The organism is Corynebacterium sp. KPL2861 (assembly GCF_040225475.1).
Taxonomy (GTDB): domain Bacteria; phylum Actinomycetota; class Actinomycetes; order Mycobacteriales; family Mycobacteriaceae; genus Corynebacterium.
In genome coordinates, this window is record NZ_JBEHFW010000001.1 from 230,685 (window position 1) to 334,688 (window position 104,004).

104 protein-coding genes and 1 pseudogene (1 of these 105 cut by a window edge) are annotated in these 104,004 nt (G+C 60.7%); 29 read left to right on the forward strand and 76 right to left on the reverse strand.

The window, feature by feature from the left end; translation table 11 throughout:
- A protein-coding gene (gene metX / locus ABRP84_RS01065; RefSeq protein ID WP_284631310.1) for a homoserine O-acetyltransferase MetX crosses the window boundary here: on the forward strand, positions 1–944 show its 3' portion. It extends 163 nt beyond the left edge of the window; only the last 944 of its 1,107 coding nucleotides appear in the window; the start codon falls outside the window, past its left edge; its stop codon occupies positions 942–944.
- Between the two features lie 120 nt (positions 945–1,064).
- Here metX and ABRP84_RS01070 read toward each other — a convergent pair whose 3' ends face one another.
- The 3 genes from ABRP84_RS01070 to ABRP84_RS01080 form a co-directional block, all read right to left on the reverse strand.
- Complete coding sequence (locus ABRP84_RS01070) at positions 1,065–2,030, reverse strand: HNH endonuclease signature motif containing protein (protein ID WP_349852195.1); 966 nt, start codon at positions 2,028–2,030, stop codon at positions 1,065–1,067.
- 115 nt (positions 2,031–2,145) lie between these two features.
- Positions 2,146–2,460 carry a DUF3017 domain-containing protein gene (locus ABRP84_RS01075; protein ID WP_349852197.1) on the reverse strand — a complete coding sequence of 105 codons (315 nt, stop codon included), beginning with the start codon at positions 2,458–2,460 and terminating at the stop codon, positions 2,146–2,148.
- On the reverse strand, positions 2,457–3,305 hold the full coding sequence (locus ABRP84_RS01080; RefSeq protein ID WP_023016802.1) for a bifunctional methylenetetrahydrofolate dehydrogenase/methenyltetrahydrofolate cyclohydrolase: 849 nt from the start codon (positions 3,303–3,305) through the stop codon (positions 2,457–2,459). Before ABRP84_RS01080 ends, ABRP84_RS01075 begins: the two co-directional genes overlap by 4 nt.
- Positions 3,306–4,154: 849 nt before the next feature.
- Between ABRP84_RS01080 and ABRP84_RS01085 the strand changes: the two genes are divergently transcribed.
- Positions 4,155–4,625 carry a tRNA (cytidine(34)-2'-O)-methyltransferase gene (locus ABRP84_RS01085; RefSeq protein WP_349852200.1) on the forward strand — a complete coding sequence of 157 codons (471 nt, stop codon included), beginning with the start codon at positions 4,155–4,157 and terminating at the stop codon, positions 4,623–4,625.
- On the opposite strand, the gene ABRP84_RS01090 is transcribed toward ABRP84_RS01085, so the two are convergent.
- Together ABRP84_RS01090 and ABRP84_RS01095 are read right to left on the reverse strand one after the other, a co-directional pair.
- Positions 4,609–5,925, reverse strand: a complete 1,317-nt coding sequence (locus ABRP84_RS01090) for a PH domain-containing protein (RefSeq protein WP_349852202.1) — start codon at positions 5,923–5,925, stop codon at positions 4,609–4,611. The two genes, ABRP84_RS01085 and ABRP84_RS01090, sit on opposite strands and share 17 nt — an antisense overlap.
- Positions 5,922–6,383 carry a PH domain-containing protein gene (locus tag ABRP84_RS01095; RefSeq protein ID WP_349852204.1) on the reverse strand — a complete coding sequence of 154 codons (462 nt, stop codon included), beginning with the start codon at positions 6,381–6,383 and terminating at the stop codon, positions 5,922–5,924. The genes ABRP84_RS01090 and ABRP84_RS01095 overlap by 4 nt, the downstream gene beginning before the upstream one ends.
- A gap of 112 nt (positions 6,384–6,495) precedes the next feature.
- On the opposite strand from ABRP84_RS01095, the gene ABRP84_RS01100 reads away from it, so the two are divergent.
- The 3 genes from ABRP84_RS01100 to ABRP84_RS01110 are packed head-to-tail and all read left to right on the forward strand — an operon-like array spanning position 6,496 to position 7,567.
- Positions 6,496–7,044, forward strand: a complete 549-nt coding sequence (locus ABRP84_RS01100; protein WP_349852206.1) for a hypothetical protein — start codon at positions 6,496–6,498, stop codon at positions 7,042–7,044.
- Entirely contained in the window at positions 7,028–7,255 is a 228-nt protein-coding gene (locus tag ABRP84_RS01105; protein ID WP_349852208.1) for a helix-turn-helix domain-containing protein, read from the forward strand. Before ABRP84_RS01100 ends, ABRP84_RS01105 begins: the two co-directional genes overlap by 17 nt.
- A gap of 36 nt (positions 7,256–7,291) precedes the next feature.
- A complete protein-coding gene (locus tag ABRP84_RS01110; protein WP_349852210.1) occupies positions 7,292–7,567 on the forward strand; it encodes a helix-turn-helix transcriptional regulator in 276 nt (91 codons plus the stop codon).
- 93 nt (positions 7,568–7,660) lie between these two features.
- Here ABRP84_RS01110 and ABRP84_RS01115 read toward each other — a convergent pair whose 3' ends face one another.
- The gene (locus tag ABRP84_RS01115; RefSeq protein WP_349852212.1) at positions 7,661–10,780 is read right to left on the reverse strand and encodes an error-prone DNA polymerase; all 3,120 of its coding nucleotides are present in this window, start codon (positions 10,778–10,780) and stop codon (positions 7,661–7,663) included.
- Between the two features lie 136 nt (positions 10,781–10,916).
- Here ABRP84_RS01115 and ABRP84_RS01120 point away from each other — a divergent pair, with 136 nt between their 5' ends.
- From ABRP84_RS01120 to ABRP84_RS01130, 3 genes are all read left to right on the forward strand, one after another.
- On the forward strand, positions 10,917–11,780 hold the full coding sequence (locus ABRP84_RS01120) for a MetQ/NlpA family ABC transporter substrate-binding protein (RefSeq protein WP_023025307.1): 864 nt from the start codon (positions 10,917–10,919) through the stop codon (positions 11,778–11,780).
- A gap of 72 nt (positions 11,781–11,852) precedes the next feature.
- Positions 11,853–12,890 carry a methionine ABC transporter ATP-binding protein gene (locus tag ABRP84_RS01125; RefSeq protein WP_023025305.1) on the forward strand — a complete coding sequence of 346 codons (1,038 nt, stop codon included), beginning with the start codon at positions 11,853–11,855 and terminating at the stop codon, positions 12,888–12,890.
- On the forward strand, positions 12,887–13,567 hold the full coding sequence (locus ABRP84_RS01130; RefSeq protein ID WP_005277229.1) for a methionine ABC transporter permease: 681 nt from the start codon (positions 12,887–12,889) through the stop codon (positions 13,565–13,567). Before ABRP84_RS01125 ends, ABRP84_RS01130 begins: the two co-directional genes overlap by 4 nt.
- Here the strand turns inward: ABRP84_RS01130 and ABRP84_RS01135 are convergent.
- Complete coding sequence (locus ABRP84_RS01135) at positions 13,554–14,426, reverse strand: ferredoxin family protein (RefSeq protein ID WP_023025303.1); 873 nt, start codon at positions 14,424–14,426, stop codon at positions 13,554–13,556. The two genes, ABRP84_RS01130 and ABRP84_RS01135, sit on opposite strands and share 14 nt — an antisense overlap.
- 110 nt (positions 14,427–14,536) lie before the next feature.
- Between ABRP84_RS01135 and ABRP84_RS01140 the strand changes: the two genes are divergently transcribed.
- Positions 14,537–15,094: an AMIN-like domain-containing (lipo)protein gene (locus tag ABRP84_RS01140; protein WP_349852215.1), complete on the forward strand. Its 558-nt coding sequence runs from the start codon at positions 14,537–14,539 to the stop codon at positions 15,092–15,094.
- Here the strand turns inward: ABRP84_RS01140 and ABRP84_RS01145 are convergent.
- Positions 15,091–16,623: a DNA polymerase Y family protein gene (locus ABRP84_RS01145; RefSeq protein ID WP_349852216.1), complete on the reverse strand. Its 1,533-nt coding sequence runs from the start codon at positions 16,621–16,623 to the stop codon at positions 15,091–15,093. The two genes, ABRP84_RS01140 and ABRP84_RS01145, sit on opposite strands and share 4 nt — an antisense overlap.
- Complete coding sequence (gene imuA' / locus ABRP84_RS01150; protein WP_034659640.1) at positions 16,620–17,282, reverse strand: DnaE2-dependent mutagenesis accessory factor ImuA'; 663 nt, start codon at positions 17,280–17,282, stop codon at positions 16,620–16,622. Before imuA' ends, ABRP84_RS01145 begins: the two co-directional genes overlap by 4 nt.
- Before the next feature lie 64 nt (positions 17,283–17,346).
- On the opposite strand from imuA', the gene ABRP84_RS01155 reads away from it, so the two are divergent.
- Both ABRP84_RS01155 and ABRP84_RS01160 read left to right on the forward strand, forming a co-directional pair.
- Positions 17,347–17,766, forward strand: coding sequence for a hypothetical protein (locus ABRP84_RS01155; protein ID WP_023016789.1), 420 nt, complete (start codon positions 17,347–17,349; stop codon positions 17,764–17,766).
- A 137-nt stretch (positions 17,767–17,903) separates the two neighbouring features.
- Positions 17,904–18,968, forward strand: coding sequence for an HNH endonuclease signature motif containing protein (locus tag ABRP84_RS01160; protein WP_349852219.1), 1,065 nt, complete (start codon positions 17,904–17,906; stop codon positions 18,966–18,968).
- A 63-nt stretch (positions 18,969–19,031) separates the two neighbouring features.
- Here ABRP84_RS01160 and guaA read toward each other — a convergent pair whose 3' ends face one another.
- The 3 genes from guaA to guaB all read right to left on the reverse strand — a co-directional run bounded on the left by guaA (position 19,032) and on the right by guaB (position 23,501).
- Positions 19,032–20,606 carry a glutamine-hydrolyzing GMP synthase gene (gene guaA, locus ABRP84_RS01165; RefSeq protein WP_023025292.1) on the reverse strand — a complete coding sequence of 525 codons (1,575 nt, stop codon included), beginning with the start codon at positions 20,604–20,606 and terminating at the stop codon, positions 19,032–19,034.
- A 215-nt stretch (positions 20,607–20,821) separates the two neighbouring features.
- Positions 20,822–21,973, reverse strand: coding sequence for a GuaB3 family IMP dehydrogenase-related protein (locus tag ABRP84_RS01170; protein ID WP_023025290.1), 1,152 nt, complete (start codon positions 21,971–21,973; stop codon positions 20,822–20,824).
- A gap of 7 nt (positions 21,974–21,980) precedes the next feature.
- Entirely contained in the window at positions 21,981–23,501 is a 1,521-nt protein-coding gene (gene guaB / locus ABRP84_RS01175; RefSeq protein ID WP_023025288.1) for an IMP dehydrogenase, read from the reverse strand.
- Positions 23,502–23,621: 120 nt separating this feature from the next.
- Between guaB and ABRP84_RS01180 the strand changes: the two genes are divergently transcribed.
- On the forward strand, positions 23,622–23,993 hold the full coding sequence (locus tag ABRP84_RS01180) for a DUF5319 domain-containing protein (protein WP_349852222.1): 372 nt from the start codon (positions 23,622–23,624) through the stop codon (positions 23,991–23,993).
- A 19-nt stretch (positions 23,994–24,012) separates the two neighbouring features.
- Here the strand turns inward: ABRP84_RS01180 and ABRP84_RS01185 are convergent, their stop codons facing one another.
- Both ABRP84_RS01185 and ABRP84_RS01190 read right to left on the reverse strand, forming a co-directional pair.
- Positions 24,013–24,771 carry a hypothetical protein gene (locus ABRP84_RS01185; RefSeq protein WP_349852224.1) on the reverse strand — a complete coding sequence of 253 codons (759 nt, stop codon included), beginning with the start codon at positions 24,769–24,771 and terminating at the stop codon, positions 24,013–24,015.
- Positions 24,772–24,836: 65 nt separating this feature from the next.
- Entirely contained in the window at positions 24,837–25,409 is a 573-nt protein-coding gene (locus ABRP84_RS01190) for a sigma-70 family RNA polymerase sigma factor (protein WP_239269037.1), read from the reverse strand.
- 433 nt (positions 25,410–25,842) lie between these two features.
- On the opposite strand from ABRP84_RS01190, the gene ABRP84_RS01195 reads away from it, so the two are divergent.
- Entirely contained in the window at positions 25,843–26,139 is a 297-nt protein-coding gene (locus tag ABRP84_RS01195; RefSeq protein WP_349852226.1) for a WhiB family transcriptional regulator, read from the forward strand.
- Between the two features lie 70 nt (positions 26,140–26,209).
- Here ABRP84_RS01195 and ABRP84_RS01200 read toward each other — a convergent pair whose 3' ends face one another.
- From ABRP84_RS01200 to ABRP84_RS01225, 6 genes are all read right to left on the reverse strand, one after another.
- Complete coding sequence (locus ABRP84_RS01200) at positions 26,210–28,540, reverse strand: AAA family ATPase (RefSeq protein WP_349852228.1); 2,331 nt, start codon at positions 28,538–28,540, stop codon at positions 26,210–26,212.
- 89 nt (positions 28,541–28,629) lie between these two features.
- Positions 28,630–30,249 carry a chaperonin GroEL gene (groL, locus tag ABRP84_RS01205; RefSeq protein WP_349852230.1) on the reverse strand — a complete coding sequence of 540 codons (1,620 nt, stop codon included), beginning with the start codon at positions 30,247–30,249 and terminating at the stop codon, positions 28,630–28,632.
- Positions 30,250–30,258: 9 nt separating this feature from the next.
- Positions 30,259–30,552: a co-chaperone GroES gene (groES, locus tag ABRP84_RS01210; protein WP_005277188.1), complete on the reverse strand. Its 294-nt coding sequence runs from the start codon at positions 30,550–30,552 to the stop codon at positions 30,259–30,261.
- Positions 30,553–30,728: 176 nt separating this feature from the next.
- Positions 30,729–31,985 (reverse strand): ATP-binding protein, encoded by a 1,257-nt coding sequence (locus tag ABRP84_RS01215; RefSeq protein ID WP_349852232.1) that lies wholly within the window; start codon positions 31,983–31,985, stop codon positions 30,729–30,731.
- A 91-nt stretch (positions 31,986–32,076) separates the two neighbouring features.
- Positions 32,077–33,339, reverse strand: coding sequence for an FtsX-like permease family protein (locus ABRP84_RS01220; protein WP_349852234.1), 1,263 nt, complete (start codon positions 33,337–33,339; stop codon positions 32,077–32,079).
- Entirely contained in the window at positions 33,323–33,928 is a 606-nt protein-coding gene (locus tag ABRP84_RS01225; RefSeq protein ID WP_349852236.1) for an ABC transporter ATP-binding protein, read from the reverse strand. Before ABRP84_RS01225 ends, ABRP84_RS01220 begins: the two co-directional genes overlap by 17 nt.
- 112 nt (positions 33,929–34,040) lie before the next feature.
- Between ABRP84_RS01225 and ABRP84_RS01230 the strand changes: the two genes are divergently transcribed.
- Positions 34,041–35,237 (forward strand): sensor histidine kinase, encoded by a 1,197-nt coding sequence (locus tag ABRP84_RS01230; protein WP_349852238.1) that lies wholly within the window; start codon positions 34,041–34,043, stop codon positions 35,235–35,237.
- Entirely contained in the window at positions 35,234–35,869 is a 636-nt protein-coding gene (locus ABRP84_RS01235) for a response regulator (protein ID WP_284852068.1), read from the forward strand. The genes ABRP84_RS01230 and ABRP84_RS01235 overlap by 4 nt, the downstream gene beginning before the upstream one ends.
- A 9-nt stretch (positions 35,870–35,878) precedes the next feature.
- Here ABRP84_RS01235 and ABRP84_RS01240 read toward each other — a convergent pair whose 3' ends face one another.
- The 10 genes from ABRP84_RS01240 to ABRP84_RS01285 all read right to left on the reverse strand — a co-directional run bounded on the left by ABRP84_RS01240 (position 35,879) and on the right by ABRP84_RS01285 (position 47,611).
- On the reverse strand, positions 35,879–36,307 hold the full coding sequence (locus ABRP84_RS01240) for a hypothetical protein (RefSeq protein ID WP_349852240.1): 429 nt from the start codon (positions 36,305–36,307) through the stop codon (positions 35,879–35,881).
- 89 nt (positions 36,308–36,396) lie between these two features.
- Positions 36,397–37,440 (reverse strand): tRNA (adenosine(37)-N6)-threonylcarbamoyltransferase complex transferase subunit TsaD, encoded by a 1,044-nt coding sequence (tsaD, locus tag ABRP84_RS01245; protein WP_023025263.1) that lies wholly within the window; start codon positions 37,438–37,440, stop codon positions 36,397–36,399.
- A complete protein-coding gene (rimI, locus tag ABRP84_RS01250) occupies positions 37,440–37,961 on the reverse strand; it encodes a ribosomal protein S18-alanine N-acetyltransferase (protein ID WP_349852243.1) in 522 nt (173 codons plus the stop codon). Before rimI ends, tsaD begins: the two co-directional genes overlap by 1 nt.
- Positions 37,958–38,650, reverse strand: coding sequence for a tRNA (adenosine(37)-N6)-threonylcarbamoyltransferase complex dimerization subunit type 1 TsaB (gene tsaB, locus ABRP84_RS01255; protein WP_349852245.1), 693 nt, complete (start codon positions 38,648–38,650; stop codon positions 37,958–37,960). Before tsaB ends, rimI begins: the two co-directional genes overlap by 4 nt.
- Entirely contained in the window at positions 38,650–39,159 is a 510-nt protein-coding gene (locus ABRP84_RS01260; protein WP_023025258.1) for a hypothetical protein, read from the reverse strand. Before ABRP84_RS01260 ends, tsaB begins: the two co-directional genes overlap by 1 nt.
- A gap of 174 nt (positions 39,160–39,333) precedes the next feature.
- Positions 39,334–40,923 (reverse strand): aspartate:alanine exchanger family transporter, encoded by a 1,590-nt coding sequence (locus tag ABRP84_RS01265; protein WP_284869772.1) that lies wholly within the window; start codon positions 40,921–40,923, stop codon positions 39,334–39,336.
- A gap of 88 nt (positions 40,924–41,011) precedes the next feature.
- Positions 41,012–41,512: a tRNA (adenosine(37)-N6)-threonylcarbamoyltransferase complex ATPase subunit type 1 TsaE gene (gene tsaE / locus ABRP84_RS01270; RefSeq protein ID WP_349852248.1), complete on the reverse strand. Its 501-nt coding sequence runs from the start codon at positions 41,510–41,512 to the stop codon at positions 41,012–41,014.
- A complete protein-coding gene (gene alr, locus ABRP84_RS01275) occupies positions 41,502–42,599 on the reverse strand; it encodes an alanine racemase (protein ID WP_349852250.1) in 1,098 nt (365 codons plus the stop codon). Before alr ends, tsaE begins: the two co-directional genes overlap by 11 nt.
- Before the next feature lie 111 nt (positions 42,600–42,710).
- Positions 42,711–44,582 carry a glutamine--fructose-6-phosphate transaminase (isomerizing) gene (glmS, locus tag ABRP84_RS01280; protein WP_349852252.1) on the reverse strand — a complete coding sequence of 624 codons (1,872 nt, stop codon included), beginning with the start codon at positions 44,580–44,582 and terminating at the stop codon, positions 42,711–42,713.
- A gap of 224 nt (positions 44,583–44,806) precedes the next feature.
- Positions 44,807–47,611, reverse strand: coding sequence for an FAD-binding and (Fe-S)-binding domain-containing protein (locus ABRP84_RS01285; RefSeq protein WP_349852254.1), 2,805 nt, complete (start codon positions 47,609–47,611; stop codon positions 44,807–44,809).
- A gap of 202 nt (positions 47,612–47,813) precedes the next feature.
- On the opposite strand from ABRP84_RS01285, the gene ABRP84_RS01290 reads away from it, so the two are divergent.
- On the forward strand, positions 47,814–48,647 hold the full coding sequence (locus ABRP84_RS01290) for a dienelactone hydrolase family protein (protein ID WP_349852256.1): 834 nt from the start codon (positions 47,814–47,816) through the stop codon (positions 48,645–48,647).
- 22 nt (positions 48,648–48,669) lie between these two features.
- Here ABRP84_RS01290 and ABRP84_RS01295 read toward each other — a convergent pair whose 3' ends face one another.
- The 4 genes from ABRP84_RS01295 to glmM all read right to left on the reverse strand — a co-directional run bounded on the left by ABRP84_RS01295 (position 48,670) and on the right by glmM (position 52,527).
- On the reverse strand, positions 48,670–48,966 hold the full coding sequence (locus ABRP84_RS01295) for a hypothetical protein (protein ID WP_349852258.1): 297 nt from the start codon (positions 48,964–48,966) through the stop codon (positions 48,670–48,672).
- Positions 48,966–50,768 carry a hypothetical protein gene (locus ABRP84_RS01300; protein ID WP_349852260.1) on the reverse strand — a complete coding sequence of 601 codons (1,803 nt, stop codon included), beginning with the start codon at positions 50,766–50,768 and terminating at the stop codon, positions 48,966–48,968. The genes ABRP84_RS01295 and ABRP84_RS01300 overlap by 1 nt, the downstream gene beginning before the upstream one ends.
- A complete protein-coding gene (locus ABRP84_RS01305; RefSeq protein WP_349852262.1) occupies positions 50,768–51,082 on the reverse strand; it encodes a hypothetical protein in 315 nt (104 codons plus the stop codon). Before ABRP84_RS01305 ends, ABRP84_RS01300 begins: the two co-directional genes overlap by 1 nt.
- Before the next feature lie 101 nt (positions 51,083–51,183).
- Positions 51,184–52,527: a phosphoglucosamine mutase gene (gene glmM, locus ABRP84_RS01310; protein ID WP_349852264.1), complete on the reverse strand. Its 1,344-nt coding sequence runs from the start codon at positions 52,525–52,527 to the stop codon at positions 51,184–51,186.
- A gap of 194 nt (positions 52,528–52,721) precedes the next feature.
- Here glmM and ABRP84_RS01315 point away from each other — a divergent pair, with 194 nt between their 5' ends.
- Positions 52,722–54,647, forward strand: coding sequence for a BCCT family transporter (locus ABRP84_RS01315; RefSeq protein ID WP_023025247.1), 1,926 nt, complete (start codon positions 52,722–52,724; stop codon positions 54,645–54,647).
- Between the two features lie 332 nt (positions 54,648–54,979).
- Here the strand turns inward: ABRP84_RS01315 and rpsI are convergent, their stop codons facing one another.
- From rpsI to eccCa, 6 genes are all read right to left on the reverse strand, one after another.
- Complete coding sequence (rpsI, locus tag ABRP84_RS01320) at positions 54,980–55,522, reverse strand: 30S ribosomal protein S9 (protein ID WP_349852266.1); 543 nt, start codon at positions 55,520–55,522, stop codon at positions 54,980–54,982.
- Positions 55,522–55,965, reverse strand: coding sequence for a 50S ribosomal protein L13 (gene rplM / locus ABRP84_RS01325; protein WP_126318309.1), 444 nt, complete (start codon positions 55,963–55,965; stop codon positions 55,522–55,524). Before rplM ends, rpsI begins: the two co-directional genes overlap by 1 nt.
- A 361-nt stretch (positions 55,966–56,326) precedes the next feature.
- Complete coding sequence (locus tag ABRP84_RS01330) at positions 56,327–56,614, reverse strand: WXG100 family type VII secretion target (RefSeq protein ID WP_349852268.1); 288 nt, start codon at positions 56,612–56,614, stop codon at positions 56,327–56,329.
- A gap of 44 nt (positions 56,615–56,658) precedes the next feature.
- A complete protein-coding gene (locus tag ABRP84_RS01335) occupies positions 56,659–56,973 on the reverse strand; it encodes a WXG100 family type VII secretion target (protein WP_005277114.1) in 315 nt (104 codons plus the stop codon).
- A 133-nt stretch (positions 56,974–57,106) separates the two neighbouring features.
- Complete coding sequence (locus tag ABRP84_RS01340; protein WP_349852270.1) at positions 57,107–58,267, reverse strand: type VII secretion-associated protein; 1,161 nt, start codon at positions 58,265–58,267, stop codon at positions 57,107–57,109.
- Complete coding sequence (gene eccCa, locus ABRP84_RS01345; RefSeq protein WP_349852272.1) at positions 58,268–61,957, reverse strand: type VII secretion protein EccCa; 3,690 nt, start codon at positions 61,955–61,957, stop codon at positions 58,268–58,270.
- A 152-nt stretch (positions 61,958–62,109) separates the two neighbouring features.
- Here eccCa and ABRP84_RS01350 point away from each other — a divergent pair, with 152 nt between their 5' ends.
- On the forward strand, positions 62,110–63,561 hold the full coding sequence (locus tag ABRP84_RS01350; protein ID WP_349852274.1) for a ubiquitin family protein: 1,452 nt from the start codon (positions 62,110–62,112) through the stop codon (positions 63,559–63,561).
- Positions 63,561–64,802: a S8 family serine peptidase gene (locus ABRP84_RS01355; RefSeq protein WP_349852276.1), complete on the forward strand. Its 1,242-nt coding sequence runs from the start codon at positions 63,561–63,563 to the stop codon at positions 64,800–64,802. The genes ABRP84_RS01350 and ABRP84_RS01355 overlap by 1 nt, the downstream gene beginning before the upstream one ends.
- Before the next feature lie 67 nt (positions 64,803–64,869).
- Here ABRP84_RS01355 and eccB read toward each other — a convergent pair whose 3' ends face one another.
- The 12 genes from eccB to secY form a co-directional block, all read right to left on the reverse strand.
- Positions 64,870–66,153 carry a type VII secretion protein EccB gene (eccB, locus tag ABRP84_RS01360; RefSeq protein WP_023025216.1) on the reverse strand — a complete coding sequence of 428 codons (1,284 nt, stop codon included), beginning with the start codon at positions 66,151–66,153 and terminating at the stop codon, positions 64,870–64,872.
- A gap of 92 nt (positions 66,154–66,245) precedes the next feature.
- Positions 66,246–67,127: a tRNA pseudouridine(38-40) synthase TruA gene (truA, locus tag ABRP84_RS01365; RefSeq protein WP_349852279.1), complete on the reverse strand. Its 882-nt coding sequence runs from the start codon at positions 67,125–67,127 to the stop codon at positions 66,246–66,248.
- 419 nt (positions 67,128–67,546) lie between these two features.
- Positions 67,547–68,044, reverse strand: a complete 498-nt coding sequence (gene rplQ, locus ABRP84_RS01370) for a 50S ribosomal protein L17 (RefSeq protein WP_023025214.1) — start codon at positions 68,042–68,044, stop codon at positions 67,547–67,549.
- A gap of 67 nt (positions 68,045–68,111) precedes the next feature.
- The gene (locus ABRP84_RS01375) at positions 68,112–69,122 is read right to left on the reverse strand and encodes a DNA-directed RNA polymerase subunit alpha (protein ID WP_005277080.1); all 1,011 of its coding nucleotides are present in this window, start codon (positions 69,120–69,122) and stop codon (positions 68,112–68,114) included.
- Positions 69,123–69,236: 114 nt separating this feature from the next.
- Complete coding sequence (rpsD, locus tag ABRP84_RS01380) at positions 69,237–69,842, reverse strand: 30S ribosomal protein S4 (protein WP_349852281.1); 606 nt, start codon at positions 69,840–69,842, stop codon at positions 69,237–69,239.
- 21 nt (positions 69,843–69,863) lie between these two features.
- The gene (gene rpsK / locus ABRP84_RS01385; protein ID WP_005277076.1) at positions 69,864–70,268 is read right to left on the reverse strand and encodes a 30S ribosomal protein S11; all 405 of its coding nucleotides are present in this window, start codon (positions 70,266–70,268) and stop codon (positions 69,864–69,866) included.
- 3 nt (positions 70,269–70,271) lie between these two features.
- Positions 70,272–70,640: a 30S ribosomal protein S13 gene (gene rpsM / locus ABRP84_RS01390; protein WP_023025213.1), complete on the reverse strand. Its 369-nt coding sequence runs from the start codon at positions 70,638–70,640 to the stop codon at positions 70,272–70,274.
- A gap of 182 nt (positions 70,641–70,822) precedes the next feature.
- A complete protein-coding gene (gene infA / locus ABRP84_RS01395) occupies positions 70,823–71,041 on the reverse strand; it encodes a translation initiation factor IF-1 (protein ID WP_003854422.1) in 219 nt (72 codons plus the stop codon).
- Between the two features lie 257 nt (positions 71,042–71,298).
- Entirely contained in the window at positions 71,299–72,090 is a 792-nt protein-coding gene (locus ABRP84_RS01400) for a L,D-transpeptidase (RefSeq protein WP_349852283.1), read from the reverse strand.
- A gap of 66 nt (positions 72,091–72,156) precedes the next feature.
- Complete coding sequence (map, locus tag ABRP84_RS01405; RefSeq protein ID WP_349852285.1) at positions 72,157–72,951, reverse strand: type I methionyl aminopeptidase; 795 nt, start codon at positions 72,949–72,951, stop codon at positions 72,157–72,159.
- Positions 72,951–73,496: an adenylate kinase gene (locus ABRP84_RS01410; protein WP_349852287.1), complete on the reverse strand. Its 546-nt coding sequence runs from the start codon at positions 73,494–73,496 to the stop codon at positions 72,951–72,953. Before ABRP84_RS01410 ends, map begins: the two co-directional genes overlap by 1 nt.
- A complete protein-coding gene (secY, locus tag ABRP84_RS01415; RefSeq protein ID WP_349852340.1) occupies positions 73,496–74,821 on the reverse strand; it encodes a preprotein translocase subunit SecY in 1,326 nt (441 codons plus the stop codon). Before secY ends, ABRP84_RS01410 begins: the two co-directional genes overlap by 1 nt.
- 384 nt (positions 74,822–75,205) lie before the next feature.
- On the opposite strand from secY, the gene ABRP84_RS01420 reads away from it, so the two are divergent.
- Positions 75,206–76,513 carry a class I SAM-dependent methyltransferase gene (locus ABRP84_RS01420; RefSeq protein ID WP_349852290.1) on the forward strand — a complete coding sequence of 436 codons (1,308 nt, stop codon included), beginning with the start codon at positions 75,206–75,208 and terminating at the stop codon, positions 76,511–76,513.
- An 11-nt stretch (positions 76,514–76,524) separates the two neighbouring features.
- Positions 76,525–78,027, forward strand: coding sequence for an FAD-binding oxidoreductase (locus ABRP84_RS01425; RefSeq protein WP_349852292.1), 1,503 nt, complete (start codon positions 76,525–76,527; stop codon positions 78,025–78,027).
- 105 nt (positions 78,028–78,132) lie between these two features.
- On the opposite strand, the gene ABRP84_RS01430 is transcribed toward ABRP84_RS01425, so the two are convergent.
- From ABRP84_RS01430 to rpsH, 7 genes are all read right to left on the reverse strand, one after another.
- On the reverse strand, positions 78,133–78,273 hold the full coding sequence (locus tag ABRP84_RS01430) for a hypothetical protein (RefSeq protein ID WP_284639917.1): 141 nt from the start codon (positions 78,271–78,273) through the stop codon (positions 78,133–78,135).
- Between the two features lie 144 nt (positions 78,274–78,417).
- Positions 78,418–78,864, reverse strand: coding sequence for a 50S ribosomal protein L15 (gene rplO, locus ABRP84_RS01435; protein WP_349852294.1), 447 nt, complete (start codon positions 78,862–78,864; stop codon positions 78,418–78,420).
- Between the two features lie 3 nt (positions 78,865–78,867).
- Positions 78,868–79,053: a 50S ribosomal protein L30 gene (gene rpmD / locus ABRP84_RS01440; protein WP_005276997.1), complete on the reverse strand. Its 186-nt coding sequence runs from the start codon at positions 79,051–79,053 to the stop codon at positions 78,868–78,870.
- Positions 79,054–79,056: 3 nt separating this feature from the next.
- Positions 79,057–79,680, reverse strand: a complete 624-nt coding sequence (rpsE, locus tag ABRP84_RS01445) for a 30S ribosomal protein S5 (protein ID WP_023025205.1) — start codon at positions 79,678–79,680, stop codon at positions 79,057–79,059.
- 40 nt (positions 79,681–79,720) lie between these two features.
- A complete protein-coding gene (rplR, locus tag ABRP84_RS01450) occupies positions 79,721–80,122 on the reverse strand; it encodes a 50S ribosomal protein L18 (RefSeq protein ID WP_023025204.1) in 402 nt (133 codons plus the stop codon).
- 3 nt (positions 80,123–80,125) lie between these two features.
- Entirely contained in the window at positions 80,126–80,662 is a 537-nt protein-coding gene (gene rplF, locus ABRP84_RS01455) for a 50S ribosomal protein L6 (protein WP_023025203.1), read from the reverse strand.
- A gap of 15 nt (positions 80,663–80,677) precedes the next feature.
- Positions 80,678–81,061, reverse strand: a complete 384-nt coding sequence (gene rpsH, locus ABRP84_RS01460; protein WP_005276990.1) for a 30S ribosomal protein S8 — start codon at positions 81,059–81,061, stop codon at positions 80,678–80,680.
- A gap of 354 nt (positions 81,062–81,415) precedes the next feature.
- On the opposite strand from rpsH, the gene ABRP84_RS01465 reads away from it, so the two are divergent.
- Complete coding sequence (locus tag ABRP84_RS01465; protein WP_349852296.1) at positions 81,416–81,664, forward strand: DUF6457 domain-containing protein; 249 nt, start codon at positions 81,416–81,418, stop codon at positions 81,662–81,664.
- Positions 81,664–82,482, forward strand: coding sequence for a formate dehydrogenase accessory sulfurtransferase FdhD (fdhD, locus tag ABRP84_RS01470; protein ID WP_349852298.1), 819 nt, complete (start codon positions 81,664–81,666; stop codon positions 82,480–82,482). Before ABRP84_RS01465 ends, fdhD begins: the two co-directional genes overlap by 1 nt.
- Here the strand turns inward: fdhD and ABRP84_RS01475 are convergent.
- Positions 82,479–83,264, reverse strand: a complete 786-nt coding sequence (locus ABRP84_RS01475; RefSeq protein WP_349852300.1) for a formate/nitrite transporter family protein — start codon at positions 83,262–83,264, stop codon at positions 82,479–82,481. The genes fdhD and ABRP84_RS01475 overlap by 4 nt on opposite strands.
- A gap of 638 nt (positions 83,265–83,902) precedes the next feature.
- On the opposite strand from ABRP84_RS01475, the gene ABRP84_RS01480 reads away from it, so the two are divergent.
- Positions 83,903–84,400, forward strand: a complete 498-nt coding sequence (locus ABRP84_RS01480; RefSeq protein ID WP_349852302.1) for a sortase — start codon at positions 83,903–83,905, stop codon at positions 84,398–84,400.
- A 233-nt stretch (positions 84,401–84,633) separates the two neighbouring features.
- On the forward strand, positions 84,634–88,050 hold the full coding sequence (locus ABRP84_RS01485; RefSeq protein ID WP_349852304.1) for a choice-of-anchor M domain-containing protein: 3,417 nt from the start codon (positions 84,634–84,636) through the stop codon (positions 88,048–88,050).
- A 1,201-nt stretch (positions 88,051–89,251) separates the two neighbouring features.
- On the opposite strand, the gene rplE is transcribed toward ABRP84_RS01485, so the two are convergent.
- Genes rplE through rplN form a run of 3 tightly spaced genes read right to left on the reverse strand, consistent with a single transcriptional unit; the run spans position 89,252 to position 90,493 of the window.
- Positions 89,252–89,803: a 50S ribosomal protein L5 gene (rplE, locus tag ABRP84_RS01490; protein WP_023025194.1), complete on the reverse strand. Its 552-nt coding sequence runs from the start codon at positions 89,801–89,803 to the stop codon at positions 89,252–89,254.
- 2 nt (positions 89,804–89,805) lie between these two features.
- A complete protein-coding gene (rplX, locus tag ABRP84_RS01495) occupies positions 89,806–90,120 on the reverse strand; it encodes a 50S ribosomal protein L24 (RefSeq protein ID WP_005276967.1) in 315 nt (104 codons plus the stop codon).
- A 4-nt stretch (positions 90,121–90,124) separates the two neighbouring features.
- Entirely contained in the window at positions 90,125–90,493 is a 369-nt protein-coding gene (gene rplN, locus ABRP84_RS01500) for a 50S ribosomal protein L14 (RefSeq protein WP_023025193.1), read from the reverse strand.
- Between the two features lie 542 nt (positions 90,494–91,035).
- Here rplN and ABRP84_RS01505 point away from each other — a divergent pair.
- Complete coding sequence (locus ABRP84_RS01505) at positions 91,036–91,374, forward strand: hypothetical protein (RefSeq protein WP_023025192.1); 339 nt, start codon at positions 91,036–91,038, stop codon at positions 91,372–91,374.
- A gap of 293 nt (positions 91,375–91,667) precedes the next feature.
- On the opposite strand, the gene ABRP84_RS01510 is transcribed toward ABRP84_RS01505, so the two are convergent.
- Together ABRP84_RS01510 and ABRP84_RS01515 are read right to left on the reverse strand one after the other, a co-directional pair.
- Complete coding sequence (locus ABRP84_RS01510) at positions 91,668–93,695, reverse strand: sucrose-specific PTS transporter subunit IIBC (RefSeq protein ID WP_349852307.1); 2,028 nt, start codon at positions 93,693–93,695, stop codon at positions 91,668–91,670.
- Positions 93,696–93,819: 124 nt separating this feature from the next.
- A complete protein-coding gene (locus ABRP84_RS01515) occupies positions 93,820–95,028 on the reverse strand; it encodes a glycoside hydrolase family 32 protein (protein WP_349852309.1) in 1,209 nt (402 codons plus the stop codon).
- Positions 95,029–95,048: 20 nt separating this feature from the next.
- Here ABRP84_RS01515 and ABRP84_RS01520 point away from each other — a divergent pair, with 20 nt between their 5' ends.
- Positions 95,049–95,933 (forward strand): carbohydrate kinase family protein, encoded by an 885-nt coding sequence (locus ABRP84_RS01520; RefSeq protein ID WP_349852311.1) that lies wholly within the window; start codon positions 95,049–95,051, stop codon positions 95,931–95,933.
- Complete coding sequence (locus ABRP84_RS01525; protein ID WP_126318278.1) at positions 95,930–96,325, forward strand: multidrug transporter; 396 nt, start codon at positions 95,930–95,932, stop codon at positions 96,323–96,325. The genes ABRP84_RS01520 and ABRP84_RS01525 overlap by 4 nt, the downstream gene beginning before the upstream one ends.
- Positions 96,326–96,367: 42 nt before the next feature.
- Here the strand turns inward: ABRP84_RS01525 and ABRP84_RS01530 are convergent, their stop codons facing one another.
- The 4 genes from ABRP84_RS01530 to ABRP84_RS01545 form a co-directional block, all read right to left on the reverse strand.
- Positions 96,368–97,195, reverse strand: a complete 828-nt coding sequence (locus ABRP84_RS01530; RefSeq protein WP_349852342.1) for an ABC transporter ATP-binding protein — start codon at positions 97,193–97,195, stop codon at positions 96,368–96,370.
- 84 nt (positions 97,196–97,279) lie between these two features.
- Positions 97,280–98,314 carry a FecCD family ABC transporter permease gene (locus ABRP84_RS01535; protein ID WP_349852313.1) on the reverse strand — a complete coding sequence of 345 codons (1,035 nt, stop codon included), beginning with the start codon at positions 98,312–98,314 and terminating at the stop codon, positions 97,280–97,282.
- The gene (locus ABRP84_RS01540) at positions 98,311–99,390 is read right to left on the reverse strand and encodes a FecCD family ABC transporter permease (RefSeq protein WP_349852315.1); all 1,080 of its coding nucleotides are present in this window, start codon (positions 99,388–99,390) and stop codon (positions 98,311–98,313) included. The genes ABRP84_RS01535 and ABRP84_RS01540 overlap by 4 nt, the downstream gene beginning before the upstream one ends.
- Positions 99,391–100,338, reverse strand: a complete 948-nt coding sequence (locus tag ABRP84_RS01545) for an ABC transporter substrate-binding protein (protein ID WP_349852317.1) — start codon at positions 100,336–100,338, stop codon at positions 99,391–99,393.
- A gap of 101 nt (positions 100,339–100,439) precedes the next feature.
- Between ABRP84_RS01545 and ABRP84_RS01550 the strand changes: the two genes are divergently transcribed.
- A complete protein-coding gene (locus tag ABRP84_RS01550) occupies positions 100,440–101,261 on the forward strand; it encodes a siderophore-interacting protein (protein WP_349852319.1) in 822 nt (273 codons plus the stop codon).
- A gap of 71 nt (positions 101,262–101,332) precedes the next feature.
- Here the strand turns inward: ABRP84_RS01550 and rpsQ are convergent, their stop codons facing one another.
- The 7 genes and pseudogenes from rpsQ to ABRP84_RS01585 form a co-directional block, all read right to left on the reverse strand.
- Positions 101,333–101,641, reverse strand: a complete 309-nt coding sequence (gene rpsQ, locus ABRP84_RS01555) for a 30S ribosomal protein S17 (RefSeq protein ID WP_349852321.1) — start codon at positions 101,639–101,641, stop codon at positions 101,333–101,335.
- A gap of 2 nt (positions 101,642–101,643) precedes the next feature.
- Positions 101,644–101,874, reverse strand: coding sequence for a 50S ribosomal protein L29 (gene rpmC, locus ABRP84_RS01560; protein WP_005276944.1), 231 nt, complete (start codon positions 101,872–101,874; stop codon positions 101,644–101,646).
- Positions 101,874–102,290, reverse strand: a complete 417-nt coding sequence (gene rplP / locus ABRP84_RS01565) for a 50S ribosomal protein L16 (protein ID WP_005276943.1) — start codon at positions 102,288–102,290, stop codon at positions 101,874–101,876. The genes rpmC and rplP overlap by 1 nt, the downstream gene beginning before the upstream one ends.
- Before the next feature lie 3 nt (positions 102,291–102,293).
- A complete protein-coding gene (rpsC, locus tag ABRP84_RS01570; RefSeq protein WP_005276941.1) occupies positions 102,294–103,040 on the reverse strand; it encodes a 30S ribosomal protein S3 in 747 nt (248 codons plus the stop codon).
- The gene (gene rplV / locus ABRP84_RS01575; protein ID WP_005276938.1) at positions 103,040–103,402 is read right to left on the reverse strand and encodes a 50S ribosomal protein L22; all 363 of its coding nucleotides are present in this window, start codon (positions 103,400–103,402) and stop codon (positions 103,040–103,042) included. The genes rpsC and rplV overlap by 1 nt, the downstream gene beginning before the upstream one ends.
- Positions 103,403–103,405: 3 nt before the next feature.
- Complete coding sequence (gene rpsS / locus ABRP84_RS01580; protein ID WP_005276936.1) at positions 103,406–103,684, reverse strand: 30S ribosomal protein S19; 279 nt, start codon at positions 103,682–103,684, stop codon at positions 103,406–103,408.
- 13 nt (positions 103,685–103,697) lie between these two features.
- Positions 103,698–104,004, reverse strand: a pseudogene (locus ABRP84_RS01585) (50S ribosomal protein L2); the annotation flags it as partial.

Here is a 104,004-nt window from a genome sequence, read left to right on the forward strand (position 1 = left end):
AGTGGTGGTGCGATCTCATTGGCCCAGGCAAGGCGCTCGATACGACGAAGTGGTGCGTTATCGCCATGAACGCACTCGGTGGCTGCAATGGCTCCACCGGCCCCTCTTCCCCGCATGCGGATGGCCGCAGTTGGGGATCGCGCTTTCCGGCGCTGTCCATTCGCGATTTGGTGGCCGCAGAGAAAAAGGCGCTGGAAGAGCTCGGAATAACGCGCGTGCATGCGATCATCGGCGGTTCCATGGGCGGCGCGCGCACCTTGGAATGGACGCTGATGTATCCCGAGGCTGTTGATGCCGCGTGCGTTATCGCCGTCTCGGCGCGCGCCTCCGCGTGGCAGATTGGTATCCAGTCGGCGCAGATTTCCGCGATTGAACGCGATCCCTTCTGGCACGGCGGCGACTATTATTCCTCCTCTCAGCGCCCCCGCGAGGGCCTGGCGGCAGCGCGGCGCATCGCGCACTTGACGTATCGCGGCGAGCAGGAAATCGATGAGCGCTTTGGTGTTCAGGCCCAAACCGGCGAAGAGCCGCTGGGGCCTTACCGCCGGCACGACCAGCGCTTCGCCGTGAACTCGTACCTGGATTACCAGGGCTCGAAGCTGGCGGATCACTTCGATGCCGGTTCCTACGTCACGCTTACCGAGGCCCTCAACCGCCACGACATCGGCCGCGGCCGCGGCGGCCTGAACCGCGCGCTCGGTTCTTCACAGGTGCCGACCATGGTCGTGGGCGTCGACACGGACATCCTTTATCCGTATCACCAGCAGGAACACCTCTCGCGCAACCTGGGCAACCTGCTAGCCATGGCGAAGGTAGTCTCACCCGTTGGCCACGATGCATTCCTCACGGAATCGCGCCAGATGGACCGCATCCTGCGCAACTTCCTCACCCTGTCCCAACCACACCCGCTGGACGTGGACAGCACAATCGACTACGCCATCTAGCCGGCCGCGGGCCCGCCTGCACGCGAGCGCGGCGCGCAGGCGGCAGGATTCCTTATAGAAGGATCGCCGAAGCGGCGCAGCGTTTACTGCGCTGGCTTCGGCGATATTCGGCGATATTCACTATCGGGCCCAGGGCGGGCGCCACACGATGCCTTCGTGCGGGCGGCGCTCTAGGCGCCCACGCCGCGGTGGGGCATTCGGATCATCGTCGTTAACGGCATTGTGATACCTGCAGGCGATGGTCAGGTTCTCAGAATTGGTCTCGCCCCCGAGCAGCCATGGTTGCAGGTGGTGAACCTGGCATTCATCGGCAGGAATATGACAATCGGGCCACGGGCACACCGGATTTTCCGCCATCGCCATCTGCCGCTGTTTCCAGGTGGCGAGTCGGCGCGTGTGGTACAGGTTCACGGGGCCGGTAACGGGGTAGATGAGGGTGATGAGGCCGGCATCGGCAAGCGCGCGCTCGGCTAGCTGTGCCCCGGCGATGGTGGCGCCGTTGGTTAGCTGCAGGGTGACGTCCTCGCCGTGGGTAACCTTCACCATGTCATCTAGGGTGAGGACCACGTTGGTGGCGATAGTGGAAGATACCGCACCCTCTGCGAATACCCGGCGCGCATCGTCCACAGTAGAGACGTGGTTATTAATCTCTGCCACCAGCTCAGATTCCGCGGTAATGGTCAGCGTCCACAGGTCGTTGGTGCGGCGGGTAAGCCGCACGCCTTCTGTGCGTTTCTGGGAGCGTTCCTCTTTGATGAGGCGGCGGGCGCGCTTTTCAATCTCACTGGTAGAGACGTTGAGCCGGCACAGCTCCTCGCGCAAGGCCCACGCCGCGCGCTGGGTTTTCAGCTTCTGCGCGTGCACCTCAATGATTTTCAGAGCATCGAGCGGGAGCGCGGTGGTGCGGGCGGCGCGTTGCTTGGCGCTAAACGATGTCGCGCCGAAATACGTATCCGCTAGGCGCGCGAATTCCGCGGCCTCTTTATCGCTAAAGCCGCGCTCTACTAATTCGGCTTCGGATAGCCCAATCAACTCCCCGATGAGCGCCATCGGGGAGTTGATTGCTGCGAGGTAATCCGAAATCATGGCTCCGAGCCTAAACCGCGGGCAGCGAAGGGCGCGAGGCCTAGTGCGCGCCGGCTGTGGATAACCACGCGACACGCCGCAGTTTGGTGATGCTGAAACAATCACCTGTGGATAACTAGCTGCCCAACGCGTCCACGGAGTAGGCAAGAAAGGCCATTAGCGCGCCGATGACACCGGTAAACGTGGCATCGAAGCGGCGCGAGCGCACCGCCAGTACGCCGACGCGGCTCGAATCACACGTCAGGCGCACCACCGTCAGCCACAGCAGCGCAAGCCCAAGCAAGAAAGTAGCCCTGCGCCAATACTCGAAAATGGCATAGCCGCCGGATAAGGCCACCCCGGCGATAAAGAGCCCGATAGCCGCCCACTGCACGGAGGCGGGCAGCGGGGAGGGTGCTAGGTGCACGTCGTGGGGATTATCTAAATTCACGCCAGCTTTTCCGCGCGCTCAACGATGTTGCGTACCAAAAAGGCGCGCGTGAGCGGTCCGACGCCGCCTGGGTTCGGCGAGACATACCCTGCCTTGTCCCAGCAGTCCGGCGCGATATCTCCGGTGAGCTTGCCGTCGACGCGGGAAACGCCGACATCGAGAAGCGCGGCGCCCTCCTTAATCATGTCCGCGGTGAGCATGTGCGGCTGGCCAGCGGCGGCAATGACGATATCGGCATTGCGGGTTTCGGCGGCCAAATCCTTCGTGCCGGTGTGGCACAGAGTCACGGTGGAGTTCTCGCTGCGACGGGTCAGCATCAGGCCAATCGGGCGGCCGACGGTCACGCCGCGGCCGATGACGACGGTTTTCGCGCCGTTGAGCTCCACGCCGAAGCGGCGCAGCAGGTGCAGGCAGCCATTCGGGGTGCACGGCAGCGGCGCGTCCTCATTGAGCACAAGCTTGCCCAAGTTCACCGGGTGGAGGCCATCGGCGTCCTTTTCCGGATCGATGCGCTCAAGGATGGCGTTTTCATCCAGGTGCTTGGGCAGCGGGAGCTGGACGATGTAGCCGGTGCAGGCCTCATCGGCGTTGAGCTCATCGATGACCGCCTCCAAGTCCTCCTGGCTGATATCCGCCGGCAGGTCCTTGCGGATGGAGTTAATCCCCAGCTGCTCGCAGTCGCGGTGCTTCATCTTTACATAGGACTGGGATCCCGGGTCCTCCCCCACCAGCACGGTGGCCAGGCCAGGGGTAATTCCCTTTTCCTTCAGCGCAGCCACACGCTGCTTGAGGTCTTCAAAAATCTCGTCGCGGTACAGTTTGCCATCTAATTTGGTTGCAGCCATGGCTTATATCCTAATGGTAGGCGTAAGCCGAGACCCAGCAGCAACCCCAAAGCAGCTCAAAACCGTCACTATTTCTTGCGTGGGTACCTCATGTCGACTTTCCTCCACTGGAAATTGCTGGATTCTTATGCAGACTATTGGCTGCTCAGACCAATCGAACTCCTAGCAATGCATTGGAGCGCAATTACGACCGGTACGCCTTGCCTCAAAAGGCCAATTGTCGCTTCTGCAATCGCTGCTGCTCAACATCAACCAGTCCAGAAATCACACGCGAACTTTCCCAGAGTTTCGAAACAGTATTTACCGAGGTAGTCTCTGGACAACCCACGGGGCTATGGGAGCCCAGCAGCTGAGAAGATCACTCAGGTTACCGCCTTGAACGGCGCTACTGCAGATCTTGATTACGGCATTTCAGCGATTGGTGGCCCTGCGCTTTGAGTGAACAGATGTAGGTAGAAAGGTTTCTTCGATGGGATTCGGCGGTGCTCTGCAAAGAACGAGCAAAGACGGCGGGCCGTGGGTACCACCGGCATGGTTCTCGTTTATTGTCCTACCGGCCATGGTCGTAGCAAGTTTCTATATCAGCCAAGTAACCGGCTGGCGCGGCGTAGCTTCACCCAACGAAGAAGGAGTCTCGTGGAGCGAGGTGAGCTCGGAAGGATTATTGGGCTATTCAGCGCTATTCCTTGCCTTCTATTACTTTCTGGTCCTGCCGTTTTTCCTTTGGCGTAGGTCCAGGTGGAACAAGCGCAATAATCGCGGGACCAACGAGTAAGAGAAATCGGTTTCTCAGGGCAGCGCGAGAGGTGCGACTCCTACCTCTTCCTTTTCACCGACTACCCTTAAACCATGACCAACCTGCACATCGTCTTCGACAACCCCGTAATCCCCACCAATACCGGCAACGCCATTCGGACTGCGGCGGTAACGGGCGCGTACCTGCACCTCATTGAGCCGCTGGGATTCAACTTCGACGACAAGCACCTCAAGCGGGCGGGGCTGGACTACCACGACCTGGCCGATATGACCATTCATCCCAACTTCCAGGCCTGCATGGATGCGCTGCCGGGCGCGCGGGTCTTCGCGTTTACCACGCATACGGATAAGTGGTTCACGGAAGTGGAATACCAAGACGGCGACGTGCTGCTCTTTGGCACGGAGCCGACCGGCCTGCCGGACGAGCACGTCAATCATCCGCGGATTACTGACCAAGTGCGCATTCCGATGGTCCCGGCTCGGCGCTCGATGAACCTCTCCAACTCCGCGTCCACGGCGGTCTTCGAGGCCTGGCGCCAGCTTGGTTTTAAGGGAGCGGTGTAAGTTCTGGCAGGTCGCGGGAGCGCAGGCGGTTGAGCAGCGCGTGGGCATCGGCAAGCGCGAGGTTGCGCGCCGCCATCTTCACGGGCCCCTGTACGAGGTCGAGCTCCACCGTGGCTAGGCCGAGCAGCTGGGAAATCGGGCCGCGGCGCAGGGTGAGTTCCTGGATATGGCGCAGATCGATGGCTTGGACGCGGCGGTTGAAGCGGCCGGCGCGTACGATGACGTAGTCGCCGGCCAGCGCGACGGTTTGCTGCCGGTAATCGATGGGCGAGACCCATTTGGCGCGCGCGGGCGAGGCGTAGGTCGGGGCGGCATCGGCGGGCAGGAATTGCCGGGCTTGCTCGCGCTTGCCGACGGGCACGATCCGCGTCGACCCCGATCCCTCGCCGCTGGCCGTGCCACCGTAGCCGGCGACCGACACGCGCGTTTCGTACCAGTCAAAGGGCCGCCACAAGAACGGCTGGGTGACCTGGACGGCGTGGATGCGCTCGAGGCGGATGTTTTGGCGGCGGCGATCGGCAAGGCCGTAGGTGATATTGAGTACGCCATCCTCAAGGCTGGCGGTATAGCGCCACGAGGAGTCAATCACGTTCCAGGCACGCGGGACGGTGGCCACAAGGATGGGCAGCGTGATGGTCAGGGACATCGGCGTGACCACGAGGAAGACGAGGGCCGCAAGCAGAACGATCGTGGACGCGTGCAAGGCGGCCGCGGCCAGGGAACGCGCGATGGGGATTTCGGGGATGAGGACGTTGTCCTCTTCTTCGGCCGACTGCTCCTCAGTCGGCCGTTCCTCAGCTGGCCGCTCCCGCGGCTTACCGTGGACGCGGGAGAGGATTTCGGCGCGCAGGGCCTCGGCATCGCGCTTTGTCAGGAAGGCGATTTCGATGGCGGACGACTGCCCTCCGGCCGTTTCCACGCGCACGGCCGCGAGCCGGAAGAGGCGGGCGATGACGGGCTCGACGACGTCTACCGCCTGCGTGCGGTCATAGCGCGCCGTGCGCTGCTGCTTCGAAATAACCCCGCGGCGCAAGGTGAGTTCCTCCTCGCCCAGCTGGTAGCCCATCTGGCGCCACCACACGCCGGAGACGAGCCAGACCACCGCGCACACTGCGATGAACCCGGCCAGCGCGAGGCCAATATCGCGCAGGTCTGACGCGCTGTGTTCGCCGGTAACGAAGGCAAAGATTCCGCGCAGCGCCTCCATATTGACGTTTAAGGCAAATGCTGCGATGACGGCCAGGATGACCGACCACAGCCGCAGCAGCGGGGTCAAGCGGTGGACGCGGTGGTACCTCATAGCCCGCTCATCCGCTCGCGGGCGTGGTGGGTGAGGCGGGTGCGGAGGGCATCGGCAAGCGGGGCGTCCAAACCCTTCACCGTGGCGTCCGTGTTTGCGGAGGCGGTGTGCAGCTGCAGCTCCTTGAGCCCGAAGGCGCGCTCGAGGGGGCCGGCGGTCACGTCCACGAACTGGATGCGGCCGTAGGGCACGACGGTGAAGGAATGCCACAGCTTGCCGCGGGTAATGAGCAGCTCATCGTCGGTTTCGCACCAGCCCATCCGGCGCACCTGGGCCGGGATGAGCCAGATCAGCCAGAAAAAGAGGACGGCGAAGAGGCCCGCTGCCCAGTAGAACCACGGGGTCCACCAGTACCCTGCCGCTGCGGCCGCCGCGGCGAAGATAACCGTCCAGCCCAGGTGGCGGATGTAGCGCACCTTAACCAAACGCGGCGAGACGGGGTTCATTTCTTCGCTCATAACTATTGACAGTAGCAATCGGGCTCGCACCCTTGCGCAACTTATCGTTAATCGATATTATCGAATTACGACAACATCGAAAGTCGATAAGGAATCGACGGAAAGGATTGTCATGACCACCCCACAGCCCACCTCTCAAGCTGAGCGACGCGAAATTAACGCTGCGGCCGCCCTCTGCCTGTTCACCATTGTCATCCTCGGCCCCACCTACCTGCGCGACCTTGTCACCGGGCACTTTTCCACCGCACTGAGTGCGGCCATCCCGGAAGGCCTAAGCAAGCACAACCTCGACGGCGGGCCATTCTGGATGCTCACTGCGGGGCTCGTCGTCAAGATTGCAGGAATCTTGATTATCGCGTTCTTCGCCTACCGTTTGGTCAAACCAATGCTTCGTGGACAGGTTTTCAATGCGAAAAATGTCCGCTTCCTTAATGGAATGACCCTTGGGATTTTCATCTGGTTTATCGGACGCTTCCCACTCGAAGGAATGGGCAATAACTGGGCGTCCTCGCAGCTCGAAATTGACTGGTGGGCCAACCAGAGCGGTTCCTCATTAGGCGAGCTTGCGCTGCCCTACCTTTTTGTCTGCACCCTCCAGCTCTTCTCAGTTGCCATCAAGCGCGGCAGCAAGCTCGAAGAGGAGGTTGAAGGCCTTGTCTGAGGAGCAAGAACCCCAGGTGATCTGCCACCTCGACCGGAAAATGGAGGAGCGCGGTATTACCGGAGCGGCGCTCGCGAAAGAGGTAGGTATCACGCCAGTTAACCTGTCCGTCCTGAAGAATAATCGCGCCAAGGCCGTGCGCTTTAACACCCTTGCGGCACTGTGTGCGGCGTTGGACTGCCAGCCGGGCGATATCTTCGGAGTAGAGTAGGAAAACCTTGTCAGAGTGTTGGGTTTATGCAGCACTTTGACTTATGCCCCAAAGAAAAAGCCCTCCGCACCCATCTATAACCGGGTCCGTGTGTTGCGCGCCGAGCGGGACATGTCGCGCGCGCAGCTGGCTGAGGCCATCGACGTCAACCCGCAGACCGTCGGCGCCCTCGAGCGCGGAGACCACTCCCCCAGCCTGGACCTAGCCTTCCGCATCTGCGAGGTCTTCGACCTCCCCGTGGAGGCTATCTTTTCCGCCAGGAATTTGCCCCCATGTCCGCTGAAATCTATAGGAAGAATTCCTAATGGCTAAAGCGCCTAGTCCTGGCCGGCGATATTTTTCTCGGCCTGGCCACCGCATTTGGGCTGCAATTCTTCGGTGCGGAGCAGGTCGCAGCGAAGGAAACTAGCGGAAATCGCGGGAGCCGCGGGAGAGGAAATCGCCAAAATCCAGCGGCTCAAGCTTGTCCGCGACCACGCTTACCACGCCGGTGGCATTTTGCACGATGCCGCGGATGATAAGCGCGCGGGCGGTGCGGGCGAGCACCTTCTGCCGGGACCACAACCCGGGCGAGACCATGACATTCATCAGGCCGGTTTCATCCTCCACGCCCAAAAAGGTCAGGCCGGAGGCGGTGCGCGGGCGCTGGCGGTGCGTAATGATGCCGGCGATGCGCACGCGGGTGCCATCGGGGACGTGGGGAAGGTGGGAGGAAGGCAGGACATCACCAAGCGCGGCCCTGACTAACTCCATAGGCTGCTTATCGTGGGTGACGCCGGTGGCGGCGACATCGGTAGCCATTAGCTCGAAGGCCGACATGCCGGGCAGGTGCGGCGAAGCGAGCGCGGAGGTGCCAGGCAACATGCCCTCGCGCTCGGTGGCGGCGACGCCAGCCTGCCAAAGCGCTTGGCGACGCTCCAACCCCAAGCACTCCAGCGCCCCCGCCGTGGCCAGCGCCTCCACCTGCTCCACGCTGAGATCCGCCCGGCGCGACAGATCGGAGACGCTGCTAAAGGGCGCGGCGGCCTCCACGCGCTCGGCGGCCTTATCCCCCAGCCCCTTGATGAGGTTGAGGCCCAACCGGATCTCGCCGGTGGGCAGCGCCCTGGCCTGCGCGCCGGAATCGTTGATGCTCACTGGCAGCACGCGCACGCCGTGGCGCCGGGCGTCCTGAATGAGCGACTGCGGCGAATAAAAGCCCATGGGCTGCGCGCGCAGCAAGCCCACGCAGAACTCCGCCGGGTAGTGGTGCTTGAACCACGCGGAAAAATACACCAGCGAGGCGAAGGACTGCGAGTGCGATTCCGGGAAACCGTAGGCGGCAAAGGCGGTGATCTTGGCCCAGAGCTTTTCCGCGACCTCGCCGTCGATGCCGTTGGTGGCGCGCAGGCCCTCGAAAAAGCGGCTGCGCAGCGCGGCCATCTTGGCGGGTGAGCGCTTCGAGCCCATGGCGCGGCGCAGGTCATCGGCTTCGGCGCCGGTAAAACCGGCGGCATCCACCGCAATCTGCATCAGCTGCTCTTGGAAAAGCGGGATGCCCAGGGTCTTGCCCAGCGATTTCTCCAGCACCGGGTGGTCATAGGTCACGGGCTCGAGGCCATCGCGCCGGCGCAGGTAGGGGTGCACGGAACCGCCTTGGATGGGGCCGGGGCGGATGAGCGCGACCTCCACCACGAGGTCGAAGAAGCAGTGCGGTTTGAGCCGCGGCAGCGTGGCCAGCTGCGCGCGGGACTCCACCTGGAAGACGCCGACGGCATCGGCGCGGCAGAGCATGTCATAGACCGCGGGCTCGGCCAGGTCGAGCTCCCACAGGCGCACCTCGCGGCCGGTGGTGGCGCGCACGGCATCGATCATGTGGTGCAGCGCCTCCAGCATGCCGAGGCCCAGCAGGTCGAATTTCACCAGCCCGGCGGCGGCGCAATCGTCCTTATCCCACTGCAGCACGGAGCGGTTGTCCATGCGGGCCCATTCCATCGGCACCACGTCCGCGATTGGCCGGTCGCATAAAACCATGCCGCCGGAGTGGATGCCGAGGTGGCGCGGCTGGTCGAGGAATTGCTCGGCGAGTAAGGTGACATCGGCAGGCGCCTCGGCTATGCCTTTCGACCACGCATCGGCCGAACCCTGCGGGTAACCCAGCGCGCGGGCGGCGTCGCGGGTAGCCCCCTTGCGGCGGTAGGTGATGACGTTGGCCACTTGTGCTGCGCGGTCGCGACCGTGGGTGCGATAGACGTACTGGATGACCTCCTCGCGCCGTCCAGATTCGATGTCGATGTCGATATCGGGCGGGCCATCGCGATCCGGCGACAGGAAGCGCTCGAAGAGCAGCTGCGCGGAAATGGGCTCGGCGTTGGTAATGCCCAGCGCGAAACAGACGGCGGAATTGGCCGCCGAGCCGCGCCCCTGGCACAGGATATTTTCCTGGCGGCAAAAATCCACCAGGTCGCAGACGATGAGGAAGTAGCCTGGAAAGCCCAGCTGCTTGATGATGCCCAGCTCGTGCCGCATCTGCTTTTTCGCCTTAGCCTGTATTTCGGGCGGGCGCGAGGCGTAGCGCTTTTTACCGCGCCGCCACACCTCGTGTTCGAGCCAGCTCATCTCGGTATGCCCCTCCGGGACGACAAAGTCCGGCAGGTTGGGAGCAAGGGCACCCCAGGTGAAGGAGCACTCGCGGGCAAGGCGGACGGTTTCGGCGATAAGCTCGGGCCGGCCGGGAAGCAACTGGGCCATCTGCTCGCCGGAGCGCATCCAGCCTGCGCCCATCGGGTGGGCATCCGGTGCGGCTTCTTCTAAAGATTGGCGGTGCGCCAAGGCGCGTTTAGCGGCGGCGAGCCGTACCTGGTCGCGCGTTGCTGCCGCAGGTCGAGCGGTTGCGATGGCGCGGAGATTATTGTACTTATCCAGGAAACCGTGGTGATCCGCATCTTCGGGAGACATTGTGCACGCATATTCGAGAACTATGCTGTCTATTTTTATTCTTTCGAGAACGTGATCGATTTTTTGTATAGCCTCCCACCCCAGCAGGAAAAAGCACTCTTCTTCCAACTCGCGCGCCACGACATCTAGGGGCGGGTACGCGACACTCCCCTTCTCCCCGGCGTCCATCCGCGCGCGGGCGATAAGGCGCGAGAGGCGGCGATAGCCTTCCGGCGTGCGCGCCAGCACGGTCACTGGGGACTCCGCGAGGGAAAGCTCCGCGCCATACATGGCCGGAAGACCCGCCTTAGCTGCGGCCTCCGCGAATTTCATCAGGCCATAGAAGCCATCCCTATCCACGACGGCTAGCCCCTCGAGGCCAAGCTCTAGGGCGCGGGCGACTAGCTCTTCCGGCTCGGCGGCGCCGTCGAGAAAACTATAAGAACTTACCGCATGTAGCTCCGCAAAGGGCACGGCGGAGCGCCCGCGCTGGACGGGGTCATCGCCGCTGCCAAGGTGATGCACGGCAACGGGCGCGGCAGTGTCCTTGCCGGATAGTATCCTTTCTAAACGCGACCACGGCAGCGCCTTTCCACCATTAATTTTCACCCTTCACAGGGTAGTGTCGAATTAGTGTTCTACACAACCCGGCGTGATGAGACGTGTTCAATAGACAAAGCGGTTCGCTTATTGCTAGATTGCTAAACGGTCAATTTATTTAAACTCCTACATGTAAGGGGACCTCATGCAGATTCGTCGCGCAGCGGCCGCTACCGCCGCCGTTACCGTCGCCGCCACCAGCCTCGTGGCCTGCTCCTCCGACGCAGATGATGACAAGACCATCGCCGTTGGCACCACCGATGATGCAAAGCAGGCCTGGGTTGCCTTTGAGCAAGAAGCCAAGGACGCCGGCTACGACATCGACATCAAGTCCTTCTCGGATTACAACACCCCGAACCAGGCCCTGAACCAGGGCGAGCTGGATACCAATAACTTCCAGCACCTGAAGTTCCTGGCCGAGTACAACCACGGCAACGGCACCAACCTGGTGCCCATCGTCGCCACCGAAATCGTGCCGCTGGCGCTGTTCTGGAAGGGCCACGACTCCCTCGACGGCATCGAGGGCGAAGAAGTTGCCATTCCGAATGACTCCACCAACCAGGGCCGCGCCATCAACGTGCTGGTCCAGGCAGGCCTTATCACCTTGAAGAAGGACGGGCTTATCACCCCGACCCCGCTGGACATCGATGAGAAGAAGTCCAAGGTCAAGGTCGTGCCGGTCGATGCAGCCCAAACCCCATCCGCGCACGGCGAGGGCACCCCGGCGATTATCAATAACTCCTTCCTGGAGCGCGCCGGCATCGACCCGGCCACCGCCGTCTTCCAGGATGACCCGAACTCCGAAGAGGCAGAGCCTTATATCAACGTCTTCGCCGTTCGCGAGGAAGACGCCGATAACGAGGACATCAAGAAGCTCGCCGAGCTCTGGCACTCCGATGCGGTACAAAAGGGCGTCGACGAGGACTCCGCAGGCACCTCCGTCGAGGTCGAGCGCACCCCAGAAGAACTCCAGGAAATCCTGGACAAGCTCGAAGCAGATTTGGACTAATCACCCTTGCCTTCTACCCCGCCGGTTTTCACCCCGGCGGGGTTTGGCACTTCCCCGCTAAGGACGCAACCCGTGGCAGATTCCACCCAGAACGGCACTCGCATCGAGTTCCGCAATATCACCAAGGTCTTCCAGCAGAAAAAGGCCGAGGTCAAAGCTCTTGACGATGTCTCCTTAACCGTCGATTCCGGCGAAATTATCGGCATCATCGGCTACTCCGGCGCCGGCAAATCCACCCTGGTCCGCATGATCAACGGCCTGGACACGCCCACCTCCGGCGAATTGCTGCTCGATGGCCAAAATATCGTCGGCATGTCCGAAAAGAAGCTGCGCGGCATCCGCCGCAATATCGGCATGATCTTCCAGCAGTTTAACCTCATGAACTCCCGCACTGCGGCGGGCAATATTGAATACCCGCTGCAGCTGCAGGGCATCGGCAAGCGCGAGCGCCAACAGCGCGTGCAGGAGCTGCTGGATTTTGTTGGCCTGGGAGATAAGGGAAAAAGCTACCCGGAGCAGCTTTCCGGCGGCCAAAAGCAGCGCGTGGGCATCGCGCGCGCCTTGGCCACGAATCCGTCGCTGCTGCTTGCCGACGAAGCCACGTCCGCCCTCGACCCCACCACCACGCAGGAAGTCCTTGACTTGCTGCGCCGGGTAAATAAGGAGCTCGGCATCACCATCGTGGTCATCACCCACGAAATGGAGGTCGTGCGCTCCATCGCGGATAAGGTTGCGGTGATGGAAAATGGCCACGTTGTGGAACAAGGCAGCGTCTACCAGGTCTTTTCCAATCCCCAGACCGCCGTGGCCGCCAAATTCGTCGCCACCTCGCTGCGCAATGAGCCCGACGTGGTGGAAACCGATGACCTGCTCGCCCACGAAGGCCGCCTGTTTACCATCAACCTGACCGAGGAATCGGGCTTTTTCGGCGCCGCGGCCAAGCTGAAGGATGCGGGCGTATCCATCGCCGTCGTCCACGGCGGCATTACTACCTTGCAGCAGCACTCCTTTGGCAAGCTCACCGTGCGCTTGAGCGGCGACGATGCCGCCATCGAAGAGTTCTACCGCGCCCTATCTGCCACCACTCAAATTGAGGAGATTGAACGATGAACGTCAACTATCTCGCCGCCGCCGACTGGGACCGCTTGGGCGGATCGCTTGTCGATGCCATCGTCGACACCCTCATCATGGTCTCGACCACCCTCGTCGTCGCCGGCATTCTGGGCCTGGGGCTCGGCATCTTGCTCTACACCGCCCGCCCGGGCGGCATCCTGCAGAATAAGGCCGTCTACCTGGTGGTCAACCTGCTGGTGAACTTCGTTCGCCCCATCCCGTTTATTATTTTGCTGGCGTTCGCGCAGCCGCTCACCGTCGCCGTGATGGGCGGGTCCATCGGCCGCGAGCCGGCCACCTTCGTGATGGTCATCGCCGCCACGTTCTCCGTGGCGCGCGTGGTGGAACAAAACCTCGTGGCCATCGATCCAGGCGTTATCGAGGCCGCCCGCGCCATGGGTGCATCGCCGTGGAAGATCATTACCTCCGTGATCATCCCGGAGGCCCTCGGCCCGCTGATTCTGGGCTATACCTTCCTGTTTATCGCCATCGTGGATATGTCCGCCATGGCCGGCTACGTCGGCGGCGGCGGACTGGGTGACTTCGCCATCGTCTACGGCTACCGCGCCTTCGAATGGGAAGTTACCGTCGTGGCCACGCTTATTATCATCGTGCTGGTGCAGGCCGCGCAGTTCTTTGGCAACTGGCTCTCCTCCAAGGTTATGCGCCGCTAATAAGCTCCACACCCGTGGCCACAAGCGCCTTGCCGGTCTTGGGCGCGTCGCCGCAGGAAGAGACCACTCCTTCCACGGCGCGCTGCTCGAGTGCCACGCTCCACCGCCGGCCATCGGCATGCGTGACCACCGTGCCCTGCTTCGCGTCTTCTGCGTGGAGCTGGCCGTAGTAGAGATCCTCGGAGGCATCGATAAGCTCGCGCGCTACTGCCAACTCCGCCACCTGGCCGCGCGGGCCGAAGATGCCGCGCCCGCGATTGACCGGGTAGAAATACTTTCCTTCCGCCGCCGCCGCAATCATCTGCGCGGCGGCTTCCTTATTCATCCGGCCAAAGGAATACCCCCAGGGCATGAGCATGACCGAGGGCGCGAAGCGGTGCCCCTTCGTGTGCGAGGTCTCCCACACCAAATCCGGGTAATCCTCCACCAGCTCCGCGGCGAGCGGCCGGCCCTTCACGGCGCAGCACTTATCGCGCTTAGCATGGGTGCACACCAAAACCAGCGGCGTATCGAGGATTCCTCCCCCATTGCGGCCCGGCGCGGTGAGATCCAAATCCAGGATCTTTTCCGGGCCGGTCAAAAGGACCAATTCCATCACGCCCTGCTCGGCCCACACCAGGTAGCACCGGTGCATGGTGCCGATTTGGCGGCCATCGCGGCCGGGGCGGCGAATCAATTGCAGCCCGGCCTGACCCTTGAGCTTTTCCTTCAGCTCGGCCGTGAGCTCCGGGCCAAAAGTATCGCCATCAAGCACATCGCGCGACCAGCCGCCGGGCCACTCAAAGAGGACAAACACGGACTCTTTTTTCGCCGTGCCGGGCAGCGGTTCCACCTGGTAATCTGAACAGAAATCGGTCATGTACCCTAGCCTAACCTGTCTGCAACTCAGCTCACATATTTGGCAACAATTCGGTCAAGATCTGCCCCCAACGCTAGGCAGTAATTACTAGAAATTATACTCTAGTGGTCATGTATAAAGCCCGCCTCTCACTCCTGCTTGCCGCCGCAGCCTTCCTCACCGGCTGCAGCACCGAATCAGCGGATGACACCACCATGGCGGCCTCTGTGGGAAACTCGCACATCAACCCTCTGGGTGAGGCGGATATGAGCATGAAAACGCTGCGCCCTGAGGCCCCCTCAGAACTCGTGGTGACCAAGGTGCGCGTGGGCCAGCACGATGGTTTCGAGCGCGCCGTTTTCGAGCTCGAGGGCGAGGGTTCCCCAGGATGGTTCGTGGATTACGCCGATAATCCCAAGCAGCAAGGCTCTGGCCAACCCATTAACTACGCCGGCGATACCGCGCTCAATGTCAATATCGACGGCGTGGTCTATCCGTTTGAGGCCGGCATCGACGAGCCGCGCATCGGCGTCGTCGACGCCCCCGCCGGTGGCGTTATTACCCAAGTGGTCAACGACCGCACCTATGAGGGCCGCAGCCAGTTTGTCATCGGCATGAACCAGCGCAAGCCTTATTCCGTACAGGTGCTAGAAAATCCCACGCGCCTCGTGGTAGATATTCGCTCCTAATACGTCGCCTCCACGCGCCAGCGCCCCTCTGACCACACCAAGAGCCAGGCGCGCTGGCGTTGCCCCCGCTCAGCTTGACCCACAATTTGTAGCCGCGCCGCGTGCTGTGGCTTTTCGGTCCACCACTGCGTATCCACCGGCCACGGGCCAGCCCAGCCAATGACGCGGTAGCGGTGCGCGCCCCACCCGAGCGCCACGGGCACAGAGGATAGGAGGGCCTCAGCGGTGACGATGACGTCCCGCGCGGCGGCATCGATAAGCCGAATGCGCGCGGCCGGATGGTTCGGCCCGCCGCCTAGGCGCGCGGGAAGCGGCGCGGGGATCCTACCTGGCCAGCTGCCTTGTGGCGTGGCATCGCGCTGCTCCCCGTAGGGAACGTACTCGATGCGCTCGGCCACCCCACGGCCACCGGCGGCCCGCGGCTGCAAGACGCGATCTATGCCCAGCTGCGATTGCACGCGCGAAATTACCCGCTTGACCTGTTCCTGTGAGGCATCCCCGCCCCAGAGGCCATCGGCCTGCGGCCTAGCCACCTCCACCGGTTCGAGCACCAGCCGCACGATCGCGGCGCCGTCCTTGCCGCTCGACCGCGCCGCCGTAAGCCACCCATCCAGCTGCCAGCGCACCCGGTCCGCGGTCGCCTGCTCCGTGAGCGCCTCGTGCGTGCGCCATACCCGGGCCACAGTTTCACCAGTGGCCAGCTCCGCCACCACGCGCAGGCGCATGCACACCACTTCCGCCTCCGCCAACCGCACGTGCAGCTGCGCGGCCAATTGCCGGGCCACGAATGCCGCCGCATCCACGCGCTCGATGGATTGCTCGCTGCTCACGGACAGTTCGGGCCGCGCCATTTCCGGGGACACGCGCTGGTCCGCCCGCGCGTGCGCCACCTCGTGCGCGCGCTTGCCCTGCTGCCCAAACCGGGTAACCATCTGCTTAAACGGCAGCGCCGCCACATCACCCAGCCGGCGCACGCCCAATTTCTGCAGCTGGGCCACAAATTCCGCAGAAAACCCCAACGCAGCCTCCGCGGCTAAGACGCCCACGGGCTGGGCGGCCAAGAAATCCCGCGACTCGCCCTCCGGCACCACCGCGCCTACCCCGCGATGTCGGGCCGCGATGATGGCCGTGGCAATCTCGTCTGCCACGCCGAGGGTGGAATCAAAACCGACGTGCGCGGTGGCATCGGCAAGCATCTCCAGCGCCTCCGGCCCGTGGTAGCGCAGCGCCGCCCCCGCGTCCACGATGGCCAGGCCGGGCCGCAGCACCTCCACGGACGAGGCCACGGCGTCCAAGCCCGCCGCAATCTCCGCGAAGGCCGCGCCGTCCCTATCCGGGTTCGCCTCCACCACCTTTACCTCAGGGCAAATCGCCTGGGCCTGGCGCAGGCGCATCCCACGCCGAATGCCCGCCCGGCGCGCCGCGCTATCGCACACCAGCACCGCATGATTGCGCGCGATCAGCACCGGCCCCGCCTGCCCAACCGCCTGGATGGGCCAATCCGGAAACCACACCGCGGCCACCCTCATACGGCCTCCAACCTGCGGGCTTCGCCCATGGTGAGGCTCCCGCGCGCGGTGCCCTTTTTCGAGTCCACCGCAAGATCGATATCCACGCCGCGGATGCGCCCGCTGCCCTTGCCGATGCCCCGATACGTACTCACCTCCGCCCCAATGCGCACCGCGGTGCCCGGCAGCCGCGCGCCCACGGTCAGCACCGCGGCCTGCCCGCCGCGGATCTTCGCCCACACCGGCCGCGCCTTCGCCGGGCTCAGCTCGCCGGGCGGGCCATGGTGGATGATAAGGTCCATCCCCTCTGCCAGCACGCTGGTTACCGCCCATGACTCCAGGCCCGGATCGGGGACGGTGACCACGTTATTGAGACTCCCCATTTCGGCAACTTGTGCGAGAGAAAGATCCGGCCACCCTACTATCCCCACATGGCCCCCGCGGGCCGTAAGATGGCAGATAAGCTCCACCACGAGCGCGGGACACTCCGCGCACGAGACCACCTTCCGCCGGGCGAGCCCACCTGCGGGAAGTAGCCGCGCCAGGTGGGGAACGGTATCTACCAGCTCGTCTTCATCTTCCTGCTCCATCGCCTGCATGCGGGCGCGCAGCACCGCAACGCGGTCGGACCTCCCCAGCCCCGCTACCGCTTTTTCTAGGCGAACGTTCGTTTGACTCACCCACACAGTATGAACCCTCGACCGGACACATGCAACTGTATGTTCGAATGGTAGTCTTAAGCGCATGAACCTGAACGAGGCCTACGGTGCTATGCGCGAGAATCCAACCCCCATCCCCACCCCGCCGTGGGTGCGCCTCGGATCCTCCATCCTGCTCGGTGCCACCGTCGCGCTGCTGACCACCCGCACCCATTTCTTCGCCACCCTATCTGGGGCCGCGGTCTGCCTCGTGGCGGCATTCGTCTTGGTCTTTGCCCACCCCTACCGCCGCGAGATGCGCTCCTATGCCGACCGGCACGATGCCGACCTCATCCCCACCATCGCGCAGCTAGTACCGCTGATGATTCTATGGCTTCTCATCATGCTCGCGCCCATCCTGGGCCTGCCCGCGTGGGGCTCGGCGCTGGTGTGGGTTGCGGTCTCAGGTATAAGTTTTATCGCCTTCCCCCACGTGGATGGCACGCGCCGGCTGGCCTTTGTCTAATCCATGCGACACTGCGGGGACTTATCCACAGGAATTCCCCTGGTTTTCGCGCTGCGGATCCGGGTTATCCACAGCTTGCGCACTTGCGGTTGCCCTAGCGATTGAGCGCGGGCTAACACCGCCCTAGCGTAGGCGGCATGAACGCACTCGAGACCTACCTCACCGCCCTCGCGCCCGGCATGGATATCATCGCCGCGTGCCGCGGTCTCTCTGGGTCTGAGCTCATGGAGCGCGGCGCGCCCGATACAATCGCCGCCGACCTGCTCCTTTTGTGCGACAGCTACTACGGCCGCACCGCCTTTAGCCGGATGCAGCGCCGCGCCATTGCCGATGCCCGCACCAACGCCCACCCCATTGCCCTCCTCGCCGGCATCGAGCGCGTGGTCAACCGCGCGCCCAGCAAAAAGCAGGCGTGGGAGCTGCGCGCGGAATGCTGTGCGATGTCCGCGGAGATGAGCGCCATTATCAAACACGCCCGGCGCCGGGTGCGCGAGATGAAAAAGTCCACGGTCAGCCCCGGCGTGCGCACCTACCGGCGCCCCAATGACTACTGGACGCTCGCCATTACTGGTACCTCCCGCTTCATTGCGGATCTGCAGGGCGCGATTACCGCCGCCGATAAAAAGCCGCTGCAGGCGGTGGAAGATATCTTCTTCGGCGCCGGTAGCGCCGCGCGCTCCACAGTGGTCACCAACGCCATCGTGCCGCTGGAGAAATTCATTCGCATCCGCGACGGCCACGGCGACGACGTGCAGCTCGATCTCACCAATGGTGCGACCATGTCCGGTACCGAGTACCTGCGCCGCGTGCTTAACGATGCCGGCTATTCCGCCCCCGGCCCCAGCGGCAACGGTGGCGGCAGCGGCGAAACGGGCTATGTCACCCTCGTGCATCCGGTAGAAGGGCCGGTCAACCTCTACCGCACGGCGCGCGTGGCCACCGATAAGCAGAGGATGATGGCGGCCGCGGAAAATCCGCGCTGCGCCTGGCCCGGATGCAATCAGCCGGCCGATTTATCCCAGATCCACCACCTCACCGCCTGGAGCCGCGGTGGGGAGACCAATATGAACAACCTCGTCGTGTGCTGTGCTTACCACAACGGCATCAACGACGACGATCCCAATGCCCCGCCCCGGCGCGGGCGGCTAGAAAGGGTGGGCGGTCGCATCGTCTGGCGGCCACCGGTGACACCCCGCAACTAGCCGCAGGTATGCGTAGAAGGCGCTCAAGTACTGAGCGCCTTCTACGCATGCCGTTTTGTGGGTTTACTCCCACTCGATGGTTCCCGGTGGCTTGGAGGTGCAATCCAAGACCACGCGGTTGACGTCTTTAACCTCGTTGGTGATGCGGGTGGAGATCTTCTCTAGCACGTCATAGGGCAAGCGGGTCCAGTCCGCGGTCATGGCGTCCTCGGAAGATACCGGGCGCAGCACAATGGGGTGGCCGTAGGTGCGGCCATCGCCTTGGACACCGACGGAGCGGACATCGGCAAGCAGCACGACCGGGCACTGCCAAATCTGCTCGTCTAAGCCGGCGTTGGTCAGCTCGGTGCGGGCAATCAGATCCGCCTGGCGCAGGGTCTCGAGGCGATCCTCGGTGACCTCACCAATGATGCGGATGCCCAGGCCTGGTCCTGGGAAGGGCTGGCGGCCGACGATCTCTTCCGGCAGGCCCAACTCGCGGCCCACCGCGCGCACCTCGTCCTTAAAGAGCAGGCGCAGCGGCTCCACGAGCTCGAACTCGACGTCATCCGGCAGGCCGCCGACGTTGTGGTGCGACTTAATATTGGCGGTGCCGTCGCCGCCGCCGGATTCGACGACGTCCGGGTACAAGGTGCCTTGGACGAGGTAGTCGACGGTGGAGCCGGCGGGGGCATCGGCAAGCACGCCGGCCACGGCGCGCTCGAAGGAGCGGATGAACTCCGCGCCGATGGCCTTGCGCTTTTCCTCTGGGTCGCTAACGCCCGCCAGCTTCTTGAGGAAGGCCGAACGCTCGTCGGCGGTAACCAGCTTGGCGCCGGTCGAGGCCACGAAGTCAGTTTCAACCTGCTCGCGCTCGCCCGCGCGCAGCAGGCCGTGGTCGACGAAGACACAGGTCAGGCGATCACCGATGGCGCGCTGCACCAAGGCCGCAGCCACGGCAGAGTCCACGCCGCCAGACAGGCCACAAATAGCGCGGCCTTCCTCGCCTACTTGGGCGCGGATATCCGCGATGAGCTGCTCGGCGATATTATCGGCGGTCCAGTTCTGCTCCAGACCGGCGATCTCCGTGAGGAAGCGGGTGAGCACTTCTTGGCCGTGTGGCGAGTGCAACACCTCGGGGTGGTACTGCACGCCGGCCATCTGCTTGGCCGGGCACTCCATCGCGGCGACTGGGGCGCCGGCGGAGGTTGCGGTTACGTCGAAGCCCTCGGGGGCGGCGGAGACGGCGTCGCCGTGGGACATCCATACCTTGTGCGTGGGCTCGAGGCCCTCGTGCAGGATGCCGCCCTTGACGTCGATATCGGTGCGGCCATATTCACGCTCACCGGTAGACGATACGGTACCGCCGAGGATGTGGTTCATGGCCTGGAAGCCGTAGCAAATGCCGAAGACCGGAACGCCAAGCTCTAGCAGCTCAGGTTTGAGCGCTGGGGCGCCGTCGGCATAGACGGACGACGGGCCGCCGGACAAAATGAGCGCGGCGGGGTCCTTGGCTTTGATTTCCTCGATGGAGGCGGAGTTGGAAACAACCTCGGAGTAGATTTTGGCCTCGCGCACGCGGCGGGCAATGAGCTGCGCGTACTGAGCGCCAAAGTCCACGACGAGGACTGGGCGCGGGGTAGTATTTGGCTTAGTCACGCCCCATAGTCTAACCCATAGGCCCCGCGGCCCAGGAAGCGCTTGCCCATGTGGGGCATTGCGGCGGCTTTCGCACCGTGGGGCGCTGGCTGCACAAGTGACTCGGGCCATGCAAGGGGGCGCGGGAGTAAGCTGCGAGGGGCGCAGCAATTCGGGGGAGCGCCAGCGCGGCGCGGGCCCGCACGATGCGAGGCGCGCCGCACGCAGCGCGCTACTTAATAGCGAACCGCGAGCTCGACCTTCTGGAACGACTTCAGGTCGGTGTACCCACACTTTGCGAGGGCACGCCGCAGCGCACCCACGAGGTTGGTGCGGCCGAATGGTTCGCTGGATGGGCCGTGCAGCACGGTTTCCAGGCTCGGCGCAGCCGCGGGTGCGGCGTCGCCTGCGGCAAGAAAATCCACATCGAGGTCGGTATCGACGCCGGCGAACTGCGCGTATCCGCGCGGGAACCGCGGATGGCCTGCGGTAGCCGGCCAGTACCATCCCCTACCGCCTGCCTCTCGGGCCTGGGCAAGAAGGGGGCCGAGCGCGACGCTATCGGCACCGCAGGCAAAGGCCTTGGCGATGGTCCCGGAGTTGTCGAATTCCGCATCCGCAATGATGTGCACGTAGCGGCCTTCGGTCTCGTCGAGGTAGTCGCGGCGGGCGGCGGCGGCATCGGCAATGGCGGTGGCCATAGCGGTATCGATGCCGACGGTTTCCGCGTTGGTCGTCACGCCCGCGCCCACGATGACGCCGGCCGCCCCGGTGCGCATCAGGTGCAGCGCCGTGGTGTAGTCGGCCACGCCACCGGCGATGACGGGCACTTCGAGCGAGCCGATAAATTCCTTCAGGTTAAGAGGCTCGCCGCCGGTGGCGACGTGCTCCGCGGACACCAGCGTGCCCTGGATGAACAGTAACTCGGCCCCAGCGGCGATAGCCTTGGGCGCCATCTCGCGGGCGTTTTGGGGCGAAACGCGCACGGCGACGGTCACACCGGACTCGCGCACTTGGGCAATGCGGGAGGCAAGGAGGGCATCGTCAAGCGGGGCGGCGTGCAATTCCTGAATGGTGGAATTATCGCCCGGCTGGGAATAGATGCGCGCCAAGGCACCCTCAAGGTCCTCGTGGCGGCCCCACAACCCTTCGGCGTTGATGACGCCGAGCCCGCCCTGCTTGCCCATCTCGATGACGAACTCGGGCGTGGCGAGCGCATCGGTGGGGTGCGAAACGAAGGGGGTATCGAAGGTATAGGCATCGATATTCCAGGTGGTATCCACGTCCTTGGACGAGCGCGTGCGGCGCTGGGGAACGATGGAGACCTGGTCTAAATCAAAGGTGCGGCGGGCCTCGCGGCCGATGCCGATTTCGGCGTATTCACGCATGTTTGTCCTAGCGGTAGTTCGGGGCTTCGGCGATTTGCTGCAGGTGGTGCGGGTGGGATTCCTTCAGGCCCGCGGCGGTGATCTGGACAAATCGCTTGGTCTTGAGCTCATCTAGGGTGGCCGAGCCGGTGTAGCCCATGGCCGCGCGCAGGCCGCCGATGATTTGGTGCACGATGGCATCGATCTCGCCGCGGAAGGGCACGCGCCCCTCCACGCCTTCTGGCACCAGCTTGTCCTCGCTGCGTACGTCGGCCTGGAAGTAGCGGTCCTTGGAGTAGGAGCGCTTTTCGCCGGAAAGCCCGCGACCCTGCATGGCGCCCATGGAGCCCATGCCGCGGTAGCGCTTGTACTGCTTGCCCTGGTACACCACGATGTCACCGGGCGCCTCGGTGGTGCCGGCGAACATAGAGCCCAGCATGACGGTATCGGCACCGGCGGCCAGCGCCTTGGCGATGTCACCGGAGTACTGCATGCCGCCATCGCCGATGACCGGCACGCCCGCGGGAGCGGCGACGGCTGCGGCTTCCATCAGCGCGGTGATCTGCGGCGCACCAACGCCGGCGACGACGCGGGTGGTGCAGATGGAGCCCGGGCCGATGCCGACCTTGATGGCATCCGCGCCGGCGTCGATCATCGCCTGGGCTGCCTCACGGGTGGCGAGGTTACCGCCAATGACATCGACCTTGTCGCCGAAGTCCTTCTTTACGCGGGAAACCATCTCGAGCACGCGGTTATTGTGGGCGTGGGCGGAGTCGACGACGAGGGCGTCCACGCCGGCATCGACAAGCGCAGCGGCGCGCTGATAGGAATCCTCACCGGTACCAATGCCTGCGGCAACCAGCAGGCGGCCGGCAGCATCCTTGGAGGCGTTGGGGTACTGCTCGGATTTTACGAAGTCCTTGACGGTGATAAGGCCAATGAGCTTGTTATCGGCATCAACAATCGGCAGCTTTTCTACCTTATTGGCTGACAGCAGCTCCAAGGCCTCTTCCTTGGACACGCCCTCGCGCGCGACGACGAGCGGCATCGGGGTCATGACATCGCTGACCTTGCGGTCAAAGTCCGGCTCAAAACGCATATCGCGGTTGGTGCAAATGCCCAGCAAGGTGCCATCCCCATCCACGACCGGCAGGCCGGAAATGCGGAAGCGGGCGCACAGGGCGTCGACCTCGCCAATAGTCATCTCGGGGCGGGCGGTGACCGGGTCCGTGACCATGCCGGACTCGGAGCGCTTGACGATTTCTACCTGCTCGGCCTGCGCTTCCGCAGACAGGTTGCGGTGCAGCACGCCAATGCCGCCCTGGCGCGCCATGGCGATGGCCATGCGGGCCTCGGTCACGGTATCCATCGCCGCGGATGCCAGCGGCACGCCCAGGCGAATATTGCGGGTAAATTGCGCGCCGGTATCGACCTCGGAGGGCACGATATTGGACTCGGCGGGCAAAAGAAGCACGTCATCAAAGGTCAAGCCGCGCAGGGCTACCTTGTTCGGGTCATCTCCACCAGTGTGAATAGGGTAATCGCTCATCGAGGTATCTCCTTAAACAGGTTCAGCGGCTACCCCAACTGTAGTGCGTGCCCGGCCAATGACACCATTCAGGCTAGGGGTTAATTGCCTTAAGCGGGCAAGTTCAATAGGCTCGCAGGCGTGAACTTCTTCGCCAATATGCCCCGCGATCCTTTTGCAGACGATCCGAACGACCCTGCCTCCTTCCTGGAGGAGGACGAGCAGGTCATGCCGCTTTCCGATGAAGACCGCGTCGCCCTCATCCACGATCTCGCCCTGGTAGAGAAATTCGCAAGTGTGCTCGGCCCGCGCGGGATCGATGGCATCTTCTTCCTGTGTGAAGACTGCCAGGAAAACCACTTCTACGAGTGGGATATTATGGCCGCCAATATGCGCGCCACGCTGGCAGGCGAGCTCGCCCCAGTGCACGAGCCTGGAGCAGAACCCGACCCGCGCCGCTACGTGCCGTGGGACTACGCGCTGGGCTACTTGGACGGCCTCGAGGGTCGCTAGGGTTGTAGCACTGCCCTCGCTACTCGGCGCCCGCCCCCAACTGAATGGTTGTGGTGGGTGCTTCTTCGGGCTCGCGCGTCTCCGGCTGCGGATTCGCTGGCGCCTGCTCCGTTACCACCACGGTTGAGGTCTCGTACTGCGTTTTCGTAACGGTTTGTGGCGCTGGTTCAGGCTTGTCCTGCGGCTTTTGGCCCGGCGCGGTCTCGGTGGCGGTTTCCGTCACGGTTTTCGTCTTCGGGCGGGCAGGACGCTTCTTTTCGGCTTCCTCCTTGGCGGCGATGGCATTTTCTTCTTTGTCTTCAGCCTCTTCGAGCTTGGAACGGGCTTCTTTCATAAGCTCGCGCGCACCTTCGAAATCTCCCTCTGCCGCGCGGGATTCCATCTCATCTAAGGTGCCGGCCAACTCCACATTGCGGGTCTCATCCGGCCTATCAAATACGCCAGAATTAACCATGACCCCGCCCGCACCGGCGAGGATGACTGTGGCGGCGGCCGCGCCGATAAGTCCATGCATCACGGGGCGATTACGTCGGCGAGACCGCGCCTTATCGAGGCTGATGACTTCCGATTCTTCCTCTGCCCCGTCCACGCGCGGGGCTGGCGGCATCTGCTTATCGATGTCCCCCTTCAGCCCCAACAGCAGCCCGGCGAGCTCATCGCTGCCGTTGGAGGGATCTTTGCCCTGCGACAGCTCGGTGAGGAATGCATCATCATCCACCAAGGGCTGGAGCTGCTCCGTCAGGTCATCGTTATTCTTTTTAGAATGCTTGGAGGCCATGATGGTTTCTGTCCCTCCTTCCTTTCTTAAGGTTTACGCGTGTCTCTAGAGCGGGGGTTGTGGCTTTAGCCCTCGGTGGCTAATTGTTGCCCAAGGGCCTTTCGCAATTGTGCGAGAGCTCGGTGCTGTGCGACGCGAACCGCACCCGGGGTGGACCCCACGATATCGGCGGTTTCTTCTGCCGAAAGCCCAACGAACACGCGCAAAATAACGATGTTTTTTGCCTTGTCACTTAAGGTATCGAGCAAGGCGCGCATTCTGTTACTACCATCATTTTCTAGCGCCCATTCCTCGGGAGTCGCCTCGTTTGCGGTGCTTTCTGGAAGCTCCTCGGCGGGCGTGGAGCGATCGCGGCCCATGGCGCGGTGGGCATCGGTGACCTTATTAAAAGCGATGCCGTAGACATAGGCCATGAAGGGTCGGCCCTTATCTTCATAGGATTCGATAGATGTGGCGACGGCGAGGCAGATTTCTTGGGTCACGTCCTCCGCGGTGGGCTGGCGCCCGCCACCGATGCGCGCACGACAATAGCGCAGCACCTGCGGATGAATAATTTGCAGGATAGATTGCAGTGCGCGGCGGCTTCCACCAGCGGCCAGCGGAACGAGATCCGCTAGCTCTTTATCCTTATCGCTCACGAGTGCACCCTCTGCAGACTTTTAAATCGATATTCAACCATATTTCCTCTGGGGTATTGAGCGCAAAGGGACAACGACGCTACACATCAGCAAGCTTGCAACCCGACAACCGGGCAACGCTTTTGCTTGGCGATGCCCCAGTAGGAAAAGCACCGCAATTGAGCCTGTGTCGGCGGTTTTCTTGGCTCTACACCAGGCTTTATGCCATCTGCATCATAGAAAGAGGAAAATTCATAATTCGTTAACCTTAGCCATTATTGCAGGTAAAAGGGTGTTAACGAGTCACATAAATGGAGGCAATACTTGGAAGTCAAATACTAGTAACCCTCTGTTTACCGAGACGCGACACACTACAAATCGTTGCGGTTCGCGGATGACTCTCCACCAGCCGCCAGAGTAAGAATTCTCGTCCTGTTAAAGGAGCGTAAGTAACGTGTCTCAGTCCAAGTCTCCTCTCGGACCTACTGCAGATGTATGGGATTGGCAGTTGCAAGGTGCGTGCCGCGGTGAAAACTCGGACGTGTTTTACCATCCAGACGGAGAGCGTGGCCGCGCCCGCGCCCAGCGCGAAAATCGTGCCAAGGCCATTTGCAATTCCTGCCCAGTTATCGAGCTCTGCCGCGAACACGCCCTGCGATCGGCAGAACCATATGGCGTATGGGGCGGCATGAGCGAATCCGAGCGCGTCGTGGTGCTGCGCAAGCGCCGCCGCGCGACGGTCAACGCCTAATCCAAAATTTAAGTTAGCGCGTAAAACCCACACACCGCGCTCGCGGCGGGCGGGAGTGCGGGGTTCCGGATTAGCCCTGCGTAGCAAGCGCCTGCTGCAAATAACGCCCCGTGAGGGACTCCTTTGAGCCCGCTAAGTCCTTGGGCGTGCCGCTGAAGACAAGGCGGCCACCGGCAGAACCGGCACCTGGCCCGAGCTCGATGACGTGATCCGCGTGCGCGAGCACGGCGAGGTTGTGGTCGATGCAGATGACGGTATTGCCGGCATCGGCAAGCTGATCCAGCAACTGCAGGGTGCGCTCGGTATCGGCGGGGTGCAGGCCCGTGGTTGGCTCGTCTAGCACGATGACGTCTGCGGTGGACTTTTTATCGGCAAGGTGCGCGGCCAATTTAAGGCGCTGGCGCTCGCCGCCGGACAGCGTCGATAGTGGCTGGCCAAGGCTTAAATACCCCACGCCGGCAGCAACGAGCGTGTCACAAATCTTGGCGGCGGCGGGCACTTTGACGCTGCGCAAATAGTCGGCGGCGCGGGAGGCAGACAGTTCGAGGACATCGGCAATATTAAGCTCGCCCAAGCGGTACTCCAGCACGTCGGCGGAAAAACGCCGACCCTGGCAGATTTCGCAGGGAACATCCACGCCGTCCATGACGCCGAGTTCCACATACACCACGTCCGCGCCATTACACTTCGGGCACGCGCCTTCGGAATTGGCGGAGAAGAGGCCGGATTTTACTCCATTGGCCTTGGCAAAGGCCTTGCGGATGGGGTCAAGCGCACCGGTATAGGTCGCTGCGTTGGACCGGCGCGATCCCTTAATGACACTTTGCCCGATGTGCAAGAGCCTGTCTCCTGCTACCTCTGGCAGGCACGCGGCCAGCGAGGACTTGCCGGAGCCGGCCACCCCGGCGATGACGGTGAGCACTCCCTCCGGAATATCGACATCGATTCCTTGGAGGTTATTGCGCTGCGCGCCGCGGATGGCAAGCGCCTTGGTGGATTCGCGCACCGATTCTTTCAGCGTGGCGGGATCCGCGAGGTACTGCGCGGTTATGGTGCCGCTGCGCCGCAGCTGTGCAGGGGTTCCCTCGAAGACGATGGTGCCGCCTTCGGCGCCCGCACCGGGCCCGAGATCGACAACGCGATCCGCGATGGCGATGGTGGACGGGTTGTGCTCGACCACGAGGATGGTATTTCCCTTATCGCGCAGCCGCAGCAGCAGGTTATTGATGCGCTCGCAATCGTGCGGATGCAGGCCGGCGGTGGGCTCGTCGAAGACATAGGTGACATCGCTGAGCGGCGAGCCCATGTGGCGCACCATGCGGGTGCGCTGGGCTTCACCGCCGGACAGGGTCCCGGTGGCGCGCGATAAGGTGAGATAGCCTAGGCCCAGCTCGATGGCGGTGTCGACGGCGGCAGAAATAGCATCTACCAGCGGCTGGGCGGAAGGAAGATCGAGCTGGGTAAGCCAGCCGTAAAGGTCTGTCAGCTCCATCTCGCAGACATCGGCGATAGACGCCCCGGCGATATAGGACTCGCGGGCATGGGGCGCCAGCCGGGTGCCGGCGCACTCAGGGCAATCCACGAAGACTACGGCCTGCTCGACGAAGGCGCGCATGTGCTTTTGCAGGCTTTCGACCGGCTTGCTCAATACGTTGGTGCGCAAGCGCGTGGCAAGGCCCATATAGCTCATGTTGACGCCGCCGACCTTGGTCTTGGTCTCGGTGAAATACAGGTTGTGCTTTTGCTCTTTACTGAACTCGCGCACCGGGACGTCATCGGGGTACAGGCCGGATTCGGCGTAAGCGCGCCACATCCAGGAGCCGGGCTTCATGCCGGGATAGATAATGGCGCCATCGGCAAGCGAAAGCTCCTCATCAACCAAGCAGGATAAATCGATATCGGATACCTGCCCCGTGCCCTCACACTTGGGGCACATGCCGCCGGTGCGTTCGAAGCGGCGAACCTCCTTGGTGCCGTTGACCTCGATCGCACCCTGGCCAGAGGCGGAGGGAACGTTGAAAGAATAGGCCGCGGGGCCGCCGACGCGCGGGGACGCGGCGCGCGAGAACAGCACGCGCACAAGGCCGGTGATATCGGTGGCGGTGCCAAAGGTAGAACGCGACGAGGCCGCCATGGGCTCCTGCCCCACCACGATGGCGGCGGTGAGGTGAGCCAAGCTATCCACATCCGGGCGGGCCAGCGACGGCATAAAGCCTTGGACGAAGCCGGGATAGGTTTCATTGACCAAGCGCTGCGATTCCGCCGCAACGGTATCGAAAACGAGCGAAGATTTACCGGAACCGGAAACGCCGGTAAAAATGGTCAGCTTGCGCTTGGGGATGTCCACCGAAACATCGCGCAGGTTATTTTCCCGCGCGCCGGTAATAATAATGCTCTCCACGAGCTTCAAGTCTAAACCAAAAGCCCCGCCGTGCCCTCCCCTGACTTGGCGGGAGAAGGTGCGGCGGGCTCTGGGCTATAGCGCAGGAATTAGTGGTGGTGATGGCCGTGACCGGCCTCAGCGTTGTCTTCTTCCTGCGGCTTTTCCACGACGGATGCCTCGGTGGTAAGAACCATGCGGGCAACGGAGGTGGCATTGACCACTGCGGAGTGGGTGACCTTCACGGGATCGATGATGCCGTTATCGATGAGGTTGCCGTACTCCAGGGAGTTGGCGTTAAAGCCTTCACCGTTGGCCATCTCAGATACGCGGGAGACGATGACAGAACCATCGAGGCCTGCGTTTTCTGCGATCCAGAATGCCGGGCGGGTCAGAGCACGGGCAACGGCGAGCACGCCGACCTTTGCCTCGCCCTCGAAGTCCTGGGCAAAGGACTCGAGTTCCTTGGAGATCTGTACCAGCACGGAACCGCCGCCGGCGATGACGCCTTCTTCTACGGCCGCGCGGGCGGCGTTGATGGCGTCCTCGACGCGCAGCTTACGCTCGTTGACCTCGGTCTCGGTTGCGGCACCGACGCGGATAACGGCGACGCCGCCGGAGAGCTTAGCCAAGCGCTCCTCGAGCTTTTCCTTATCCCACGTGGAATCGGTGCGGGCGATTTCGCCGCGGATCTGTTCACGGCGTTCATCGAGGGCTGCGGCGCTGCCGCCGCCATCGACAAGCACGGTGTCTTCCTTGGTGATGGTCACGCGGCGCGCGGAACCCAGCACCTCGAGGCCGACCTCGTTCAGGTTGACGCCCACCTCAGGGTCCACCACGGTGGCGCCGGTAACTACGGCCAAGTCATCCATGAAGCCCTTGCGGCGCTCGCCAAAGTACGGTGCCTTTACGGCAGCAACCTTCAGGACCTTGCGGATGGAGTTAACCACGAGCGCCTGCAGCGGCTCGCCCTCGACGTCTTCCGCGATGATGAGGGTCGGGCGGTTGGTTTCCGCGATCTTTTCCAGCAGCGGCAAGAAATCCGGCAGGGAAGAAATCTTGTTACGGACGAGCAAAATGGCGGCATCGTCAAGCACGGCGTGGTTGGTCTCTTCCTCCGTAGCGAAGTACGGGGAAAGGTAGCCCTTGTCAAAGGAAATACCTTCGGTGACATCCACGGTGGAGTCCATGGTCTGGGACTCCTCGACGGTGACGACGCCGTCCTTGCCCACCTTTTCCATGGCGCCGGCAACCATCTCGCCGACCTCCGGATCGCGGGAGGACACGGTGGCTACCTGCGCGATTTCGGAGGCGGAGTTGACTGGGGTGGCGCGTGCCTTGAGCTCCTCGACGGCCTTTTCCGCCGCTGCGGAGATGCCGCGGTTGAGCTCAATCGGGTTAGCGCCGGCGGCAACGTTGCGCAGGCCCTCAAAGATGAGCGCCTGGGCCAGCAAGGTCGCGGTGGTGGTGCCGTCGCCGGCGATGTCGTTGGTCTTGACCGCAACGGACTTCACCAGCTGCGCGCCGAGGTTCTCGAAGGGCTCCTCGACGTCGATATCGCGGGCGATAGTCACGCCGTCATTGGTAACGGTCGGGCCACCGAAGGCCTTGGACAATACGACGTTGCGGCCGCGCGGGCCGAGGGTGACCTTGACGGCATCAGCCAGCGTATCGACGCCGCGCTGAATTCCCTCGCGGGCTTCTTGGTCGAATGCAATAAGCTTTGCCATAAGTAGTTCCTACTTCTCGATGATGGCGAGGATGTCGCGCTGGCTCAGCAGCAAGTACTCTTCACCGTCGTACTTCAGCTCGGTGCCGCCGTAGCGGGAGAAGACAACGGTGTCGCCTTCCTTAACGTCCATAGGGATGCGGTCATCGTCGTCTTCCCAGCGGCCCGGGCCGACGGCGATAACGGTTGCTTCCTGCGGCTTTTCCTTTGCCGAATCCGGGATAACCAGGCCGGATGCGGTGGTGGATTCTGCTTCTACGATCTGTACGAGGACGCGGTCCTCAAGCGGCTTAATAGTTGCCATGATGTTTCCTCCGTATTGTTCGTTTGCGCACCTTAATGGCGCGCGCGTGCCGGTTGTGGATGTCCAGCACAGCCGTCGTCGCGGGTGAACAACTGTGGGTCAAACAACCTGATTAGCACTCTACCCTCGTGACTGCTAACCCTCAACAACGACGCGACCCCCGTTGCCGAGCCGCGCTACGGTGCCAAGTGCGTCAGGGACACCACGTGTACTCCGCTCGGATGCCGAAAGCTCAGGTTTCCTCCCGTCACGATCATCAAGACGGGCGGGACCTCCCAATCAAAGCGTTCTGCAAAGGCCTGCAAATTGCTTGCCGCCTTCTCAATGATCTCTTGGCTTTGCCCCAATTTAATTTCTACGAAAACGGTCCTTCCTGCCAGCTCAAATACCGCATCTACTTCCAGCCCAGATGCGTCACGGGCATGAAAAATGCGCTTTCCACTTAACACCGCTAAGTCATGGACTACTTGGGATTCAAAAAGCTGCCCGGCAAAGGCAAGGTTGCGCAGCAACTTGTCTGGGGACGCGTCCACGGCAGCAGCGGCCAACGCCGGATCCGCCAGATGCCTCTTCGGTGCCGTTCGAAGGCTAGCCCGCGAGCGAAGATGGGAGGACCATGCCAATTGTTCTTCCACGATGAAGATGCGCTGCAACGCAGCAAGGTACTCGCTGACCGTAGCCCTTTGCGCACCAATATCGGTAGCAGTAGAAGAAATGGGCTGTTCTGTGGCTACCCCACGGGCAAGCGAACGAATAAGTGTCGTTACTTTTACCGGGTCCCTTCGCACACCATCGGCGGCTTTAATATCCACGTGGGCCACAGTATCGATATAACTGCGCAGATTCTCCTGCGCCGCCTCAACGGAATAATTCCGGTTTGCGGGCCAGCCTCCGTGCGCGATGCGCTCGATAATCCCTGCAACATTCACGACCGTTTCCCCATTCGACTGCGGGGGTTCCTGAGCTACCAATTCGGCTAATGATACTGCGCCATTAGAATGCCCCGACTCATAAAAACTGAAGGTCTTCATCCGCAGCCTGGCGATACGCCCCGCACCCGAGTGCCTGGATTGTTCCTCCATTGGCGCAGTCGACCCAGTAAGAATGAACTGCCCAGGCGCTTGCCGGCGGTCAATTTCATGCCGCACCAAGTTCCACAACTGCGGTTTTTCTTGCCACTCATCAAAAACTCGCGGCGTATCCCCCTCCAACGCCAAATCCGGGACGATGCTGAGCTGCATGTCGAGGTTTAAATCCGTATCCACCTGGACAAGACTGCCCGCAATTTGCCGAGCGGTCGCGGATTTCCCACAGCCCTTTGGGCCTTCTATCAACACTCCACCGGATCGCTGCAGGGCTCCATGAAGCCGCGAATCCTCTACTCGCGAAAGATAAACATAGCCTTCTTGACCAGTCATTTTAAACCCATCCATCAGTTTGAGTGCGTTTCACCCATCAGAATATCAGAGTTTCACCCATCAGTTTGAGCGCGTTCTACCCATCAGAATATCGGCGATTCATCCATCAGTTTATGCGGATCTGGGCGGTTGAGCGCAGGAATCCCGCGAGAATGAGCTTGACCGCACACAGCGCAAGGAACATTGCACCAAAAATCGCGCCGAACGGCGCCCACCACACTCCGGCAAGGCTCTCCCGCAGCGCGCTCATCCCAGAATAAGAGTCGGGATACAACAGCTCGTTGAGCACCGAGACCACCGCCACGCTCAAGGCGATGACTAGGGCCGCAGCAGTAACAGTCAGGCAAAATGCCTCGCCCACCTGCACCCGCACCCACGCTGCTGGTGAGGCACCGGCCAACCGCAGTCCGCGAACATCGCTGGCGATGCGCGAGCGCATAATGAGTGAAGTCAACACCGCACCAACGATGCTTGGGGCCACGACTGGGCCGAGAAACGCCGCGAAGACCTGCCCCGACGACAAGGTGTCTAAGTCGCCCATACTACTTTTGAACATCCTTATCCCCGAGCCGACCGCGACAATCAAGCCACCAAACAGCACCCACGGGACGATATGGGGCACGGAAAAGCGGCGGCGCACCCGCACATTGGCCCCGGCGATGCCGCATAGTCGCGTCCATTGGTCCACGGCGGGCATGAGCCATGGCGTCATGAATGCCACCAGGATGACCAGCCCCATGGAAGCGGCGATGCTATCGGCCGGGTCCTCTATCTGCAGGCAGCCGTACACAGCACCGCCCACCAAACCGGCAGCCACAAGGCAGCGCAGCATCACCCACACGCGGCGCGGTTCCACCCGCGGGCGCAAGACCCGGCGCAGTGGTACTAGGGCACCGCAGACCGCCGATGCCACGCAAATGGATACAGCGATGCGGATGACTAGCGGGGTAATGGCCAACTCCGGCATGGGGATCCCGTCACTGCGAAAGGCCGCGGCCATGGGGTCAACAAACAGGGGTGCAGCGAAGGTCCCTATCAGCGCAGCGATAGCGCTCACGGCAATCACCTGCCCCACGATGAAGCTATTGATCATCCACCCAGGCATACCAATCATGCGCCACGAGCGGTACACGGGTTCGCGTTCTTCAATACTCAGCCGCATCTGCGACAGCGTGATCAACACAACTGTGCAGACCGCCATGCCCAGCACGGTGCCGCCGAGAGGCCCCGTGGGATCATCGTCCGCGTCCGAGGTGGCCACCAGCATCGATACCGCCAGCGCGCACGCGGCCGATGAGACCACCATGGTCAGTGCGACGGCAAGCCAGGATAGCCAATTGTTTTGTAAATCCTTAAGCCACACCAGCATGATTGGCCTCCTGGAGCTCAATGATGCGATCGGCGTTTTCTGCGGCAAGGTGCGAATGGGTCACCATGACCACCGCTGCCCCGTCTCGTGCGGCGGTACGCAGATGGGTGAGGACGAGTTCGGCGGTGGCATCGTCAAGCGCGCCCGTAGGCTCATCGGCAAAGATATACGGCGCACCGGACAGCACGGCGCGCGCTACCGCGACGCGCTGCTGCTGACCGCCGGAAAGCTGCCCGGGCAGGCGGCGCTCCAGCCCGTCAAGCCCCAAAGACGCGAAGGTTTTCTGCACCTCGTCGCGGCTGCAACGCCGACCAGAAAAGTGCGCGGTCAACGTGGCATTGCGCTGCGCATTCAGCGATTCCAGCAGATTATAGTCCTGGAAGACGAAGGCGCGCTCCTTGCGCCCCGGAGCGTTGACCGTACCGGAGCTGGGCTTATCCAGCCCGGATAGCAGGTTCAACAGCGTTGTCTTGCCGCTGCCGGATGGCCCCATAATCGCGACAAATTCCCCCGGCTCGATGCTTAGGTCCACCTCGGCGAGTGCGGTATGGCTGCCGTAGCGCTTGCTCAGATTCTGTGCTTTCAACATGCCCTCCATTCCACCGGCCGTGCCCCGCACGCGCGATGGGGAAGGCTGCCCGAAAAATGGTGGGGCTAGCTCTACTGCCACCACCCCGGCGCGGGGGCTAGGCTGAACGGATATGCGAACTGTCAAGGCCAATGGGTGGAGCCTCGCCCTCGGAGTGCTCGCGCTTCCGGGACTGGTGGTCTCCGTACTCATGCTGCCGTGGATTCCGCTGGTAGCCCGCGCCGCGGAGTTTATCGGCCGCTTTGGTGCGAGGTGGATGGGCGTTGATATTCCCGCGCGGCGGGCCAATCGTTGGTTTGATTGGCAGCAGTTTTATCACCTTTTACTGCAGCTTCTTATTTGCGTGGCCTGCTTTACCAACTGGGTCTTTGTCGGTTTTGTCGCGGGCGTATTAGTTATCGCACCGTTTATTCCGCAGGCCGAGTTCAACGTCGGCGAGTGGACCACCGATAATCGCCCATTGATTTTTGTCGTGTGCTGGCTCGCGGCCGCAGTGCTCCTCGCTTTGCTGGTGGTGCTCAACCGCCTGCTGGTCAAGGCCTCTATTTCTTTAACCCGGCTCGCGCTGAGCCCCTCTGCCCAGGAGTTGGCGGCCTCGCGCGCCACGCTTATTGATGCCTTTTCGGGCGAGCGCCGCCGCATCGAGCGCGAGCTCCACGATGGTCCGCAGCAGTACCTGACCGCGCTCAAGCTCAACCTGGCAGCGGCCAAACTCCAGTCTCCGCCCGAGGCTCAGCAGGCGCTTGCCGATGCCGAACATAACGCCACCCATGCCCTATCCGCCCTGCGCGCTACCGTGCGCGGCATTGCACCACAGGTGCTTTTCGATGACGGCCTCATCCCCGCCCTCGATGAACTCTTGGCCCACAGCGGGCTCGACGCGGAATTGCACGTTGAAGGCGCAGAACGCTCCATTGGGGAAACGACGGCGCTACTGGCCTACCACGCGGTAGCAGAAGCACTAACCAACGCGTCCACCCACGGCGCGGCCACCGCCGCCACCGTGTCCATATCTTTTGGCGACGATCTCCGCGTGAGCGTCCGCGATAATGGCGTCGGCGGCCTCTCCGCAGGAGGAGGCCCTAGCGCGTCCGGCCCCGCGCATTCCCGTGCCGGCGTTGGTACCAGCGCCGACACAGGTGGCAAAGCGACTAGCGCAAAGACCACCGGGGCAACCGCGGGCACAGGGCTGGCCGGGCTGCGCGAGCGGGCCGCGGCACTTGGCGGCACCGTCGACTTCTCCCCTGCCCGTACAAAGGGACAAGGAGCAACCTTCACCATGTCACTACCGCTAAAGGAGGCCCGATGAAACTCTTATTGGCAGAGGATTCTGCCCTCTTGCGCGCCGGGCTAGAACAGCTTTTGACGGCACTGGGCCATAGCGTGACCGCTGTCAACGATGCCGAGGAATTGCGCGCCTGCGCGGGCAGCGATGACTTCGATCTGATCATTAGCGATGTCCGCATGCCGCCTACCATGAGCGATGATGGCTTGCGTGCCGTGCACGATGTGCGTGCGGCGGACCCGTCGCAACCGGTGGTGGTGCTCAGCCAATACGTGGCGGCGAGCTACTTGGACCGGCTCTTAGAGCACGGCGGATTCGGCTACCTGCTCAAGGAGCGCGTATCCGATGTGGACGAATTCGTGCACACCCTTGAGGAAGTGGCGGGTGGTGGCACCGTCGTCGACCCAGAAGTGGTCACCGCCTTGCTATCCGCGCGGCGCACGGGGCTGAGCCAATTAACCGCCCGCGAACGCGAGGTTTTAGGGCTCATGGCGCAGGGCTTGAGCAATCAAGAAATTGAAGACGCGCTGGTATTAACCGCGGGCGCGGTGAGCAAGCACGTGTCCAATGTTTTTCTCAAGCTCGGGTTTCGTCCCGAAGACGCCAATCGCCGCGTTAAGGCCGTGCTGATGTGGCTGCGCCACACCGAGCGTTAAAAAGGGTGCTTATGCGCTCTTTGTGGAGTTGATGACCGCAGCGCGCCAGAGCGTGTACTCGTCCGGGAAATCCTCGCGGTAGTTTTTCACCGCACGGATGCCGTGCTCGACGGAAGCGATGACCTCGTCGATGGAGTCCTCTTCGCCCTCTGCATCCACGAAGATAACTGGGCCGCTGATAGCGCGGATGGGATCTTGTAAAAAGGCGGAGTTTCCCGTGTCGGCGGCATTGCGCGCCAGGGAAGCAACCGGGTTGGGCTCGGCGCCTTCCTGCTTAGCTTCTGGTTTATACAGCGCGGCGTAGGTCGTCCCGTCATCTTGAAAGACGACGGAGACGCGACCCTCGGTGGTGCCGCCCAAAAACTGGTTGGCGTGTTCTAATTCGAACTCGATTTTTCGGCGAGTGAGATCGGGGTTGACGAGGAAACCAACGGTCATGAGAGAAAGCTCCTTTAAAGCCGAGAGGGCATGAACGCGTTAAAGGTTACCGCTCCCTCCCCCACCCTGCAGTGCGAGGAAGAAGAACTTTAGGTTAATTGTGGCTGTTCCACATCCAATTGCGTATCGGTACCGATACCCAGGCTCGACGGCGCAGCCCCCTCATGAATGAGCTGGGCGCCAAGTGCTGCAATCATCACGCCGTTATCGGTGCACAGGTTAAACCGCGGCACGCGCAGCTCGACACCCGCGGCGTTGCAGCGCTCGGCGGCTAGCTCCCGCAGCCGGGAATTGGCCACAACGCCACCACCGAGCAGCAGCACCTTCGCCCCGGTATCCTCGCAGGCGCGAATGGCCTTCGCGGTCAGCACATCGGCCACGGCCTCTTGGAACGAGGCGCATACATCCTCCACGGAGATGGTCTCACCGGCCTTTTCGGCGCGCTCCACATAGCGCGCAACGGAGGTCTTGAGCCCCGAGAAGGAAAAATCATGCCGGTGCTCGCCGCGCAGATCTTCGGCGCGCGACATGCCACGTGGGAAGTCGATGGTGGGTTTTCCGCGGGCAGCCAGCTTATCAATGACCGGCCCGCCCGGGTACCCCAGCCCTAGGAGGCGGGAGACTTTGTCGTAGGCCTCACCGGCGGCATCGTCAAGCGTGGAGCCCAACTCGCGCATGGGCTTTCCCACGGCCTCGACTTCGAGCAACTGCGTGTGCCCGCCGGAAACCAGCAGCGCGACCGAGTGCGGCAGGCTCTCGCCCTCAAGGTTGGCCACCGCCACATGGCCGCCGAGGTGGTTGACGCCATAAAAAGGCACGCCCCACGCGGCGGCATAAGCCTTGGCTGCGGAAGCACCCACGAGCAGGGCTCCGGCCAGGCCCGGGCCCACGGTGGCGGCAATGGCATCGGGCTTATCGATGCCCGCCTCCTCCAGCGCCGCCCGCATCACCTGCGGCATGGCCTCTAGGTGCGCGCGGGAGGCGATTTCGGGCACGACGCCGCCAAAGCGCGCGTGCTGCTGCATTGACGAAGCAACGGCATTGGCGATGATCTCCATGTGGCCGTCTTGGTCCAGCTCGACAATGCCCACCCCGGTCTCATCGCAGGAGGACTCGATGCCCATGACCTTCATTACTGCTCCTTTGCTTCGCGCTGGCTTGTTTGTGGCGACTGGCTGGGGCGCACCATGACGTGCGCATCCGCGCCGGAGGGCTGATAATAATTGCGGCGAATCCCCTCGATGCTAAAGCCATAGCGCCGGTATAGCTCGATGGCGGGATCGTTTCCCACGCGCACTTCTAAGAAGATGGGCGCGCTTTTTAAGTCCGCGATGTAGCAAATATTGTCCATCATCATGCGCGCGATGCCGCGGCGCTGGGCCTTAGGATCAACGCCAATGGTGTGGATTTCAAACTCGGGGTCCGCGGCTGGGCCCATCATGCCGATGCCGGCATAGCCCAATAAGACCGGCTCCTCGCCGTCCTCCGGCGATGCGGGATCTAGGGCGCCTTCCACCCCGAGGTAGAAGTTGAACGGCTGGGCCATTTCTTGCTCAAATACCGCTTCTGTCCACGGGGTTTCACCAGGAAAAAGCACCTTTTCCAGCTCAGCGCAGCGCGGGGCATCGGCGGGGGTGAGCTCGCGCAGGTTCACAGGCGCACCTCTGGAATGGCCGCGGAAAGCTGCTGCTTTTTGGGCGGAACCGCATCGGGACGGCGCAGGTACAGCGGCACGAATGGCTCCGGCTCCGCGTCGAGCTGCGCGACGGCCACCAGGCCCTCTGCGGTGAGTGCGGCTTCGCTACGTGGCAGCGCAGCAAGTTCCTCTGGCAACTGCTCAGCCAGCTTTTCCGGGATGACCACCTGCGCGACGTCTCGCACGTCAAGCTCCCCCGGCTTCGAAACGTCCGGGCCCGCGACGCGTTGTCCCGCGCGGTAGGTAGCCCAATAAATTTCCTTTCGGCGGGCATCGGTAGCAACCAGCGCTGCGTCCGCCGCGTCCCTTTCATCGGCTGCATCGGCCCCCGCTAGCGCGGCGTGCGCGATGGCATCGTGGGTGCAGACGCCGTGGAGGGGGATGGAGAGGGCATCGGCAAGCGCCTGCGCCGTAGCCATACCAACGCGCAAGCCGGTAAAGGGGCCAGGGCCCATGCCCGCAACGATGGCGTCGAGGGCGCCGAGCTCCACCCCGGCCTCACTCATCACCGCGAGGATGGTGGGCATGAGCCGTTCATTGTGCGCGCGCGTATCGGCCAGCACGCGCTGTGTTATCTGCCCAGACTCGGTGTCGACTACCCCGGTAACCAGGGCGGTCGTCGCCGTATCAATGGCCAGGACGCGCATTAGCCGACCAGCTTCCACACGCCGTCTTCACTCTGGAAGGCCAGCGGCTGGGAGCCCTGAACCAGTGGAACTCCGCCGTCGAGGCCGTGGCCCTGCTGCTCCATGGCCTTAACCTGGGTGTTGATCATCTCGCAGACCTCAACCTCGGAGGAATCCAATTCCTCTACATAGGGGTCAACGTTGTGGCCCAGCGCCATGACGTAGCTCTTGCCCTCAGGAACGACACCGTCCTCAAAAGTGATGTCATCGGGGTTGGGGGCTGCTTCCTTAACTTTATCTTCCGCCATGCCTGGGCAGATGAAGCCGATGGCGCTGTAGTCGGCGCCGTAGACATCAGACGGGATGAGCGACATTACCTCGAGGTTCCGCGGGGCATGCTGCAAGGTATTGGTGAGGTTGCCCTCCAGGGAATCCTCATCACGCAGGGTAGCCCCGGCAACGAGCACCATCATCACAATGATAAATAGCGCGATAATGGTCGTGGTCAGGTTGCGTGCAAATTTAGTCATGGGGTGAGTAACGCTCCTCGGGTCAAGGGGGTCCTATATGTACATATGGTGAAGTGATTGTCAGTTCTATTTCCGAGGCTACTCGGCGGCCAACAAGCACTCACCCACTGGGTAGTGCCTGCCAGTGTAGGCGGCTTACCCAGTGGGTGAATAATTAGCGCGGGACATATGGGGCTAAAGCAATAACAATAGCAGCACCTGAGCGGCGATAATCTTGCCAATGATGGTGGTTGGATACACCGTTGCCCAGCCGCGCCCGGCAAGCTCCGTGCCGGTTTGGCCCCGGATATAGGCAAATACTGCTGGGTTCGTGGTCATGCCGGCTGCACAACCCATGGCCTCGTCCCACTTCAAGCACAGCACCAGCATGCCGATGACGCCGATGAGGATGGCCGATACCAAGGTAATGATAAAGCCAACGCCGATGATGGTCAGCGAGGACGGATCCGTCAGGGCATCGCGGAACGATGCGCCTGCCGATGTCCCCACGCCCGCCAGGAAGAGCGTCAGTCCCAGGTTCGAGAGGGTTTCCCTGGTATGGAAGGGCATCTGCCAATTGATGGGGCCGGTGCGGTTCAGGTAACCGAGGATGAGGCCGACCACGACGGGACCGCCACCAAAGCCCAGCTGCAAGGTCGATCCGCCCGGCATGGGGATGGGAATAAGGCCCAACAGCATGCCCAAGGTCAAACCGATGGACATGGACAATAGGTCAGCGTTGCCGAGCGCCGATTCAGAATCGCCCAAGTACTTGCGCACCTCGCGCACGTGGTGCGAGCTACACACCACGCGCACGCGGTCGGAGTAGTTCAGCACCATATCTGGGTGCGGGACCGCATCGCTATCGCCCTTGCGCACGCGCGCGATGATGAAGCCATGCTCGAGCGCATCGATATCGCGGATGCGCTTGCCCGCGACCTTCGGGTTCGACACGGTCACGCGCTTATACTGCAAGCCCGCCTCTGGGGTGAGCTCGACTGGGTATTCCTCACCGAGCACCTCGATGGCACCGGCGACATCCTTTTCGGAGCCATTAATAAGGAATGCCTCGCCCTTGCGCAGGGGCATATCCGGGTGCGCAAGCCGGTGGTGTTCCATATCGGAGATCTCGCGGGTAGCCACCACGGTATGCCCGGTGACGCGGTACAGGTGCCCGGCTGTATCCGGGAAGTCTTTGGTCAGCCGTACGCCTTTGGCTACCAGCGGAGCGGGAATCATCCCCTCTTTCTTGGCATCTTCCTCGTGGTCCACCTTGAGGATTTTCGCGCCGATGGCGGCGACTAGGATCGCGCCGATAACCGCACCCGGGTAAGCCAGCGAATAGCCGACGACCGGGGTGGAATCGCCCAGCATATCCACCACTGCCGCCATACCTGGTGTGGACGACAGCGAACCGGCAAACATGCCGGCCGCCACATCGGTTTCGAGGCCGAAGACGCGGATGAGCCCGAAACCCACGCCGACCAACAGGATCAACATGCCGATCATAAAGACGGTCAGCTTCCAGCCACGGGTAGCAAATTCGCGAACGAACGACGGCCCGAAATTAAGGCCAATGGCATAAACAAAAATGGCCAAGCCGAATTGATAGACCAGCGGTGGAATCTGGATATCCGGATTGGCGGTAGAAAGCCCGAGCGCCACGAACATCGCTGCCGCGGCGCCAAGAGAGATGCCAAAGAATTTGATTTTGCCGATGGCCAAACCAATGGCCATGATGGCAAAAAGGGCGAGCAGAGGACTAGAGGCTAGGAGATCTAACACCCTTCAAGGATCCCGCACCTTAAATACCTAAAGCAACTTGACGCCCTAAGATATCCATCACTTATACCTTAAAATTAATGAGATCTACCTAATCATTGTGGCGCCATGACCAGCTAATACGGCGCACGTCCTCATCGGCGCCGGCAAACTCCGCCGGTTCGCGGTCGATGCTGACAAAGAGGTACTTATCTGCGATCTGCTCGATTAGGCCGCCGCCCCATTCGGCGACGACGACGGCATCGGCAAGCTCGGTGTCCAGGTCCAAGGCATCCAGCTCCCCCAAGGGATCGCCGGAATTGGCCCCGCCCTCATCCAAGAGGCGATACGCGTCCACGTGCACCAGGTCCGGCCCCCCAACCCGTGAGCGATGCACGCGGGCGATGACGAACGTGGGCGAGGTAATCCGCCCCTTGACCTGCATGCCCTGCGCAATTCCCTGAGTAAAGGTGGTTTTTCCCGCGCCCAATGGGCCATCCAGGATAACGACATCGCCGGCTTCGAGCGCGGCGCCCAATTCCTTGCCGCAGGCGTGGGTCTGCTCCACCGTTGCCAGATCGCGGGTCCCAGACTCCGGAAAATTACTGCGCATCGGCCTCTCCTATATATTCGCGTTCGGTGCGGCCGGTGGGCCGGCACACCACTTCATAGTTGATGGTGCCCACGGCATCAGCAAGCTCGGTGGCAGACATGCCGCCCCGACCAAAGATGACGGCCTCATCACCGGGGGCAATGCCGTGCGGGTTATCTCCTAAATCCACCACTATTTGGTCCATGCACACTCGGCCTACCTGCGGATAGAGCCGCTCGCCGATGCCCACCTGAAGGTGGCCCTGGTACGCCCGCGGCAGCCCATCGGCATAGCCACAATCCACCGTGGCCAGGAAACCTGGCTTATCCGCGCTCCAGGTACGCCCGTAGCTGGTGGCCTCATTCTTATCGATCGGCTTGAGCCCAAAGACATTTCCGGACCAGGTCATCGCCGGGCGCAGGCCATGCTCTCTCCCCGCGATGGGCTCGAGCCCGTAGCACGCGATACCCACCCGCACCTGCTCAAAGTGCGCCGATGGGCGCGAGAGCGTGGCCGGCGAATTGGCCAAATGATTGACCGGGCACTTCAGACCGGCCGCGCGCGCCGCATCCAGGGCGCGCCGAAACTCTTCTTCCTGGGCGTCATTATGCGCATTATCCGGCTCGTCCGCGCAGGAAAAGTGGGACATGAGGCCCAGGACCGTGATGTGCGGGGCATCCCGCAGCAGCGCAAAGACCTCGTCCCAGTCCGCCTTATCCACCCCGGAGCGGTGCATTCCGGTTTCGACCTTAATATAGACCTCGGCGGGAATCTCAGCCTCCACCAGCTTCTGCGCCTGCGCCGGGGAATTGACCGCAATCTGGATGCCACATGCCAGAGCCTCTTCTAGTACCTGATCCGTCTGCCAGATCCATGCCGCGATGGGTGAGTCCACTCCCATGCGCCGCAACTGCACGGCTTCTGTCAGCGTGGCGACGCCAATGGAATCCGCCCCCGCTTCCAGCATCACGGGCACGACCCTTTCTACGCCGTGCCCGTAAGCATCCGCCTTCACCACGCACATCAGCTTGACGTCTGGGCCGATCTTCTCCTTAATCAGCCGCACGTTATGCGCGATGGCAGCAAGGTCAATTGTGGTTTTCAGCATGCCACTATTGTGCCACTTTCTACCCGCGCGCTGAATTTACCGCAGATATGGGTAAGACCCCTCTCCCACCTGTGCAAAAAGGACGAGAAAGGGGCCAGAATCGCCGGAAGGTTATTCCACGGTCACGGACTTAGCCAGGTTGCGCGGCTGGTCAACGTCGTAGCCCTTGGACTTTGCCACGTGTGCGGCAAAGATCTGCAGGGGCACCGTAGCAAGGAGCGGCTGCATCAATGTCGGCGCCTTTGGCACGCGGATGACGTGGTTAGCGTAATCCTCTACCGCGGTATCGCCTTCTTCTGCGATCACGATGGTAATGGCACCGCGGGCGCGGATTTCCTGGATATTGGACACCACCTTGGAGTGCAGCGAATCGCGCCCGCGCGGGGAGGGCACGATGACGAAGACCGGCTGGCCCTCCTCAATCAGCGCGATCGGGCCGTGCTTGAGCTCGCCGGCGGCAAAGCCTTCGGCGTGCAGGTATGCGATCTCTTTGAGCTTCAGCGCGCCTTCAAGGGCAACCGGGAAGCCCACGTGGCGGCCCAGGAAGAGCACGGATTCCGCATCCTTCATGGAGTTAGCCAGGCCAGCTACCTGCTGTTCTTCATCGATGACGCTTTGTACCTTGTCCGGCATATTGCGAAGCTCAGCAAGTACTCCCTGAATTTCATCCGAGAACATATTGCCGCGCAGCTGTGCCAAGTACAGGCCCAGCAAGTAGGTCGCGGTAATCTGCGCCAAGAAAGCCTTGGTGGAGGCCACAGCGATTTCGGGACCAGCGTGGGTGTACAGCGCCGCATCGGATTCGCGCGGAATGGACGAGCCCTGCGTATTGCAGATAGCGATGACCTTCGCACCCTGCTGGCGTGCGTGACGCACGGCCATCAAGGTGTCCATGGTCTCGCCGGACTGGGACAATGACACGACCAAGGTCTTCTCATTGACGATCGGATCGCGGTAGCGGAACTCGTGGGCGAGCTCAACCTCGGTGGGGATGCGGCACCAGTGCTCGATGGCGTACCGCGCCACATGGCCGGCATAGGCCGCCGTGCCGCAGGCGATCACGATGATCTTATCGATGGACTTCAAGACCGACTCATCGATGCGCAAGTCATCTAGGGTCAGCTGGCCCTGCTCATCAAAGCGGCCGAGCAAGGTATCGCGCACGGCGGCAGGCTGGTCATGGATTTCCTTTTCCATGAAGGAATCAAAGCCACCCTTTTCAGCGGCGGCCGCATCCCACTTGATCTCAAAGGCCTTGCCTTCAGTGGGGTTGCCGTCGTAGTCAGTAATGACGACATCGTCAGCAGTGATGGTGACTACCTGGTCATTGTCCATTTCCACTGCGGACTTGGTGTAATCAATAAAGCCCGATACGTCAGAGCCCAAGAAGTTCTCGCCCTCGCCCAAACCAATGACTAGGGGCGAATCGCGGCGGGCGGCAACGATGCGATCCGGCTGGTCAGCGTGAATGGCCAACAGGGTAAACGCGCCGTCGAGGCGCTTAGCGGTCAGCTGCATTGCCTTGGTGAGGTCACCTGCGGCGTCATTGTGGAAAACATCGCCAAGCAACGCAGCGGCAACTTCAGTATCGGTTTCAGAAACGAAGTTGTAGCCCTTATTCAAGAGCTCGGTCCGCAGCTCCGCGAAGTTTTCGATGATGCCGTTGTGCACCACGGCCAGCTTGCCGCCGTCAACGACGTGCGGGTGCGCATTGAGATCGGTCGGACCACCGTGCGTGGCCCACCGGGTGTGCCCGATTCCCAAAACGGAATCCTGCAGCGGACGCGCTGCAATCTCATCATCCAAGGCAGCAACCTTGCCCGCCTTCTTCCGCCAGCTAATCTCCCCATCGGCGTACATCGCCACACCAGCGGAGTCATAGCCGCGGTATTCCAGTCTGTGCAGACCTTCCACGACTACATCCAGAGCGAAGTATTCGCGGTCACCGCTAGCGTGACCAACATATCCAACAATTCCACACATAAAAAGGAATCCTACCTCATTGGTCAACACGAACCGGGGGTTGGACTAGGGCCTGTTATTTATGGCCGCACACTTATTCGGGCCTTTTATAGTTACTGGAAACTGGCCTGCCCACCGCTAGTTTTCGCACCCTCGGTGAGCAGCCCTCCCGCCCTGCGGCTGACTGGGGCGCGGAAGAAGACGGGGGCATCGGCAAGCAGCCGCGCCCCTTCCCCACCGGGCTGCTAGCGCGTGGCGCGCTCCAGCATCTCAAGGACGTGGTGGTAATCCTCGCCGGTGGCGCGGGTCATGCCCAGCTCACACGTGCGGTTGGTAGAGGCGTGATACTGCGCGCCCAGCTCCGTGACCTGGGCGGCCTCGGCGCGGGTGGCGGACTCCGTGAGCTCTGGGTGGAGCATGCCGCGGTCGCCGGCATAACCGCAGCAATTCCAGGCGGTGGGGATGTGTACCTCCGTGGCTGCGGCTCGGGCGACCTTTTCTACATCTCCCATCATGCCAAGCTGGAACGCCGAACAGGTCGGGTGAATCGTCATGGAATCGACCGGCTGGGTGGTCTCGAGGCGCGGCAGCAGCGTATCGGCGGTGAAGCTCAGCGCATCGATGACGGTGATGCCGATGGATTCCAGCATCTCCTGAAAACCCGCGGTACAGCTGGACGCGTCCACGATCACGGGCAGGCAGGCGTTATCCGTGGCCTCCATGACGGTCTCGCGCACGCGCTGCTCCATGATGTCGTGACCCTTGCGCATGCCCTTTGAGGACCATGGCGTTCCGCAGCAGAGCTTTTCTATGCCCTTAGGCACCTCCAGCGCGATCCCCGCCCGCTCCAAGACGGTAATGAAGGCTTCCGTTGCACCCATGCCCTCGCCTTGCGGGGCGAACATAGAGTTTACGCAGGCTGGAAGGTAGATTCCCGAGGTTTCAGCGTAGCGATCACCCACGCGCCCGGCCAGGCGCTCGCGGGACTTGCCGCCCTTGCCGAGCTCCGGCTGGTATCCCGGCACGGTATCGGGGCCGATGAGCGAGCGGGCCACGTCGGTAACCTTCGTCACCAGCTGAGCCGGCAGCATGTGCGCGCCGGTCAGCGTCGTTGCGGCACCGCGGCTGGTTACCTGCCAATTCTTGGCGGCAGCGGACCAGACCTTTTCTTCTGTGGCCCCGGCATTCTCGTGGCGCAGCTTCTTGATGAATTTGCCGGTATCGATGCCCACCGGGCAGGCGGTTAAGCACATGGAATCCACGGCGCACGTATCGATGCCCATGTACTCATAAGCCTCATCGAGTTCTGCAACCAAGTGCGTATCGCCATTTTCCTGCGCCCGCTGGCGGGCACGGCGCACCACGATGCGCTGGCGCGGAGTCAAGGTGAGATCCCTCGACGGGCACACCGGCTCGCAATAGCCGCACTCAACGCACGGATCGATTTCTTCTTCCACCGTGGGGTTGAGCTTGATATTTGTAATGTGTGCATCGGGGTCATCGTCCAAGATGACACCTGGGTTCATCGTGTCGGCGGGATCGCAGGCGCGCTTGAGCAACTGCATGACCTCGTAAAGCTCATCGCCGTACTGGCGGCGCACATACGGGGCCATGGCGCGGCCGGTGCCGTGCTCGGCCTTGAGGTTTCCCTCTGCCGAAAGCACCAAGTCCACCATTTCCTCATTGAAGTTGTTATAACGGCCAATGGCGCTATCGCCTTCGAAGCGGTCCGTTAGAAGGAAGTGGATATTGCCGTCTTTCGCGTGGCCGAAAATGACCGCATCGTCGTAAGAATAGCGGGTAAAAAGCTCCTGCAAGGAGGAACAAGTATCGGCCAAATCCCCCACCGGCACCACAACGTCTTCCAAGAGCGCCGTGGTTCCTGAGGGCCTCGCTTCTGCCACTTGGGCATACAGGCCCTTGCGGAAGTTCCACGCGGCGGTGCGGGTGGGAATATCGGCAGAAAACTCCGCCGGCGATTGCAGGTCCAATTCCCGCAAAAGGGACGAGCCCTTGTTCTCTTTTTCCCGCAGCTCTTCCTTGTCATCGGATTGGTACTCGATGAGCAACGCGGCCTGTGAATCCACATCGAAACCGGTAATGGCCTGCGGGACCTTATCAAAGCCTTGGCCCACGCGAATGGAGGCAGAATCCATCAGCTCCAGGGTGGCGGCACCGGTCTCCACCAGGGAAGGCAATGCCGTCGTAGCGGCGGAGAGATTATTAAAGACCGCCACGGTAGTCGTCGTGAGGGAAGAGATGTGCACGGTACGAAAGACCGCTTCCGCGATAAACGCGAGCGTTCCTTCGGAGCCAACCAAGAGGTGCTCAAAAAGCTTGACGGGGCTATCAAAATCCAGGAAGGAATTAAGCCCGTAGCCCATAGTATTTTTCAGTAGGAAGTGGCGGCGGATGATATCTACTGATTCCTGGTTATCGCGCACGCGGCGCTGCAGGCGGATGAGCGTATCCACCAGCTCGGGTTCCTGCGCCTGGAATTGCTGGTCCGCATCCGCGTCCGCAGTATTGATCACCGTGCCAGAAGGCAAGACAAAGGTCAGCGATTCCAAGGTGTTGTAGGTATTAAACTCGGTGCCGCAGGCCATGCCGGAGGAATTATTCGCCACCACGCCGCCGATGGTGCAGGCCGCCTCGCTGGCCGGGTCCGGGCCGAGCTTGCGGTTGCGCAGCCCTAAACGCGCATTGACCTGGCGCACGGTTGCCCCTGGCTGCACGCGCACCCGCTTGCCGTCATCGAGGACTTCTATGCCCCGGAAATGCTTGCGCACATCCACCAGATACCCCTCGCCGGAGGCCTGGCCGGCCAAGGAGGTGCCGCCCGAGCGCAAGGTCACCGGAATGCCATGCTGCCGCCCCGCTTTGAGTATGGCAGCCACGTGTTCTGCTGAACGCGCTTCAATAACGGCCTTCGGTGTGTAGAGGTAGTGCGAGGCATCGGAGGCATAGGCCACCCGGTCGATGATGCCGGTCTTTACCTCCGGACCATCCTGCGGAAATAATTGGTCGATCTTGAGGGTGCCGGTAGTCATATGCGGCGACCTGCCTTCCCAGAGAAGCATAGAAAATGTTACCTAGTACACATTTTCGCCCGCCTTCTCGCCGCCGCGCAAGTAAGGCAACCCATATAACTTCGGCGCCGCGCACCCCTTATGGCCTCCGTGAATCCCCCGCATGTGCCACTCGCTACCCCTTGCCACCAGCACGGGGGGATCTTCATCTATCCTAGAATGCGTGTCTGCGAATTTGAATAAACACCTCGGAACGTTATCGAAGCGTGGCCGCAACCGCGTGCTGGTTGGCGACCTCGATTATGCGGGTATTACCGGCAAGGTTTATACCCCTGCGGAAGGCCAAGGCCTGCCCGCCGTCGCCTTTGGCCACGACTGGATGCACAAAATCAAGGATTACCACGCCACGCTGCGCCACCTCGCCAGCTGGGGCATCGTCGTGGTCGCCCCCAATTCTGAGACCGGCATGTTCCCTGACCACCGCAACCTGTCTGCAGACATGGAATCTGCGTTGCAGATCGCCGCTGGGGTAAAACTCGGAACCGGCAATATCACCGTATCGCCGGGCAAGCTCGGCATGATCGGCCACGGAATGGGCGGCGGCACCGCGGTTTTGAGCGCGGTTGATAACCCGAAGGTCAAGGCCGTCGCGGCTATTTATCCCGCCGTGACCGCCCCATCCGCCGTCGAGGCCGCCCGCAGCCTCGATACGCCAGGCTTGGTCATTGGCTCTGGTCGCGATGACATTTTCAATGCCGGAAACCCCGCCAAGCTGGCCTATAACTGGCACGGCCAGGTAGCGTTCCGGGCCATCGACAAGGGCACGCAGGCTGGCTTTAGCGAAGATCGCTTCCGCAAATTGGCCATCGGTTCCGGTGCCTTCCAATCTGGCCCCACCGAAATTGCCCGTGGCCTCGTCACAGGTTTCTTGCTCTCCACCCTTGCCGGCGAGTCCGCCTACGATGGCTTTGCGGATCCTGAGGCGAGCGCGAAGAAGGTAGAAAGCTTTACTGGCGACGAACTGGCCGAGCGCGCCGGCGTTGCCCGCGATGACTAAAAGCTAACTCGCTGAATTAGACCTATCCACGTCGCAGCACAGATTTCACCTGCCCCGATGCGTTATTGACACGCGTTGGGGCAGCACCATTTTGGCCGCTTCTGCCACCGCGGCGCCACGTTCCAGCAGCTGCTTGCCGATGCCCCATCGCATCACCTTCCTTTCCCCCATGCTGCTCATTCTTGGCCTGTTGCACGGCCTTGGCCGTGGACTTTTCTAGTTCGTCTTGGGCCTTCGCCAGGCTTTTTTCAAATTCCAACATGCGGCGCGCGGTGCGCTCGCGAAATCCCTGCGCGAATTCTGCAAAATCGTTATTCATTACCACTGCCCTGCCTTTCGTGCAGTCACGGGTGGTTCATCTGTATGTGGCTCTGGATCGGGCTGAGGATCAGCCTCGGGAGCAGGTGCCGGTGCCGGGGCTGGGGCCGGTGGCTGTTCAGGTGCCGGTGCCGGCGCTGGTGCTGGTGCGGACTCAGGTTGAGGCTGCGGCTCTGGCGCAGATGCTCCAGCTCCAGCGGCTTCTGCTGACTGCAGATGCTGTACCTTTTCTGGAGGCGGGGCAGGCTCTTCCACCTGGGAAAGCTCCGGAGGCGGCTCAATCGTTCCGTCTTCCGGGCACGGTTCAGGCTCGGGTTCGGGTTGAGGCTCAGGTTCTGGGCACGATTCGGGTTCCGGTTCTGGTTCTGGTTCAGGGCAAGGTTCCGGCTCAGGCTCCGGTGCGGGCTCGGGTTCTGGCTCAGGCACAGGTTCCGGCTGCGGGGCCGGGCAATCAGCATCCGCGATGTTTTCTAGGCACTCTGCAGCGCCCTCAATGATGAGGCCTACACCCACCAAAGCAATTCCGGCGCCGACGATTCCCAAGCTGCCGCTGCAGGAGGACTCGATGTCACAAGCTGCATCTTCTTCCACTGCAGCCGGTGCTGTTGGTTCCTCTTCGCACTCAGAATCCTCCGGCACAGGCTCAGGGACCGGGTCGGGCTCCGGCTGAGGTGCGGGTTGTTCCTGTTGTTCCGGTGGGCAATCTTGTGGTTTCGGTTCTGGTTCGGGCTCTGGATCTGGGTCCGCATGCGCCGGCGTGGTCGTGGATTCGGTCGGTCGAGGATCATTGTTCACCGAACCGCGGCACTGTTGGCACTGGCACTCGGAAGAATGCTGCTCAGGTGTGGGTTCAGGTGCTGGCTGCGGTGCCGGTGCTGGTTTCGGGTCGGGTGCCGGCTTCGGATCGGGCGCGGGTTGTGGCTGTGGGGCCGGTGCTGGCTTTGGATCTGGTTGTGGTGCCGGTTTCGGATCTGGCTTTGGTTCCGGCATCGGCTCCGGCTTGGGCGGGCATTCAGCGGTGGATGCGGGCTGCGTTGGTTGCGCTGGCTGTGGCGGGTTGGAGGCGGTGTCGCCCCCGCCATTGGGCATCGGCCGCGTGGGGTCTGGCGTGTCTGGGCACTTTTCCACCGGTGGTGGGCAGGAATCCTCCTCGGTCTCTGCTGGCTCGGGGCATTCCTCAGGCAGAGGACGATCGCAGACGCATTCGCACCGGGATTCGAATTCGTCGTAACAGGATTCAATGGCATCATCGCGGTCTCGGCACGTGCTGGCGATGGAGTCATTGGTGTCATCGATGATTTTCGCACCAATGGTGGAGACGATGGGAATAATAAACTTGGCCAGCGGGTGCCTGGTTGCCACCATGGACAAGATATTGAGCAGTGGGATGACCGCGGAAATCAGCTCGGTCAGTGCGGTGTCGGAGGTATCGACGACATCGGAAATAGCGCCCGAGCATTGCTTGGCAGACTCAGTAAGTTGATTGCCTTCATCGCGGTGGATATCAAAGTCTTTTTGAATGCCCGTCAGGTGCTCGCGCAAGGTTCCATGGGCAACGTCAGAGTCATCCGTGCGCAGGAAATCCGCAAGCCCCTTCCCTCCGCCGTGCGGGAGATTTCCTCCCACCGCGGAGATGGTATGGCGCAGTATGTTTTGTGGGGCGATTCCATCTACCGCGCTGATGAGCTCACCTAGAAGCCCCAATGGCATGCTGGGACCGGAGTAATGTCCCAGGCAGGCCAATTGGAACTGCGAAATGGCGGCGGAATAATCCCCTAAAAGCGATTTAGTCAGCGTACTCACTAGTCCACGGCCTTTCCGCTCTCTCCTGCAAAGGAGCGGCTAAAGCCGACATCGTACGTGACGAATGCGCGCATCTGGTCGTGCGCTGCCTGACCTGTGGCAGAGATATTGTCTAAGCGCCACGTTCCATTGTCATGAATGCGCGCGAGGATGCTGCGGATGCGTTCCCCGTGCCCGGAGAAATTTCGCCCAGCCGCCGCAATAGGAAAGTCTGGAACGTCGGCGCGGTGAGCTTGGCGCTGTTCATCATTGGCGCTTATAGCTTGTTGTAGTGCTGTCATCGCCTCTGCAGGGCGAAGGAAAACCTCAGACATCGGTATAAATCCCCAAATCCATATGCGGTAAGTGTGCTCACCTTCATTGGACTGGGGTTTATACCAAATGGTTCCCCAATACTTCTTATTTTCTTAACTGCCTACACCGAGGCGACGACGGCAGAAAGCCTACCTGCCACCTTGCGGGCGTGCTCCTCTTCGGCTGCTTCCACCATGACGCGGAACAGTTCTTCGGTGCCGGAGGGGCGCAGCAGCACGCGGCCGGTCTCCCCGAGCTCCTCTTCTGCCTCCACAATGGCCTGCTTAACCTCGGCAGAATCCATGATCGCGGCCTTATTGGATACCGGAACGTTGATGAGCACCTGCGGCAATACGGTCATGACGGAGGCCAGTTCCTTCAAGCTCTTTCCAGACTTGGCCATGCGCGCCATGATGGAAAGGCCGGTGAGGGTGCCATCGCCGGTAGTGGAGTCATCGGGAAGCACGACGTGCCCAGACTGCTCGCCGCCCAGGGAGAAATCGCCGCGGTGGAGCTCTTCAAGCACATAGCGATCGCCCACTGCCGCGTGGCGGACCTCAATGCCTTGCTTTTCCATGGCGAGGGTCAGGCCGAGGTTGGACATAACCGTGGCGACGAGCGTATTAAAGCGCAGGTCATTGTCTTCCTTCATCCCTACCGCGAGCAACGCCATGATCTGATCGCCATCGACCACGTTGCCTTCGGCATCGACGGCGAGGCAGCGGTCCGCATCGCCATCGTGGGCAAGGCCCAAATCGGCACCGTGCTCGAGCACCGCTGCCTGGGCTTTTTCAATATGGGTAGAACCACAGTTCTCGTTGATATTAAAGGCATTGGGCCGGTGGTAAATCGGGATAACCTCAGCGCCTGCTGCTTCATAGGCGCTGGGAGCGACTTTCGACGCCGCGCCGTTGGCCGTATCCACAACCACCTTGATGCCGCTTAAGTCAGTGGATACAACATCCTTGAGGTGCTCTAAATAGCGCTCGCGCCCATCAGGGGCCTCCGAGATAATGCGACCCAACTTGGTGCCCGTTGGGCCTTCCTCAACGAGGTTATCCATCGCAGCCTGAATCTCATCTTCCACGCTATCCGGCAATTTCTTACCGCCAGCGGAGAAAAATTTAATGCCATTATCTGGCATCGGGTTGTGGGAGGCAGAGATCATCACGCCGAGATCCGCACCATAATCATCCGTCAAAAAGGCGATGGCTGGGGTAGGAAGCACCCCCACGCGCACAACGTCCACGCCACGGGACGCCAAGCCTGCGGCGATAGCGGCATCGAGCATTTCACCCGATACGCGGGGATCACGGCCGATGATTGCCAAGGGGCGGCGCTCATAAGATTCGCGCTGCGCAGTAAAGACCTCTGCAGCCGCTTGTCCCAGCGTCAAGGCCAAAATGGGAGTCAGCTTTTTATTCGCGAGGCCGCGAACTCCATCGGTTCCAAATAGTCGAGTCATGCAGTCAATTATGCCTTGTAGGACCCATCGGTTGCATGTTTGGGCATCGGCAAGCAGGCCAGTTGGGTAACCAACATCACGAAAAATGTGCTTGTGGCGAAAAGCGAAATTTGCTTTAAGCCGTACTTTCCGGCATTTATATGAAATTATTAGCTAGGTTATACTTCACTCTTTTGCCTTAGAGAGGATCAACGATGAACGAACCTAGATCTTCAGGTGACAAGTCACCTGAAACTACCTCGCAGAAGGCACGGTCAGCCATTGCGAAAGCCGCTTCTGGGGAACGCGCTATTCATCCAGCCCTCATCCCCGGAGTAAGTGTCGAAAACACCCGCGCAGATTTTAAGACCAATAAAACGGTCTTTGCGGTGGCCTTGGCATCTACATTTGCCGTTATCCTGTGGGCCATCATCGCCCCAGATAATCTGGCCAGCACAGGAAGCACCATGCGGGCGTGGGTCGTCCAGAACTTTGGATGGCTATTTACGATCATCATGATTGCCACCACGGCATTCCTGCTGACAATCGCTATCGCCCCAACCGGCAAAATTAAGCTCGGCGCAGATGATTCCAAGCCCGATTTCTCCCGGAACGCCTGGATCGCCATGCTCTTTGCCGCTGGCATGGGAATCGGCCTAGTTTTCTACGGCCCGATGGAACCGCTTGCCCTATTCTTGACTCCACCGCCGTATCTCTCCGGCGTTGAATCCGGCAGCCAAGAAGCCATCCTTCCGGCCTTTGCCCAGGCTGTGCTTCACCACGCTACGTTGCCGTGGATGATCTTTGCGCTGGTGGGCGGCGCGCTTGCCTATGCTGCTTATCGACGCGGCCGCATCCCGCTTATTTCCTCGCTATTTGAACCCCTCATTACGGATTCGAATAACCGAGTATTTGGAAAGATCGTCGATATTTTCGCAGTGTTGGTCACCCTCTTCGGCACGGCGACCTCGCTGGGTATCGGCGCCCTGCAGATCCGTACGGGAACCTCGATTCTTACCGGCAAGCCCCTCGAAGGAAACGGCATCATGGTGGTGATCATTACGATCCTCACCATCCTTTTCATCCTTTCCGCAATGTCCGGCATCAAGCGCGGCATCCGTATCCTGTCCAATATCAACATGGGCCTGGTCATCGGACTCGCGGTCTTCGTGCTCATCACCGGACCAACGCTCTACATTCTGGATCTGATTCCCGCATCCCTGCTGCAGTTCTTCAAGCACTTCGAAGACATGATGTCCCTGTCCGCCTCCCAAGGTGAACCGGAGAAGGAATTCGTCACCGCATGGACCATGCTGTACTGGGCGTGGTGGATTTCCTGGTCGCCCTTCGTCGGCATGTTCATCGCGAAGATTTCCCGCGGGCGCACCATTCGCGAATTCGTCTTCGTCATCATGCTCGTGCCTACCACCCTGTCGCTTTTCTGGTACGTCATCTTTGGTGCCACTGCGATCAAGACCCACCTGGATGGAGACGGAATCGAGATTGAAGGTTCCGGCGAGAATGTGATGTTCGATCTCATGAGATCGCTGCCGCTATCCAGCATCACCACGGTCATCGTTCTCCTTGCTGTGGTGGTCTTCTTCAATACGGCAGCTGACTCCGCTACCAACGTCATGGGCTCTATGTCCCAATCCGGTCGACCGGTCCCCTCAACATTGATTTCTGTAATTTGGGGTGTTGCCCTAGGCGGCATTTCCTTGTCCCTGCTGCTGATTGCCGGCAAGGATGCGCTCAGCGGCCTGCAGTCCATCATGGTCTCCAGCTCGCTGCCGTTTACCTTCATCCTCATCGGCATCATGGTGGCGTGGGGCAAAGACTTGGCACGCGACCCCGCAATACTGCGCAGGAAATACGCCCATGCTGCCATCGAGCGCGGCACCCACTTGGGCCTCCAAGAGCACAATGGCGACTTCGTCTTCAGTTCTTCTGCCGTTCCAGAAAACCACGGTGCCGGCGCCGAAATTGAAAACGATGATCCATACCTCCACGAGTGGTACACCATCAACGCATCGGATGAATACCTCGCAGAGCAAGCCGCCCTACGCGAAGAGCGCCGCGCCGAGCTCAAGGACTTTGCACAGAAGAAGAACAAGGACAGGGCCGCAGAAGACGATGAGTAGTCTCTCTGTTTAATCGGCCTTCCCCTTCCCCTTGCCGCTAGCCCGCCTCCATCGCACTGAGCATTAATGCTTTCGCGATGAGAGGCGGGCTTTTCTCTACTCCGCAGTCCGGCACATAGCGGTGTCTACGGGCTCACAACGGCCTCAGCGGGGCCGCTCATACCCCCGAAGCACGGTTAAGCGTTAAGGGGCCATCGAGGGCCGGCCAGGCGGGTTTAGCCGACTTGACCGGAGAGGGGCATCGCCAAGAGCAATAAAACGACAAAGCCGCCGCCTCCCAGAATGGGAAGCAGCGGCAGTGTATGGCGCTTGCGCGCGCAGTAGGAGCGAGATTAACGCTTGGAGTACTGCGGTGCGCGACGTGCCTTGTGCAGACCAGCCTTCTTACGCTCAACTGCACGAGCGTCACGGGTGAGCAAACCAGCCTTCTTCAGGGCGGTACGATCAGCCGGGTTGTAGATGTTCAGTGCACGAGCGATAGCCAGGCGCAGGGCGCCGGACTGACCGGTCGGGCCACCACCGTTAACGGTGACCTTCAGGTCAAACTGGTTCTCGCGGTCCAGCAGGGTAAGCGGGGTGAGGATGTCCTGCTGGTGCAGCTTGTTCGGGAAGTACTCAGCGAACTCGCGGCCGTTGACCACGATCTGGCCGGAGCCAGCAACGAGGCGAACGCGAGCGACGGCGCGCTTACGGCGACCGACGGTCTGGATTGGGCCCTCGTGGACCGGAGCAGCGGTCTCAACCTCTGCCTCGGTCTCAGGGTTGGCGCTAGCCAACGAATCACCGATGGTGTTGGTGAACTCTTCGGTAGCGGCGCTTGCTGCAGCGATGTCAGCAGCCTCGGCTACATTGTTGTCGATGTTCTGCTCAGCCATTACTGTGCCACCTGCTTAAACTCGAAGGTTTCCGGCTTCTGACCGGCGTACGGGTGCTCATCGCCTACGAAGACGTGCAGCTTCTTGATGGAAGCGCGGGAGAGCTTGTTGTGCGGCATCATGCCGGCAACAGATTCTTCGATAACGCGGACCGGGTTGGCGTCCAAAGACTGACCCAGGGTCATGGACTTCAGACCGCCCGGGTAACCGGAGTGGCGGTAGCGCATTTCGCGGTCGCGCTTGGTGGAAGAAACGTGAATCTTGTCAGCGTTGATGATGATGACGTGGTCACCGGTGTCAACGTTGGGTGCGAACTGTGGCTTGTGCTTGCCGCGCAGCAGGTCTGCCACGGTGGAAGCAAGCTTGCCCAGCACCACGTCAGTAGCATCGATGACGTACCACTTGCGGGTGATGTCACCGCTCTTTGGGTGGAAAGTAGACAAAATGACTCCTTGAAAGTCTGTCTCGGAACTGCCGGCCAGCGCTAAGCATCCATTCGCTTCCCAACAGCGGCCGGTGGAGACCTGCGGGAAGCGCTTCGCCAGCTGCTTGCCGACGAACGAACACATAGGGTTACAATCCTAGCCGCTACCGGGGCAAAAGACCAAAACGCCGAAACCGGTACCTTCTCAGAAAGAAAAGGTACCGGTAAAAGAGGTTCTATATGGCGGTTTGTGTAAATAGCGCGGTAAGGGGACGGCGGCTGCGTTCGCCTCCTGCCGGATTGGATACGGGCACGGGCACCGCCCGATTCCCCTACTGCGCATTAAAGAAGCAGGCTAGATAGATGTTGCCAACGGTGCATTATCCCCAGCTAGCGGCGGCGCGACGGTTGACATCGCTCATTGCGTCATTGCCTTGGGACACAGTCTTGGAGATGGTTGCCAGCACGGTATTGAGTTCTTGTGCCGCCTTATCCCATTTAGCCTGCGCCTGGTTATAAGCCACTGCGGATTCACCTTCCCAGGTGCTCACCATGGGTTGGAGGCGGGATTTGAGGTCGGCCAAGGTGCTGTTGATGCGGCCGGAGGTAGCGTTGATATCAGCTGCGGCAGTAGAGATGGCGCCGAATTGGTACTTGATCTCGGACATGCGGAAAATGGTTCCTTTCGAAGTTGCTGGTGGAGGTGGCTGGGTTACAGGGCGAGGCCGCCGCCAACATTGGAGAAGGCCTGGGTGTTTTCGGCTTCGACGTTGTCAAAGTTGTGGGCATTGCTGCGGATGTTTTCAGAAATCGACGTTAATGCCTCGCGCAGTTGCTGCGCGGAGGTGTTGTAGCGCTGCATCAAGTTATCGAATGAAACCTGCGCCTGGCCGGCCCAGCTGCCGCGGACAGAATCCACTACACCCTGCAGGCGGGTGAGCTCGCCTTGGACTTCGTCATTGGTGTTATCGACGCGGCCGGCGGTGGAGACCATGACATCGGCTTGTGTCTTAAAAGTCTGAGACATAACAGTGCGCCCCTCCTTAGGGCGGGAAGAGATGTTGAGTGTGATTTCCCCCGAAAAAGCTTCTGTGCTTTCTCACCGTTATTGGACTGCGCTCAGGCCTATATGGTTCCCGGGATGTTAAAAACTTTTCTGTTTATTTCTTGCTCAGGGATTCGGTGGCCATCCGGCACGCTGCTTTTTGCACGGCATTGGCGTTATGGCGGGTATGACACCCCACCGACATGTGGTGCCCGGTCTCTTCCCAGATGGTCCATTCCACAACGGAGCCATCGCCGGGGTCTTCTACATAGTGCAGACGCCCTGCGTCCTCGGATACATCGCGCAGTTCCGGATCCTTATCAACCTGCGCTTTGATTTCTTCAAAGAGCGCCCTAGCTGGCACGTTAAAAAGCGAGTCCGCCGCTAAGAGGATCCGTAAATCAGGGTCTTCTCCTGTGGCGGTCACCAGTCCTTCCTCCACGGTGGCTTGAAAACCGGTGGGAAGGACAACGGAGAGCCCTTCAATATCGAGGCGTTTTTCGCCAGGGTTGAGCCCGCCATCGCCACCCGCGTCGCCAGGCGCGTCCGCGTTGTCCTCGCTGCCACCACCAGATTCGTCCGTCGGCACGGATTCGGTGCCGCTTGCAGTGGTGGTACCTCCAGCGATGGTTCCGGCCTCGCCTTCGTCCTCATCATTAGACGCATTCGCACCCATAGCCCACCACGAGGCACCGATGACGGCAAGGATCACCACGACGATTGCGACGTGGAACATGTCGATGGCACCTATCCAGCCGCGCAGCTTATCGCCCCACCGCGTGCCTGTTTCCTGCCCCTTGCCTGCTCGCGCGCCAGTTCCAGTTGCGGCTCCGGCTCTGGGTTCGGCCCCTGTTTCCGGAACCGCTTCCGGGCGTTCCATGGGAATATCCATTTGGGCGGTGGGCGCGGATTCTGGGGGGCCCGCAACCGATTCAGTACCCCGTGCTGGCGTTGATTCCGGTGCGTGCGGTACATCCTGCTGCCGCTGGCGGGCGCCGGCTACATCGAGCTGGCGCTTCACAATGGTGACGGCTTCCCGGGAGATGGCGGTGCCAGAAGGATCTGCGATGACGGATACGTCCACGTCCGGCCAGGCGGATCCAGCGATTTTCGCGATCTGGTCCATGACGTGGCCTAAAGCCTTGCCTTCTACGATGCCTGTTCCGGCGAGATCGTAGCGGTACACGGTTTCCGGGCCTTCAAAGATGGTGGCCGAATCCATAACGGTCACCGTAATCGTTGCCGTTGGTGCGGAGACAGGTGTTTCTGTAGACATTTATTCTTTTCCTTCCCCGTAAACCACCTGGGCGATTCCCAAGTTTTCGCCGCGGATGCTCCACTGCCCGCGCCCGGGCGGCTGGTGGCTGGGCTTTAGCCCGAAGATGGCGCCTTCGTCGCGGTCGGCATCGAAAAGCAGGAACGCGGGTTGCAGGTCGCGCACCGCGGAAAAGAATTGGCCGAACAGTGCCCGGCCGATGCCGCCGGATTTTCTGGCGATGACCATGTGCAAGCCGATGTCCCGCGCGTGCGGCAGAAGATCGATCAAGGGCGCGAGGGCGATATCGCTGACCAGGTCCGCATCATCGATCACCACATAGATATCTGGGCCCTCCCACCAATCGCGGGCGGCGAGCTGCTTTGGGGTGATATCTGGCCCCGGCAAGCGTTGTTCCAGCGTGCGAACGGTATTGACGATTTCCTCCTGCGCACTGGATTGCGTCGCAGCATAGGCCGCCACCATGTCTTGATCCAGCGTGCCCAGGTGAGCACGGCGCTGATCGATGACCACCAGCCGCGTCTCCTCCCGCGGAAGGCCGCTAACCCCACGCATGACCTGCGCCAAGAAGTTGGACTTGCCACAGCCCTGGGCGCCGATGGCAACCAGGTGCGGTTCGCACTCCGGATTCCACGCCAAGGTGGAAAGATCGCGCCCGCCGATGCCCCACGGGATGCCACCAGTGGGGGCTTCGCCATGGGCGGCGAGCGCCTCTGGGGTTAGTACCGCGGGCAGCATCTTCAACTGCGGGGCGGGAACGGCGTTAGCATGCACGCGGCAGATATGGGCGATATCTTGATTCGAGGTATGCGCGAGCAGCATATTTTCGCCGGCCTGTGTCAGCCCCCTGCCCGGGGCGCTGGGCAGTTTTTGCTGCAGCTTGCGGTCAATAAGCGAATCGAGCGACTCACCTAAGCGCAGCTCGAGGCGGTTCGCAATGAGATCCCTAATTGTCGGGCGCATCGTGGTCCACCGGGAGGTCGCGATGACGACGTGGACATTGGCGGAGGCGCCATCAGCAACGATATCCGTAATGGATTCAGCTAAATCCTCAAACTCCGCATTGGACGGGCCAATGTGGTGCCAGCCGTCGATAATCAAGAAGGTCTCGCGCGATTCCGGCCGGCGGATAAACCCGGCAACCTCATCGACGATGCGGCGGATCTTTTCGCCTTCTTCGCGCCCGGCTACCCCGGCAACGTGCGGTAGCCGGTCCAGGGCGGCTAGCTGCCCACCGCCCAAGTCGATGACATAAAAGCGAATATCTTCCGGCCGCCGGTTGAGCGCCAGGGACGAGACTATCGTGCGCAGCGCGCCCGACTTGCCGGATTGCGGTCCCCCGCACAGTGCAAGGTGGCCGCCGTGTTGGTGAAAGTCGATGACTAATTGGTCTTGGCGCTGGTAGTAAGGCCTATCGATAATCCCAATCGGCGCGGACAGTTCCGCTGCGGTGGACTCCGCGCCCTCCCTATCGAGGGACGAAAGCTCGATGACCGGTGGCAGCGGTGGCAACCAAATGCGGTGGGCCTCCTGGCCACGCGCGGCGGCTTCCTCGCCGGCGGCGCGAACCACCTCGGTAAGCACCGATGTGGATTCATCCATCACCACCGTGGGCGAATTCTGTGCAGCGGCATCGTCCTGCGCCCAGCCTGTAAAAAGCTCCACCCGGCGCGGCGGGCCCGCGGGGTTGCCGTCCTGGCCCGTGGCCGCGTGCATCCCCGTGCTAGTCGCAGCCCGGCGCGCGAGCGGCCCTGATACGTAGGAGGCCTGAAACCGGGTGAGATCCTCGGCATCGGATTTCAGGTAGCCGGCGCCGGGTTGGCCGGGAAGGTGGTAGGCATCGGTCACGCCAAGGACCTGGCGGGATTCGGCAGAGGAAAAGGTTTTAAGACCGATTCTGTAGGACAAGTGGGAGTCCAGTCCCCGCAAGCGCCCTTCCTCCAGCCTTTGGGAGGCCAAAAGCAGGTGCACGTGGAGACTGCGCCCCAAGCGCCCCACGGCAACGAAGAGCTCGGCGAAGTCCGGGTGCTGGCCCAAGAGCTCGGAAAATTCGTCCACGACGATGATCAGCGCCGGTAAGGGGCCGTAGTTACGCACGGCATCCGCAGAGGCGTTGTACTCGCCTACATTGGCAAAGTTTCCCGCGGTGCGCAGGAGTTCTTGGCGGCGGTTCATCTCCCCGGAAATGGCATCATACATGCGCTCTACCAGGGTAGATTCCTCTTCAAGGTTGGTAATGACCGCGGAGGTATGCGGCAGGCGGTCACAGCCTAGGAAGGTCGCACCGCCCTTGAAATCCACCAGTACCAGATTGAGCTCATCCGGGCTATGCGTGGCGGCCAGTGCGGTCACTAGGGTGCGCAGGAGCTCAGATTTACCACTACCCGTTGCTCCGATGCACAGGCCATGTGGACCCATTCCCCCATGCGCGGATTCTTTGAGATCCACGGTCACCGGCTGCCCAATGGAATCGATGCCGATGGGCACCATGAGCCGCGAGGCGCCATCGCGTCCGTGCCACATGCCGCTAGCGGCCAACTCATCCACGCCGCTGTAGCCGAGCAGCCCCAGCAAATCATTGCCCCGGCGCCCAGAGGTGCTATCGGGTCGGCGAAAGACCGCCATCCGGCGGGCCATAATCGTGGCCGCGGCAGTGCCCAAATAATCGGGTGTACCCAGTTCTTCCACGCCCGCGGCCGTGACCGCCTGCAGGGTATCCGCCGCAACGAGGCACAAGCCTTCTTGTTCCGCACGCAGGCTCAACGCGGACGATGGTGCACCGCCTACTTCAATGACAGTGGTATAAGAATCGCCGTGGAAGAATTCTTCGGTGCCGGTGGTCAGGAGGGCATCGACAAGCACAATGCGAAACCGCGCCTTGTCTGGCTCCCGGGTATGCGGCAGCCATTTTAGCCACTCCCACTCGCCGCCGATGGCCTCGATTCCGATGGTCTCGGGACCGTGCGCCAGGGCTAACTGCATGACGAGGGCGCGCACCGTATCGCGGGCATTATCGCCGGTAAAGGATAAAAACCTAAAGGCCTGCAATTGGATAACCACCGGCATATCGGGCACGGTGCCCACCGCCTTGATGGCCTGGCGCATGCTCACCGCGCAGACCGGGTCCAGGTCCTCGGTCGCGCCGGAATCCGGCACGTTGATGGGTGTGCACAACGTGGTGGGACCGGTGCCCACGCGCACCTCCAAGGCATCCGGATCATCGGGCCCGCGCTCCCACATGCGCCGCGAGCCCACCAACGGTTCCAACCCCGCAGGATCCGGGTGCCGGTATAGCTCGTGCGCGCGCTGCGCACCGGCATTATCCAGGGCCTTTTCCCGCAGCGCCTTAATGTGGCGCAAGTAGGTCCGCCGGGTTTCATCCGGGTCCTGCCCGCTATTTTGTGGCCCAAACATCATGGCCATGCTGGCCAGCATCATGAGCGGAAACATCAGGGATACCGGGCTGATATGCCGCGAGTCGCCCGCGCCCAGCACCATCAGCGCCACCATGCCCAACATTGCGGCAATCATCACGATGGGTAGTAGCAAGCGCACCAAGGGCACCGGCTGTGGGCGCACCGCTTCTGGAACTTCTTCTGCCTCGATGGTGCCGGTGGGAAGCGGCGGTGGCGCGTCCCTGAGCGGCACGGTCAATGGCTCCACGATGTGGGTTTCCCTGATCCCAAGCATGGGTAAAATCCTCCCCCGATCCACACGCTTAGCGCTCTTGGCCCCCTGCCAAGATTCCCCGCGCTGCGGTGGACACGACGCCACCAGTAAGCCACAATATGTGGCATTGGGCAAGGGGGACGCCCACAATCATGAGACAATTCGGGGGAATTATGACCGCTCCAACGGCGCATCACCTGCGCCTTACCATCCGCATCCATGCAGATTCCTTCCACAAGGAAGCAGACGTAGCATTGCCGTTAAGCTCCAGCCTCGGCGAGCTCATGGCAGAACTTACTGACCTTGTCGATGCACCCGCGATCGCCTCGCCGTGGCGCGCCAGCACGGCCTCCGGGCGCGCCATCGACCTCACCGCACCGCTTGCCGCCACGCCGCTTGCGGAAGGCTCCATCCTGGTGCTCGCCCCGCGCGAGGAGCGGCCCGCGCCCGTCATCCGCGATGCCGCCGAATCCCTTGCCGCGCAGAGCCACGACGACACCACCTCTGCCATTCCCATCGTTTGGGCGTGGACCGGGCTTGCCGCTGCCTTCGCCGTGGCCTGGGTCCTCTCGTACCCGGCGGTGGCCTGCGCCGGGCTTGCCGTCGCGGCCTTCGTGCTCGCCCTGTGGACGCGAGCGCTATCCCTTGTCATGCTCGCCCTGACTGCGGGGGCTGCAAGCGGATGGGCGCTTATTTCGCCCGCGCTTGCCGATGCCCCCTATGCCGCCCTCACCGCCAGTGCCACGCTGCTTGTGGCCTTATTAGCCTGCCACCTCACCCGGCTAAGCACCGTACGGATAACCTCCGGCGCGCTCACCATCGCCGGGTTAGTGCTCATCGCGGCCGTGAGCTATCTGCTTCCCGGGCTGAGTGGCAATTCCGGCATCGGCACGAGCCACGGCACCGCAGCGGCCGCGGGCACCGTTATCGCGGGAGTCATTTTGCTTGCCACCGCCCCCGCGCTAACCATCGCCACCGCAGGGCTCAAGGTGCCGCAATTGCCCACCGCGGGCCAAGACCTCGCCGTCTCGGATGAGCGCCAGCCCGACGTGGCAGATCGCGCCACCCGCGCCGGGTACGCCTACGAAGGCATCTGTTGCGGAATCGCGCTCTGCCTCATTCCAGCGCTCATCGCGCTCAGTTTCACCGGCACGGGCACGCTCGTGGCCACAGACGGCGCCGTAGATAAGGCGGGGTCCGCTGCTTCTACCATCGGTTCTCGCATCGCCGTGCTTTTCGGCACCGGCTTAACCGGGCTCGGCTTCGTCCAAGCGCTCTGCGTCTCTGTTGCCGGAACGGTGGTCATGCACGCCGCGCGTCACGGGCGCGTCCTTGCCAGCTGGGCGCTCATGCTCGTCGCCATGATTGCCTGCCTCACCGCCTGTCTGTGCGCCGTGCATGCGATTGCCGCAGATGGGCTTGCCGGCGCTTGGGCGCCAACGGTGGTTGCGGCCCTCCTGCTTGCCGCGATGCTAAGCGCCCCACTGTGGACGGCCAAAATGAGCGAGGTGGAGCCGACGACCATCGCCTGGTTCGAACGCATTGAGTCCCTCACCATCGCCGCCTGCCTGCCGCTTGCCGCGCACCTCGCCGGGATCTTCGAGCTCATTCGGGGGCTGGGATAATGCACCACAACCGCTCGCGTCATTCTTCCGCACAACCTGGTTTCAGCGGCGGTTCAAGGCTTGCTGCTTGTGCCCTCACCGCGTGTGTCCTCGCCGGAACCGGCGGCTTCATCGCAGCAGCTCCCGCTGCAACCGCACGAGAACCGGACCGGGAATGCGCCACCGCGCATCCTTCTCCCCTAGCGCCAGAACCTTCCGAGGACCAGCGCGCCTACCGCTCCCAGCTGCACTCCTTTGCCACGGGCGAGGGTGTCACGGTAGCCGTCATCGATACCGGGGTTGCCCACCACGAACAACTGCCGAATCTCACTGCGGGTGCGGACTTGGTCACTCCAGAAGAACCGGATCCGCACCGGGATTGCGACCTGCACGGCACCGTCGTAGCTGGCATCATCGCAGGCCACGATATTGGCATCGCTCCGCGCGCCGAGGTTCGCGCCATCCGCCAAACCAGCGCGCATTATCGTCAGTACGATGACACGGCCGGGAACGCCGATGAAGACAGCACCACCGGTTCGCTCGATACGCTGGCCCGCGCCATCGATCATGCTGTGGAGGACAACGCCCGGGTGATCAACATTTCCGTCGTGTCCTGCGTCCCAGAGAAGACCGCGCAGCGCATCGATAGCTCGCGCTTAGATGAGGCACTTGACCGCGCGGAAGATGCCGGTGCCGTAGTCATCGCTGCCTCTGGCAATATTTCCTCCGGTATCTGCGAAGAAGGCGACCACGTCTTTCCCGCAGATTCACCGACCGTATTATCCATTAGCGCCCAAGAAGATGCCCACGCGCTTGCGGAATACTCGCTCACGCCCGCCGATGGCCCACAACTATCCGCCCACGGATTTATACCGTTAGCGCTGAACCCCGCCGGTGGGTGGGCAGACGGGAAGGACCAAGAGGATTCCCTGTCGCAGTTCCACGGCACCTCGTTCGCAGCCCCGGTGGTCAGCGGCACCGCCGCCCTATTAGCCGAGCGCTACCCAGACGCCAGCGCCGCCGATATACGCCAACGGCTGCTTTCTGCCGGTGAGCCCGGTAACGGCTTCATCGATCCGCTCGCCGCCCTTACCCATATCGATGGCGAGTACGCCGCGCCCGCGCGCGATCTGACTATCCCAACAAGCAAAGACGAGCACTCCCCGGCGGCGAGCCGGACCGGGTGGGTGCTCGGCGGGTTAGTCCTGCTGCTGACCGGCCTGGCGGTTGCCCGTGGGCTACGCCGACCGAAGGCAGAGTAAGTCGGCGTAGGTTCTACCGCTCGTGCTTTTCAGCGTGAACACCGAGCGCGGTGCGGGCTAGCACCGCCTAGCGGCTGACCTGTAGCGCTTCGTCTCGGTCCAAGCGCGATGCCTCTGGCAATAGCCGGATGATTTCCCACGGAACCTCGGCTCCGATGCCGGTGCCGAGGGCCTCCAAGAGTTCTTCGTTATCGACTGCATGGCGCTGCCCAGTAGGCGAGACAACGTGGTAGCCATGACCGGTATCCACGCCGACTCCGCCTGCCGATAGCCCACCAAAGCGATCCGCTATGCCCTCTCCTGCGAGCGCTACCGTCCCGGGGTTCTCTGTCACCATCGCTGCACCGCCCTCACTATCGGCGCACATCCAGCCTTCATCTGGGCCAACGAAGTCGAAGGTGGTGGTGGGCAGGCGGAAGTTTAAGGGGGCATCGGCAAGCGCGCCTACCTCGTGCGGGGTGGCCTCCACGCGCGTTGCGCCGTAGCTAACCAGCATGTCTGCCTGGGTGGCGGAGAGCTCCGCCACGCCGTCGTCCGTCCGGGCCCACTGGCCCTGCCCGGTGTCCATGATGTCTGGCAGCGGATCCGGGAACGTCAGCAGCGGCTGTTCCGCAAAGGCATTGAGCAACTCCGCGGGAACGGGCCAGGCATGGGTGCTCCCGTCAATGCCAATCCCCCGGCGAATGACGCGGCCCTCCGTGCTCTGCGCATCGGGCAAGCGCACGCGCCCGTCTGCGGTGAGCAGCCACTGCGTGCCATCCATTTCTGCGAGCGCGGCGCGCTTCTCCCCAAAGCCCTCCTGTGGCGGATCCGCCACCACGATGACCTCCTCTTTGGCTACCTGTTGGCCATCGATGCTGGTGGGGTTATCCGCGGGCTGTTCATCATGCCCGGCAAGGCACGCCGCCCACGAGCGCTGCGGTGCCTCGCCCGGCGCAGCTAGATACCCGGGCGCATCCGAAATCCCCACAGGCGTGCCCAACGAGGCCTGGCGCAAATGCTCGTCCCCAATGGTCTGCGCCTCGGCCGCCTCGCCGGCGATAATTCGCGCGGAAGAGAGGTTGTAGACGGGGTGATACGTATCGTTGACGTCCACGAAGAGCTGGCCCTGCTCCGAGCGCACGATCGGTGCATCCCCCGGCTGCGGGCTCGGCTGCAACCAGGCCAAAAGGCCAGAACCGACCGCCAAAAAGGCCACGCCTACTCCGCCGAACATCATCGCCTTGCGGCGGCGGGCCAGCGGATCGTGGATCATGCGGGTATCCCCCAACACGAGCCCGTGTTCCACGCGGCGGCGTAAAAATTTATGGCCCGAGACTTGGGCCTTGGTCGTTGGCAATGGACGTGCCATGAATTTCCCCCCGAAAATTCCCCGAAAATCTAAATAAACCCAGGCTTCAGGCTAGCGTAGGCGCCACGGCCCTGCCACTTGGCAGCGCGGGGTTACTCAACGGTGCGCTTTTCCCGCGTCACATCAGCCCGCGCGGACATTCCGCCCGGTTTCGGGTAATCCACCTGGACTAAGGACAGACCCTTCGCCGGCGCCACCGGGATGCGGGAGGAGCGTTTTGTCTCTTGTAGCAAGGCCGCGGCAAAGTCGACGTCCCTGCGGCCTTCGCCAACGATTAAGCAACAACCTACTAAGGAGCGGACCATCGACCAACAGAATGCATCCGCGACTACGCGGACTTCAAAGAGCTGCGGTTCCTCCGGCGTCGATACATCCCGCCAGCTAAATTCCTGTAATTCGCGAATGGTGGTGGCATTCGGCTTGGCCTTGCAAAATGCCGCAAAATCGTGCAGGCCCACCAGTGCGGTGGCTGCATCCTGCATGGCATCGATATCTACCGGTTTAAACCATTCGGCAGTATCGCGCGCCCGAGTCGGCAGCGCACCCCGCTGGCTGGTGGTTATCCGGTACACATAATGCCTGCGCAGCGCGGAGAATCGGGCATCAAAACCCTTTGGCGCGAATTCGCAGCCGTGCACCCGGACGTCTTCCGGCAACAGCTTTGCAAGCCTGCGCACCAACTTCCCCGGATCATTTGCTACGGACCGTTGCTCCAGCATCTCCAGCGGCACATCCACGTGCGCCACCTGCCCGCGCGCATGGACGCCCGCATCAGTACGCCCGGCCACCGTCAGCGGTACCTCCGTGCGAGCGATCATTGCCAGCTGCTCCTCGAGCACGCCCTGAACGGTGCGCAGTCCGCCCTTTTGCTTGGCCCAGCCGTGGAAATCGGTGCCATCATAGGCCAGATCCAACCGGAGCCGAACGAATCCTTCCGCTGGTCTCTCATATGAGATCGGTGCTGCTTCAGTCATGGTGAACCTAATGCTACCGGAGGCATCGGCGGGTTCCCGAAATGTGCAACCTCTCCTGCTACACCTCCCCTGTTCGTTTTGAGCAGAAAATGCAATATCTGAGGGCCACATTTGCTCAGTTATCGCAGAGGAGGTTGCGCAGAGGAGGATGCACATAGGAGCTTGCGCATCGGAGGTTGTGCCTAGGGCGCCAAGAAACGGAGAGTGCGTGGTCTGCTGCATGGCGGAGCGGGACGAGGGGAGCGGGACGAGGGGGCGGGACCAAGTACCTGAGGTTCCAAGTTCAAAACGACAAAAGCCACCTCCCCGTCTCTTCGTAAAGAGAATGGGAAGGCGGCGATTGTGCGCTACTTCTGCGAGTAGGAACTGCAATCCACGCACGGCGTTAGGTCCGGCGCGGATTCAGTGGCCGAGGGAGATTACTTCTCCTCGGACTCCTCAGCAGCGGTGTCCTCGGCCGGAGCCTCGGTCTCTGCAGCCTCGTCTGCCTGAGCCTCTTCAGCCTCAGCGGCCTTGGAAGCGGCAGCGCGGGTAGCGCGGTTAGCCTCGGAGGTCACGGTCTCCTCAAGAACGAGGGAGATCTGGGACATCGGGGCGTTGTCACCGGTGCGGTTGTCCAGCTTGATGGTGCGGGTGTAGCCACCCTCACGGTTCTCAAAATTCGGTGCAACCTCGTCGAACAGGTGGGAAACAACATCCTTACGCGGGATGAGCTTCAGCACTGCGCGGCGGTCAGCGATTGTGCCGGACTTAGCCTTGGTGATGATCTTTTCGACGTACGGGCGAAGAACCTTCGCCTTGGCATCGGTGGTCTTGATGGCGCCGTGCTCGATCAGGCTAGCTGCCAAGTTGCTCAGCATGTGAGCTTGCTGCTTGGCGGAGCCACCGAGACGGGCACCCTTCTTCGGGGTAGGCATTGTTTACTCCTCGTGTGCGGTAAAAGTTGAGCGCGCGGCAACGAGTGCCGCAGTTCAGGGTGATTCTTTACTCGGAATCGTCCGCAGCCGGGTCCTTGAAGTCACCGGTTTCTGCGTCGTAGCCCTCGAGCTGGGTGGGGTCGAAGTCCTCAGGGGTATCCTTCAGAGCAAGGCCCAAGTTAGCCAGCTTGATCTTTACCTCATTAATCGACTTCTGACCGAAGTTACGGATATCCAGCAGGTCGGACTCGGTGCATTCTGCAAGCTCGCCGACGGTGTGGATTTCCTGACGCTTCAGGCAGTTGTAGGAGCGAACGGAGAAGTTCAAGTCCTCGATAGGCATGCCGTAGGCGGCGATGTACTCGGTCTCCTGCGGGGAGGGACCAATCTCGATGCCTTCGGCTGCGTTGTTCAGCTCGCGTGCCAGGCCGAAGAGTTCGACCAAGGTGCCGCCGGCAGAAGCCAGGGCATCGCGGGCGGAAATCGAGTTCTTGGTTTCGACGTCGATGGTCAGCTTGTCAAAGTCGGTGCGCTGCTCAACACGAGTAGCTTCGACCTTGTAGGAGACCTTCAGTACTGGAGAGTAAATCTGGTCGATTGGAATACGGCCGATTTCCCCAGAGGTTGCGGCAGCCGGGACGTAGCCACGGCCGCGCTCGACGACGAGCTCAATGTCCAGCTTAGCGGTGTCATTCAGCGAAGCGATGTGCAGATCCGGGTTGTGGATCTCCACGCCAGCCGGCGGCTGGATATCGCCAGCGGTGACATCGCCAGGGCCTTCCTTGCTCAGGTACATAACCACCGGCTCATCGGAGTCGGAGGACAGGACCATGCTCTTGATGTTCAAGATGATCTCGGAAACGTCTTCCTTCACACCGTTGATGGTGGTGAACTCGTGGAGCACACCATCAATCTTGATGGAGGTTACCGCTGCGCCCGGGATGGACGACAGCAGGGTGCGACGCAGCGAGTTACCGAGGGTGTAGCCAAAGCCCGGCTCGAGCGGTTCGATGACGAACTTGGAACGAGACGAGTCGATGAATTCCTCGGTGAGCTGAGGACGCTGGGAAATGAGCATTGCAATTCTCCTTTTCGGCGACCGCTATTTGACGCCGGTAGAGGGGGTAAAAATCTTGAGGTTGAAGATTCCTGATGGACCGCGTGGCCTTGAAGGGCCGTGCGGTATAACAGTTTACTTCGAGTAAAGCTCGACGATGAGCTGCTCTTGCAGCGGAATGTCGATCTGAGCGCGCTCGGGCAACTGGTGCACGAGGATGCGCAGCGTATCAGGAACGACCTGCAACCATGCCGGTACGTTGACATCGATAAGAGCGTCCTGAGCGTCTTCGAACCATTCCATCTTCTGGGAACGCGGGCGGACATCGATGATGTCGTACTGCGTAACCCGGTAGGACGGGATGTTGATGTTCTTGCCGTTCACGGTGAAGTGACCGTGGGAAACGAGCTGGCGTGCCTGGCGGCGGGTGCGTGCCAGACCTGCGCGGTAAACTACGTTGTCCAGGCGGGTTTCCAGAAGGATGACCAGGTTGTCACCGGTCTTGCCTGGGAGGCGGTTAGCCTCGGTGTAGTAGCGGCGGAACTGACGCTCCAGCACACCGTAGGTGTACTTTGCCTTCTGCTTCTCCTGGAGCTGCAGCAGGTACTCAGATTCCTTGATGCGGTTGCGGCCAGCCTGTCCCGGAGGGTACGGGCGGCGCTCGAATGCCATGTCTCCGCCGACCAAGTCGACGCGAAGACGGCGGGATACGCGGGTAGCGGGGCCAGTGTAACGAGCCATTTTCTTACCTCTTTCCTTCCCTTAAACCTTGCGACGCTTGGTCGGACGGCAGCCGTTGTGCGGCTGTGGAGTTGCATCCGTGATCGAGGAAACCTCAAGGCCTGCAGCCTGCAGGGAACGGATGGCGGTCTCGCGGCCGGAGCCCGGACCCTTGACGAATACGTCAACCTTCTTCATGCCGTGGTCCATTGCCTTGCGTGCGGCGCTTTCAGCGGCCATCTGCGCAGCGAACGGAGTGGACTTACGGGAACCCTTGAAGCCAACGTGGCCGGAGGATGCCCAGGAGATAACAGCACCGGTCTGATCGGTGATCGAGACGATGGTGTTGTTGAAGGTGGACTTGATGTATGCGTGGCCCAGAGCCACATTCTTCTTGACGACGCGACGGCCGGAACGGCGTGCGCCGGAACGAGTCTTTGGAGGCATGAACTACTTCTTCTTTCCTGCGATCGTCTTCTTCGGGCCCTTACGAGTACGCGCGTTGGTCTTCGTACGCTGACCGCGTACTGGCAGACCGCGACGGTGGCGCAGACCCTTGTAGCTTCCGATTTCAATCTTGCGACGAATATCAGCCTGAACCTGGCGGCGGAGGTCACCCTCTACCTTCCAGGAGCCTTCAATTGCGTCACGCAGTGCCGAAACCTGTTCATCATCCAGGTTGTCGGTGCGCAGGTCAGGAGAAATGCCAGTCTTTTCTAGCAATTCCTTGGCACGGGTTGGACCGATGCCGTAGATGTAGGTGAGAGCGACCTCCATACGCTTATTGCGTGGGAGGTCAACACCAGCTAGACGTGCCATAAGGCGTGTCCTTTCGGGTTGTTACGGCGGTTTTCTCCCCATCCGTCCCGCTCCATGCAACGCTTCGCCCGGACCGTGCCGGGAGTCCTTGGGTTACTTACCAGTGCGGGCTCAGGCCACCGTAGCCTGAGGTGTACAGGACAAAGTCATGCTTCGCCCTTGGGTGAGGAGGCTGACTGTGTTTACTTGTAGCGGTAGACGATGCGTCCGCGGGTCAGGTCATAAGGAGACAGCTCTACGACGACGCGATCCTCCGGGAGGATGCGGATGTAGTGCTGACGCATCTTACCGGAAATGTGTGCAAGAACCTTGTGCCCATTGTCGAGCTCGACACGGAACATTGCGTTTGGCAGAGGCTCGACGATGCGACCCTCTACCTCAATTGCGCCTTCCTTAGCCATAACCTCTACTTTTCTGGCGACAGACAAGTACCTGTCACCTGCATGTTTGTTGTCTACTGCGGTGGTGCAAGCCAACCAGACCTACTGGCGCTATACACCGTCAAACCAGCATACGCTGCAGCGACACGATTTCCAAACCGTACGCACTTTCCTAATTTCTCAACCTGGAACAAAACTAAAAATACCCTCGCGTTCAGTTCCAAGTTGCGGAACCGAGCACGAGGGCGGGGTGCGCTCACGCGGTGAGCTACACCGAATTAGTAGATGTAGACCTTGTCGCCAATCTGGACATCGTTCCAGTAGCGAACTGCTGCATCGTACGGCAGGTGGACGCAACCGTTGGAGTCAACGTTGGTGTTGTCCAAGTGGAAAGCGTGGCCGTTGTTGGTGAAGTAGATGGAGTACGGCATCGGCGCGTTGTTGAACTCGCGGGAGATCTCGTCCTTCACCTTGCGATTAACGTGGAAGGTGCCGCGCAGGGTTTCCTCACCCACCATGCCAGCGGACATGGATGGGGAAATGTAGGAAACCTCGCCGCCTTCCTGCAACCAGGTGCGGCGGCCATCAAGGTCGACGCAGATCTTGGCGTCTGCTGGGCAGGAGCCACGGTCGAATTCGTTAGCGCGGCGCTGCTCCTCCGCACGGCGCGCCGCTTCTTCAGCCTTCGCCTTTTCTTCCGCAACCTGCTGTGCGTGTGCGCGCTCAGCATCCTCGCGAGCCTGGCGTGCTTCCTCGTTCTTCTGCGCAACTAGGCCCGGGAAAAGGAATTCCAGTGCACTATCCACTGCGGACTGTACATTCGGTGCCAGTTCTGGGGCGTACTTCTCAGCCTGATCCAGGATGTCAGTACGGGTCTGCCATGCCTGGTCACGGGTCTGGCCCTGGAAGTTATCAACTTGCTGCTGGGCCTGCGCGGTGAGCTGATCAAGATTAGGGAGTTGCTGAGCAGAAGCTGCCGGGGCACCGGCAATGGTGCTCAATGCCATGACACCAGCCACTGCTGGTGCAGCAACGGTGGCACTTAACTTGCGGAGGCTGAATTTAGACATAGTGGTGAGTATAAACCTTTCAGGGGATTATCGCCTAGTTTAAGAGGCGATTTTTAGGAATGTATATCAAGAGCGCCTAGTGAGAATGCGTGGGCCGTCCGCCGTCGCGGCTACCGTATGCTCCCAGTGGGCGGCAGTGGAGCCATCGAGTGTGACCACTGTCCAGTCATCTTCTAGCACCGCGCTATCGACGGTGCCCAAGGTGAGCATGGGTTCGATGGCCAGTACAGAGCCCTCTTGAATGAGGGGACCGCGGCCAGGCTTTCCCTCATTTTCCAAGTAGGGTTCTTCGTGCATGGTCCGGCCAATTCCATGACCACCATAACCGTCCACGATATAGAGGGATACGCCGAACTTTTCTTCGGCGCGGTAAGTCGCCTGCTCCAGGGCGTGGGAGACATCCGTCAGGCGGTTGCCCGGGACCATCGCCTGCAGGCCTTCCATCAGCACCCATTCGGTCGCCGCGTTCAATGCCGCAACGTCCGGATCGGGTTCGCCGATGGGAAAGGACCATGCGCTGTCTCCTACCCACCCATCGAGGGTGGCACCGCAGTCGATGGAGACGAGGTCGGCATCGGCAAGCACCGTCTTAGCATCCGGGATGCCGTGCACGATGACATCGTTGACGGAGGAACAAACGGAGCCCGGAAAGCCCTCGTAGCCCTTGAAGGTAGGGGTGGCACCGGCATCGCGGATGGTCTGTTCCGCCACCGCATCGAGCTCGAGAGTGCTCACCCCTGGCGCCGCCGCAGCGCGGACTGCTTGCAGCGCCTTGCCGACGATCTCGCCAGCCGCCTGCATAGCATCCAGCTCACCTGCGGTGCGGGCGGGGATGCGCTTGGTGCGGCGCCGAAAAGCCACTACTTGCCCAGTGCTTCCATGGCGCGGGCGTTGATCTCTTCGACGGATCCTTCTGCCTTAATGGGGATGATGGCATCGCCGTAGTGCTCGATGAGCGGGAAGGTCTCTTCGCGGTAAACGCCGAGGCGGGTGCGGATGGTTTCTTCATTATCGTCGGCGCGGCCACGGGCCATCATGCGCTCAACAACAACGTCTTCAGACACCTCGAAGTTCAATACGCCGTCGAGCTTTTCGCCCTTCTTGGACAATAGTTCTTCCAAGATATCGGCCTGCTCGGTGGTGCGCGGGAAACCGTCCAAGAGGAAGCCGTTTTTGGCGTCGTCTTGGCCGAGGCGCTCTTCTACCATGCGCGCGGTGACATCGGTAGGCACGAGCTTGCCGGCGTCAATATAGGATTTCGCCTCAATCCCGAGCGGGGTGCCCTCGCCAATATTGGCGCGGAAGAGATCGCCGGTGGAGATGTGCGGGACACCAAGCTTTTCGCTCAGGATTGCTGCCTGGGTGCCTTTGCCAGCACCGGGAGGGCCGAGAAGTACAAGACGCATTATTTCAGTAGTCCTTCGTAGTTGGATTGGAGAAGTTGGGATTCAATTTGCTTGACCGTGGTCAACGCAACGGAGACCATAATCAAGATGGCCGTACCACCAAAGGCGGAGGTGCCGTTGGCAGAAGAGTGGCCGACGCCGAGGTCCAAAAGGATATTAGGCAAGATGGCGATCAACGCCAAGTACAGTGCACCGACGCTCAGCAGGCGGTTCATGACAAAGCCGAGGTACTCCGCGGTCGGGCGGCCCGGGCGAATGCCTGGGATGAAGCCACCGTACTTCTTCATGTTATCGGCTTGCTCTGCGGGGTCGTACTGCACCGAAACGTAGAAGTATGCGAAGAAGATGGTCAGCAGGAAGTACAAGACGATGTACTGCCAGGACGACGGCGCCTGCAGGTGCGCAATCACATTGCGCTGCCACCAGTTATCCGGGGTGTCCACGGAGCTGGAGTTGACGATCTGCGTGATCAGCACCGGCATGTAAATCAGCGAGGAGGCGAAGATGACCGGAATAACGCCGGCCTGATTGACCTTGAGCGGCAGGTACGTGGAAGAACCACCGTACTGGCGACGGCCCACCATACGCTTGGCGTACTGCACCGGAATGCGGCGCTGGCCCTGCTCGATGAAGGTAATGCCGACGACCAAGACAATAAGGCCGGCCAGCACCATGGCAAAGACCATGCCGCCGTTGTTCTGCAGAATGTTCATGCCATCGGTAGGCAGACGCGTAGCAATGCCGGCGAAAATGAGCAGGGACATACCGTTGCCAATGCCCTTTTCCGTAATCAGCTCGCCCATCCACATCACGAGGACGGCGCCGGAGGTCATCGTCACCACTAGCAGGATGAGGGTGAAGAAGTTGCGGTCTTCCGCCAAGACCGGCACGCCCTGGCCCAGCAGCTGCTCACGGTCCGCCAATGCGACGATGCCGGAGGATTGCAGCAGTGCCAGGGCGAGCGTGAGGTAGCGGGTGTACTGGGTCATTTTTGCCTGCCCAGACTGGCCTTCCTTCTTCAGCTGCTCAAAGCGCGGGATAACCACGGTCAGCAACTGCACAATGATGGAAGCCGTAATGTAGGGCATGATGCCGATGGCGAAGATCGACAGCTGCAATAGGGCGCCACCAGAAAACAGGTTAATCACGGAGTACAGGTCTCCTGATTCCTCTGTCAGTTGACGCAAGCGTCCTGCAATTGACGCGTAATCTACACCCGGCGACGGGATCTGTGCACCGATGCGGTACGCAATGATCATCACGACGGTGAAGACGATCTTCTTGCGTAGGTCGGCATCCTTAAAAGCCTGCAAAATGGCGGACACTACAAAATCCTCCTGGCCTACCGCTGTCACTGCCACACGCGAATCTTAAGGATTCTTATTGCAGCAACACACGGAGGTGGACACTCGTTGGCCCCCTCAGGGCTCCACATCTTTCTCACACGGCGTTATGAAGTAAAGACAAGGAGTCCCAAAGGAACGGTGGAACACTTTTGACCCCATAACCCTACCAGCCATATAACTGCGAGCCACATCTAACCCGCATTATGTGACAATGATTGCCTTTTCTTTCGCGCTTATTCCGCAAGGGGTTTACCATGTTAATTATTGCCCTGCGCAATTTTCTACCCGTAGTATTCCGGCCTTGCGGTCCCTAAACACCAAGGTCGTTATTGGTGTGAACCCAACATTGCGAAAGAAGTCTAAATGAGCAAAAAATTCACGCCGATGACCGTTGCTGAGATCATCGACGTCTTCATCCCTAGTCCCAACCCGTTCCGCTGGGAGGCCTTTGATGGCTCGGCCACCGGCCCTGTCGATGCCGAATACAAGGTCACCATCAATAGCCTTGGCGGACTTGCTTATATCGCCACCCACCCAGGCGACGTCGGATTCGCCCGCGCCTACGTCACCGATGGCATCTCTGTAGAAGGTGAGCACCCCGCCCACCCGTACGGCATCTTCAACGCCCTGCACGTGATGTATGACAAGTTTGAAAAACCCAGCGCCAAGGACATGGCGCGCGTGATTCGTTCGCTTGCTTCCATGGGTGCTTTCCACATCCAGCCGGTGCCTGAGGTAGAGCGCGCCTCTTGGCTGCGCCGTAAGCTGCACGACGGCCTGTCTAAGCACTCCAAGGAGCGCGATGCTGACGTCATTTCTGATCACTACGACGTGGGCAATGACTTCTACGAGCTCTTCTTGGGCGATTCCATGACCTATACCTGCGCCTACTTCCCCACCCCGGATGCCACGTTGGAGGAGGCACAGGAAAACAAGTACCGCCTCATCTTTGACAAGCTGCGCCTAAAGGAAGGCGACACCCACCTGGACGTGGGCTGTGGCTGGGGAGGCATGGTGCGCTACGCCGCACGCCGCGGCGTGAAATCCATCGGCGTGACCTTGTCGCAAGAGCAGGCCGAGTGGGGCCAAAAAAAGATCGAAGAAGAAGGCCTGCAGGATCTGGCCGAGGTCCGCTTCATGGACTACCGCGATGTCAAAGAACAAGGCTTCGATGCCATCTCCGCCATCGGCATCATAGAGCACATCGGCGTGCAGAATTACAATGACTTCTTCAAGTTCATGTACAGCAAGCTCAAGGTCGGCGGGTTGATGTTGAACCACAACATCACCTACCCGGATAACCACAAGACACCCAAGGGCGGGTTCATCGACCGCTATATCTTCCCCGATGGCGAGCTCACCGGCTCTGGCAACGTCACCAAGGCCATGCAGGACAATGGCTTCGAGGTCTTCCACACCGAGTCCTTGCGCTTTGATTACATGCGCACCCTGCACGAATGGTGCGAGAACTTGAAGGAAAACTGGGAAGAGGCCTGCGATCTGGTCGGCTTGCCCACCGCCCGCCTCTACGGCATCTACATGGCCGGCTCGGAGTGGGGCTTCGAGCGCAATATCATTAACCTCTACCACTTCTTGGGCATCAAGCTCGGTGAGGCCGGCTCCCGCGCCGGCGTTCCTGAGCGCCGTTGGTGGGAAGACAGCCGCTTTTAAAAGGAGCCCAAATGACCCTTTTGGATCACTTACGCGAGCGCGTTTCTGCCCTGCAGCCGCGCCCCGTCGACGCCGTGCGCATCGAGCCTGTGGGCTGGCAGGCCCACCGCGCCGGCGTAGACGCCTTGCTGCGCAGCTTCCGCGAGGTCCCCGCAGGCAAGCGCGTGCGCCTGGCCAAGAAAACCTCTAACCTCTTCCGCGGCCGCAGCGAGAATCAGGTAGGCCTCGACGTCTCCGGCCTAGGCGGGGTCATCGAGGTCGATCCCCTCGCCCGCACCGCCGATGTGCAGGGCATGTGCACCTACGAGGACTTGGTCGATGCCACCTTGCCGCACGGCCTTATGCCGTTTGTGGTTCCGCAGCTAAAAACCATCACCCTGGGCGGCGCGGTCACCGGCATGGGCGTGGAGTCCACCAGTTTCCGCAACGGCCTGCCGCACGAGTCCGTCATCGAGATGGACATCCTCACCGGCACCGGCGAGATTCTTACCTGTTCGCGCGAGCAAAACGTAGACCTCTTCCGCCTCTTCCCCAATTCCTATGGTTCTTTGGGCTACGCGGTGCGCCTCAAGATCGAGCTCGAGCCGGTCCCGCCCTACGTGGAGCTGCGCGAGCAGCGCTTCCACTCGGTAGAAGAGGCAAGCCGCGTGCTTGCCGATGTCTCCGTCAACCACACCCACGAGGGTCAGACCGTCGATGGCCTAGACGGCGTGGTCTTCTCCGAGGACGAGGCCTACCTCGTCTTCGCGCGCTTTACCGATGAGGAGGGCCCTACCTCCGATTACACGCGGGATAAGATCTACTACCGCAGCCTGCAGCACGCCCAGGGCATGCGGCGCGACCGACTTACCATCCGCGACTATATCTGGCGCTGGGATACTGACTGGTTCTGGTGCTCCCGGGCCTTTGGCGCCCAGAACCCCAAGGTGCGCAAGGTCTGGCCGCGCGAGCTGCGCCGCAGCTCCTTCTATTGGAAGCTGGTGCGCTTGGACCGAAAGTACGAGTTGGAGTATAACTTCATCAAAAAGCCACACGGCAAGCCGCGCGCCGAGCGCGTGGTCCAGGATATCGAGGTCACCCCGGAAAACCTTCCGGAGTTCCTCCACTGGTTCTTCCAGGCCTCCGATATCCAACCGGTATGGCTCTGCCCCATCCGCCTGCGCGATGGCGTGGGCGATCTCGTGGGCACCGGCGATATTGCCGCCGAGTCCCAGGACCCCTGGCCGCTGTACCCGTTGCGCCCTGGCAAGACGTGGGTCAACGTCGGCTTCTGGTCCGGTGTAGATGGCGATCACGTCGATCCCAGCGCCCCCGGCAATGGCGCGTTCAACCGCGTCATTGAAGAGAAGGTCAATGACTTAGGCGGCCACAAGTCGCTGTACTCCGAGGCCTTCTACTCCCGCGAGCGGTTCGAGGAGCTCTATGGTGGGAAACTCCCCGATGCCATCAAGGCCGTAACGGACCCCGATGACCGCTTCCCAGGGCTTTTTGAAAAGACCGTGGACGAGGCCTAGGACGGACCCAAAACCACATAAGGGTGGAACGCTCGTGAAAGCGTTCCACCCTTTGTGTAGCTTTGAGCCGATCCCGGGGCGACTATGAGGCCCAAGAGCTAGCGACTACTGCGCCTGGGCCACCTGCGCGGTCTCAGTGTTATCCGGCTGAGACAGCTGCGGGTTTGCGTCGACGGGTCCGGTGGAGCCGGCGAGCGCCAGCGCAGCGGAGATAATAGCGGCAAGGAATGAAGAAATGGACGACATAGCAGACTCCTAGCTAATAGCAATGAGTGTTTACTGTGATAACACTACCACTGCTATGCATACGTCCCCACAGATCGACAACGCCCCCCCTCGCCCCGCACATAAAGTGCGAGGAAAGGGGGTGTAGCTATTCTCTAGTCCAGATTATTTGGTGTTGGCGGAACCGCCAGCAGCCTCAATCTTTTCTACAGCGGACTTGGAGAACTTGTCTGCGGTGACGTTCAACTTAACGTTGATGTCGCCGCTGCCCAGAACCTTGACCGGCTGGTTAGCGCGGACGAAGCCAGCAGCTGCGATGTCAGCGACGGTGATGTCGCCGCCATCGGCAAACTTCTCGGCCAAGTCAGCCACGTTAACAACCTGGTACTCAACGTGGTTCGGGTTCTTGAATCCCTTGAGCTTAGGCAGACGCATGTGGATGGGCATCTGTCCACCCTCGAAAGCAGCGGGAACCTGCTTACGAGCGCCGGTGCCCTTGGTACCGCGACCAGCGGTCTTACCCTTGGATGCCTCACCGCGGCCGACGCGGGTCTTGGGCTTATTTGCTCCTGCGGTTGGGCGCAGGTCGTGCAGCTTGATGATATCAGCCATGGTTTACTCCCCTGCCACTTCTTCGACGGTGACCAGGTGGCGAACCTTGTGAACCATACCGCGGATAATCGGGGTGTCCTGCTTAACTACGGACTGACCGATGCGCTTGAGGCCCAGAGCCTCAATGTTCTTGCGGTGGTTCGGCTTGGTGCCCACCAGGCCCTTTACCTGTGTAATCTTCAGAGCCATTGTTTATGCCTCCTGACCTGCGCGCTTGCGCAGCATACGGGCCGGGGTGACCTCTTCGAGGGACTTGCCACGGCGTGCGGCAACCTCTTCGGGGCGAACCAGCTGCTTGAGGCCGTCCACGGTAGCGCGGACGACGTTGAGTGCATTGTCGGAGCCCAGGGACTTCGACAGAATGTCCTGCACGCCAGCGCATTCGAGCACTGGACGAGCAGCACCGCCGGCGATGACACCAGTACCAGGAGCGGCGGGCTTCATCATGACGATGCCCGCTGCGTCGCGACCCTCGACCGGGTGGGTGATGGTGCCGGCAACCATAGGTACGCGGAAGAAGTTCTTGCGAGCCTCTTCTGCACCCTTCTGGATTGCAGCCGGAACTTCCTTAGCCTTGCCGTAGCCAACGCCTACCTGACCCTGGCCGTCACCAACGACGACGAGAGCGGTGAAGGACATGTTGCGGCCGCCCTTAACGGTCTTGGAGACGCGGTTGATGGTCACAACGCGCTCGATGTACTTATCGCGCTCGTTGTCCTGCTGGTTACGACGATCGTTGCGACGGCCGTTGCCGCCGCGGTTGTTCTTGTTGTTCTCGGCGGAGCGTCCGCCGTCACGCTGTTCACGGTCCGACATTACGCGATCCTTCCGTTGATGTTTCCGTTGACGATGATCATTAGAACTTCAGACCACCTTCACGTGCGGCGTCTGCCAGCGCAGCGACGCGGCCGTGGTACTTGTAGCCTGCGCGGTCAAAGACGACCTGCTCAATGCCAGCGGCCTTGGCGCGCTCAGCAATCAGTTCGCCCACCTTGGCAGCCTTTGCCTTCTTATCGCCCTCGAATGCACGGATGTCCGCTTCCATGGAGGATGCGGAAACCAGGGTGTGGCCTGCCAAGTCATCGATGACCTGGACGTGCATGTGGCGCGAAGAGCGGTGCAGGACCAAGCGCGGGGACTCAGGGGTGCCACGCAGGGTCTTACGGATACGGAAGTGGCGGCGTGCGCGTGCTTCGCGACGACGAGAAGAAATGTCCTTGCCGACTGGAGTGCGCTTCGTGTTTTCAGTGTTTGCCATTGCTTACTTACCCGTCTTTCCGACCTTGCGACGGATCTGCTCGCCTTCGTAGCGAATACCCTTGCCCTTATAAGGATCGTCCTTACGCAGGCGACGGATATTAGCGGCGATCTGTCCGACTAGTTGCTTGTCAATACCGGTAATGGACAGCTTGGTGTTGCCGTCCACTGCGAAGGTGATTCCCTCCGGAGCCTTGATGAGGACCGGGTGGGAATAACCCAGGCTGAATTCCAGGTCCTGGCCCTTTTGCTGCACACGGTAGCCGACACCAAAGATTTCCATCTTGATGGTGAAGCCCTCGGTCACGCCGATGACGGCGCTGTTGAGCAGCGAGCGGGACAGGCCGTGCAGTGCACGGTGCTTGCGGTGATCATCAGGGCGGGAAACGGTCAAGATGCCGTCTTCCACGTTAATGGTGATCGGATCCGGGACGTTTACGCTCTGGGTACCCTTAGGGCCCTTGACCTCAACGTCTTGGCCGTTGATGTTGATTTCGACGCCGTTTGGTACGGCGATCGGTGCTAGACCGACTCGAGACATGTGTCAAACCTCCCTTTACCAGACGTAGGCGAGAACTTCTCCGCCTACGCCCTTCTCCTCAGCCTGACGGTCAGTCAGCACACCGTGGGACGTGGAAATGATAGCCACGCCCAGGCCGCCCAAGACCTGTGGCAGTTCGGTGGACTTTGCATACACACGCAGACCCGGCTTAGACACGCGACGCAGACCAGACAGGGAACGCTCGCGGTTGTTGTACTTCAGCTCGAGGGACAGGGTGTGACCCTCAACGGTGTAGTCAGCGATGTAGCCTTCCTGCTTCAAGATGTCAGCAATGTTTGCCTTCAACTTGGAGGTAGGCATCGACACGACGTCGTGGTGTGCGTTACTTGCGTTACGCACACGCGACAGCATGTCGGCAATAGGATCAGTCATAGTCATATGAGTGACCGTGTACCTTTCTCGTTGCGGTTCCCGTGCTCACCAAAGCGTTTTCCGTGTGATTTCGGGCTACTCACGCTCCTCACGGTCAATACCGCAAGGCGCTCGCCACCCTTTGATTCAGACAACGGTCCGCCATAAACGGCGAGGGGCCTACAACAAAGTTGATGTTCAATTCTTTTTCGGCTCTGCGTTTCGCCAGTTCAGCACGCAAAACCCGCAGGGCTTTGCGCGTCCACCGGTTGTAGCGCAGGCACGCGGGAACACTTTACGCCATATCCTGCGGTTTTCCAAATAAATCCCCTGTATTCATTACAGTCGGATACAGCGCCACATAGTTGAGGAGTAGTTGAGATGAGTACCGAGAACGAAGATCCGATCCGCACCGCCCACCAATGGCTTGAAGAGGCCGCGCGGCTATTAAACCTCGAGCCCCACGAGGCCACGGCGCTGACCCGGGAACTGCTGGATTTAACCAAGGACGTGGCCCATACCCAATTGCGGCCGGCAGCACCGTTGACGGCGTTCGTGGTGGGGTTGGCATCGGCAAGCACGGCAGAAGCCAAGGTAAATATCGAAACCCTCAAGGAGGCGCTGAAGTAATGGCTGGACGTAAGAATGCCACGTTTGCTGTCACGAAGGTCCGTCTGGGCGAGCACGCGCAGGTAGATACCCGCGCCGATACCGTCGCCGGCGAGGAGCCGCTTGAGATTCGCGTAGGCGGGCAGACCATCACCACCACCATGCGCACCCCGGGCCACGACATCGAATTGGCGCACGGTTTCCTCCACTCCGAGGGGCATATCGCCGCGCTTTCCGATGTCACCACTGCCCGCTACTGCGCCGGTGCCACCGTCGAGGGCATGAATACCTATAACCTGCTGGACATAGACTTGGTGAAGAATACGCCGTTGGACTTAAGCGATCTCCGCTTGACCACGACGACGTCCGCCTGCGGGGTATGCGGCACCTCGTCTATTGAGGCGCTGGCAAAGAAGTCGCGCTACCCCATTCCCCAGATCCCCGTGGACCCACAGCTGGTGGTCCAGCTGCCGGAGAAGCTGCGCGCCGCCCAAAAGGAATTCCGCAAAACCGGCGGAATCCACGCCGCCGGCGCGTTTACCCTCGAGGGTGAGCCGGTGGTCATCCGGGAGGACATCGGCAGGCACAACGCCGCCGATAAGGTCATTGGGCACCTGCTCATGGAAGAGCGCCTGCCCGCCGATGACCTCATTTTGGTCATGAGCTCGCGCGCCAGTTTCGAGCTGGTCCAAAAAGCCGCCATGGCAGGTTTTGGCATGCTCGTTGCCGTCAGCGCCGCTTCCTCCCTTGCCGTAGAGACCGCGCGCGAGACCGGCATGGCACTGGTGGGCTTTGCCCGCGCCGATCGTTTTAATCTTTATTCGGGCACGCTGGCCTAGTCGCGGTAGTCTTCCGGCCCATTATTGAGCCAGGCGTACACGCCACCGATGAGCAGGCCGCCGCCGATGAAGTTGCCTATCCACACCAGCGTCCAGTTGAGAGCAACATTGCCAATTGTCAGTGCGGCCGGCAGTGGATCGCTGCCGAAGAAGGTAAGCGCAAAGAGGCAGAAATTGGCAATTACGTGCTCCAAACCCAGGCCCACGAAGATACCGATGATCGGGACGATAACAAAGAACTTCGACACAACGTCCTTGGCAAAGACCGCGCCAACGATGCCCATATTGACCACGAAGTTTGCGGCCATGCCCTCTACGAGCATTCCCTGCGGGGATTTGGTCAGCTTGCCTTCAGAGATGGTGACCAGAAGGTGCGAGGGATCCATATTCGCGAGCTTGGCGGACATGCCGATGACGGCGGCAAAGATGATGGCGCCGACTAGGTTAAAGATCGTGGTAATAAGCAGTACGTAGAAGGCCTTGCCCCAGGACAGGTGCTTTTGCATTGCCCCATAAACCATGTACATCATATTGCCCGTGGCCAGCTCCGCGCCGAGGATAACGATGGCAAATAGGCCCAAGCCGAAGAACAGGGCAAATGCCACAGACCCCAAGCCCGGGGCAACGCCTTCTACCGCTTGGCCTACGACGCCGGCAAACACGGTACCGATGCACAAGTAGACACCGGCGAGGATTGCGCGGACAGAAAATCGTGCAAATGATTGATCGAGCAGGGCGGCCTTTTTCAGGGATGCGCCCTTGGCAGCTTCGTTGAGAGACACCGTTTCTTATTTTCCTTATTTAGCTTTACTTATACGGACAAGAGAACCACGGATTATCGTAGCGGTTAGCGCAACCGCTGCCTCGATAAGCCGGAAAAGAAAATTATTACTCTAAGCTGGGTTCACACCCACCCCTATTGTCCCTAGTTTCCTCGGAGGTCACAGTGGAGCACCAAGACCACCCACGGAGGAAGGGATCTCACTTATCCGCAGCGCAACCGCGCCACACTACATCCTTAAATCACAGCACTCCAGGCCATGCTTCTAGCGGTGCTGATAAAAATCCCCGGCCCAAAGGTGGCTCTGGCCGGCACCATTCCACAGAGCGCGATTGGCGGAAAGCAGAGCATCACGCGCGTCACATCCAAAGCCGTTACCCGAATCGCAGGATAAAAGAGACCTCAGCTCCAAGGCACCGAAAAGCCCCTTCTTCCCCTTGGGATCGCTTTAAAGGCGCATGGGCGTCCTCCGGAGTTCTTCGAGGCTCAGCCGGCATCGTTGCAACGATCCTCGTCATCAGCACGATCGATCGCAGCATCAATACGACCGAGCAAAGCATAAGCCCACCCAAAGGGTTAGAAACCAACGAGACCCTTGGAGAAACATCTCCCGTAATCGAACCGTCGGCGGCACTAGACATGTATATCCCTGCCATCGACGTCCATGCGCAATTTGAGGATGGCACGTGCCGCGTAGTCGATGGCGCCATAAACCCTGACACCATGGATAAGGCTTGCACTTATACTGCCGATGACCGCCCCTACTCCCTGCCGGGAACAAATGCCGACGATATCGTCGTTATCGCTGGGCACACCGGCGCCGGCGTGCCTGCCGTATTCAATAAGCTTTACGATGGCGCTGCCAACGAGCACAAGGTCAGCATCGGCGACAAGCTGTACATACGCACCAAGAATTCCGACCAGAACTGGCTCACCTACACCACAACCGATCTTCACGATCCCGATAAACAAGGCCTAGCCGGGGACTCAAGCGTATGGGGAGACGAGGCGATACCAGGCAGGCTGCTGACCATTAGCTGCATTCAACCCGCTAACCCCCTCAAGGCAGCCGTTCGCAATGCCGTCGTGGGATGGCAATTCGAGGGCACCACCCACACCGCAGACGACAAATCTTAACCGCTCAGCAGCACTGCGGTCACTCGCCCGCCTTCCGCTTATCCGCTCCTTTACCTCAGCTTTACACAGTCCCCGCTTCCGCAACCGGAGGTAGGGACTTTCTATATCTTCTTTCCCAGCTCGCGGGCAAAGGTTCACTATTTTCAACAACGCTAACGATAACGGTTTGCAATAGTATAGTATTCGTCGCAACCTATATAAAAGTTCACTGCACCTAACCTTGGGAGAACCTTATGCCGTTGCGCACCTCACTACCGCGCCTTGCCACCATAGTCGTGGCCTTGGCGCTCGCGTTATTCCACGCTCCCTTCGCCCTCGCTGAGGACGCCCCACTTGTCCGCACCCAAACGCACGTAGATTCCCCGCACGCGGTGTGGAAGGACGGAAACTTCAAACTCATGTCCAATAGTGCGGGCCTAGTCCCCATCGAGGACACGATCAACTGGGTCAGCCACGGCCGCGTCGATGGCGGCCTAGGAGCCTATGCCTGGCGCGTTCCCGATGACCCGCGCTTCGAGTTTCTCAATGCCGAGAAAAACCAGCTCATGTACTACGGCGGCCCCGCAGTAGGCTTCCCGAAAAACACCATGCCCATCTGGGCTGGGTTCGGTGCCGCCGCAGATCTTCCCACCGATCAATTCTGCGATAAATCCTTCAACATGGAAATCGTTGATTTTAAGGGCCCCGGCCGCATGGAGCTGTTTACCTACAGCGACGAGAACTATCCTCTGAACCGCCTCTGGTCCTCCCACGACCCGGGATTCCGTACCACCTGGGTCAATGCAGGCACGCACACGCATAACGCCACGACGTTTACCCGTCCTGGCCACTACGAAGTAACCTACCGCGCTTCGGCTCAAAAGAAGGATGGCACTTTCATCCACTCCGAGCCACAAACCTTGGTCTGGCAGGTAGGCGGAACCAACCCCGCCGAGCGCACGATCACCGACCTTGATACCGCCTTTAATGACGCCAAGTCTGAATACTCAGGCTCCGAAGGGGCCGAGTCCAACGCTCCTATATTTAAGATGGCTCCCTCCAAGGCCGATACAAAGGGCGCGAAGCAAGGCATCCTCACCACGCTCTCCCTCGATACCGGCAATGCCAAAGACTCCGGCCGCGCCGTATTCACCATCAACGGCCACTACCTTGCCGAGCGCAAGGTAGAAGGCGGTAAGGCTTCGTGGGATGAAATGATTGGTGATGAAGAATCCAACTTCCAAGCCATCTTTATTCCCGACAATGATTCCCCAAGCCCTCGCTGGGTATCCGAACCCGTAAAGTTCTGGACCAGCACCGATGGGGAAAAGGACGATGAAGATGCCGAAGCTTATACAACGAAAAGCGGCGAGCTTCCTACCCCAGAGATGGAAGAGATAGAGCCGTTTGAGACCGATCCCCTTGAGATCACGAGCTCTGATGTCACCGTTTCCACCAGTAAAGTGTACGGCGAGGGCGACCGTAATATCGACATCACCGTAGCTCCCGAGGATGACCGCACCACGGTGCGCGTTACCGGCGGCTTCTACAAAGTAGATGGCGAACCGATGACCAGCCTGCCGCAGAACGCTATTGCAGATTGCGAAATCGGCTTTACTTCCGGGCCGGGGCAAAGAACGAGCAGGCAACTCATCGACAGTTGTAAGCAACCCGGATACCAACTCATGCTGCGCATCGTTCCTGACTCCCGCTCCGATGCCGCCGGCGCCTCGCTATTTAGCCATACTCACAAGGATGCTTATGAGCCGATCGCTGAGACCACCGTCTCGTTCGCTGAGGCTTCTGACTCCACGGATTCACAGGACCCAGAAGGATCGGAGAAGCCAGAAGACTCCGACGCCCCAGAGAAGCCGCAGGATTCGGAAGAATCAGAAGGCTCTGCCCCATCCAAGAATCCCTCGCCTTCCACGACCTCGAAGCCTTCTGTTCCCAAGATCCCCTCACCCAAGCCGCAGAACCCGAAGGATAAAGACACCCCGCACAAGGAGCTCAATCTGCACCGGGGTCACGTAGATATCGCCCCGATCCACGAAGATGGTGAACTGCACCTAGGCATCAAGGACGAGACGAACCTGTACCACATTGGTGCAATCTGGCGTAAGCCTTCCGATGTCTTTTTCACCGTTCCAAAGCAGGTCAAGTCCACTTTGAACAAAGACATTCCGCACTTTGGAAAGAAAGGCAGCGCTGCCTACGTCCTGCCAGAGACACAGCGCACCGGTGTAGTGTGGCCTGGGCTCAGCACTGAGGATGCTTACAAGGACACCAAGAAGAATTACACCTTTACCTTCACCCCCGTCAGCGCCCCGAAGGACGGCGAATGGTTGGCATACCAGGCTGATCAGACCGGGCTGGACCAGCGCTTTGCCGGCAGCGATGGCACGCATTCCTACACCACCGAAACCGCAGAACACATGCACCTCAACTGGGCATTCAACAAACCCGGTACGTATGAAGTTGGTGTCACGGTCGCAGAAAAAGACGGTAAGCCTGCGAAAAAGGCTGTTCTGCGCTTCAAGGTAGCTACCGAGGATTCATCATCTGCTGCCCCACCCACTACTGGGAACGACAGTGCCACTGAAGGCGACTCCAACGGCACGGAAAGCACCACACCGTCGAAGGAACCAAGCCCAGAGACAACGGAACCTGCTCCCAGCGCAGAACCGTCTAAGAAGCGCGAGATTACCAAGGGCCACATCGACTTCGGGCCAAAGGTTGTAGACAACAAGCTCGGCTTCTATGTCAACGAAGACGACCAACACAACGTGCCTGAAGACGTAGCGCTGCGCATTCACGATGCCCGCCGCGTGGCGGTCGCTGACTCCCTGGCTAAGACGCTGTCTTTTACCGGAATGGTAAAGACTGGCTCAACGATCTACCACCTACCATTGCAACAGGACCACGACGCTGTGTGGCCGGGGTGGGACACGATCAAGGTGGGGCAAGACTACCGTGACGCCGCGATCGAAGTTCGCCCTAAGTCGGCGCCTACGGACGGAAAATGGTGGGCCGGCCACACTGCCTCCCTAAACACGCCGGCACGCACCTTAGCCGATAGCAACGGCACCCATACGATCAAAGGCGTTGAGGATGGTCCTTTCCATGTCCACGCGCACTGGATTTTTACCGAACCAGGCCGCTACGAAATGGACATGCGCACCGTCAACAACGACGGCGACAAACTCACCGACTGGCACACCGTGACCTTCCTCGTGGGCGATTCAACCACCCAGCCCGGTGGAAAGGACACCGACAAAGAAAGAGATAAGGAAAACAACAAGCCCGCAGACTCCTCGAAGGTTAAGCAGCCAGGCGCTACCAAGCCAGATAACGGCTCGAATAGCACCGGCACTAATAAGCCGGGGTCCGATAAGTCCAAGGCAACTAACTCATCTGGATCGAATGCGGGCGCTAAGGCATCCATGGGAAATGGCGCTGGGAAGTCGGACGGCTCCACCAAGTCCACTACTGCTAAGGGCGCAGGCAGTGGCTCTGGTCCAAGCTCCAGATCCGGCGGAGGCTCTTCCAGCTCCCACAACGGCGCACTAGCCTCTACGGGTGCCAATATCGGTTGGGTTCTCGTGCTCGCCGCACTCTTTATTGTCGGCGGCATAGTACTGGTGAAAAAGCGGTCTAAAGGCAGTCAGTAGCCCTTAAGCTCCGGGGTTCGTTGACCGCCCAACCGCAACGAACTCTCACCGAGGAACTGCTCCACGACCTTAGAACCCAAGAAGCATCAACCCCTAACGCAGAGCTCAGCCCCGAGCATGGTCGATTACTAGCTCGGGCCGGGCTCATTTTGCGTTTTAAAGTGGTTTTTACGCACCAAGCCTTTAATCTCTGCCCGAATAGGTTGAAAGCTAACCTGGACTGCTGCATTCAGCATGTTAAACATAGTTCAATGGAATATGCCGGGTATCTACCTACCTTCCTGATTCATTCCTTTTAACAAAGAAAAACTATGCATAATAAATTTAGCTAACTGTTTACGGGTTCTTGGGAAAGTCAGTGGAAATTGAGCCCGTATGCAGTGATGACCCAAATAAGTGATAGAATAGACTGACCACTAAGAGAAATTGGGTCTATGCCGATCACCGTGATGACCTGAGCTATTTATAACCAATGGATGGACGAAGGCTCCCCCGTGAGAAATGTGATTAGCTTTGTTTAGTCGTATATCGAAATCTGTTTTACTTCCTTTAATCATTCTTGTATCCACTTCTCTAGCGGGATTTTTCTGGGGAGAATTAAGGGCTTTTCCTCTTGCTATGGCGGTAATATACATGACCCTGTACAACGCCTCTATACGTAGAGATTTTTGCCCAAGATCGGAATCTGGGGTATTTATCGTCGGGTTTGCACTATCCATTTTTGGTGGATTAATGAATGGTTCAAACTATGCATTCGCTCTTGGGCTTATGATAGCTTCGACATTCCTTATGTTTTTAAAACTTAATAAGGCGTGACCAACCCGACCAAGGAAGTGAAATGGCTGGCCATTAAGCCTTTACCATGGCCACTAGTATTCCCATCTACTTCTGCCATCCAGGATCGCCGTGGGAACGAGGCAGCAACGAAAACACCAACAGCAGTCTCAAGAGAAACCTTCCCAAAACAGCGACCTGTCCATCTACAGCACCGAGGCCCTAGAGATGATCGCCAACATTCACAACCACAAGCCACGCAAAGCACTCAACTGGCGCACCCCAGCCAAAGTCATCCCTGACACAAACCGGTAGTATCACACCAAAGCAGCCATCATCGTTGAAACGACCACTAGAATCCAAGGATGACAATAAAACTAAAAAATCCCAACTCCTTGCATGGAGTTGGGATTTTTTAGCGCTCTATTTACTTGAACGGGAAGCCGAGCTCGCGCAGGAGCTTACGGCCTTCTTCGTCGTTGGTAGCGCTGGTAACGACGGTGATGTCCATACCACGGGGACGATCGATCTTGTCGATGTCGATTTCGTAGAACATGGACTGCTCAGACAGACCGAAGGTGTAGTTACCGTGGCCGTCGAACTGCTGGTCAGACAGACCGCGGAAGTCACGAATACGTGGCAACGCGATGGTCAGCAGACGGTCCAGGAACTCCCACATGCGGTCGCCGCGCAGGGTAACGCGTGCGCCGATAGGCATGCCTTCGCGCAGCTTGAAGTTTGCGATGGACTTCTTTGCGCGACGCAGCTGTGGCTTCTGACCGGTGATAGCGGTCAGGTCCTCGAGAGCGCCATTGATGACCTTGGAGTCACGGGCAGCTTCGCCAACACCCATGTTGACGACGACCTTGGTGACGCCAGGGATCTGCATGACGTTGTCGTACTTGAACTCTTCGTTCAGGTTCTTGCGGATTTCCTCGCGGTAGCGAGTCTTCAGACGCGGGGTGTAGTTCTCGCTCATTTTTAGATGTCCTTCCCGTTGCTACGCGCGATACGGACCTTTTTGCCGTTCTCGTCGAAACGGTAGCCCACGCGGGTCGGGTTGCCCTCGGAGTCAACGATCGCAACGTTGGACACGTGGATCGGGGCTTCTTGGGTAACGATTCCGCCGGACTCGGCGCCACGCTCGGTAGCGGAGTTTGCGACGTGCTTCTTGATGCGGTTAACGCCCTCAACGAGGACCTTTTCGCGCTTCGGGTATGCCTCGATGACCTTGCCCTTCGCACCCTTATCTGGGCCCGAAATGACAATCACCATATCTCCCTTATGGATCTTCATAAGATTAGATCACCTCCGGTGCTAGAGAAACGATCTTCATGAAACGCTTGTCACGAAGTTCACGAGCAACCGGGCCGAAGATACGGGTACCGCGAGGTTCGCTATCGCCCTTCAGAATAACTGCAGCATTCTCGTCAAAGCGGATGTAGGAACCGTCTGGACGACGGGTCTCCTTCTTCGCACGGACGATAACTGCCTTAATTACATCGCCTTCTTTTACGCTGCCGCCTGGAACAGCGTCCTTGACGGTCGCGACAATTACGTCGCCGATGCCAGCGGAGCGTCGGACAGAGCCACCGAGAACGCGGATGCACAAAATTTCACGTGCACCAGAGTTGTCGGCGACGCGCAGACGCGATTCTTGCTGAATCACTATGGGTCTCCTGACCTGGATTGATGTGCGACAAGATTTCCGTCCTTGCCACACGCGGTCTACAAACTTGCTGTGCTCGAGCCTTTACAACGAACACCGTAAAGCGTCGATGGGTCTCGGACCGGCGATTCGGAAACGCACCGCTACGGACCGACCAGCTCTCGCAACCTATACATTCAACCATATGGGGGTGGCGCTTTCCAAACTTCGAATGCGAAGCAACTTTTCGCCCTAGCACCCCTTATTTAGGACAGCTGTGCCTGGTTTTAATAATCGGACGATTTTTCTTTGCGCAGCGGTAATGCAGCACAAAGAATCCTGTCAATCTTTAGATCCGTTTATCTCTCAGACGGACTCTTCCCTATTCCACTGCCCCCTAAGGACAAAAATGAATCGCATACCTAAAGTTCTGACCGCCACTGCGTTAGCTGGCGCCCTCACCTTCGGCGTCACACCCCACCGCCCCTACGCCGGAAGCAAACGCTCAGGCGCAAAGTGGAATTGGAATTGCTGCCTTAGCAGCAGTTCTCGTAATCGGTGGCGTGACGTGGTACCTCGCCAAGGACGGCATTACCTACATCAGAGATCAATCTCGGACTCACTTGGAGCCTACTCCAGAAGAGAAAGCCGCCTCCCAAGAAATGATCAAAAACAACAAAGAAGAAGTAATCGCTCAAAGTGGCGCAATCGAGGAAACAGCTCCTGAGCAGGCCCCCGTCGAAACACCGGTGGAAGCCGAAGCACCTGCAGCTGTTGAGGCTCCGCGTGGCATGGCGGCAGAAACCGGCTCGAACACTGTCGCTCGGCTCCTAGCAGCCCTCAGCATTGCAGCAATGATGCTTGGCGGCGTGTTCACCGCCCGCCGGAGATTCTGCGCATAGTTCAATTCTCTTGCGCTAAAAGGTCGGTGTGCGTTAGCGCTCGTGTTCCTGAGTCGCCCTAAGGCAATTTCCCACGCGATTGGCCCACAGCAAAACTTAGCCGTGCCGGTGTTGGTAGCGACCGAGTTGGCGGTCTCTTGTGGTTTTCTAGGGGATCGATACCGTAGCCATTGTCACCGTGGTGACACCAGCCGCCCAAAGCCTGGGCAACGGCGCAACGGCGCCTAATGAACACCAACAAGTAAAAGGCTGGGTTTATCCCCAGCCTTTCTTGTATCAGAAACCCCAGCCCCTTAAGACGTAGCTTCCTTCGTAGAAGTCTCCGCAGTCTCCTGCCTAGCCTTTGGATCAACGGTAAATAGGTCCGTCCCAGAACCGATGAGCTCGCCCTCGCGGAAAGCCGCGGTGGGAATAACGGGGCCAGTCTTCTTGGCGTTGGACACAACGATTGGCGTCGTTACCGGCAGACCCGCTTCCTTGATGGCTTCGATATCGAATTCAGCCAGGACCTCGCCTTGCTTGACGGTATCGCCCTTATTGACATGCGAGGTGAAGTGTTCACCCTTGAGATTTACCGTATCGAAGCCAATGTGCATGAGGATGTCGATCGGCCCCACCGCAGGGTCCTCCACGCGCAGGGCGTAGGCGTGGTGGGAAGGGAAGGTCACGGTGATGGTGCCATCGGCAGGCGCGACGAGCTTGCCGAAGGTCGGTTCGATAGCAACGCCTTTACCCAGCTTGCCTCCGGCGAACATGGGGTCCTCAACTTTGGATAGGGGCACGGCATTACCCTCTAGCGGGGAAAAGATTGTTGCGGCATCTGCGGCGGCGGAAGCGCTGGCAGCAGACTCTTCAGCGGCCTCGGCGGCCAAAGCCTGTGCGGCGGGAGGATTGACCTCATCCGGATCAATAGTGCCATTGCGATGGATGAGCACGCGCCCGTACAGGTAGGCCCCGATGAAGGCGACGGCGAAGGAGATGACACCACACAGCAAGAAGGTTGGGACAAAGCGGGGAACGGAGACGAAGCCAATGAAGCCGGCGGCGCCGAGGGCATCCGCAAGCACGCCGAAAATGGCAATGAATGTAGAAGCGATGGCTGATGCCGCCATACCGATATAAAACGGCCAACGCAGGCGCAGGTTAACGCCGAAGATCGCGGGCTCAGTAATACCAAACAGCGCCGAGATACCGGAGGCGCCGGCCAAGCCCTTGAGCTTTTCGGAACGCGCCAGGAAGTACACGGCCAAGGCCACACCACCCTGGGCAATATTGGCCATCGAAGCGATGGGGAAGATGAAGGAGCCGCCCTCATTCCACAGCATCGTCTCAATGGGCGGGAATGATTGGTGGAGGCCGGTAATGACGATTGGCGAATAAACCAGGCCGAAAAGGAATCCGGCCACGGGGCCTGCAAAGTCATACAGGTTGGCCAGCCCCATGCCCAACCACTCACCGGCGGTGCGCAAGATTGGGCCCAGCCCCATAAAGGTAATAAAGCCCGTCACCAGCAGGGTAAGCAGCGGTGTGAGCATGAAGTCCACGGTGCCCTTGAGGTGCTTGTGCAGGAACTTTTCAATCGTAGCCAAGATCCAGGCAATAACCAGAATGGGCAAGATAGAGCCCTGGTAGCCGGCTTGGGCAACGTCTAAGCCAAAGATATCCCAGTAGGGCATCTCGCCATTGTCAATGGCCTCGGCAACGTTATAGCCGCTAACCAAATCTGGCATGACCATGGCCATGGCCATGCCCGCGCCCAGGAATTCATTACCGCCAAAGCGTTTAGTAGCAGTAAAGCCCACGAGGATAGGAAGGAAGGCAAAGGGGGCGGATGCCAGGAGGTTGACCAGCCCGGCAAATCCTTCCCACGAGGGATACATTTCGATGACGGATTGATCCCCAAATAGTCCCGGCGCGGTCAGCACATTATTTAATGCCATCAATAGACCGCCGCCGAGCAGGATTGGGATTAGCGGAACAAAAATATCCGCCAAGACCTTGACCGCACGGGAGAACCAGTTTCCTGATTCCGCGGCAATATCCTTTAGGCGGTCGGTGGATACGGCAACGTCCTTGGAAATGGACTTGGTCATTTCCTGAAAGACGATATTGACATCGCCTGGGCCCACGATGACCTGGAACATGCCACCGGCTTCAAAGGTGCCCTTCAGATCTGGATCGTTGTCTAGCGCTGCGGTGTCTACCTTGTCTGAATCATCCAACACCATGCGCAAGCGCGTGGCGCAGTGGGCAAGGGCAATAATATTATCTTCGCCGCCTAACGCCTTCAGGGTGCGGGCGGCGACCTCTTTATGCTCCATGGACCAACCTTTGTAATTTAGGTCACATCAAATGACCGAATGTGATTGCCTCCTTCCAATTTAAGTCTGTTTAAGTCCAAATGTCCACAAAGCAAAAAATTGTCGATCTTAGTTTCGCAGGGTCTTAGTCCAGCGGCTCCCATGCCTGCCAGGGAGCATCGCCAAAGACCGCGAATGCCGCAGCAATGCGACCGCCACCGGCAAAGACTTCTACGGCGCAGCCATCAGCAATCAGCCGCATTTCTCCATCGGGGCACGCTATGGTCTCACCACCATTGAAAGAGATGGTGCCACCGCCTTGCACCACGCGGAACACTTCGTTGCCGGTGGCATCGACAAGCGCATAAGCCCCCTCCCCTGTTACATCAATGGTCGAGCCAAAGCCCTCCCTGCCGTGGGTTTCCGGCAGCGCAGACCACAGCGGTTCTTGGCACAGGTAGTTATCCTCCAGCCACAGCCGCCGCGGAATAGTCAAGGTGTGCACCCACCCCTGCGTTGGCGTTTCATCATGAGCGGGCATGCCCATCCAGCCCAGCAGGATGTTTTCCTCGGTTGCCTGCGGCGCATAGAACTGCGTGCCGTGATCCAACAGGGTAAAGCCGCGCTCAACGTGGAAATTGAGCCCATCCAAGGTGCCGACGACGTAGCCGCAACGGTCCGTTTCATCCTGTGGGCAGAAAACGAGCACGTGCTTATCCCCAAAGGTCAGCAGGTTCGGGCACTCCCACATATAGCCACTGGGAAGCTGCGCGGGATCATCAAAAACAAGCTCGCCCTGGAAATCCCACTGCTTTAAATCCTGGGAGTAATACAGCACGATGGTTCCGCGTTCGTCTTCCGTTTGCGCACCAATGACCATGCGCCATCCCTCCCCAGCGCGGGAAATATGGGGATCGCGGAAGTGGCCGGTATATCCCTCCGGGGAATCAGCAATGAGCGGGTTCGCGGCATCGCGGACATAGATCCCGCCTTCCGGCCCAGAGGGGTCCATGACGCGCACGCGATTCTGTGATGGGATGCGGCGCCCGTCTTCTTTCAGGTTCCCCGTATAAAAAAGCCACACGTCAGTACCGTCAACCACGGCCCCGCCGGAGTAGCACCCATCCTTGTCATAGGGCAGATCAGGATAAAGAGCATCGGGATAATGCCGCCACGGAGTGGGCGCGGACACCGTCGTGGTGGCGTGACCCCAGCCAGTCCGCTTGGGCTTGTGCGGAAAGGCAGGGTCATGCTGGTAATACGCGTGCAGGATATCGTCATCCACAAAAAGGCCGTTGGGGTCATTGAGGCGGCCAAGTGGTGGGGCGAGGTGAAAGTTCGGTCGGTGGTTCATGTCCCCGATACTATGGAACTATGACTATTCATGTGTGCGGCGAAGGCCTCGTGGACCTGGTTCCAGTATCCCCCGGCCGCTTGAATGACCTCACCCCGGCGTTGGGCGGCGGCCCCTTCAACGTGGCCATCGCCGCGGCACGCTTGGGCGCGGATGTGGAGTTCCAATCGCGGATTTCTACCGATGGGTTTGGCCAGGAATTATTCCGGCGCTTAGAAAAAGAAGGCGTCGAGACCGCCCACGTGCAGCGCGGCGAAGAACCGACCACCCTGGCGGTGACCACCATCGCGGATAATGGCACGGCCTCCTATAACTTTTATGTGGAAGGCACTGCGGATCGCTTCGTTGAACCCACACTAGTTCCGGCAGATATCGCCTGCTTCGGCACCGTTTCCTTGGCCTTGGAACCGGGCGCTTCCCGCTACGCGCTGCTGCTCAAGGACTTCGCCGCGCAGGGAACACTCGTGGCCTTAGACCCCAATATCCGGCCCTTTTATGCCACCGACGCGCATAAGAAATTCTTGGCGGATTTGCTGCCATACGTCTCTGTGCTGAAACTATCGGATGAAGAGGTGGACTTTTTAGGCGAAGAGTTCACCGACCAGGTACCCATCGTGGTCACTACCCGCGGCGCCGATGGAATTAGCGTCAGGGCCGGGGATACTTCCCTCAATGTTCCCGCAGCCGCGGTCAAGGTCACCGATACCATCGGCGCCGGCGACACCATCATGGCCGCCCTTTTGACGCAACTGGGTGAACGCGGCCTCGATGCGGACAAGGCCGCAGCACTTGGCGCCGAAGAGTGGCGCGATATCCTCCACTTTGCCGCTACTGCGGCCGGCATCACCGTCTCCCGCACCGGCGCAAATCCCCCACTGCGCAAGGAAGTAGAGTCAGCCCTATGAGCTACACCAAACGCACGCTGTGGATACACCTGGGGTTATTCCTCTTAGCCTTCCTCGCCTTCATCCTCCCCGTCGTCGTTGGCACCGCAGCCCTGCTCCCACTGTGGCTCTCGGGTGGATTAAGCATCGTCCTTGCAGCGGGCGCGCTTATCGATGCCGCCTTTAAGTTCTTCGCCCCCGCCTCCCCACGCAGCCTCAAGCTGCTCTCCGGAATCGCCGGCATCGTGCTCCTGGTGGGCTGGGGAATTTGGATCTACATCTACGGCAATATGGCAGCAGTCGGCACAGGAACCTACCGCATCGGCAATTTCCTACTCAGCGTGGGCTGCGTGCTCAACCTCTTTATCATCGCTATTTCGGTTTTGGATATCCGCCGGTTGGCGCGGCAGTAACCGATCTGAGCAACACGTTCCCCGCGCTTAGCGGGGGAGCGCTTAGCTGTCGCTGGGGAGGACGCGGCGGGGGACGATAATGGGAGCATCGCCAAGCGGGTCGTCCCATGCTTCCGCCTCGATGCCATAGGCCTGCGCCAGTACCTTGGGGGCCAGCGCCTGGTTCGGGGCCCCGCGAGCAATGATTTCGCCGGCCTTCATCACCACCATGGAATCGGAGTAGTGGCCCGCCAGCATGAGATCGTGCAGGACCACTACCACCGTTTTGCCAGCGCGCGCCTGTGCGCGAGCCAGCTCCAACATGCTCATGGCGTGTGCGGGGTCGAGGAAGGTCGTGGGTTCATCGAGAAGCAGCACCGGCGTATCTTGCGCCAACGCTAGCGCTAGCCAGACGCGCTGGCGCTGCCCGCCCGATAGGGAAGCGATATCGCGATCGAGGAAGTCCACAATCTCCGTGGCCTCGCAGGCCTGGGCGATGATCTCTCGGTCCGTGGCGGAAAGGCCGCGCATCCTGCCCTGATAGGGGTGGCGCCCACGCGCAACCAACTCGCCTACCCGCAATCCATCAGGGGCCACGGGGTGCTGCGGCAGCAGCGCCACCTGCTGCGCGGCTTCCTTCGCGTTCATCGCATGCAGGTCAGCGTCCCCGACCATGACGCTGCCCTGCCGCGGGGCCAGGATTTTAGACAGCGTCTTGAGCAGCGTGGACTTGCCGCAGCCATTGGGCCCGATGAGCGTGGTGACCTCACCGGCGCGTGCATGCAGATCGACGCCGGCGAGGATATCCTCGCCGTCCTTATATCCCGCATGAATGCCGGTGGCTTGGAGGCTGCACCGGCGCTTCGAGCGCGTGGGCTGATTATCCGTCATATCTTTTCCTTCATCCACGTACGAGTGTGTAGCACTTTTTGGGTGGCTCGTTTGCCCAATCCTCGCTGTGGCGCGCCACAGCGATTAGCTGCGCCGGGCCGCATTCCACACCAAGACCACCAGAGCGCAGCCGCCGATGACCGAGGAGACCGCGCCCACCGGGGCGTTGACCGGAATCGCGCCGGCGATAACGGCGCACACGGTCAACAGCGCCGCACCTGCGGCTGCCGATGCCACCGGCGATGGCGTGGGCGTGCGCGCCGCCATCCGCGCCAGGTGCGGGGCCAGCAGGGCGATAAACCCAATGGGCCCCACCACCGAAACCACCACGGCGCAGATCCCGGTTGCCGCGATGAGCAGCAAGGCGCGCTGGCGGGAGATATTTACGCCCAGGGTGATGGCAGACGAATCATCGTGGGCAAGCAGCGGCAGCTCCCGCGCACACCAGATGCCTATGGCGAGAAACGGCGCTAACGCCACGAGTAAGGGCACGATGACCTCCATGCGCACAAACCCGGTCGAGCCCGCCAGCCACGTTTGCGCCTCTGCCGCGCGCTGGATCTGGGCGCTGCGCATCAAATACGCCACGACGGCCTGAAACATCAGCGATAAGGCAATGCCGACGATGACAATGCGGTTGCTCGTGCCGATGCCACCCAAGACAGCGAGGAGGATGACAACGAGGAGGGCGCCAATCATCGCCAAGCATGCCCGCCACCAGAAGTCCGGGATGCCGTCTGCGAAACCGGGGCGCGAATGCACGGTGCCCAGCACCACCAGCACCGATGCGCCGCCGGTCACGCCCAGGATATCTGGCGATGCCAGCGGGTTGCGGGCCATGGTCTGCGTCCATGAGCCGGCCACGCCGAGGGCGGCGCCCACGATGACGGTGGCGATGGCGACCGGCAGACGCAAGTCCCACACCACCCTGATGTGGCTCTCGCTGCCGCCGCCGGTAAGCACATCGATGACCTGCCGCGGGCTCAGTTCCAAAGGCCCTTGCCCCAGCAACACCAGGTAAGCGGCAAGGGCGATAAGGCCAAATACCAGCGTGGTGGTGAGCACGCGGACATACCTGCGACGCTGCTGCGCTTGCAGGGTACTGCTTATTGTTGTCATGCGTTATCACCCCACGCTCTGCCCACGCCGCGGTGAGCGCCCCAAATGAGGAAGGGCGCGCCCACTATGGCAAGCACGATAGACATCTCCAGCTCCGAGTTCCCCACGATGAGGCGGCCGATGATGTCGGCGGCAAGCACGGCACAACCTCCCAAGAGCGCGGAGGGCAGGATCATCGTGGCAACGCTGGGGCCGACCACCCGCCGCACGATGTGGGGAATGGCGAAACCAACGAAGGCAATGGGCCCCGTCGCCGCCGTTGCACTGCCGGCCAGCACCACGACGCTCAGCGCCGCGCCGACGCGCGCAGTAGTGGGGGATCCGCCCAAGGCGAGCGAGGACTCCTCCCCCATCGCCAAAAGATCAAGCGGCCTGGCCGCCATTGCCGCGCACGCTAGGCCGATGAGCAGGCCAATGCCCGCGATGGCGACGTCTTCTGGGCCGCGCCCAAAGGTCGAGCCGATGGTCCACCGCCGCATGCTATCGAGCACATCCGTGGAATACAGGCCGATTATCACCGCGCCCGATCCCAAGGCTGCGGAGACGCCGGCACCGACCAAAATGAGCGTTAGCGGATCCTGAAACCGCCGGGAGACGGCCAAAACCAGCAGCGTGGTAATGCCCGCCCCCGCAAGCGCGAGGGTGGTGCGCATGCCGGTGGAGGTAGCAATGCCGATGGCCGTGCCTAGGGCAACGAAGAACGAGGCGCCTGCGGTAATGCCAATAAATCCCGGGTCCGCCAGCGGGTTCCTAGTCCACGATTGCGCCAGGGCACCGGCGACGGCAAGAGCCGCGCCGGCGAAATAGGCCAAGAAGGTGCGCGGCATGCGCAGGTTCCACACGATATCGCGGATATCCTGCTCCCCCGCCCCGCGCAGCGCGGCGATGACCTCATCGGGCGGAATCGAGCGGGAGCCTAGCGCCAAGGACGCCACCGCCAGAACCAGGCTGGCGAGGATGAGGGCAACAAGGAACGTCTTGCGACCCTTTCCCCGCGCCATCACTGGTGTGGCTGTGCGGCTTTCCGCCGCGGAACCCGTCTGAATATTCTGGCCGCCCTTCGTGGTTGCTGACAATTACAGCTTCTCTTCAAACTTATCTATTGCCCAGGGGATGGTCACCGGGTTCGGCATGCTCATGGCGTTGCCGGTATCCGTATCCAGGTAGCGCACGCGCCCATCCTTGACAACATCGAGGCCCTGGAAGGTCTTATCCTTCTTCAAGGCATCCGCGGAACCGTTGTAGTCCAGGACGAAGAGGTGATCAACCTGGTTCAGCTTTGCGTAGTTTTCCGGGGCGATGTCGACGAAGAAGCTGCTGCCATCGCCCTGCAGCTCATCGGGGATCTCCATGCCAAGATCCTCGATGAACTGTCCGCGCCCGTCCTCATCGGTGTACAGGCCAATCTTGCCGTCATATGGCATAACGATGGCTGCGGACTTACCCTGCAAATCGTTGTGCTCGTGGTGGAATTCCTCGAAGGCCTTCTCGGTATCAGCGATAAGCTTATCGCCTTCGTCCTTCTTATCCACGGCATCCGCGATGGCCTCTACCTGGTCTTCCCAGGGTACCTGCCAGTCTTCATAACCATCCGGCTTGACGGTGGTGGGCGCGATCTCTTCCAAGGATTCCTTCGTGCGCGCATCCACAGCCTGGTTCACAGCAATGATCTTGGAGGGGTCGGCCGCAGTGATCTGCTCGAAGGTATCTGCGGTAAAGCCCGTTGCGGTGTTGTAGATAACCTCAGGTTTTGCATCGCCCAGAAGCTTCTTTGACCACGGGCCGACGCCGGACGGATCGCTATCGCCCTCACCGCCCCACGGCGCCACCGTCACGGGAGTAATACCCAGGGCAAGCAGCGTATCGGCATCCCCCAAGCCCAGGCTAGCCACGCGCTCCTCACTGGCAGCGTCTGTCGACTGCGTACTTTCATCGCCCTCACCGCGCGAGCAACCGGCTAAGGCAACGGCTCCGGCGGACAGCACTGCCACAACACCCATGGTGCGGCGCCCGAAAATCTTCATGAGGGAAACCCTTTCAATAAAGGAGGAAAATGACGTGGCTCATCTTAGACCTCGGTTTAGCGCTTAGGCAAGCCTTAACTTTGTAGGAGTATGTTGGATGCATGAACTCTTCCCTACAATCGTCGCCGATGCCTGAACACGAATTAATTCCCGTTACCCTAACCGCCAATGATCAAATCCGGCCGCGGCTGCACCGCTTGACGCTTCATTCCGAGGCGTTCAGGACGTATCAGTTCGCCGGCCCCGATGAATTCTTTGGCCTCGTTATGCCGCAATCCGGGCAAGAATTTACGCCGTTCCCCGTCGATGGGGTCAATATCCGGGCGGCGGTGGCCGCTATAGACGAAGAAACTCGGCCCGATTTGCGCTGGTACACCATCCGGGCGCTCCATCCTGAGGACGCCACGGTTGATGTGGACGTAGTCACCCACGGTGACTCCGGGCCCGGTTCGCGGTGGATTCTCCGCGCACAGCCCGGCGATACAGCGGGATTCTTTACCTGCAACGAGATGTGGCGGCCGACAGAGGCTGCGCAGCTATTGGTCGCCGATGCCTCTGCCCTGCCTGCCCTGCGGCACATCCTTGCCTTTCAAGAGGAACATGACCCGGCGAAGCTCGCTTCCACCGACGTTGTAGCGGTGGTCACTAGCGATGACGAAGTAGAACCCGGGCTCGCGGCTAGGTGGGAGCCCAGCGTGCGCAGCCTGCGTGTCCTTCGCACCAAGCCGCACCAGGAGGCGGATTCCGTCGTTGCCGCGCTGGAAGCAGATTTTGCCGGTGACTCGGTGCCAGGGTACGTGTGGGTCTCCGGCGAGGGAGATTTGGCAAAGAAGGTCCGCGGCCTCGCGGTGAAAGGCTGGGGCTTGCCCACCGACGACGTCACCTGGGTGCCCTATTGGTTTTATGGAAGGGCCCGTCCTTAAGAGCCCTAAAACAGCGAGAGGCCCCTGCGCCGAACAATGTGGTCCGGTACAGGGGCTGCGCTGGCTAGGGTTTACTTAGCCTTCTCGATGATCTTTACGAGACGGAAGTGCTTGTCCTTAGACAGCGGGCGGGTCTCAGCGATACGTACGAGATCGCCTACGCCTGCGATTTCTTCCTCATCGTGCGCCTTAACCTTCTTGTTAGAGCGCATGATCTTGCCGTACAGAGCGTGCTGCTTACGGTCTTCCAACTCGACAACGATGGTCTTGGACATCTTGTCCGAGACGACGTAGCCGGTGCGGACCTTAGGAGCACCCTTGACCTTCTCCTTCTTCGGAGTTGGTCCCTTCTTGGATTCAGTCACGTTAGCCTCACTCATGATTAAGCCTCAGCTCCCGGAGCGACAGACAGGCCCAGCTCGCGCTCGCGCAGAACGGTGTAGATGCGGGCAATGTCGCGCTTAACCGTGCCGATGCGGCGGTTGTTGGTCAGCTGGCCGGTGGCCTTCTGGAAACGAAGGTTGAACAGTTCTTCCTTCGCATCCTTCAGACGGGTTTCCAGCTCTGCGTTGTCGAGCTCACGGAACTCGTGGGCGGGGGTACCGGTTGCCATTAGAACTGGTCCTCCTTCTTGATGATGCGGACCTTGCAAGGAAGCTTCTGGCCAGCGCGGCGCAGAGCCTCGATTGCAACAGCCTCAGTTGGGTAGCTCATCTCGAAAAGTACGCGGCCAGGCTTCACGTTAGCCACCCACTTCTCAACCGGGCCCTTACCGGAACCCATACGAACACCGAGCGGCTTCTGGGTCAACGGACGGTCCGGGAAGATGTTGATCCACACCTTGCCACCACGCTTAACGTGGCGGTTGATGGCAATACGTGCGGCCTCAATCTGACGGTTGGTGATGTACGCAGGCTCCAGTGCCTGGATTGCGTAATCGCCGAAGTTAATGCGGTTTCCGCCCTTGGATACGCCACGACGGCTCGGGCGGTGCTGACGGCGGTACTTAACACGCTTAGGAATCAGCATGGATTAGCCCTCCTGCTTCTGCTGTGCACGCTGGCGGCGCTGGCCACCGCGGCGGGAGCGACCATTGCGGTCACCACGGCCACGGCCCTGTGCCGGAGCGTTCAGTTCGGACTCGCGTACGCCACCGACGACGTCGCCCTTGTAGATCCACACCTTGATGCCGATGCGGCCGAAGGTGGTGTGGGCCTCTGCGGTGCCGTAGTCGATCTCGGCGCGAAGAGTGTGCAGCGGAACGCGGCCCTCGTGGTAGCGCTCGACGCGGGACATTTCTGCACCGCCCAGCCGGCCGGACAGCAGAATCTTGATGCCCTTAACCTGTGGCTGGCGCATAGCGGACTGGATAGCCTTGCGCATTGCACGACGGAATGCGACGCGGTTAACCAGCTGCTCCGCGATGGAGTGAGCAACGAGGGTTGCGTTTGCGTCTACCTGCTTGACCTCGAGGATGTTGAGGGCAACCATCTTGCCGGTGAGCTTTTCCAGCTCGCGGCGGATGCGGTCAGCCTCAGCACCGCGGCGGCCGATCACGATGCCCGGACGAGCGGTGTGAATGTCCACGCGGACGCGGTCACGGGTGCGCTCGATGACGATGTCGGCGATGCCGGCACGCTCGAGACCCTTGTTGAGGTAGTTACGAATCTTGATGTCTTCGGCTACGTAGTTCGCGTAGTCCTTATCCGCGAACCAGTGGGTCTTCCAGTCGGAAGTGATGCCCAAACGTAGGCCGTGAGGATGGATCTTCTGGCCCATTACTTGGCCCCTTCCTGCTGGCTTTCGACAACCACGGTGATGTGGCTGGTGCGCTTACGAATCATGAATGCACGACCCTGTGCACGCGGCTGGAAACGACGCATGGTCGGTCCCTCGTTGGCGTATGCCTCGGAGATGACCAAGGTGCGTGGGTCGAGGCCGAAGTTGTTCTCAGCGTTAGCGGCTGCGGAAGCAACGACCTTTGCAACTGGCTTGGAAGCACCCTGTGGTGCGTACTTCAGGATTGCCAAAGCTTCGCTTACGGACTTGCCGCGGACCAGATCGAGCACACGACGTGCCTTCATCGGGGTAACGCGGACGTAGCGGGCCGTGGCGGATGCGGAGGTGATGGTCTCACTCATCGCTTATCGACGTCCCTTCTTGTCATCCTTGACGTGACCCTTAAAGGTCTTGGTTGGTGCAAACTCGCCCAACTTGTGGCCGACCATGGAGTCCTCGATAAAGACCGGCACATGCTTGCGGCCGTCGTGGACGGCGAAGGTGTGTCCGATGAAATCGGGGAGAATGGTCGAGCGGCGAGACCAGGTCTTGATGACCTGCTTGGTGCCTGCATCGTTTTGAGCATCCACCTTGTTGAGGAGGTGCTCATCGACGAACGGGCCTTTCTTAAGGCTGCGTGGCATTGTTTACCTCCTCTTAGCGCTTCTTGTTCGGGCGACGACGGCGCACGATCATGTTGTTGGAGTAACGGTTCGGGTTGCGGGTGCGACCCTCCTTGTGACCCCATGGGGACACTGGGTGGCGACCACCGGAGGTCTTTCCCTCACCACCACCGTGTGGGTGGTCAACCGGGTTCATAACGACACCACGGACGGTCGGGCGAACGCCCTTCCAACGCATGCGGCCGGCCTTGCCCCAGCGGATGTTCATCTGCTCGGCGTTGCCAACTTCACCAACCGTTGCGCGGCAACGGATGTCCACGCGGCGGATTTCAGAAGACGGC

What these genes read in the sequence shown, in the direction of transcription:
- ABRP84_RS01510 (WP_349852307.1), bottom strand. Translation starts at nt 93,695, where the DNA reads ATGGAGCATAAAGAGGTCGCCGCCCGCACCCTGAAGGCGTTAGGCGGC.
- fdhD (WP_349852298.1), top strand. Translation starts at nt 81,664, where the DNA reads ATGGCTGGACGTAAGAATGCCACGTTTGCTGTCACGAAGGTCCGTCTG.
- ABRP84_RS01085 (WP_349852200.1), top strand. Translation starts at nt 4,155, where the DNA reads ATGACCAACCTGCACATCGTCTTCGACAACCCCGTAATCCCCACCAAT.
- rpsQ (WP_349852321.1), bottom strand. Translation starts at nt 101,641, where the DNA reads ATGAGTGAGGCTAACGTGACTGAATCCAAGAAGGGACCAACTCCGAAG.
- rpsH (WP_005276990.1), bottom strand. Translation starts at nt 81,061, where the DNA reads ATGACTATGACTGATCCTATTGCCGACATGCTGTCGCGTGTGCGTAAC.
- ABRP84_RS01340 (WP_349852270.1), bottom strand. Translation starts at nt 58,267, where the DNA reads ATGTCTACAGAAACACCTGTCTCCGCACCAACGGCAACGATTACGGTG.
- rpsC (WP_005276941.1), bottom strand. Translation starts at nt 103,040, where the DNA reads ATGGGCCAGAAGATCCATCCTCACGGCCTACGTTTGGGCATCACTTCC.
- ABRP84_RS01135 (WP_023025303.1), bottom strand. Translation starts at nt 14,426, where the DNA reads ATGACCGATTTCTGTTCAGATTACCAGGTGGAACCGCTGCCCGGCACG.
- ABRP84_RS01305 (WP_349852262.1), bottom strand. Translation starts at nt 51,082, where the DNA reads ATGTCTGAGGTTTTCCTTCGCCCTGCAGAGGCGATGACAGCACTACAA.
- ABRP84_RS01220 (WP_349852234.1), bottom strand. Translation starts at nt 33,339, where the DNA reads ATGCTGGTGTGGCTTAAGGATTTACAAAACAATTGGCTATCCTGGCTT.
- ABRP84_RS01170 (WP_023025290.1), bottom strand. Translation starts at nt 21,973, where the DNA reads ATGCGTGAATACGCCGAAATCGGCATCGGCCGCGAGGCCCGCCGCACC.
- rplX (WP_005276967.1), bottom strand. Translation starts at nt 90,120, where the DNA reads ATGAAGATCCATAAGGGAGATATGGTGATTGTCATTTCGGGCCCAGAT.
- ABRP84_RS01225 (WP_349852236.1), bottom strand. Translation starts at nt 33,928, where the DNA reads ATGTTGAAAGCACAGAATCTGAGCAAGCGCTACGGCAGCCATACCGCA.
- glmS (WP_349852252.1), bottom strand. Translation starts at nt 44,582, where the DNA reads ATGTGTGGAATTGTTGGATATGTTGGTCACGCTAGCGGTGACCGCGAA.
- ABRP84_RS01315 (WP_023025247.1), top strand. Translation starts at nt 52,722, where the DNA reads ATGAACGAACCTAGATCTTCAGGTGACAAGTCACCTGAAACTACCTCG.
- ABRP84_RS01185 (WP_349852224.1), bottom strand. Translation starts at nt 24,771, where the DNA reads ATGGCCTCCAAGCATTCTAAAAAGAATAACGATGACCTGACGGAGCAG.
- rpmC (WP_005276944.1), bottom strand. Translation starts at nt 101,874, where the DNA reads ATGGCAACCGGTACCCCCGCCCACGAGTTCCGTGAGCTCGACAACGCA.
- ABRP84_RS01525 (WP_126318278.1), top strand. Translation starts at nt 95,930, where the DNA reads ATGAGCTACACCAAACGCACGCTGTGGATACACCTGGGGTTATTCCTC.
- ABRP84_RS01100 (WP_349852206.1), top strand. Translation starts at nt 6,496, where the DNA reads ATGACCACCCCACAGCCCACCTCTCAAGCTGAGCGACGCGAAATTAAC.
- rpsS (WP_005276936.1), bottom strand. Translation starts at nt 103,684, where the DNA reads ATGCCACGCAGCCTTAAGAAAGGCCCGTTCGTCGATGAGCACCTCCTC.
- ABRP84_RS01160 (WP_349852219.1), top strand. Translation starts at nt 17,904, where the DNA reads ATGAACGCACTCGAGACCTACCTCACCGCCCTCGCGCCCGGCATGGAT.
- tsaB (WP_349852245.1), bottom strand. Translation starts at nt 38,650, where the DNA reads ATGCGCGTCCTGGCCATTGATACGGCGACGACCGCCCTGGTTACCGGG.
- rplP (WP_005276943.1), bottom strand. Translation starts at nt 102,290, where the DNA reads ATGCTGATTCCTAAGCGTGTTAAGTACCGCCGTCAGCACCGCCCGAGC.
- rpsI (WP_349852266.1), bottom strand. Translation starts at nt 55,522, where the DNA reads ATGGCTGAGCAGAACATCGACAACAATGTAGCCGAGGCTGCTGACATC.
- ABRP84_RS01215 (WP_349852232.1), bottom strand. Translation starts at nt 31,985, where the DNA reads ATGGATGGGTTTAAAATGACTGGTCAAGAAGGCTATGTTTATCTTTCG.
- tsaD (WP_023025263.1), bottom strand. Translation starts at nt 37,440, where the DNA reads ATGAAGGTCATGGGCATCGAGTCCTCCTGCGATGAGACCGGGGTGGGC.
- ABRP84_RS01520 (WP_349852311.1), top strand. Translation starts at nt 95,049, where the DNA reads ATGACTATTCATGTGTGCGGCGAAGGCCTCGTGGACCTGGTTCCAGTA.
- ABRP84_RS01140 (WP_349852215.1), top strand. Translation starts at nt 14,537, where the DNA reads ATGTATAAAGCCCGCCTCTCACTCCTGCTTGCCGCCGCAGCCTTCCTC.
- ABRP84_RS01120 (WP_023025307.1), top strand. Translation starts at nt 10,917, where the DNA reads ATGCAGATTCGTCGCGCAGCGGCCGCTACCGCCGCCGTTACCGTCGCC.
- ABRP84_RS01425 (WP_349852292.1), top strand. Translation starts at nt 76,525, where the DNA reads ATGACCCTTTTGGATCACTTACGCGAGCGCGTTTCTGCCCTGCAGCCG.
- rpsK (WP_005277076.1), bottom strand. Translation starts at nt 70,268, where the DNA reads ATGCCTCCAAAGACTCGTTCCGGCGCACGCCGTTCCGGCCGTCGCGTC.
- ABRP84_RS01090 (WP_349852202.1), bottom strand. Translation starts at nt 5,925, where the DNA reads ATGAGGTACCACCGCGTCCACCGCTTGACCCCGCTGCTGCGGCTGTGG.
- alr (WP_349852250.1), bottom strand. Translation starts at nt 42,599, where the DNA reads ATGCTGAAAACCACAATTGACCTTGCTGCCATCGCGCATAACGTGCGG.
- ABRP84_RS01130 (WP_005277229.1), top strand. Translation starts at nt 12,887, where the DNA reads ATGAACGTCAACTATCTCGCCGCCGCCGACTGGGACCGCTTGGGCGGA.
- ABRP84_RS01430 (WP_284639917.1), bottom strand. Translation starts at nt 78,273, where the DNA reads ATGTCGTCCATTTCTTCATTCCTTGCCGCTATTATCTCCGCTGCGCTG.
- eccCa (WP_349852272.1), bottom strand. Translation starts at nt 61,957, where the DNA reads ATGCTTGGGATCAGGGAAACCCACATCGTGGAGCCATTGACCGTGCCG.
- ABRP84_RS01550 (WP_349852319.1), top strand. Translation starts at nt 100,440, where the DNA reads ATGAACTCTTCCCTACAATCGTCGCCGATGCCTGAACACGAATTAATT.
- ABRP84_RS01350 (WP_349852274.1), top strand. Translation starts at nt 62,110, where the DNA reads ATGACCGCTCCAACGGCGCATCACCTGCGCCTTACCATCCGCATCCAT.
- guaB (WP_023025288.1), bottom strand. Translation starts at nt 23,501, where the DNA reads ATGAGCGATTACCCTATTCACACTGGTGGAGATGACCCGAACAAGGTA.
- ABRP84_RS01480 (WP_349852302.1), top strand. Translation starts at nt 83,903, where the DNA reads ATGTATATCCCTGCCATCGACGTCCATGCGCAATTTGAGGATGGCACG.
- ABRP84_RS01545 (WP_349852317.1), bottom strand. Translation starts at nt 100,338, where the DNA reads ATGAAGATTTTCGGGCGCCGCACCATGGGTGTTGTGGCAGTGCTGTCC.
- rpsE (WP_023025205.1), bottom strand. Translation starts at nt 79,680, where the DNA reads ATGTCGGACCGTGAACAGCGTGACGGCGGACGCTCCGCCGAGAACAAC.
- glmM (WP_349852264.1), bottom strand. Translation starts at nt 52,527, where the DNA reads ATGACTCGACTATTTGGAACCGATGGAGTTCGCGGCCTCGCGAATAAA.
- ABRP84_RS01235 (WP_284852068.1), top strand. Translation starts at nt 35,234, where the DNA reads ATGAAACTCTTATTGGCAGAGGATTCTGCCCTCTTGCGCGCCGGGCTA.
- rplR (WP_023025204.1), bottom strand. Translation starts at nt 80,122, where the DNA reads ATGGCAAACACTGAAAACACGAAGCGCACTCCAGTCGGCAAGGACATT.
- ABRP84_RS01285 (WP_349852254.1), bottom strand. Translation starts at nt 47,611, where the DNA reads ATGACTACCGGCACCCTCAAGATCGACCAATTATTTCCGCAGGATGGT.
- ABRP84_RS01410 (WP_349852287.1), bottom strand. Translation starts at nt 73,496, where the DNA reads ATGCGTCTTGTACTTCTCGGCCCTCCCGGTGCTGGCAAAGGCACCCAG.
- ABRP84_RS01400 (WP_349852283.1), bottom strand. Translation starts at nt 72,090, where the DNA reads ATGTCTAAATTCAGCCTCCGCAAGTTAAGTGCCACCGTTGCTGCACCA.
- ABRP84_RS01330 (WP_349852268.1), bottom strand. Translation starts at nt 56,614, where the DNA reads ATGTCCGAGATCAAGTACCAATTCGGCGCCATCTCTACTGCCGCAGCT.
- ABRP84_RS01335 (WP_005277114.1), bottom strand. Translation starts at nt 56,973, where the DNA reads ATGTCTCAGACTTTTAAGACACAAGCCGATGTCATGGTCTCCACCGCC.
- rplV (WP_005276938.1), bottom strand. Translation starts at nt 103,402, where the DNA reads ATGAGTGAGACCATCACCTCCGCATCCGCCACGGCCCGCTACGTCCGC.
- tsaE (WP_349852248.1), bottom strand. Translation starts at nt 41,512, where the DNA reads ATGCGCAGTAATTTTCCGGAGTCTGGGACCCGCGATCTGGCAACGGTG.
- ABRP84_RS01465 (WP_349852296.1), top strand. Translation starts at nt 81,416, where the DNA reads ATGAGTACCGAGAACGAAGATCCGATCCGCACCGCCCACCAATGGCTT.
- ABRP84_RS01080 (WP_023016802.1), bottom strand. Translation starts at nt 3,305, where the DNA reads ATGGCTGCAACCAAATTAGATGGCAAACTGTACCGCGACGAGATTTTT.
- rpsD (WP_349852281.1), bottom strand. Translation starts at nt 69,842, where the DNA reads ATGGCTCGTTACACTGGCCCCGCTACCCGCGTATCCCGCCGTCTTCGC.
- ABRP84_RS01485 (WP_349852304.1), top strand. Translation starts at nt 84,634, where the DNA reads ATGCCGTTGCGCACCTCACTACCGCGCCTTGCCACCATAGTCGTGGCC.
- ABRP84_RS01515 (WP_349852309.1), bottom strand. Translation starts at nt 95,028, where the DNA reads ATGAACCACCGACCGAACTTTCACCTCGCCCCACCACTTGGCCGCCTC.
- rplQ (WP_023025214.1), bottom strand. Translation starts at nt 68,044, where the DNA reads ATGCCTACCCCGAAGAAGGGTGCCCGTCTCGGTGGCTCCGCCAAGCAG.
- groL (WP_349852230.1), bottom strand. Translation starts at nt 30,249, where the DNA reads ATGGCAAAGCTTATTGCATTCGACCAAGAAGCCCGCGAGGGAATTCAG.
- ABRP84_RS01070 (WP_349852195.1), bottom strand. Translation starts at nt 2,030, where the DNA reads ATGATTTCGGATTACCTCGCAGCAATCAACTCCCCGATGGCGCTCATC.
- ABRP84_RS01240 (WP_349852240.1), bottom strand. Translation starts at nt 36,307, where the DNA reads ATGACCGTTGGTTTCCTCGTCAACCCCGATCTCACTCGCCGAAAAATC.
- rplF (WP_023025203.1), bottom strand. Translation starts at nt 80,662, where the DNA reads ATGTCTCGAGTCGGTCTAGCACCGATCGCCGTACCAAACGGCGTCGAA.
- ABRP84_RS01535 (WP_349852313.1), bottom strand. Translation starts at nt 98,314, where the DNA reads ATGACAACAATAAGCAGTACCCTGCAAGCGCAGCAGCGTCGCAGGTAT.
- rplE (WP_023025194.1), bottom strand. Translation starts at nt 89,803, where the DNA reads ATGAGCGAGAACTACACCCCGCGTCTGAAGACTCGCTACCGCGAGGAA.
- ABRP84_RS01230 (WP_349852238.1), top strand. Translation starts at nt 34,041, where the DNA reads ATGCGAACTGTCAAGGCCAATGGGTGGAGCCTCGCCCTCGGAGTGCTC.
- ABRP84_RS01295 (WP_349852258.1), bottom strand. Translation starts at nt 48,966, where the DNA reads ATGAATAACGATTTTGCAGAATTCGCGCAGGGATTTCGCGAGCGCACC.
- truA (WP_349852279.1), bottom strand. Translation starts at nt 67,127, where the DNA reads ATGACTGAAGCAGCACCGATCTCATATGAGAGACCAGCGGAAGGATTC.
- ABRP84_RS01095 (WP_349852204.1), bottom strand. Translation starts at nt 6,383, where the DNA reads ATGAGCGAAGAAATGAACCCCGTCTCGCCGCGTTTGGTTAAGGTGCGC.
- groES (WP_005277188.1), bottom strand. Translation starts at nt 30,552, where the DNA reads ATGGCAACTATTAAGCCGCTTGAGGACCGCGTCCTCGTACAGATCGTA.
- rplO (WP_349852294.1), bottom strand. Translation starts at nt 78,864, where the DNA reads ATGGCTGATATCATCAAGCTGCACGACCTGCGCCCAACCGCAGGAGCA.
- rpsM (WP_023025213.1), bottom strand. Translation starts at nt 70,640, where the DNA reads ATGGCACGTCTAGCTGGTGTTGACCTCCCACGCAATAAGCGTATGGAG.
- ABRP84_RS01260 (WP_023025258.1), bottom strand. Translation starts at nt 39,159, where the DNA reads ATGACTAAATTTGCACGCAACCTGACCACGACCATTATCGCGCTATTT.
- ABRP84_RS01355 (WP_349852276.1), top strand. Translation starts at nt 63,561, where the DNA reads ATGCACCACAACCGCTCGCGTCATTCTTCCGCACAACCTGGTTTCAGC.
- ABRP84_RS01420 (WP_349852290.1), top strand. Translation starts at nt 75,206, where the DNA reads ATGAGCAAAAAATTCACGCCGATGACCGTTGCTGAGATCATCGACGTC.
- ABRP84_RS01145 (WP_349852216.1), bottom strand. Translation starts at nt 16,623, where the DNA reads ATGAGGGTGGCCGCGGTGTGGTTTCCGGATTGGCCCATCCAGGCGGTT.
- ABRP84_RS01530 (WP_349852342.1), bottom strand. Translation starts at nt 97,195, where the DNA reads ATGACGGATAATCAGCCCACGCGCTCGAAGCGCCGGTGCAGCCTCCAA.
- rpmD (WP_005276997.1), bottom strand. Translation starts at nt 79,053, where the DNA reads ATGGCTCTGAAGATTACACAGGTAAAGGGCCTGGTGGGCACCAAGCCG.
- infA (WP_003854422.1), bottom strand. Translation starts at nt 71,041, where the DNA reads ATGGCTAAGGAAGGCGCAATTGAGGTAGAGGGTCGCATCGTCGAGCCT.
- eccB (WP_023025216.1), bottom strand. Translation starts at nt 66,153, where the DNA reads ATGGCACGTCCATTGCCAACGACCAAGGCCCAAGTCTCGGGCCATAAA.
- ABRP84_RS01155 (WP_023016789.1), top strand. Translation starts at nt 17,347, where the DNA reads ATGAACCTGAACGAGGCCTACGGTGCTATGCGCGAGAATCCAACCCCC.
- ABRP84_RS01375 (WP_005277080.1), bottom strand. Translation starts at nt 69,122, where the DNA reads ATGCTCATTTCCCAGCGTCCTCAGCTCACCGAGGAATTCATCGACTCG.